Raw genomic sequence first — 111,550 nt, forward strand, 5'->3', positions numbered from 1 at the left:
GTTGCCCTCGCCCGTCATGATGTTGGCGAAGTTGTCGCCGTGAAAAGTGTTGACGGCCGCGTCGCCCAGATAGGGGTTGGGGAACACCTCGTACGGGTCGCTGTCGATGGTGACGATCATCGCGACCGCCGAGAGCGCCGTTGGCGGTCCGTCGGGGAAATGGAAGTAGGTCTTCCCGCCCGCGTCGAACACCACAACATCCACCGCCGGACCGGTTGGAACGATGACGCCGGCGACGCTAATTCCCGCCTGAACCGTGCCGCTGCCGACATAGGTCAGGGAACTTCCGTCGAAAGTGCTGATTCCGCTGTCAGCGTTGCTCAGTGTGCCTTCGTTGTCGGCGAGGGTTCCCGTGGTCTGCGCACTGAACGTTGAAAGCAGCAAGGTATTCTGGCCGGATAACAGATCAGGAGCGATCAAGGGTCCATTGTAACTACGCACACCTATGCTGGCGGTAGGCATGTGAATCCCTTCCCTTTTGATCTTATATTTTATAATGATTGCCACTTTATGGATTTATATCCGCAGAGGCCTAGAATTCGTACCATGTACTCGTGCGACGTGTCAATTACTCGATTGTGGATTTCGTGACCGAGGAGCGCCACCGCCAAGTTCGGCGACGAACATCTCCACCGCGCCGGGGCCGGGCTGCTGACCGACTGGTATTATGGGGATGCACATCTTCCGGCCGGAAACATCGGGGGCGCTGACCTTCGTCCTTCGATGGGACGTGACCTCCGGCGTCGCCCGGGACGACATCCGCCGGCTTGACGAGCTCGAACTCTGGTCAATGCCCTCCGTGGATTTCGGAGCCGTGAGCTAGCAACCGGCCCCCGGCGCGACTGCTCAACCCGCGCCGGGGGCCTGACCAGGCATCCGGCAGAGGTGCCCGGGCGGCTGGCTGCGGGATCTGACCCGCTTCTTCGCAGGCGCGTCAATGAGTCGGTTGGCGCCGGGGCGTCAGTGGCCGGTCGCCGTGATGCAATTTCGTCTTGCTTGTTGCGAACTACCGAGAATTATTAGCGCCGGGGAGAAAATTGGTAGGGGAATCATTGTGGCCACTCTGACCATCGAATCCGATGATGTCGGGTTCGACATCAGCGCCATTGACTTCAGCGGTCTGTACTACGCCGAGAACGTGCGCGCGACGTCGGTCCGGTATGAGCTCGTTTACGGCAACGGTGCCTATGACGAATTTCGCGGTCACGGCTTCCGATACAACGATAACCTCGAGCCCACGGCCGGGACAGTTTCACAGTATCGGACCTACTTCTCCGGCATGCTCGCGACGGCGACCGGCCTCGAGATCGGCGCGACGGACATTCGGGACGCGGCCCAGACGTTCTCCACGCGAGATGACCTCCGGGTGATAAGCGACGCCTTTCACGGCGATGATCTCTTTGAGGGAGGCGGTGGCCGTGACCGCCTTCGCGGATATGATGGGGATGACACTCTCCGAGGTGGAAACGGTTGGGACAGCTTGTTCGGAGCCGAGGGCGACGACGCGCTTCAGGGGGGATCGGGCAAGGACAGGCTCTACGGAAACGAGGGGAACGATACGCTCGTCGGCGGCAGGGGCGCGGATTTCCTGCTCGGCAAGGACGGCGCGGACATCTTTCGGTTCGATGCGAAGCTCTCGAAAGCCAATCTCGACAAGATCAGTGATTTCGTCCACGCGGAAGATACGATCCAGCTCGCTCAGGATGTCTTTGACGATGAGGGCGATCTCGGGCAGCTCGACAAGAAAGCTCTCTACAGGGGCGCCGAAGCCCACGACTCGACCGACCGGGTTATCCATGATTCGACCACCGGGGCGCTCTATTTCGATCCCGATGGGACGGGCGACGCCGCGCAGATCCAGTTCGCAGTGCTCGGCCGAGGAATCGAGATCACGACGGGTGATTTCCAGATCATCACGTAGGTCTCTCGCGTGAATCACGGCGCGGAGCCGATGACGGTCCGCCTTGAAGTCACCCGTCCTGCTTCGCGCCGCGCGCCACGATCCGGAGTGGCACCGCATCCCCGCTCACAGAGGCTCCATCCGCTCGCAGGCCTTCGGGAGCTTGTCGGGACTCTCCGCGTAAAGCACCCGGGGCGCGAATCCGGGGCATCCGTAGCCGGCAACGCGGTGGCCCGGCAGCTTTTCGGTCTGGGTGGGCACTGGCGGAAGAGCCATTGTACTGCTTATTGGGGCAGCTGGAGGAGCTATGGTTGAATCTGGGTAATGGCGCTCGATCAGGCGGCGCGGCTTTCGGCATCGATCGTGGCGACGCCGTCGGTGAATTTGACACCTTCGATGACGCGGGACAACTGGTTGCGGCCGTTCAGCTTGCGCCAGGTCTTCGAAGCCGCGCGGACCAGAGTGAACACCATGAGCCGAGCGGTCTTTTGCGAGAGCGCGCCCTTGGTCCGGACGGTGCGATGCCGGACGGTCGGGAACACGCTCTCGATCGGGTTCGAGGTTCGCAGATGCTCCCAGTGCTCGGCCGGGAAGTCGTAGAAAGCGAGCAGCGCCTCGGTGTCCTTGGTCAGGCAGACGACACCGCGCGCGTATTTGGCGTCGTATTTCTCCTTGAAGGTCTCGAGCGCCGCGAGCGCCGCCGCCCGGGTCTCCGCATGGGAGATCTCGCGCAGGTCCGCGGTGACGGCGGGCCGCATGGATTTCGGGAAGTGGTTGAGCACGTTCGAGGCCTTGTGGAACCAGCAGCGCTGGTGACGCGTGCCGGGAAAGACCTCGTCCATGGCCTTCCGTTCGGGCATTCCTTCGGACCGGTGGCAGTCATGCCCTCACCCCAAGGCGCCGTCGCCCACGGCCAGTTCCGGCGGTCCGAGCCGGTCGCGCAAGCGATCGGACCGTCCGGTGGACGGTTCGAAGGCGACGGACGCGAGCCCGCGCGCCTTGAGGTCAACCAGCAGTTCGCGCCAGCGTCTCGCGCGCTCTCACGCACCCCGACCTGGAAGCCTACCAACTCCTTCTTGCCTTCCGGCGTCGCCCCGAGAACGACCAGCATGCAGTCGGCGACCGGCTCCATCCGGGCCTGGAGGTAGATGCCGTCGGCCTCAGGTGAGCCCATGAACGCTATATGTCCGAGTGAGTGGGCGAACGACGTAGCGGCGCGCGGAGAGATCGCGACGTTGCCAACGGTCGTAGTCATCCTGCCAACTCGCCGTGAGGCGCGAGATCGCGCCCGGCGACAGGTTCGGCGCGTCCGCCCCGAGCAGCGCGGTCAGGTTCGGCCCGCTCGCTCGAACCCGTGGCGCTCGGGGCCTCACCCTGGAAATCCCCGGTCGAGATGCCGCGCAGGTAGAGAACCGGCAGCAGCGTATCGAGGCTGCGCGAGCGCCGCGCCCATCGAGGCAGGATGCTGGAGGTGAAGCGGATCTTCTCCTCGTCGGGCACCTCCCTGGCGCGATCACGCACCTTCTGGCGCCGCACCGGGATCGGGCCGATCCCGGTCTGGATCGTCCGCTCCGGTCCCGCGCCATGGTGAACGACACGCTGGCGCCCATCGGCGAGCCGCTCCTCGGAAAATTGGGCGACGAAGCTGGCCGCCTCCGCCCTGAGCGCGGCGCAAAGCATCTGGCGCGCTCCTTCGCGCGCGATCTCGCTCAGCGGATCAAGAATGGCTCCGGGCTGGCGAAGCGCGGCAATCGTGGTATCGTCTTTCATAGGCGTATCGTTCCATCTGGAAGTTCTGGCAGGCTTCAGCACCCGCCACGATACGCCGCCTCCTCAGGCCCCATCACCCATTTTCGGCCATAGCTCGCCAATTCGGGGCTGAAGCGAGCCTGCTCTGCATATACGACACCGCTGTCTCGCTCGATCGTCTTGATCTGGATGTTCCTAGTTGCGAAGTATTGAACCAAATCTGCCCAGACTTGGTCCTCGGAGCGGTCCACAACGGTGCTATTCTGGAAGTCAGTTTGAACACCAGGCGTTACGCATCCAGAGAGAAGCAGAGCCGAAGCTGGCCTGGCGAACCACCGACATTTCCTTGCGCGACGCAAGTTGCTTTAGCCTACCGAGCGCGCCGACGCTCCGCCGGTTACAGCCAAAGCGATAACTCACTTAAATCGCAGGCACGGGTATTGGACCAGGTTTCCTGGTCAAGGAACGCACTTTGCGATACAATTGCGCCTCTGGAGGGGTCGCCAACCCTTCCCTGGGGCGCTGGTGAGACGCGCGCCTCCGCTAGCGTCCCTCGTCCTCGAGGATCTCCATCAGCCAGTGGCGCACCTCGAGAAGCTCATCCATCGACACGATCCCCTCGGCGCCCGCCAGCCGCTCGGCGATGATTTCCTCGAGAAGCGCGAGCAGCTTCAGCACGGGTGATACCTGGGCGGGCGGGATGGCCATGCTCCGGCCTCTTGCGCGGGCGCCTACACGGCGACCTCCCGGCTCTTTGGTTCGACGCCGACCTTGATGTCGAGCGCCCTGGTGAGCGCGAGGCGCGCACTGAACTTGGGGGCGCTGGTCCCGTCGATCGCGGTAGAGAGCGTCGGGCGGCCGATGCCGGCGGCCCGGGCGATCGGGGCAAGCCCGCGCGCGCGGGCGACGATCCCGAGGGCGTGGGCGGGACGGGCCGCCTCCCCGCTCTCGAAAGCGTCGGAGAGAAGGATCGCCTCCGCCTGGGGCGTGTCGACACAGGGGGCGGGGTAAAGGGGTTCGAGACGTCGCATCAGACCTCCTCGGCCAGCTTCCCGGCCTTTTCCGTGTCGCGCTTCCGGGACGATTTGTCGCCATCGCGGAGCAGGGTGACCAGCACTTCCCGGGCTGGACGAAACAGGCCCGATGGGCCGGTATGGCCGACCCGCTCTCGCCGACAACGGTCCCAGACCCGGTGGCTCTCCCCGCGGGCTGGCCTGAACCCGACGATCCGGGTGGCGGGCCGGGCCGAAACCTCGATCTGGCAAGGCCTGTAACGTGCAAGGTCTGTCTCACAGGCTCGCCTCCGTCAAGCCATCTGTAAGCAGGAATTACATGGCGGATGCGAATGCGTTCGCCGGGGCGCCGCTGACCGGCGGAGATCGCCTCGGTGTCCGAGGATGCCGCGTGCCAGGGACGGGTCCGGCCCCCCTTGGGTGGGAGCCGACCTGACCCGCCCTTCGCCGCTGCGAGCGCGAAGGCTTCGTTTCCACACCATCGGCGCGAGAATTTCGGCGGCCGACGAGGCGGCTAAAGGAGCAGGAGCGGAAGCGCGACCAGGGCCGTCGCGGTCGCCGCGCAGACGAGCCAGAAGCCCGCGCGGTTCCAGAAGGGCGACGTCGTATAGCACGCGCCGCAGGATTCGGCGCCGAGCCGCATGTGATGGCCGCAGTATCCACAGCGGAACAGCCGTGTATTTCCAAACATCCGGATTCATCCCCAAATCGAGGTCCGCGAATTCCATGAAAGGGGGGGTGCCCTCAGTTAAAGGCACCGGGGCCGATTCGATCAACAGGATTGTTCCCGCGCGTGCGAACGCGATCCCCCCGGAGGCCGATACGCCGGAAGGAACCGGGCGGACCGCAGATGCGATTCGTCGCTCCGGTTCCATGCCCGCGCCGACCGCGCCGCGCACGCGATCGTGACGAGGCCTCCGGCCGCTGTCATCGTATCGCGACCTGGCGGCGGTATCCCTCGCCGACCAGATGCTTCGGGTTCAGGAGAGAACCGCATGCGAGAACCTGAGGAAAACCGCCTCGGCGCGGAGGCGCGCCGTCGCCGCGCCTGGCCGACGAAGGCGGACCCGCGGCCCGAGCGCGCCGCCCTCGGCGCGGCGCGGCCGCCCCGGAGCGAGGAGGAGGCCTTCGCGGAGGCGCTCCTGCGCGCCGCCTGGGAGGAATGACGACCCGGCGGGGCGGTGTCCCCACGTCCTGGCCTCGGAGAGCACAAGTGCCCGCCGGTCACGCGACCAGCTGGAACGCCCCGTCGACGGGAAGATGTTCCGTGCCGAACAGAGTCGCGAAGCGCGCGGCGAGCCGGACTTCCGCCCCCGGCGGGACCGCCCGGATCCCGTCGCCCGCGATCAGCATCGCGTAGGCGTTCGGCAGATCGCGCGGCGGGGCCGAGAAGGCCGGCCAGTGGAAGATCCCGATTTCCGCCCTCGGATGCTCCGCGACCTCCGCCCGCATCCGCGCGAGAATCGCGGGATCGGTACAGTCTCCCGCCAGCAGGAAATCGAGCGCAACCGGACCGTCGGTCCATCCCAGCGCCTCCGGCGGCAGCGCGGCGTGGCGCCAGCGCCAGTCGGAGAGCGCCGGCCCGCCCGGTCTGTCGCGATCGGCGCGGGCGATCGCGAGATGGATCTGGCGCAGGCCGTGGCGCAGGCTCCGCGGATGCGTGGCCCCGGTCCGGGCCAGCGAGGTCTCGGCGTCGAGCACGAAGGCGAGAGGCGCGCGCGGCGGGATCGTGGCGACCGCCTTCTCTCCCTTCGCGGCGCGCACCCGGTCGATGAAATCGCTATCCGCGCCCACCCGGACCGGATCCCAGGGGCCGAGTTCATGCGCGAGTTCCCGCCGGAAGAGGAAGGAGGAATGGCTCGGGAACAGGATCCGCCGGTCGAGCCGCCAGTTCGGCGTGACGCGCAGGTCGGGCCGGGAGCGGACTCCGTGGCAGCTGACCCCGGCGAGCCGTGTCTTCGACTTTCTCGTCAGGGTCTCGACCTGCTGTTCGATCTTCCGGGGATGTGACCAGACGTCGGCGTCGTGCGTGGTCACGAAGGCGCCGCTCGCCACCGCGAGGCCGCGATTGCGCGCGGCACAGGCGCCGGCGTTCGCGTTCTGGCGGATCACGCGGATACGCGGATCCTCCGCCGCGAGGGTCTCGGCGCGGGCCACGGTGCCGTCGGTCGAGCAATCGTCGACGACGAGAATCTCCAGGTCGCGGTAGCTCTGCTCCATCAGCGAACGCAGGGCGACCTCCATGGTGGCCTCGGCGTTGTGGCAGGGCAGGATGACGCTCACCCGTCCCGCGTCGGAATTCGCGGGTGGCGCTTCCGAGGTCAGGTTGTCGAAGCCGAGCAGCCGCCCCGGATCGCGGCGGAGGAGCGGCGTGAGCCCCGCGCGGGAGAGGACCGCGTTCACGGCGGCGAGCCGTGCCTCGTCGTCCGCCTCATAGTTGGCGCGCGCCAGCTGGGCGTCGACGTCCCCGGATTCCTCGGCCAGCGCCGCGAAGACGCGGCGCGCGCCCTCGCGGTCGCCCATCGCCTCAAGGATGAACCCCTCGCGCATGAGCCGGTCCGCGATGTCGCGCTGCCTCGGCAGGCCCTCCAGGGCGCGGCAGGCGGCGAGGGCCCGCGACCATTCGCCCGCGAAGGCGTACCAGGCGGAGAGTTCGGTCAGCGCGTCGTGGCGGTCGGTCCAGGCATGGGCCGGATCGGCGGCGATCCGTTCGAGTTCCGGCGCGGCGGTGGTCGACAGGCCGCGCCAGAGGTGATGGATCGCACGGCGGGCTTCCTCGCGTCGCGTCTGCTCCCCGCCATCGAGCTGCCCGGCCGCGAGCCGGGGTTCGAAGCGGACCGGGGCGCGGCGGCGCATGAGCTGGACCACCCGGCGCATCGGTTCGGTGACGCGCCAGCCGAGGCTCTCCCGCGCGGCGGCGTGATGCGTCTCGAGCCGCCGGCCATAGGCGCGCAGCTCGGCAATCTCGGCCTCGGTGACGCGCTCGGCCTCCTCGAGCGCGGCGAGCCGTTCCGCGAGCAGCGCGCGTTCGAGCGCCGCGGGGGCTTGGGGATGGGCGGGCATCGGCTAGTCTCCGAAGGCGGCGGCCGGAACCCGGTCGCCCAGCTGGCCGAGCCAGTCCGCGATGTTCCGGCGCGCGGCCTCGATGTCGGTGGGCGGCGGCTCGTCCGCCCGCCGGCGCCGTGCATCGTCGACCACGACGCGCACGCCGCCGGCGGTGATTTCGGGCAGGTGTCGCCGGGGCTCGCGGAAGATCTCGGGCGAGCCGATCACCACCAGATCCGCCGTGGCACGGTCGCCCTCGGTCAGTTCGTCGATCCGCCCGGCGTCGATCAGCGCCTGGATATCGGCGTTCATGCCCTGGTCGGGGGCGCCGTAGCGATCCGCCTGGATCACGGCGGTTCTCCGGCCCGCCCGGACCTGGGTCAGCAGTTCCTCCTCGCTCGCGGCCGCGGCGTCGCGGAAATCCGAGATCAGGATCGTGTCGTAGTGCCGGCCGCGGGCCGGACGTCCGGTCAGGATCAGCGCCGGGGCGGCGAAGGGCCGGGGGCCCGCCGGCGGCCATGCGACCCGCGCGGCGGCGGGATCCTCGTCCTTCGGGAGCGCCGCGTGATACGCGGCGAAGCGCCGCGCATAGGCCCGGCCGGCGCCCCGGTCGGGCGTCACGGCCGGGAGGGTCCCGTCGATCCGGGCGATCGTCAGCGGCGCCTCCCGCGTCGCGATGGCCTTCGCCCCGAAGATCGCGGTCAGCCGCGCGAGAAATTCCTCGTCGCCGCCGAGCGCAACGGCATCCCAGAAGCCCGCGCGCTCCAGTACCGCTTCGCGGCGGAAGACGAGGCCGGCCGGGTCGGGTTCCGTCAGCGTCGTCGCGAAGGGCGGGCGCGAGAAGCGCAGATCCCCGGTCGCCCGGAGCCGCGCGCCGCGTAGCGCGATCGTCCCCTTCGAGGAGAGCAGGGCGCGGGCTTGCCGCTCGATCCAGGCCGGATGCGCCCAGGCGGCCGCGTCGAGACAGGCGACGAGCGCGCCGGTCGCGCGCGAGAGCGCCAGGTTGCGCGCGGCGTAGAGGCCGAGCGGCGCCTCGGCGCGGATCGGGATCACGCGCGCGTCGGCCGCCGCCGCTTCCGCGAGAATCGCGGCGGTCGCGTCGGTGGTCGCGTCGTCGACCACGAGGATCTCCAGCGCTCCCCAGCTCTGGAGCCGGAGTGACCGGAGCGCGGTCGCGAGCGTCGCGGCCCGCTCCGCGACCACGATCACGCTCACGCGCGCGCCGCCGGCGCTTCCGGCCGGAAGATCGGCGGCGAGATTGTCAAGCCGGGCCGTCCCGGCTGGATCGGCGAGCCTCAGATCGACGCCCGCGAGAATGGTCATCGCGCGCGAGATCGCGGCGACCCGCTCCGCCGGCGCTCGCGTCCCCGGCGGGCCGAGCAACATCAGGTCGGGGCTGAGCCAGTCATTGATCGCGAACCGGTCCGGCGCGGAGGCCTCGATCCCGGGCAGGGTCGCGGAGATGGCGCGCTCGAGGAAGGCGATCTCCGCCCCGTCCCTCGCGCCGCCGCCCCAGTGGCGGAGCGCGCCCAGGCGGGCCAGCGCGGCGCCGCGCACCGCCGGATCCGCCGATTCACCCTCGATCAGCACCATGGCGCGCTCGCAAAGGCCGCGCACCTCCTCCGAGGCCTTCCAGTTGTCGCGAAGCCGCGTGAGATCGGCCAGCGCCGCCTCCGGGAAGCCGGCGCGGGCCGCCGCCAGCAGCCGGTCGACCCGCCCCGGCGCGCGGCTCGCCACATGGCCCGGCGCGCGGTAGCGGCGGAACCTGGGGCTGAACGCCTCGGCCGTCTCCGCCTTTCCGCCCGCGGGAAGGAGCCGCCTCAGCCGCGCGCCGAGCTTCCAGCTTGTCGAGCGCAGGAGTTGCGTGTGCCGGTTCTCGACGTCGGCGATATGGAGGCGCAGCGCGATCACCTCGGCGTCGCGGCGGCGCTGCTCCCGCTCCATCGCCTCGGCCCGGGCGAGATCGTCATGGTAGGCGACAAGTTCGGCGGCGGCCTCCGCCGGCTCGTCCGCTCGCGGCTCCGGAAGCGCCGCGCCCTGTGTCTCTCCGAAGCTGGCCGGCGCGGGGGTGATGCTCATCGTCTTCCTCGACTGCTGCCTCGCAGGCGCCGGCCCCGCTCTGAGTCGCGGGGAGTACCGCGCCGGGGGGCCTGGCATTGCATCTTTCTCGGCCATCGCGGCGGCCGTGTCCAGAAGGGCGCCGCGGTCGTCAGGGCAGCCGCCGGCCGGTCGCGGGATCGAAGAAATGGGCGAGGCCGGGGGCGGGGAGGACGCCGACCCGCGCGCCCGGGGAGAGCGCCTTCTTGCCCGGAACCCGCACGACCATCTCGCCGCCTCCGGCGATCTCGCCATGGGCGTAGGCGTCGGCGCCGAGAAGCTCGACCGCGCGGATCGTGAGCGGCAGGCCCTCTCCCTCCGGCGCGACGGTGAGATCCTCGGGCCGGATGCCGAGGAGCACGTCGCGCCCCGGCGCGGGGCGGCCGAGCGCGAGCGGAACGGCGCCGAGCAGGACGCCCTGTTCCGTGCCTTGCGCGGGAAGGATGTTCATCGCGGGCGAGCCGATGAAGCCCGCGACGAAAGTGGTCGCGGGCTCGAGATAGATCCGCATCGGCGTGTCGATCTGTTCTGCGACGCCTCCGTTCATCACGATCAGCCGGTCGGCGAGGGTCATCGCCTCGACCTGATCGTGCGTCACATAGAGGGCTGTGGTGCCGACCGAGCGTTGCAGGTCCTTGATCCGGAGCCGCATGCCCACCCGGAGCTTCGCGTCGAGGTTCGAGAGCGGCTCGTCGAGCAGGAAGGCGGCGGGGCCGCGCACCAGCGCCCGGCCCATCGCCACCCGCTGCCGCTGCCCGCCCGAGAGCTGGCGCGGCTTGCGGTCGAGGTAGGGCGTGAGTTCCAGCATCGCCGCCGTCTGCTCGACGCGCGCGCGCAGTTCCGCGCCGCGTATCCCGCCGATCCGGAGCCCGTAGGCCATGTTGTCGAAGACCGACATGTGCGGATAGAGCGCGTAGTTCTGGAACACCATCGCGATGTCACGCGCGCGGGGTTCCAGATCGTTCACGACCCGCCCGCCGATCTCGATCGTGCCCGAGGTGATCGGCTCGAGCCCCGCGACCATGCGGAGCAGCGTCGACTTGCCGCAGCCGGAGGGGCCGACGATCACGATGAACTCGCCATCCGCGATTTCGATCGAGACGCCATGGATGACGGCGTTGGTTCCATAGGACTTGCGGACGTCCCTGAGCGCGACGGTGGCCATTACTTCTCGGTCTCCACGAGGCCCTTCACGAACCAGCGTTGCATCAGCACGACCACGAGGATCGGCGGCAGGATCGCGAAGACGCAGGTGACCATCACGAGGTTCCAGGGCGTGTCCGCGTCGGCGAAGGAGATCATCTTGCGCAGCGCGATGATGATCGTGTTCATCGAATTGGAATTGGTGACGAGCAGCGGCCAGAGGTACTGCGTCCAACCGTAGATGAAGGTGATGACGAAGAGCGCGGCGATGTTGGTGGCCGAGAGCGGCAGCAGGATGTCGCGGAAGAAGCGCCAGGGCCCCGCGCCATCGACCCGCGCGGCCTCCAGCAGTTCGTTCGGGATCGTCATGAAGAACTGCCGGAACAGGAGCGTGGCGGTGGCCGAGGCGATCAGCGGCAGGATCAGGCCCGCGTAGGTGTCGATGAGGCGCAGGTCGACCATGACCTTGTAGGTCGGCAGGATGCGGACCTCCACGGGGAGCATCAGCGTGATGAAGATGAGCCAGAAGAACACCATCCGGAGCGGGAAGCGGAAGAAGACGATCGCATAGGCCGAGGCGATCGAGATCACGATCTTGCCGACCGCGACCGATACCGCGACCAGCGTGGTGTTCCAGAGAAGCCGCCCGACGCCCACGCCGCCGATCCGGCCGACGCCTCCGCCGATCGCCTCGGCGTAGTTCGCGAGACCCGCGTCGCCGGGCAGGAGCGGCAGCGGCGGGCGCAGGATGGTCTGGATCGGATGGGTGGAGGCGATCGTCACGTAGTAGATCGGGAAGGCCACCACGATCACGCCGATCACCAGCAGGAAATGCGCGACCCACTGGCCCGAGCGGCTGGCGCCGACCATGCCCTCAGCCATAATGCACCCTCCGCTCGATGTAGCGGAACTGGATCGCGGTCAGCGCGATCACGATCGCCATCAGGATCACCGACTGCGCGGCCGAGGAGCCGAGCTGGAGGTTCACGAAGCCGTCGTTGTAGACCTTGTAGACCAGCGTCTCGGTCGCCCTGCCCGGGCCGCCGCCGGTCACCGCGTGGATGATGCCGAAGGTGTCGAAGAGCGCGTAGACGGTGTTGACGACCAGGAGGAAGAAGGTCGTCGGCGCCAGCAGCGGGAAGGTGATGGTCCAGAACCGCCGCGCGCCGCCCGCGCCGTCGATCGCCGCGGCTTCGAGCAGCGACTTCGGGATCGCCTGCAATCCCGCGACGAAGAAGAGGAAATTGTAGCTGATCTGCTTCCAGGCCGCCGCCGCGATCACGAGCCCCATCGCCTGGGTCCCGTTCAGCAGCGGATCCCAGCGGATCCCGATCTGCCTGAGGGGCCAGGCCAGCGTGCCGAAGGACGGGTTGAAGAGGAAGAGCCAGAGCATCCCCGCGATCGCCGTCGCCACCGCGTAGGGCCAGATCAGCAGCGTGCGGTAGACGTCCTTGCCCCGGATGAGCTTCTCCGCCTGCGTCGCGAGCAGGAGCGCGATCGCCATCGAGAGGAACGCGGTCCAGGCGGAGAAGACCACCGTGACCCGCAGCGCATTGAGCCAGGCCGGATCGGAGAGCACGGCGCGGAAATTGGCGAGGCCGACGAATTGCGTCGCGAGCCCGAACGGATCCTCGCGCTGCGTCGATTGGCGGAGCGCCTGCGCGGCGGGCCAGTAGAAGAAGACGAGGCTGATCGCGAGCTGAGGTGCCACGAGCAGATAGGGCAGGAGCCTGTGCGGGAAGGTCGCGCGGTTCATCGCATGTCCGTCGGCTTGGCCGCGCCGCCGGGGAGCCGGCGGCGCGGGGTCGGAGGGAGTTCGCCCTCGTGGCTTACTGACCCAACGCGGACTGGATCGCGGCGTTGCCCCGTTCCACGGCGTTGTCGAGCGCCTGCTGCGCGGTCTGCTGCCCGGCGAGCATCTTCTCGAATTCCTCGTTCTCGATGTCGCGGATCTGCGGCAGGTTGACGAGGCGCACGCCCTTGGAATTCGCGGTCGGCTCCTTGCCCATCATCTGCAGGATCGGCGTCTCGCGGCCCGGGTTCTTCTCGTAGAAGCCCGATTCCTTCGTCGCCTCGTAGGCCGCCATCGTCACCGGCAGGTAGCCGGAGGTCTGGTGGAGGTATTCCTGGACATCGGTCTGCGAGAGATAGTCGAAGAAGGCGGCGACGCCCTTGTAGGTCTCGTCCGACTTGCCGCCGAAGACCCAGAGGCTCGCGCCGCCGGGGATCGTGTTCTGGGGCGCGCCCTCCGCGTCGCTGTCATAGGGCAGCTGGCCGATGCCGTAGTTCATCCCCGACTTCACGATATCGCCGAGGCCCCCCGAGCTCTCGGTGAAGATCCCGCATTCGCCGGCGAGGAAGATCTGCTTCGCCTCCGAGGTGCGGCCGCCGTACTTGAAGGTGCCGTCCTTGGCGAGATCGGCCAGCGCCTGGAAATGGTTCACGTAGATCGGCGCGTTGATCTCGAGTTCCGCCTCGGAACCCGCGAGGCCGTTCTCGTTCGTCGCATAGGGTACGTCGTTCCAGGCGGCGAAATTCTCGAGATGGATCCAGGTGAGCCATGTCGAGGTGTAACCACAGGGCGCGGCGCCCGACGCCTTGATCTTCCTCGCCATGTCCCAGACCTCGGTCCAGGTCTTGGGCGGCGCGTTCACGTCGAGCCCGGCCTTCTCGAAGATGTCCTTGTTGTAATAGAGGATCGGCGAGGAGGAATTGTAGGGGAAGCTCAGCATCGTGCCGTCGGGCTTCGAGTAGTAGGCGACGATCCCCGGCAGGTACTGGCTCTTGTCGAAGGTCATCCCGGCGTCGTCGAGCACGTCCGCGACCGGCTTGATCGCCCCCTCGGCCGCCATCATCACGCCCGTGCCGACGTCGAACACCTGCATGATGTCGGGCGCCTGTTTCGCGCGGAAGGCGGCGATGCCCGCGTTGAGCGTCTCGGGATAGGTGCCCTTGAAGACGGGAACCACCTCGTAATCCTCCTGCGAGGCATTGAAGTCGTTCGCGATCTTGGTGACGACCTCGGCGTTCGCGCCGGTCATCGCGTGCCACCAGCTGATGTCGGTCTTGGCCTCGGCGGGGATGGCGGCCGCCGTGCCGATCAGGAGCGCGGCGGTGAGGATCGGGCCTCGGGTCATGGTAGTCTCCCTAAGTTTCAACTCCGGTCTCTCGCCGGATAACGCGGTGAGATGACCGTTCGACGACGGCCCGCGCGCGAGGATGCTCCGGCTTTTTCCTCTTCGCCGCAACCCCTTGAACGGTATTAAGGATAAAACACCGGCGATCGGGAGGAATGCGATGACGCGGGAGGCGAGGCGGCTGGCGCTGGTGACGGGCGGCGGCATCGGGATCGGACGGGAACTCGTGCTCGCTCTCGCGCGGGCGGGGCACGACGTCGCCTTCTGCCACATGGATCCCGAGGCGGCGGCGGCGGCGGTGCGCGAACTCGCGCGGGCGGCCGGGGCCGGGTGCCTCGCGATCCGCGCCGATATCGGCGAGCCCGCCGAGGCGGACCGGGTCTTCGCGCTGGTCGAGGCCGAATTCGGCCGCCCGGCGGAGATGCTCGTCAACAACGCGGGCATCCAGGTCTGGGCGGGACTCCTCGATCTCGCGGATGCCGACTGGGACCGGGTGATCCGGGTCAATCTCTCCGGCGCCTTCTACATGACGGCGCGCTTCGCCCGGCGGCTGGTCGCGGCCGGGCAGGGGGGCGCGATCGTCAACATCGGCTCGGGCTGCAACAAGCTCGCCTTTCCCGGGCTCGTCTCCTACACGGCGTCGAAGGGCGGCGTCGAGCTCTTCACGAAATCGGCGGCGCTCGAACTCGGGCCGCGCGGGATCCGGGTCAATTGCGTGGCGCCCGGCGCGATCGAGACCGAGCGCACGAGGGCCGAGGCGGCGGATTACGGCGCCGCCTGGGCGGGGCTGACGCCGCTGCGCCGGATCGGAACGCCCCGCGACGTGGCCGGGGCGGTGGTCTGGCTTCTCTCCCCGGCGGCGGAGTTCGTGAGCGGCCAGACGCTCTGGATCGATGGCGGGCTCTTCTCGCAGGCGCCCTGGGCCTATCCCGGAAGCTAGGCGCCGCGCCAGACCGGCCGCCGCTTGTGGAGGAAGGCCGCGACGCCCTCGCGGAAATCGGCGCTGCCGTAGACCCGCGCGACGGTCTCGGCGTCCGGGGGCGCGGCCGCGGCGAGGCGGCGGAAGGTCTCGCGGCTGGCCGCGAGCGTGAGCGGCGCGGCCTCGCGGAGCGTGCCGACGATCCGGTCCGCCTCGGCCTCCAGTTCCTCCGGCGGCACGCAGGCGAGGGCGAAGCCGAGCCGGTGCGCCGCCTCGCCGTCGATCATGCGCGAGAGCAGCAACATCGTCTTCGCCGGCCCCTCGCCGAAGGCGCGGACGAGGCGGGCGACATTGGCCGCCGACAGGCAGTTCCCGACGGTGCGCGCGATCGGCACGCCGAACCGGGCCTTCGGCGTCGCGATCCGCAGGTCGCAGGCGGCGGCGATGACGAGGCCGCCGCCGACCGCCGCCCCGTCGACGACGGCGAGCGTCGGCGCGGGCAGCGCCTCGATCCGCGCGATCGCCGCGTTGATCCGCTCCTCGTAGGCGACCCCGTCCGCGCCGGTCCGGAAGGCGGTGAATTCGGAGATGTCGGTTCCCGCGACGAAGGCGCCGCCCGCGCCGCGAAAGACGACGGCGCGCAGATCCGCGCGCGCCTCCAGCGTCGCGCAGATCTCGCCGAGCCGCTCGTACATCTGGAAGGTCATCGCGTTGCGCGCCGCCGGGCGGTCGAAGGTGACGCGCGCCACCTGGTCCGCGACCACGAGCCCGATGTCGCCCTCGTTGAAATCGCCCTCAGCCATTGGCGACGTCCCGCACCCGGCTCCCAAGTTCCGAGAGGATCTCGGCGCGATGCTCGTCGAGGAGCGGCGGGTGGCGGCGGACCCGCTGCGGCGTGCCGCGCAGCTTGACCGGAAAGCCGATGTTGTTGACGCTCCCCTCCACGGGATGCTCGATCGGCATCACCATGTCGCGCGCCTCGGCATGCGGGTTCGCGAGCGCCTCGGAATAGTCGAGGATCGGCCCGGCGGGGATCCCGGCCGCGAGCAGCGCCGCGACCCATTCCTCCCGCGTCCGCTCGACGAGCGTCGTCTCGAGTTCCGCGATCAGGGCGGGCCGGTGCGCCATGCGGAGCGCGTTGGTCGCGTAGTCGGGATGGGCGAGGAGGTCGGGCCGGCCGATCACCTCGCAGAGCCGGGCCCAGAGGCGGTCGTTGTTCGCGCCGAGGACGAAATGCCCGTCCTTCGCGCGCACCGCCTGATAGGGGGCGGCCATCCGGTTCGCGGTTCCGATCCGCTCCGGGATCCGGCCGGTGCCCCAGAAGTCGCAGATGTCCCAGACCGCGAAGGAGAGCCCGGCCTCGTAGAGCGAGGCGTCGATATACTGGCCCTGGCCGGATTTCTGGCGGCCGATATAGGCGCTCAGCACCGCGTAGACGGTGAAGAGCGAGCAGCCGATATCCGCGACCGGCACGCCCGATTTCGCCGGCGGCCCGTCGGGGTCGCCGGTGATCGACATGACGCCCGCCGCCGCCTGCGCCATCAGGTCGAAACCGGGGCGCGCGGCCCAGGGGCCGGTCTGGCCGAAGCCGGAGATGCTCGCGTAGATGATGCTCGGATTGACCTCCGCGACCCTGGCGTAGTCGATGCCGAGCCGGGCCATCACGCCGGGCCGGTAGTTCTCGACGATCACATCCGCCGTGCGGGCGAGGTCGAGATAGGTGGCGCGCCCCTCCTCGGTCTTGAGGTCGAGCGCGATGGAGCGCTTGTTGCGGTTCATGTTGAGGAAGCCGAGGCTGTCCTCGCCCTTGAGCCTGAAGCCCATCGCGCCGCGGGTCTGGTCGCCGCTCGGCGGCTCGACCTTGATGACGTCGGCGCCGAGGTCGCCGAGCAGCATGCAGGCGAAGGGGCCCGCCATCACCTGGCTGACGTCGAGCACCCGGATGCCTTCGAGCGGAAGGCGCGGTTCTGGCTGGGCCATCGGTATCTCTCCTGCTGGTCCTGTGGGAAGCCCGCGGGAGGCGGCCCCGCGGGCTCCGGCGTCAGTAGATGAGGTTCACGAGCGCGAGCGAGATGCCCGGCAGGTAGGTGCAGATCATCAGGAGCGCGAAGAGCGCGGCGATGAACGGCAGGTTCACCTTCGTCGTCTCCCAGATGTCGGACTTCGCGATCGAGCAGGCCGCGATCAGCACCGAGGCGACGGGCGGCGTCTGCTGGCCGATCGCGAGGTTCAGCGTCACGACGAGGCCGAAATGCACCGGGTCGATCCCGGCGGCGAGGACCATCGGCATCACGATCGGCACCACGAGGATGATCGCCGCCGCCGAATGCAGGAACATGCCGAGGATCAGGAAGGCGATGTTGAGCATCAGGAGGATCAGGTACTTGTTGTCCGTGATCCCGCTGATGGCATGGGCGAGCTGCTGGGGCACCTGCGCCTCGGTCAGGAAGCCGCCGATCAGGTAGGAGGAGGCGACGAGGAGCATCACCACCGCCGTCTGCGTGCCGCTGTCGATCAGCGCCTTGTAGAGCGCGCGGACGTCGAATTCGCGGTAGATCACGCCCGAGATGAAGAGCGCCGCGACCACCGCGAGCCCCGCGCCCTCGGTCGCGGTGACGATGCCGCCGAAGATGCCGCCGAGGATGATGACGGGCAGCATCAGCGCCCAGCCGGCTTCCTTCAGGCGCAGCCAGACGTTCGAGAGCCGGAAACGCTCCTCGACCGGGAAGTTGTACCGCCGCGCCTGGACATAGGCCGCGACCGCGAGGCAGATCGCGCCGACGATGCCGGGGCCGAAGCCCGCGACGAACATCTTCACCACCGACTGCTGCGCCATGACCGCGTAGAGGATCATCGGGATCGAGGGCGGCAGGATGATCGCGAGGCTCGAGGCCGAGGAGCAGATCGCGGCGGCGAATTCCTTGGAATAGCCCTTCCTGCGCATCGCCGGCACCAGGATCGAGCCGAGCGCCGCGACGCCCGCGACCGCCGAGCCCGAGATCTCCGCGAAGAACATCGAGGCGCCGATCACCACGAAGGAGAGCCCGCCCCGAACGAAGCCGACCAGCGCCGAGGCGAGCGCGATCAGCCGGCGCGAGATCGAGGAGGCGTTCATGATCGAGCCCGCGAGCACGAAGAGCGGGATCGCGAGGAGCGGGAAGCTCGACGCGCCCTCGAACATCGTCAGCGCGAGGTTCGGGAGCATGTCCGCGCCCTGGACGAGCACGATCGCGGCGATGGCGACGAGGCCGAGCGCGACGGCGATCGGCACGTTCAGCAGCGCGAGGCCGAACATCCCGAAGAGCATGTATCCGATGGCCATCAGGCGTCTCCGAGGCTGTGCTGGCGCGGGTGGCGGTGGGTGGCCGAGGGCATGCTCGCGTCGTCGGTCTCGAGCGGCGTGTTCGAGACATCGCCCAGCGCCTCGCGGATCTCGTGGTCGACGAAACCCTCGCCCCGCGCGGCCTCGAGCACCTCCGGCAGCCGGAGCGCCTCGGCGATGATGAAGAGCGCCGCGCCGATCGGGATGATGGACTGGGTGAGCTGGACCGAGACATTCGGCAGCGAGACCAGCGTCATGCCCTCGAGGATGACGAGCACCTGCCAGCCGGCCCAGCCGAGCAGGCCGAAGAAGAAGAAGACGCAGGCCTCCGCGAAGAGCGTCGCGGGCACGCGGATCCGCGGCGGCATCGCGTTGACGAGGCCGGGAAAGCCGATATGCGCCCCCTTGAGCGCCGCGAGCGCGCTTCCGAAATAGGTCATCCAGACGAGGCCGATCGAGGCGATCTCGTCGTACCAGCCGAGCGGGCTGCCGATGTAGCGGTAGACGGTGCCGAGCACGATCAGGAGCGTCATCGCGGCGACGATCAGCGCCGTCGAGACTTCCAGCAGCCGCTCGAGCCAGGTCTTCAGGAGCTTGTGCGTCGACATGCGGGCCTCCGGACCGGATGGGAAGGGGAAGCCCGCGCGCCTGGGCGCGCGGGTCTCCGCGATCTGAAGATCACTGGGTGACAAGGCCCTGGACCTTCTCGATCAGCGCGCCGCCGCCATCGACCGATTTCGAGAATTCCGCGTAGATCGGCTTGCTCGCCTCGATGAAGGCGGCGGTGTCGACCTCGTTCTCCACCATTCCCGCGTCGATCAGCTTCTGGTGCAGCTCGGTGTCGAGCCGGGCGGCGATGTCATAGACCACGTCCTGCATCTCGACCGCCGTCTCCCGGAGCGCGGCCTGGACCTCCGGGTCGAACTTGGACCAGGAGCGGCCGGCGGTGACATAGGCCGGCGTGTAGACGTGGTTCGAGACCGAGAGATACTTCTGCACCTCGTAGAAGCGCGAGGGATAGATCTGGGCATAGGGGTTTTCCTGCCCGTCCATCACGCCGGTCTGGAGCGCGACGAAGACCTCGGAGAGCGCGAGCGGGCTCGGGCTCGCGCCGTAGGATTCGAACATCTTCATCCGCCATTCGCCCGCCGGCACGCGGAGCTTGATGCCCTTCAGATCCTCGGGCTTCGTGATCGGGCGGGCGTTGTTGGTGATCTGGCGGAAGCCGTTCTCCCAGACCGCGACGATCCTGTAGCCGGCGGCCTCGGCCTGGGGCGCCATTTCCGGCATCACCACCTCGTCGCGGACGCGCGCCATGTGCTCGCGGTCGTGGATGAGATAGGGCATCTCGAAGAGGCCGAAGATCGGCACGGTCGAGGACATGATCGTCGAGGGCAGGCTGAGGTCGATCGTGCCGAGCTTCAGCTTCTGCATCATCGCCTTGTCGTTGCCGAGCTGGCTCGACCCGTAGACGACCACCCTGGCCTTGTCGCCGAGCTTCTCGTTCGCGCGCTTGGCGAATTCGGTGGCGCTGAGATCCATGAGCGAGCCCGGCTCGCCGACATGGCCGAACTTGATCTCGGTCTGGGCCATCGCGGCGGGGGCGAGGCCCAGCGTGGCGACGACCGCCGCCGTCAGAAGTTTCCGGATATTCATGATTCCTCCCTGTCTTCTTGATTGGGTGAGGCCGGCCGCCGCGCGGGCGCGGCCGGTCATCCGGCGCGGGCCGGGTCCTTGTCCCGCGTCGTCGCGGGAGAGACCTGGATCTGGGGGGAGGGATCGAGGCGCCGCCGGGCGGACCGGGCAACGCCGGCATCCCGTGGCGGCGCCGCGCGACGGCGGATCGCCGGTCGGAGCATTCGCATTCCTCCCTCGTCTCTTTGGACGTGATTTTGAATTATGAATACATAATGAGTAGTGAAGCCGTCAACTGAGTCGTCGGCCGCCGGCGCTGGACAAGCCCGGACCGGAGCCGGATGGTCGGCCGCCGGGTCCGGCCCGGTGGAAATTCCGAAATGCGATAATGGAAGGAAATCTCTCATGGATCTGACCCTTGCCGAGGCGCGCGGCATCGCGGAGGACTGCCTGCGGTTCGCGGGCGAGATGAACCTCAAGCCGCTCACCGTCGCGGTGCTCGACGCGTCGGGCCATCTGAAGGCGCTGCTCCGCCAGGACGGAACCAGCCTGCTGCGGCCCGAGATCGCGCAGGGCAAGGCGCGGGGCGCGATCGCCCTCGGCCTCGGTTCGCGCGCGCTCTTCGAGCGGGCGAAGGAGCAGCCCTATTTCATCCAGTCGATGAACGCGCTCGCCGGCGGCGCCCTCGTGCCGGTGCCGGGCGGCGTCCTCGTGAAACGCGACGGCCGGATCATCGGCGCCGTCGGGATCACCGGCGACACCTCCGACAACGACGAGGCCTGCGCGGTCCGCGCGATCGAGGCCGCCGGCCTGACCGCGGACGCGGGCTGAGGCCACCGGGCGCCCGCCGCGACGGAGGGCGCCCGCGCCGGTCAGGCGGTCTCGAGCTCCTCCGGGGCGGCGGCGCCGAGCAGGTCCATCGCCGCCGCGACGCCGCCGTCGCGATGCGGCACGCCCGCCCGGCGCAGCCCGAGTTCGACCCCCGAGAGCGTCGCGATCAGCATCAGGTCGTTGAAATCGCCCAGATGGCCGACGCGGAACACGCGGTCCGCCACTTTCGAGAGCCCGTTGCCGAGCGAGATGTCGTAGTGCCGGAGCGTGGTCGCGCGGAACGCGTCGGCGCTGTGCCCCTCGGGCATGAGCACGGCCGTCAGAACGCCGCTCTCCTGCCCCTGCTGGCGGCAGAGCACCTCGAGACCCCAGGCACGCACCGCCGCGCGGGCCGCGGCGCCGTGGCGGGCATGGCGGGCGAAGACGTTGTCGAGCCCCTCCTCGTGGAGCATCGCGATGGCCTCGTTCAGCCCGTAGAGCAGGTTGGTGCCCGGCGTGTAGGGGAAATAGCCGGTGGCGTTCGGCCCCGCCATGTCGGTCCAGTCCCAGTAGGAACGGCGCATCCCGCCGGCCTTGCCGTGCTCGAAGGCCTTCTCGCTCACCGCGTTGAAACTCAGCCCCGGCGGCAGCATCAGCCCCTTCTGCGAGCCGGAGACCGCGACGTCGACGCCCCATTCGTCGAAGCGGAAGTCGATCGAGGCGAGGCCCGAGATCGTGTCGACCATCAGGAGCGCGGGGTGGCCGGCGGCGTCGATCGCGCGGCGCACGTCGGCGACGGGCGAGACCGAGCCGGTCGAGGTCTCGTTGTGGACGACGCAGACCGCCCGGATCTCGTGGCCGGTATCGGCGCGCAGCCGCGCCTCGATCCGGTCGGGATCCGCGCCGCCGCGCCAGTCGCCCTCGATGAATTCCGGCGCGAGCCCGAGCCGCTTCGCCATCTTCATCCAGAGCGTCGCGAAATGCCCGGTCTCGTACATGAGGATCCGGTCGCCCTCGGACATCGTGTTGACGAGCGCGGCCTCCCAGGCGCCGGTGCCGGAGGAGGGATAGATGAAGATCTGCTGCTCGGTCCTGAAGATCGACTTCATGCCTTCGAGCGCCCTCAGCCCCACCTCGGCGAAATCCGGTCCGCGGTGGTCCATGGTCTGGGTCGAGATCGCCCGGAGAACCCGGTCGGGAACCGCGCTCGGCCCCGGGATCTGCAGGAAATGGCGTCCGGCTTTTCGCGACATCGGTGCTTGGTCCTCCCTCGGAGCGCGCGCGCCACTCGGACGGCGCTTGATCTAATTTTGAATTATGAATTACAAATGCACGACCAAAGTCAAGCCGAGTCGGGGCAGGGGGGCGACATGCTGGAAGAGGCGCTCAGGCGGGAATTCAGCGGGGAGGTGTTTTTCGACCGCTTCACGCGGGGGCGCTATTCGACCGACGCCTCCTTCTACCAGATCACCCCGATGGCCGTGGCGTTGCCCCGCTCGCTCGAGGACGTGCGCGCGGCGCTCGGCGCGGCGCGGGCGGCGGGCGTGCCGGTCACCGGGCGCGGCGGCGGCACCTCGCAATGCGGGCAGACGATCAACAGCGGGCTGATCCTCGACAATTCCCGCCATTTCAACCGGATCCTCGAACTCGACGTCGCGAACCGCCGCTGCGTGGTGGAGCCCGGCATCGTGCTCGACGAGCTCAACCGCGCGCTCAAGCCTCACGGGCTGTGGTTCCCGGTCGATGTCTCCACCGCCTCGCGCGCGACGATCGGCGGCATGGCGGCGAACAATTCCTGCGGCGGGCGGTCGCTGCGCTACGGCACGATGCGCGACAACGTGCTCTCGATCGAGGCGGTGATGCATGACGGAAGCCTCGCGCGCTTCGGCCCGACCGCGCGCGACGCGGCCCGGCCGAACGATCCCGCGGGCGCGGCCGCGGCGCGGATGCTGGCGCTCGGCGCGGACCATGCCGATCTGATCGACGCGCGGTTTCCGAAGCTCACGCGCCGGGTGGGCGGCTACAATCTCGACGCGCTGGTGCCGAACGGCCATCCGGTCAACCTCTCGCACCTGCTGGTCGGCTCCGAGGGGACGCTCGCCTATTTCACGAAGATCGAGCTCCGGCTCTGGCCGCTCGTCGGCGAGCGCGTGCTCGGGGTCTGCCATTTCCCGAGCTTCTACCAGGCGATGGCGGCGACCCAGCACCTCGTCCCGCTCGGGCCGCTCTCGGTCGAGCTGGTCGACGACACGATGATCGGCCTGTCGCGGCAGATCCCGATGTTCCGCCGGACCATCGCCGAATTCGTGAAGGGCGCGCCCGCGGCGCTGCTCCTCGTCGAATTCGACGAGGGCGATCCGGAGGCCAACGCGGGCAGGCTCGCCGCGCTCGAGGCGCGGATGGCGGAACTCGGCTTCTCCTTCTCGGGGCAGGGGAAGGACTGGGGCGGGGTGGTGCCGATCACCGACCAGCGCCTTCAGGGCCAGATCGGTGAATTGCGCAAGTCCGGCCTCAACATCATGATGTCGATGAAGGAGGCGGGAAAGCCGGTCTCCTTCGTCGAGGATTGCGCGGTGCGGCTCGAGGATCTGGCGGATTACACCGCCGGCCTCACCGAGATCTTCGCGAAACACGGCACGCGCGGCACCTGGTACGCCCATGCCTCGGTCGGCTGCCTCCACGTGCGCCCGGTCCTGAACCTCAAGCTCGAGGAGGACACAAGGCGGATGCGCGCGATCGCGGAGGAGGCCTTCGAGCTTGTCGCGCGCTACAAGGGCTCGCATTCGGGCGAGCACGGCGACGGGATCGTGCGCTCGGAATTCCACGAGCGGATGTTCGGGCCCGAGGTGACCGCGCTCTTCCGCGAGGTGAAGACGACCTTCGACCCCGACCGGCGCTTCAACCCGGGAAAGATCGTCGACGCGCCGCGCATGGATGACCGGACGCTGTTCCGCTACCCGCCCGGCTACGACGTGAAGCCGCTGAGAACCGCCTTCGACTGGTCCGCCTATACCGGCGCGGGCGGCGGTTTCCAGGGCGCGGTCGAGATGTGCAACAACAACGGCGCCTGCCGCAAGCTCGCGGGCGGGACGATGTGCCCCTCCTACCGCGCGACCCGGAACGAGCGCGACGTGACGCGCGGGCGCGCCAACACGCTCCGCCTCGCGATCTCCGGCCAGCTCGGCCCCGACGCCTTCACCTCGCACGAGATGATGGAGACGATGAAGCTCTGCGTCTCCTGCAAGGGCTGCAAGCGGGAATGCCCGACCGGCGTCGACATGGCGCGGATGAAGATCGAGGTCATGGCCGCCCGCGCCGCGAAGCACGGGCTCTCGCTCCGCGACCGGCTCGTGGGCTACCTGCCGCGCTACGCGCCCTGGGCCGCGCGGGCGCCGTGGCTCCTGAACGCGCGCGACCGGCTGCCGGGCCTGGCGCGGGCGAGCGAGGCGCTGACCGGCTTCTCCGCGAAGCGCCCGCTGCCGCGCTGGGCGGCGAAGCCGTTCCGCGACGACGAGGCCGGGCCGGCCGAGGGCGCGGAGGTCGTGCTCCTCGCCGACACGTTCAACCGCCATTTCGAGCCGGAGAACCTGCGCGCCGCGACCCGCGTGCTCGGCGCCGGGGGCAAGGCGGTCACCGTCGCGCGCGCCCCGGACGGCCGCCCGCTCTGCTGCGGGCGCACCTTCCTCTCCGTCGGACTCGTCGATCAGGCGAAGGCCGAGGCGGAGCGGCTGGTCGCGGCGCTCCTGCCCCATGTCGAGGCGGGCCGCGCGATCGTCGGGCTGGAGCCCTCCTGCCTGCTGACGCTGCGCGACGAGATCCCCGCGCTCCTGCCCGGGCGCGAGACCGCGGCGCTCGCGGAGAAGGCGGCGATGTTCGAGGAATACATCGCCGCGCAGGCCGAGGCCGGGGCGATGCCGCTCCCGCTCCGCGCGCCGGGCCGGCGGGTGCTGCTGCACGGCCATTGCCACCAGAAGGCGATGAATGTCATTCCCGCGATCCGGAAGACATTGGCGCTTCTGCCGGAAACGGATATTGAGATGGTGGAGACGAGTTGCTGCGGCATGGCCGGATCTTTCGGATACGGCCGAGAGACGGAGGAGGTGTCCCGCGCGATGGGGGAGATCAGCCTGTTCCCGGCCGTTCGCGCGGAGGCGTCCGACACGATCGTGGTCGCCGACGGCACGTCCTGCCGCCACCAGATCGCCGACGGGACCGCGCGGGAGGCGATCCACGTCGCCCGGCTGCTCGACATGGCGCTCGACGCGGCGCACGAGGGAGAGGCGCGCGGATGAACCTGCTGAACCAGCCGCCGCTCAGGCGCAAGTCGCTGCACGAGGAACTCGCGGACAATCTGCGCGACCTCATCATCAGCGGGGAACTCGCCCCCGGAACCAAGGTGCCCGAGAAGGAGCTCTGCGCGGTCTTCAACGTCTCGCGGACGCCGCTGCGCGAGGCGCTGAAGGTGCTCGGCGCCGACGGGCTCGTGGTGCTGGAGCCGAACCGGGGCGCCTGGATCAGCCGGATCACGGTCGAGGATCTCGAGGAGGTCTTTCCGGTCATGGGCGCGCTCGAGGCTCTCTCGGGCGAACTCGCCTGCGCGCATATCACCGACGCGGAGATCGCCGCGGTCCGGGCGCTGCACGACAGGATGCGCGCCGAATACGAGGCGCGCCATCTCGACGGCTATTTCGCGCTCAACCAGGAGATCCACGAGGCGATCCTCAGGGCCGCGCGCAACAACACGCTCGTCAACCAGTACCGGATGCTCGCGAGCCGGGTGCGCCGGGCGCGCTACGTCGCGAACATGACGGCGGAGCGCTGGGAGCAGGCGATGGCGGAGCACGAGGAGATCATCCGCTGCCTCGAGGCGCGCGACGGCGCCGCGCTGGCGGCGATCCTGCGCGATCACCTGCGCAACAAGCTCGAGACCGTGCGGGACTGGATCCTCCGGAACGGCTAGGCGTCGCGGTCGGCGCCCCGGCGCAGGATGTAGGTGTCCATGATCCAGCCGTGCCGCGCGCGGGCCTCGGCGCGGAGGGCGACGATCTCGGGCCCCGCGGTCGCGAGCGGCCCGGCGCGCAGGATCTGCTCCGGCATGCCGAGGAAGGCGCCCCACCAGATCGAGACGTCCGCGGGGTCGAGCCCCTGGAAGACGCAATCGCCGTCGAGCATGACCACGACCGTGTCGGGTGCGTCCGCCGGCCAGCCTTCGTCGCGGAGCCGTCGGCCGGTCGTCACCAGCACCGGCGCGCCGACGGCGTTGAGCGGGATCGCATGCCCCGCGGTCAGAAGCTGCGGCGCGGTCAGGCCCGGAACCACGGTGACGCGGAACCCGCCGGCCAGCCGCGCGATGCGCGGCGTCGAGTCGTAGAGCGAGGGATCGCCCCAGACGAGCAGCGCGATCCGGCGCGCCTCCGGATGGGGAAGGAGCGCCGCCTGCCAGGCCGCCGCGATCTCGGCGTGCCAGGCATCGACGCCGGCGCGATAGTCGGGCCGCGCGGCGTCGCGCCTCGGCAGGTCGAATTCCGCCGTGGCGATGCCGGGGGCGTGCGCGTCGCGGATCGCGCGGCGCAGCCCTGCGAGGTCGGCCTTCTCCGCGCCCTTGCGCGGGATCAGGACCAGATCGGCCTCACGCAGGCGCCGCACCGCGGCGAGGGTCAGGTGTTCCGGATCGCCGGAGCCGATGCCGATCAGGAAGAGATCACGCATCCTCGCCCTCCGCGAGCGGCCCGTAGAGAATCAGCGTCGGCGGCGTCGGTCCTTCGGGCGGCGCCGCGAAGGCGGCCGCGAGCGCGGCGACCGTGCTGCGCGACAGGCGCTGCTCGGGCGTCGAGACCGCCTCGGCCAGCAGCGCGGGCGTGTCGGCGGGAAGCCCCGCCGCGAGCAGCCGCGCCGCCAGCGCGGCGAAGGTGCGCCGGCCCATGTGCAGCACGGTGGTCGCGGCGGGATCGGCGAGGGCGGCGAGGTCGAGATCCTCCGGCAGCCCGCCCTTCGCGTCGTGGCCGGTCACGAACTGCACCCGCCGCGCGGTGAGCCGACGGGTGAGCGGGATGCCGGCGGCGGCCGCCGCCGCGCAGGCGGAGGGAACGCCGGGCACGATCTCGTAGGCGATGCCGGCGGCGCGGAGCGCGGTCAGTTCCTCCTCGAGCCGGCCGAAGATGCCGGAATCGCCCGATTTCAGCCGCACGACGCGCGCCCCGCTCCGGGCGTAGTCGACGAGCAGCCGGCTCACGTGATCCTGTTTCGGCGAGGGCCGCCCGGCGCGCTTGCCGACGCCGACGAGATCGGCCTCGGGCCGCGCATGGGCGAGGATCGGGCCGGAGGAGAGGTCGTCGAAGAGGACGGCGTCCGCCGCGCCGAGCCGCTTCACGGCCCGCAGCGTCAGCAGCTCCGGATCGCCCGGACCTGAGGAGACGAAGGAAACGAAGCCGCTCACGCGCCGGCCTCCGCGATGAGATGGAAGAAGGTGCCCGTGGCACGGCCCCGCGCCGAGCCGGTTTCGGGAACGTCGGCGCCGCTCGCGTCCGTCACGCGCGCGAGCGGCGCGTCGGGCTGTTCGATCACGCTGGCGTAGTGAAATTCGTGCCCGCGCAGCCGGGCGCCGCCTCGGTGGCCGGGGATCGCTTCCCGCAGCGTCGCGAGCCGGTAGCCGAGATGCATCCGCCGCTTCGCGAAGGAGGTGACGAGGCCGAGCAGCCCCGCCATCGCGTGGCTCCGCCCCTCGGCGTCGATGAGCGCCGCGCCCATCGCCATGTAGCCGCCGCATTCGCCGTGCACCGCCCGGGTCTCCGCGAAGCGGCGCAGCCCCGCGCGGAACCGCCCGGCGGCGGCGAGGGCGCCGGCGTGAAGCTCGGGATAGCCGCCGGGGAGCCAGCAGGCATCGGCCGTCTCCGGCGGCGCCTCGTCCGCGAGCGGCGAGAAGGGCAGGATCTCGGCCCCCGCCGCGCGCCAGCCCTCCACGAGATGCGGATAGGCGAAGCTGAAGGCCGCGTCCCGCGCGAGCGCGACGCGCTGGCCGGGCGGTGGCGTCGCGGGGGCCTCCGCGGGCGCGGGGGGGTCCACGCGGGCCGCGGCGCGGATCGCGGCGAGATCGGCGTGGGCTTCGAGGAAATCGGCCAGCGCGTCGAGCCGCGCGTCGAGATCCGCCGTCTCGCCCGCCTGCACGAGGCCGAGGTGACGCTCGGGCAGCGCGAGGCTCGGCCTGCGCGGCAGCGCGCCGAGCACGGGGAGCCCCGCGGCCGCCATACCCGCGCGGGTCAGCGCCTCGTGCCGGAGGCTCGCCACCTTGTTGAGGATCACGCCCGCGAGGCGGATCCGGGGGTCGAGGCGCGCGAAGCCGAGCGCGGTGGCCGCGGCCGACTGCGCCTGCCCCGAGACGTCGAGCACGAGGATCACCGGCCAGCCGAAGAGCGCCGCGACATCGGCCGAGGCGCCGGTTCCCGTCTCGCCCGGCGCCGCCACCCCGTCGAAGAGGCCCATCGAGCCCTCCGCCAGCACCAGATCCGCCGCCTCGCCCGCCCGGGCGAGCCAGGCGAGGCGCGTGCGCGACATCGCCCAGCTGTCGAGATTGACCGAGACGCGGCCGGTCGCGGCGGCGTGAAAGGCCGGGTCGATATAGTCGGGGCCGCTCTTGAACGGCTGGACGCCGAGCCCGCCCCGCGTCAGCGCCCGGGCGAGGCCGAGCGCGACGGTGGTCTTGCCGCTGCCCGAGGCGGGGGCGGCGATCAGCAGGCCCGGGGTCATTCGCCCTCCGGGAAGCGCGGATGGGTGCCCGAGGGCCGGAAGCGGCGGTCGTAGCCCTGCGAATAGAGCGCGCTTTCCCCGAAATCCTCCGCGCCGAGCGCGGAACCGACCAAGATGAGCGCGGTGCGTTCGAGCCCGCCCGCGGCCGCCGCGTTGAGTGTCGCGAGCGTGGCGCGCACCACGCGCTCGTCGGGCCAGGAGGCGCGCCAGACCACCGCGGCGGGGCAGTCGGGGCCGTAATGGGGCGCGAGTTCCGCGACCACCCGCGGCAGGACATGGATCGAGAGGTGAATGGCGAGCGTCGCGCCGGTCGCGGCGAAATTCGCCAGCGTCTCGCGCTCGGGCATGGCCGAGGCCCGGCCCGAGGTGCGGGTCAGCACGAGCGATTGCGCGACGCCGGGCAGCGTCAGTTCGGCCCCGAGCGCGGCGGCGGCGGCGGCGAAGGCGGGGACCCCCGGCGTCACGTCGAAGGGAATGCCGAGCGCGCGGAGGCGGCGGATCTGCTCGCCCATCGCCGACCAGACCGAGAGGTCGCCCGAATGCAGCCGCGCGACGTCCTGGCCCGCGGCATGGGCGGCGGCGATCTCGGCCATGATCTGGTCGAGGTCGAGCCGCGCCGTGTTCACGATCCGCGCGCCGGGCGGGCAGTGGCCGAGCACCGCCTCGGGCACCAGCGACCCGGCATAGAGGCAGACCGGGCAGGCGGCGATCAGGTCGCGGCCCCGGAGCGTCAGAAGGTCGGGCGCGCCGGGGCCGGCGCCGATGAAATGCACGGTCATGGGGACTCCGTCAGTTCCGCGATCGCCGCCGTGGCCATCCCGTCCGGCGCCACGGAGCGCGCCGCGAGGAGCCGCGCGCCCGGGCCGAGCGCGGCGAGCGCCGCGGCCTCGGCGAGGCTTCCGGCGCCGTGCAGCGCCGCGACGCGGGGCGAGGCGGTGAGGGTGGGCTGCGCCGCGAGCGCCGCCGGGGCGACGGCGCGGACCGGCAGGCCAAGCTCCGCCGCGACGGCGCGAAGCACGGGCGCCTCCGCCTTGGCGGCGGCGGTGGCGAGCGCCGCGAGGCCGTCGCTCCCGCCCGCGGCCCGGATCGCGGCGCGGAGCGAGGCCGGAGTGGCGCCGGCGCGAAAGCCGAGACCGGCGACCCTCATCGGATCACGCTCCATTGCGTCACCGGCCGCGCGGCCTGCCACGCCCGCAAGCTTCCGAGCGGTTCGGCGCGGGAGAGCTCGATCCGGATGAGCTCGCCGCCGCGGCGGGCGGCGAGCGTGGTGAGCAGCGCCTCGGTCTCCAGCGTCACCGCGTTCGCGACGAGGCGCGTGCCCTCGGGCAGGATCTCCCAGAGCCGGGCGAAGAGCTCCTCGGACCCGCCGCCGCCGACGAAGACCGCCTCCGGCCCGGCGAGCCCGTCGAGGCACTCGGGCGCGCGGCCCTCCACCAGCCTCAGCCGCGGGGAGAGCCCGAAGGCGCGGGCATTGGCGGCGATGTTCGCGCCCCGGTCCGCGCGGGGCTCGACGGCGGTCGCGCTCGCGCCCGGGGCGGCGAGCAGCCATTCGACGGAGACCGATCCCGATCCCGCGCCGATGTCCCAGAGATGCTCGCCCGGCCGGGGCGCGAGCGCGGCGAGGGTGAGCGCGCGGACCGGGGATTTCGTGATCTGGCCGTCGCTCGCGAAACGGCTCTCCGCGAGGCCCGGCGTCCGGGGCAGGCCAAAGCCGCGCGGCGCGTCGGAGAGGTCGATCGCGACGGCGACCGGGGTGGCGATCCCGTCGAGGTCGAAGGCCGCGGCGCGCGCGCGGCGGATCCGCTCGCGCGGGCCGCCCAGGGCCTCCAGCACCGCGAGCCGGGCCATGCCGAGACCCTGCTCCGTGAGCCACCCGGCGAGCGCCGCCGCCGCCGCGCTGTCGCGGAGCGTGCAGAGGAGGCGGGCGCCGCGCGCGAGATGGGGGCGCAACGTCTCGACCGGGGCCGCGTGCAGCGCGAGGCAGGTCACGCGTTCGAGCGGCCAGCCGAGCCGGGCGGCGGCGAGGGAGAAGCAGGAGGGCGCGGGCGCCGCGCGCCATTCGCCGGGCGCGAGCCGGGCGGCGAGCACCGCCCCGGCGCCATGCCAGAACGGATCGCCCGAGACGAGCGCGGCCACCGCGCGCCCGCGTTCCGCCACCAGCGGTTCGACCGAGAAGGGCACGGGCCATGGCCGGGCGCGGTCGGCGCCGATGCCCGCGAGCGCGAGATGGCGCGGGGCGCCGAAGACGAACTCCGCCCGGTCGAGCGCGTCGCGGCTTGCCTCCGAGAGCCCGGCGAGGCCATCCTCGCCGAGGCCGATGATCGTCAGCCAGGGCGCGGCGGAAGCGGAGGGGGATATGGGGACGAGAGTGGGCGAGACGCCCGGGCGCGTGTCAGACATGCCCGCGCCCCCCGGCCGCGTGCTCCTGCTCGGCGGCACCACCGAGGCGAACGCGCTCGCGGAGCGTCTCGCGGCGCGCGGCGTGGGCGCGGTCTATTCCTACGCGGGCCGGGTCGCCGCGCCCCGGGCGCGGCCGCTGCCGGTCCGGGTCGGCGGCTTCGGCGGCGTGCCGGGGCTCCGCGCCTGGCTCCGCGCCGAGCGGATCGGGGCGGTGGTCGATGCCACCCATCCCTTCGCCGCGGGGATGAGCGCCAACGCCGTCGCCGCCTGCGCCGCCGAGGGCGTGCCGCTGCTCGCCTTCGAGCGCCCGGCCTGGCGGGCGGGGCCGGGCGACCGCTGGACGCAGGTCCGCGATCTCGCCGCCGCCGCCGCCGCCCTCCCGCGGGAGCCGGAGGTGGTCTTTCTCGCCATCGGCAGGCAGGGGCTCGCCCCCTTCGCCGCCCGGCCGGAGCATCGCTACCTGCTCAGACTCGTCGATCCGGTCGAGGCGCCCCCGCTGCCGGGCGCCGAGGTGGTGGTGGCGCGCGGTCCCTTCACGGCCGCGGGCGACCGGGCGCTCCTCGCGGCGCATCGCGTGGCCCGCGTGGTCGCGAAGAATTCCGGCGGCGTGGGCGCCGAGGCGAAGCTCGCCGCGGCGCGCGACCTCGGCCTGCCCGTGATCATGATCGACCGGCCCGCGCTTCCGGAGCGCCCGGTCGCGGGCAGCGCCGAGGCGGTGATGGACTGGCTCGCTCACGAGGCGCGCCTCGGGCTGTAGACATGGGGGCCGACGCGGCGCGTCGCCGAATTGCCGACGAGGACGACGGTCCGCATGTCCGCCATCTCCGGCGCGGCCTCGCCGAGCGTCACCGTCTCGATCCGCTCCTCGGGCGTCGTCACCGCGCGGGCGAAGGTGACGAGCCGCTCGGGCCCGCAGGTTTCGCGCAGCAGGCCGAGCGCGCGCGCGAAGCCCTCCGGGCGCGCGGCGGAGCGCGGATTGTAGAGTGCGATGGCGAAATCCGCCTCCGCCGCGGCGCGGAGGCGCCGCTCGATCAGCGCCCAGGGCTTGAGATTGTCCGAGAGGTTGATCGCGCAGAAATCATGCCCGAGCGGCGCGCCCGCCCGCGCCGCGGCGGCGAGCATCGCGGTGATGCCCGGCAGCACGCGGATCGGCACGGCGGCGAATTCGGGCGCGGCCTCCAGCGCCTCGAAGACGGCGGAGGCCATCGCGAAGACGCCGGGATCGCCGGAGGAGACCACGACGACGCGGCCGCCCTTCGCCGCGAGATCGAGCGCGAGCCGCGCGCGGTCGAGTTCCACGCGGTTGTCGGAGGCGTGCCGGGTCAGCCCCGGGCGCTCCGGCACGCGCGCGACATAGGGGAAATAGCCGACGACATCGGTGGCCTCGGCCAGCGCCTCGGCCACCTCGGGCGTGACGAGATCCTCCGCCCCCGGCCCGAGCCCGGCGATGGCGAGCGCGCCGGTCAAGAGGCCACCGCCGCGACCGCCGCGCGCGGCGCGCCCGGGCGGCGGCCCTGGCCGTGGACGAGGACGATCGCGAAATACGGGCAGTCGGCCGGATCGACCTCCGAAAGCCGCGCCACCCGCTCGCCCGGCATCGTGCCGCGCTCGACCAGCCAGGCGTCGCCGAGCCGCCCGACGGCGGCGAGCGCGCGGGTGAGCTTGCCGAGGTTGCGGCCGATCTTCATGAAGACGAGCGCGTCGGCCGAGGCCGCGCGGGCGACGAGTTCCGCCTCCGGCAGCGTCGCGGGCAGCACGCTGAGCGCGTCGTCGCCCCAGGTGATCGGCACGCCGGTCGCGGTCCAGCAGCCCGACATGCCGGTGATGCCGGGCACCACCTCGACCGCGACGCGGCCGCCGAGGCGCCAGTGCAGGTGCATGAAGGAGCCGTAGAAGAACGGATCGCCCTCGCAGAGCACGATGACATCCTCGCCTCCGGCCGCGATCGCCGCGAGCCGGTCCGCCTCGGCGTCGTAGAAACGGGCGAGCAGGCCGTCGTATTCCTCGGTCGCGAAGCCGATCTCGGTCGTGACCGGATATTCCATCGCGATCTCGCGCGCGCCCTCGCGCAGCATCCCCTCGACGATCCGCCGCGCCTGTCCCGGCCGCCCCGCCTTGCGGAAATGGGCGATCACGCGCGCGGCCCGGATCAGCCGGTCGGCGCGCACGCTCATGAGCTCCGGATCGCCGGGGCCGAGGCCGACGCAGATCACCTTGCCCGTCATGCTCACTCCTTCTCGCTCGCGAGCGCGTTGACCGCCGCCACCGTGATCGCCGAGCCACCGAGCCGTCCCTCGACGATCAGCGCGGGCGCGGGCGGGGCGGCGAGGAGCGCGGCCTTCGATTCCGCCGCGCCGACGAAGCCGACCGGGCAGCCGATGATCGCCGCCGGCCGGGGGCAGGCGGGATCCTCGAGCATGTTCAGGAGGTGGAAGAGCGCGGTCGGCGCGTTGCCGATCGCGACGAGCGCGCCGCCGAGCCGGGGGCGCAGGATCTCGAAGGCGGCGGCCGAGCGGGTATTGCCCAGCTCGCGCGCGAGATCCGGCACGCGCGGGTCGCGGAGCGCGCAGATCACCTCGTTGCCGCGGGGAAGGCGGGGCCGGGTGATCCCCTCGGAGACCATGTAGGCGTCGCAGAGGATCGGCGCGCCGGCGGCGAGCGCCGCCTTCGCCGCCTCGGCCATGCCGGGCGTGAAGCGCACGTGCTCCTCGAGCCCGACCATTCCCGCGGCGTGGATCATCCGCACGACGACCTTCTCCTCGGCGGGCGGGAAGCGGGCGAGATCGGCCTCGGCGCGGATCGTCGCGAAGGAGCGGGCGTAGATCGCGGCGCCGTCGGTTTCGTAGAGATGCGGCATCAGGGCGTCTCGAAAAGGCCGGCCGGATCGGCGGCGATGGCTTCGGCGGCGCGCGCGGGGTCCGTGGCCCGCCCGGCGGCGGTGCCGTTCCGGACGGGCGCGAAGCCTCCCGCGGTCGCGACGAGGGTTAATGGCGCGGCCTTCGGATGCGCGCAACCCTTGGCGCAGCCGGAGACATGGAGAAAGCCGCCCGGGGGGACCAGCGGGGCGAGCGCGCGGGCGAGCGGCCGGGTCTCGGCGAGGCCCTGGGGGCAGCCGGGCGCGCCGACGCAGGCGGCGACGCGGCGCAGCGGGTCGTCGGGATCGGTGACGAGGCCGGGGATGGCGGGGACCGCCGCGAGGTCCGTGGCGAGCAGCATCCGCCAGGGCGTGAGCCGCAGTTCCGCGCCGGTCTCCGCGAGGGCGGCGAGCGCGCCGGCGTCGAGCGCGCCGAAGGCGAAGCCGAGGAGCATCCCCGCGGGATGCCGCCCGGGAGCCGGCGGCGGGAGCGGGGTGGCGGGGGCGCTCCGCGCCGCGCCAGGCGGGTTCGCGCCGCGCGCGACATGGGCCGCCATCCGGCCCCTACCTCCCGGCGCGCCGCCGGAGGCGAGGAACCAGCGCGCGAGCGCGACCGCGCGGCCGGGCGCCTCGGCCTCCGTGACCGGCGTACCCAAGGCCATGCCGTCGGCGCGCAGGATCAGCGCGCCCCCCGCGTCGCGCTCGAGGCGGATGTCCGCCGGGGTGTCGGCCAGCACCGGCCGCGGGCCGCCGTCGACGGCGAAGCCGAATTTGGAAGGCAGCGCCGGGCCATCGGCGAGCGCGGCTTCGAGCGCCGCCGCCAGCGCGTCCCCGGCGGGCGTGGCGAAGGGCGTGAGCAGCACGCTCCGCCGCGCCTCCGCCTCCGCCGTCGCATCGACGAGGCCGAGCGCGCGGAGGCCTTCGATCAGCGCGGGATGGGCGGCGGGGGTGACGCCCCGGATCTGGAGGTTCGCCCGGGCGGAGAGGTCGAGCATCCCGTTCCCATGCGCTTGCGCGAGCCGGGCCACGCCCCCGGCCTGCGCGGGCGAGAGCCGGCCGAGCGGCGGGCGGAGCCGGACGATCCAGCCGTCGCCCGAGTCCATCGGGCGGAGCGCGCCGGGGCACCACCCGCGCACCAAGGGCGCGCTCACCCGCGCTCCTCCAGCCCCGCGGCGATCGAATTGCGCCGCGTGATCCAGAGCCCGGCCTCCCGCAGCCGCCGGAAACGGTCGCGGAGCGCGGCGAGCGCGCCGGGGTTCTCGCGCGCCATGAAAGCGACGATCTCCGGCCGTCCGAGCGTCGCGTCGTGATAGAGGTCGAAGAGATGGCCCGGCACCACGCCCGCGAGATGGGCGAAGGCCGCGAGATGGTCGAGCGTCGCCGCGATCTCCGCGCCGCCCCGGAAGCCGTGCCGGGCCATCCCGTCCGCCCAGTCCGGATTGGCGGCGCGGGCGCGCACGACGCGCGCGATCTCCTCCCCGAGCGCGCGGGCGCGCGGCGCCTTGGGGTTCGTCGCGTCGAGATGGTAGAGCGCGGGCATCGGCCCGCCCAGCGCGGCGGCGGCCGCGGCGAAGCCCGCCTCGTGCGCGGCGTAGTCGGCGGCGAGCAGCAGGTCGGTCTCCGGCAGGTCCTGCGCGTGAACGAAGGCCTCCGCCGCGCCGACGCGCGCCTCCAGCGCCGCGCGGGCGGGCGTGGCGGCGCCCGAGGCGTCGAGGGCGAAGGCCGAGGCCGAGAGCCACGCCTCGCCCGCCGCCGCGCGGCCTTCCGCGGTATAGTCCTCGAGCGCCCCGCCCATGCCGAGCCCGTAGGCGCCGGGCCGGGGTCCGAACACGCGCGGACCGGCGGCGCGGTAGGGGTTTTCCTCCGGCGCTTCGTCACGTTCGGTCAGCGCGGCGGCGGCTTGGTCGAACATCTGGGTGAGGCCGGGAAAGACGTCGCGGAACAGGCCCGAGACGCGCAGCGTCACGTCGATCCGGGGCCGGCCGAGCAGCGCCAAGGGCAGGATCTCGAAGCCCGAGACCCGCTGCGACTCCGCGTCCCAGCGCGGCGCGAGGCCGGCGAGATGCAGCGCCATCGCGAATTCCTCGCCCGCCGTGCGCATCGTGGCCGAGCCCCAGAGGTCGAGCACGAGGGCGCGCGGCCAGTCGCCGTGGTCCTGCAGGTGGCGCCGCAGCAGTTCCTCCGCGAGCTTCACGCCTTGCGCGTGCGCGGCGCGCGACGGGACCGCGCGCGGATCGGTCGTGTAGAGGTTGCGCCCCGTCGGCAGCACATCCGCCCGCCCGCGCCAGGGAGAGCCGGAGGGGCCGCCCGGCACGAAACGCCCGGCGAGCGCGGCGAGAAGGCCCGCGCGCTCGCCCGCGCCGCTCTCGCCCCGGCCGTAGACGTGGAGCCCGTCGCCGAACTGGCTCTCCTTCAGGTCGCAGACGAAACGGTCGATACGCGGGATCGCCTCGGCGGGGGACGCATCGGGGGGCAGACCGATGTCCTCCGCCACGCCGCGCGCGGCCGCCTCGGCGCGGATGTCGGCGATCAGCCGGTCGCGCCGCGCCGGGTCGAGCCCGTCCGCCGTCGCATATTCGTCCAGCATCGCCTCGAGCGGCAGCAGGTCCGGCGGCGGCGCCGAGGCGGTGAGCGGCGGCGGCGCGTGGCCGAGTGTCACCGCGCCGATCCGCCGCTTCGCCTGCGCCGCCTCGCCGGGGTCGTTGACGATGAAGGGGTAGATCACCGGCGTCGCGCCGGTCAGCGCCTCGGGCCAGCACGCGGCGGAAAGCGCGACCGACTTGCCCGGCAGCCATTCGAGCGTGCCATGCGCGCCGAGATGGATCAGCGCGTGGATGCCTTGCGCCCGAAGCCAGAGGTAGAAGGCGACGTAGCCGTGGCGGGGCACGCGCGAGAGGTCGTGGTAGTCGTCGGCGCGGGTCGCGGGCGCGCCCCGCTCGGGCTGGAGCGCGACGAGCACGTTCCCGCGCCGGGTCGCGGCGAAGCGGAAGGCGCCGTCGCGCGCGGCGGGATCCTCCGCCGGATCGCCCCAGGCGGCGGCGAGATCGGCGCGGAGCGTCTCGGGCAGGGCGGCGAGCGCGGCCGCGTAATCCGCCAGCGGCCAGGACAGGGTCTCGTCCCCGAGCGCCGCGGCGAGCGGCGCGCCCGCCCCGGTCGCGTAGCCCTCCGCCGCGAGATCGGCGAGAATGGCCTCGGTCGAGGCGAACGTGTCGAGCCCGACCGCGTGCGCCATCTGGTCCGCCCGGCCCGGATAGGTCGAGAGCACCAGCGCCAGCCGCCGCTCCGCCGCCGGGGCCGCGCCGAGCCGGTGCCAGGCCGCCACCCGGTCCGTGACCGCCCCGATCCGTTCCGGCTCGGCGCGATGGGCGAAGCGGGAGAACTGGAGCGCCGGATCCGCCTTCGTCGGCGCCTTGAAGCTCGCCACGCCCGCGAAGATCCGGCCGTCCACCTCGGGCAGCACCACATGCATCGCGAGATCGGCGGCCGGGAGGCCGCGCGCCGAGTCCGCCCAGTCCCCGCGCCGCGCGGTCGAGAGCGCGACCTGGAACACCGGGCAGCCCGCCGCGTCGAGCGGCGAGGCGCCATCCGCGTTCTTCGCGGAGAAGGCGGTGGCATTGACGATCGCGGCCCAGGGTCCGGTTGCGAGATGCCCGCGCAGCCATTCCGCCGATGCCGGCGCCTTCAGCGAGGTGGCGAAGGCGCCATGCGCGTCGAAGCCCCGCGCCCGCAGCGCGGCGATGAGCGCGTCCACCGGCCCCGTATCGGCGGCGGTGAGATAGGCGCGGTAGAAGGTGACGAGCGCGCGCGGGCCGCGCGCGGCGGGCAGTTCCGCCAGCACGCCCCGCTCGGGATCGTAGAAGCCGTGCTCCGGCACCGCCTTCGCGCCGGGGACGGGTCCGGCGTAGAGCCCGGCGGCGAGCGCGAGCTGCGCGAGCGCCGCCTGCGCCGCCACCGCGCCCCCCTGGTCGCAGAGGTGGCCAAGCCGGCGCAGCGTCGAGACGGGCAGCGTCGAGACCGCGTCGAGCCGCGCATCCTCGCGCCCGTCCGCCGGCAGCACCGCGAGCGCGATCCCCTCGCGCCGCGCCAGGTCCTGGATCGAGGCGATCCCGTAGGGCCAGTAGGCCTCGCCGCCGATCAGCCGGATCAGGATGCCCTTCGCCCCCGAAAGCGTGCGCTCGACATAGGTGTCGACCGAGAGCGGATGGGCGAGCGCCACGAGATTGGCGAGGCGAAGCGAGGGCAGGCCGCCCGCCGCCCGGTGCCAGCCGGAAGCGAAGGCGCCGAGGTCGCTGTCCGAGAAGGAGAGCACCACGAGATCGGCCGGATCCTGGCCGAGATCGGTCGGGACGGCGGTCTCCTCGAGCCCGCGGCTTTCGCGGAAGACGACATGCATGGCGGGATCAGGCCCCCGTTGTCTCCGCTTCCGCGCCGGAGAGCAGAATCGCGCGGATCGCGTCGGCGTCGATATCGTCGCGTTCCGCGATCACCACAAGGGCGGAGGCGCGCGGCCCGGCGCCCCAAGGCCGGTCGTACTGCGTCCGCACCCGCTCGCCCACCGCCTGCACCAGCAGCCGCATCGGCTTGCCCGCGACGGCGACATGGCCCTTGACGCGCAGCGCCCGGCGCTCGCGCGCGAGCCGGGCGACGGCGGCCGCGACCGCCTCCGGCGTCGCGACCTCGGGCATCTCGACGACGATGGAGTCGAAATCGTCGTGCTCGTGCTCCTCCTCGCCGTCGTGATGGGAGGGGCGCGACGCGAGATCCGCCTCCGCCGCCGCGTCGAGGCCGAGGATCACGCGGGGGTCGATCACGCCCTCGCTGACGGTCAGGATCGGCAGGGGCCGGGGCAGTTCCGCCTCGATCGCGGCCTTCGCCGCCGCGACGCCCTCCGGCCCCGCGAGATCGGCCTTCGAGAGCAGCACCACGTCGGCGCAGGCGAGCTGGTCCTCGAATACCTCCGAGAGCGGCGTCTCGTGCTCCGGCGCGTCCTGGGGCAGGGTCGTGTCGGGGGCGAAATGCCCGGCCGCCACGGCTTCCGCGTCCGCGACCGTCACCACCCCGTCGACGGTGATGCGCGAGCGGATCGCGGGCCAGTCGAAGGCCTTCAGGAGCGGCTTCGGCAGCGCGAGGCCGGAGGTCTCGATCACGATGTGATCCGGCCGCTCCGGCAGCGCGAGCAGGCTTTCCATCGTCGGGATGAACTCGTCCGCGACCGCGCAGCAGATGCAGCCGTTCGCCAGCTCGACGATGTTCGCCTCCGGACAGTTCGCATCCGCGCAGTCGCGCAGCAGCGCGCCGTCGATGCCGACCGCGCCGAATTCGTTCACCAGCACCGCGAGCCGCCGGCCGCCCGGATTGGCCATCAGGTGCCGGATCAGCGTCGTCTTGCCCGCCCCGAGGAAGCCGGTGACGATGGTGACGGGGATCTTCGCGAGGTCGGTCATGCGGGGTCCGTTTCAGAGAGGGGGGACGCGGGCGATGGCATTGCGCCGTAAGACGAGCGGCCGCTCGCGCCAGGGGATGAGACCGTCCGGCGTCGCCGCGTAGGCCGCGGCGCCGGCGAGGATGTCCGGGGCGTCCCGGGCGGGATCGAGGTTGCCGTAGACGTAGGTCCATCGGCCGGGGGCGCTCAGCGCCACGGCGCAGCCGTTGGAACAGGCGGAGAGGCATTCGACGGCGCGGATCCGCACGCCCTCCGGCGCCGGCCCCCCGCTCAGCGCGTCGAGCATCGCCGCGCCGGGGCGGCGGTCGCCCGGCGGCGCGTCGGCGCGGCGGCAGGTCACGCAGACGCTGAGCGTCGCGAGATCGCCCTCCGCCTCCGCGCCCGTCTCCACCAGCGTTCCGTCTCTTCCGTCCATCGCCTCGCCTCGTGTCGGGGGATGGGCGCCAGCGGGGCGCGCGCGGGAGGCGGCGCCCGAGCCGGTCGCGGATCACCCCGTCCGCCCGTCGTTTCGCGCTGGCAGGTCTCCCGGCTCGCGGATCCCGGGCGTCACGCCCATCGAGCGCCGCCCTTCCCAGCCCCCTCGAAGCGATCGGGGCCAGTGGATCGGCGCTCTCTCCGGTCACGGTCGCGGGGGCGGCTGGCCTCGGGGGCGGGGCCCCTAGCGCATTCCCTCTTCGCCTGTCATAGACAGGAACCAGTGCCGGCCCACCTGAGGCGAGGCGTCCCCCCTTGTCAAGCGAGGAGCGCGCGCGATGAGCGAGACCGAGGACATCGAGGAAGCGGCCCGCCACGCCGCGAAGATGGCGCGGATCAAGGCGGCGCGTGACCGGATGATGGCGACGAAGGAGGGCGAGAAGGGCCTTGTCATCGTCCATACCGGCGCGGGCAAGGGCAAGAGCTCCTCGGGCTTCGGCATGATCCTGCGCTGCGTCGCGCATGGGATGCCCTGCGCGGTGGTGCAGTTCATCAAGGGCGCCTGGGACACCGGGGAGCGGCGGCTGCTCACCACGCATTTCGGCGGGCTCTGCCAGTTCCACGCGATGGGCGAGGGCTTCACCTGGGAGACGCAGGACAAGGCCCGCGACATCGCCGCCGCCCGCGCCGGGTGGGAGAAGGCGAAGGAGCTGATCCGCGATCCGGCGATCCGGATGGTGCTGCTCGACGAGATCAACATCGCGCTCCGCTACGGCTATCTCGATCTCGCCGAGGTGCTCGGCTTCCTCGCGGCGGAGAAGCCGCCGATGACCCATGTGGTGCTGACCGGCCGCAACGCCGCGCCGGAACTGATCGAGGCGGCGGATCTCGTCACCGAGATGACGCTGGTGAAGCACCCGTTCCGGGGCGGGATCCGGGCGCAGCCGGGGGTGGAGTTCTAGGCCCCGTAGGGCGGACATTTGTCCGCCTTCGCTTCACTCCGCCTTCGCCTCACTCCGCCGTCGCTTCGACGACCCCGCCAACCCATCCGGAGCCCAGATGCCCGCTCTCATGATCCAGGGAACCGGCTCCAACGTCGGAAAGTCGCTCCTCGTCGCCGGCCTCTGCCGCGCCGCCCGCGCGCGCGGCCTCTCCGTCGCGCCGTTCAAGCCGCAGAACATGTCGAACAACGCGGCGGTGACGGCCGACGGTGGCGAGATCGGCCGGGCGCAGGCGCTGCAGGCGCTGGCCTGCGGCCTCGCCCCCGTGACCGACATGAACCCGGTGCTGCTGAAACCGGAGACCGACACCGGCGCGCAGGTCGTCGTCCAGGGCCGCCGGGTCGCGACCTGCCGCGCCCGCGACTACGCGGCGATGAAGCCCGGCCTCATGGCCCCGGTGCTCGAAAGCTTCCGGAGGCTCGCGGCGACGCACGACCTCGTGGTGGTCGAGGGCGCGGGCAGTCCGGCGGAGGTGAACCTCCGCGCGGGCGACATCGCCAACATGGGCTTCGCAGCGGCCGCCGGCGTGCCGGTCGTACTCGCGGGCGACATCGACCGGGGTGGGGTGATCGCGCAGATCGTGGGCACCAAGGCGGTGCTCGACCCGGCGGATGCCGCGCGGATCGAGGGTTTCATCATCAACCGCTTCCGGGGCGATCCCTCCCTCTTCGACGACGGCTACCGGATGATCGCCGAGCGTACCGGCTGGCGCGGCTTCGGCGTGCTGCCGTTCCTTCCGGAGGCGGCGCGGCTGCCGGCGGAGGACGCGCTCGACCTGCCCTCCGCCGCCAGGGCGGGGGCGGGCACGCGCATCGTCTGCCTCGCCTTGTCGCGCATTGCCAATTTCGACGATCTCGATCCGCTCGCGGCCGAGCCCGGCCTCGCCGTCGGCATGGTCCGGCCCGGGGAGGCGATCCCGGGCGACGCCGCGGTGGTGATCGTGCCGGGCACGAAATCGACCCGGGGCGATCTCGCCTTCCTCCGCGCCCAGGGCTGGGACATCGACCTGATCGCGCATCACCGGCGGGGCGGGCATGTGCTCGGCATCTGCGGCGGCTACCAGATGCTCGGACGCTCCGTCGCGGATCCCGAGGGGATCGAGGGGCCGCCGGGCGAGACGCCGGGGCTCGGACTGCTCGACGTGACCACGGTGATGCGGGGCGACAAGACCCTGCGCGAGGTGCGCGGTCGCCATGTCGCGACCGGCCAGCCGATCCGGGGCTACGAGATCCACATCGGCCGGAGCGAAGGGCCGGACCGCGCCCGCCCCTTCGCCCTGGTCGAGGGGGAGGGGCCGGAGGGCGCGCGCGCGCCCGACGGGCGGGTCGCGGGCAGCTATCTTCACGGCATGTTCGCCGGCGACGCCTTCCGCGCCGCCTGGCTCGCCCGGCTCGGCGCCCCGGCCGCCTGCGACGACCACGGCGCCGGCGTCGAACGCGCGCTCGACGCGCTCGCCGCGCATATGGAGCGGCACCTCGATGTCGAGGGGCTGCTGGCACTGGCGAAATGAGAGGCGGTCGAAGGAGATACAGCCTGAAGTTGAGAAAAGCCTGGCGATCCCGCCCCTGATTCGGTCCCGGAAAGACGTCGGTCTGGGGCTTTTTGTGTCAACAATGTCACGATTTGGCCATTTATTAACCTTCGAACGGGCGCCCTCTCGCCTTCGGAGCGATTTTATTGCAATGTGAATTTGGGGGACGCGATTCGCGTCAGCGTTGTGTGGGGTTGTTTAGATGAAGCGGCTTGTGCTGCTGGCATTGCTTGCCAGCGCGTCGGCGAGTTATGCCGGTACGGTGACGTCACTTTCGGATTTCACGCCTGATCTTTCGGCGGTGCGCAATATCAGGCGCGATGGTCCCTATGCCAGCGAATGGAGTCTGCCGGCGGCGCTGGGCAATCTCGCCGATCACGAGGGCCGGAGCGCCGGCAGCTTCGACGATGGCGGCCGGGGGATGCTGAAGTTCGCGGTGAAGGCCGGGGCCGACGGCAAGGCGACCATCGCCTTCCAGGACGTGGGCGACACGAAGTACTTCAAGAGCTTCAAGGTCAACGGCCACAAGATCGACATTCCCGAACCGCGCAAGAACGGCTCGATCCTGCGGGTTCTGGTCGATCTCGGGAGCGCGGGCTGGCACAAGGTCGTCGCGGTGACCGAACTCAAGGGCACGCGCCCCGGGCGCCAGGACGGCTTCTCGGTCTGCCGCCGCCACTGAGCGCGGCGGCACCCGTCGTCGGCGCGCGGGCGCTCAGCCGGCCAGGGCTAGGCAAAGCCGGTCCCATTCCGGCTCGCTGCCCGGCAGGCCCAGCCTGATCCAGGACGCCGACCACGGAAAGACGCGGGACCAGATACGGTGCGCGGCGAGCCTGTCGCGCGCCGCTTCCGCCCCCGGCGTGCCATAGAGCCGGAACAGCGCCGTGCCGCCGGCCGGCGACCAGCCAGCCGACGCGGCGAGCGCGTCGATGCGCGGAACCTCCGCGGCGAGGCGCGCGCGCGTCGCCTCCGCCCAGGCATCGTCGGCGAGCGCCGCCCGGCCGATCGCGATCGCGGGGCCGGACACGGGCCAGGGCCCGGCCATCGCGCGGAGCGCGGCGATCTCGGCCGGCGCGCCGGTGACGAAGCCGAGCCGCAGGCCGGCGAGACCGTGGAACTTGCCGAAGGACCGCAGCGTGAGGATGTTCGGCGGCCGCGCCCCGGGCAGAAGCGACAGCTCCGGGCAGACGTCGGCGAAGCTCTCGTCCACCACCAGCCGGCCGACCCGGCCGGCGAGCCGCCGGAGCGCCTCGGGCGCGTGCCGCCTTCCGTCGGGATTGTTGGGATTGGCGAGAAAGGCCAGTTCGGCGCCTTCGAGCGCGTCGATGGAGGCGACCTCCGCGACCGTCCAGCCGGCGGCGGCGAGCGCGCCGGCATATTCGTTGTAGGTCGGCGCGAGCACGCGCGCCGCGCCCGGCGCGCCGAGCCGCGGGATCGCCTGGATCGCCGCCTGCGCGCCGGCGAGGGCGAGGGTCTCGCTTCCGTCCCGCTCCGCCACGCGCCAGGCCCGCCGCGCCTCCCGTTCGAGCTCCGCGATCTCGGCCCGCGTCGGCAGCGCCCGCAGGGCGGCCGCGGACGGGGGCGGGGCCGGATAGGGGCGGCGGTTGATGCCGGTCGAAAGGTCGATCCAGGCTTCCGCCGGCCCGCCATGGCGCCGGATCGCCTGATCGAGATCGCCGCCGTGATCGCGCATGTCCCACCTCCCGAACTCCGCGCGGTGCCTTAGCAGATGCGCGCCCGGCGATGAAGGCGGTCCGCGACGCCGTCCCCGCGCCCGCGCTTCATGCCCGGCTCGGGGCAAGGTCTGGCATCGCCTCCGCTTCCCCCCCACGGAGCGGGTTGCCGCCGCGCGGGGTAGCGGCCTTGCCCGGGCCAGGGAGAAGATCGCGCTCGCCAACCTCGCCTGCGACATGCGCCGCCTGCTCTCGCAGGAGCCGCCTCGGCCGGAGCGGCCTCGCAGCCTACCCGGGGGATACGGTCCCCAGCGGGGCCGGGGCCCGGAAGCCTCGCGGGCCGCTTCCGGGGCCGCGTCGCGCTGCTCGCGCCTCGGATCGCACCGGCAAAAAGAGGAACCCGCGGGTCCACAGCCTTGCAGGGCAGGGAGCACCGCCCCCGGATCGAGATCGGCGCGTGCGGCGCGACCCGGAGCGAGTGGGCCGGAAGCGCGGCGGGAAAGCAGCGAAGGGTTCGGCGCGGCATCGACCCGGGCGCGAGCCTCCCCGCGGGGAGGCCGCGTGCGATGCCGCGGAGCCTCTGGTCAGGAGGCGGGACGCGGACTGAAGAGAGCGCGGCCTTCCCTTTGGTCATGGCCGGCGCCCGACGCGGATCCGTCGCGTCGGCGGGAGGCGACGGAAGAGCCGCCGCCGTCCGCGTGAGGCGACGGAAGGGACGGGAGCGCCACGGCGGCCGGGCGCCCCGGCCGGAGCGCCCGGCCGACTTTCCGGCCCGGCCTGGCCGCGGCGGAAATGGAGGCGCTCCGTCCCAGGCCCGAAGGCCGGGCGCGGCGGGGGGTCACTCGCCGCAGGAATAGAACCGCGTCCGTGTCGCGCGCAGGCAGCGGCCGCCCCGGTCGTAGAGTTCGCAGGAGGTCTGCTCGCCCGCGAAACGCGCGGGCGGGGCGCGGCCGTCGGCGCGGCACTGGTTGTCGGCGGTCGCGAGCGCCGCGCGCCAGTCGGGTTCGACCGGATCGAACAGGGTGCGTGTCGAGGCCAGCGTGACGATGCCGTCGGCGGGATTGCCGCCGCTGACCCGGGGCGTCACGACCGGGGCGGGCGCGGCGCAGCCCGCGAGCAGGGTGAGGCAGGCAACCGTGCTGGCGCGCATTCCGTTCGTCCCCTTCGGCAACTCCCGTCCCCGAGACTGCCGGGAGCGGGACCTCCGATCAAGACGAGCGTTGACAAAGGGTTAACGCGGGCCGCTCCCCGCCTCCGCGATCACCCGCGATCACCCGCGATCACCCGCGAGAGGCTCGCCGTCGCCGGGTAGAGCGGGATGAGGCAGGCCTGGAGCGCGTGGTAGATGTCGCCTTTGCCCGGGAAGAGCGTGAAGGCCGGCGTCAGATCCTCGGCGCATTCCTCCTGCCAGCCGCCGTGCGCGCGGTCGAGGAAGGCGCGGTCGACCACGCCCCAGAGGCGGCGGTAGTCCGCTTCCCAGCCGCCGGGCACATGCGCGTTCAGGAAATGCGCGGCGCCGATCCCCTCGCAATGCGGCCACCAGAGCTTCATCCGCTTCGCCGGGCGGTCCTCCCAGTCGAGCGTGTAGAAAAGCCCGCCATGCGCCGGATCCCAGGCGAGCGTCATCGCCCGCTCGAAAAGCGCGGCGGCGGCGGGCGGCATCCAGTCGTGGCGCCTGTCCCCGAGGCACCAGAGCTGGAGGATCAGCCGCGCCCATTCGAGCGCGTGGCCCGGCGTCGTTCCGGAGGGGCGGAACATCTCGTTGCCCCGGTAATCCCGGTCCACCTCCCAGTCCTCGGAGAAATGCTCGGGCACGCGCCAGCCCGCCTCCCGCGCGGCGCGATGGATGATCCGCTCCGCGATGCTTTCGGCGCGGTCGAGATAGACCGTCTCGCCGGTCGCCTCGAAGGCGGCCATCAGCGCCTCGGTCAGGTGCATGTTGGAATTCTGCCCGCGATAGCCCGGAACCGGCGTCCAGTCGGCCGCGAATTCCTCGGCGATCGCGCCATGCTCCGGTTCCCAGAAGCGCCGGTCGAGGATTTCCGACACGTCGTCGAGCATCGGCCGCGCCAGCGGGTGCCCGACGCAAAACGCCGAGGCGGCGGCGAGCAGGACGAAGGCGTGGCCGTAGCCCTGTTTCGTCGCATCCGCGGCCCCGGTCTCGCCGACGGACCAGAAATAACCGCCATGCGCCGGGTCGCGATGCCGCTCCCAGAGGAAGCGCGTCGCGTGATCGACCATCTCCGGCGCGCCGGGCCGGCCGAGCAGCGTTCCGATCGCGAAGCAGTGCGCCATCCGCGCGGTCAGATGGATCGGGCGCACGAGATCCGGGCCGGTCTTCGGCGCGCCCGTCCGGTCGAGTTCGAAGAAGCCGCCGCGCGGGTCGCGGGTCCGGCTTCCGAAGAGATCGAACAGCGTGTCGGCCCGCGCCGCGAGCCAGGCGCGGTGGGCGGGCCGCGTGCTCCAGGGTCCGAGCGCGGCGTCGGGGCAGGGGGCGGACATGGCGGAACCTCCGGAGTCGTGGCGGGAAAGGCGCGCCTGTCCTGCCACGGATCCGCCCCGCTGGCGAGCGGGCTGTCAGTCCGTCTCGCCCTCGGGCGGACGCGAATCCGGGCTGAGCGCCTGGACCGCCGGCAGGGTCGGCTGCCGCGGGAAGCCGGCGAGCCCGCTGATCGGCCGCGCGTCGCGCTTGAGCTCCATGTCGCTCAGCGTGAAGACCGTGAGCAGTTCGGAGCAGGAGCGCAGCGCGTGCATGTGGATGCGCTCGTAGCCGTGGCTCGCGTCGACGCCGAAGGTGATGAGCGCGGTGCGCACATCCGCCCCCGCCTCGACCGCGCTCGCGCTGTCGGAGCGGTAGTGGCGGAACACGTCCTTGCGCCGCCGGATGTCATGCGCGTCGCAGAGCTCGACCAGCCGGCGCGTCAGGTGGAAGTCGAACGGCCCGGTCATGTCGGCCATCGCGATGGTCACGCCGAATTCGGAGGAATTCTGCCCCGGCGCCGAGGTGCCGTTGTCGACCGCGACCATCTCCGCGATGTCGGGGAGCAGGATCGAGGCCGCGCCGTGGCCGACCTCCTCCGCGATGGTGAAGAGCCAGTAGATATCGACCGGCGGCGCCTCCGCCCCCTCCTTCAGCGCCTTGAGCGCCGCCATCATGATCGCGCAGCCCGCCTTGTTGTCGAGATGGCGCGAGACGATGAAGCCGTTGTCGAGGAACTCCGGCTGCGGGTCGATCGCGACGATGTCGCCGACGTCGATCCCGAGATGGGTCAGGTCGTCGACCGAGGAGGCATAGGCGTCGACGCGAAGCTCGACATGCTCCCAGCCCACCGGCAGCGTGTCGACCTCGTCCCCGAAGGTGTGGCCGGAGGCGCGGAGCGGCAGGATCGTGCCGCGATAGGCGCCCTTCTCGGAGAAGATGATCGTGCGCGCGCCCTCGGCGAAGCGCGCCGACCAGCTGCCGATCGGCACCAGTTCCAGCCGCCCGTTCGGCTTCAGCGCCTTCACCTGCGCGCCGAGCGTGTCGAGATGGCCGACCACCGCGCGCGCGCCGTTCGCGGACTGGCCACGCAGATGCGCGCGCACCGCGCCGCGCCGCGTCAGGTCGTAGCCGACGCCGAGCTTGTCGAGCTCGCCGCAGAGATGGCGCACCGCGTTGTCGGTATAGCCGGTCGGGCTCGGCACGGCGAGCAGCCCCTCGAGCTGCTCGCGCAGATAGTCGATGTCAATCTCGAGGCGCGCGCCGGCGCGCGGGACGTCGGGTCGGTTCATCCGAGGATCCTCCGCTGGGCTGTCCGGGCCGCGGCCGGCATCGACAGCGGAAAGAGCAGGTCGATGAAGCGCTCGGCCGTCGGCTGAGGGTCGTGATTGGCGAGGCCGGGGCGCTCGTTCGCCTCGACGAAGATGTAGTCGGGGCCGCGCGGGCTCTTCACCATGAGATCGACGCCGGTCACCGGAATGTCGATCGCGCGGGCGGCGGCGATGGCGGCGTCGATCAGCGCGGGATGGGTCTCGCCGGTCACGTCGTGGATCGTGCCGCCGGTGTGCAGGTTCGCGGTGCGGCGCACGGCGACCTCCAGCCCCTCGGGGGGCACGTCGTCGAGGCCGAAACCGGCGGCGGCGAGGCAGCGTTCGGTCTCCGCGTCGAGCGGGATCCGGCTCTCGCCGCCGGTCGCCGCGGCGCGGCGGCGGCTCTGGGTCTCGATGAGCTCGCGCGCGCTCGCCCTGCCGTCGCCGACGATGCGGGCGGGCCGCCGGATCGCGGCGGCGACGACGCGGAAGTCGATCACGACGAGCCGCAGGTCCTCGCCGTCGAAACAAGCCTCCAGCAGCACCTCGTCGCAGACCTCGCGCGCGGCGGCCATCGCCTGCTCGACCTCCTCCGGCGTGGTGAGCCCGACCGAGATGCCGCGGCCCTGCTCGCCGCGCGCGGGCTTCACCACGACCGAGCCGTGCTCCGCGAGGAAGGCCGCGCGCTCCTCCGCCGCGCCGCCGGTCATCTGCGCGGGCACATTCACGCCCGCCGCCTCGACCAGCCGGCGGGTCACGCGCTTGTCGTCGCAGATCGACATGGCGACGGCGGAGGTGAATTCGGAAAGCGACTCGCGGCAGCGGACCGAGCGGCCGCCGTAGGTCAGCCGGAAGAACCCGCCCTCGGGATCGAGCAGTTCGACATGGATGCCGCGTCGGCGCGCCTCGTTCACGATGATCCGGGCATAGGGGTTGAGCCGGTCGTCCTCCGCGACGGGGCCGGCGAAGAGCTTCTCGTTGATCGGGTTCTTGCGCTTCACCGCGAAGACCGGGACGCGGCGGAAGCCGAGCTTCTCGTAGAGCGCGATCGCCTGCTCGTTGTCGTGCAGGACGGAGAGATCCATGTAGCTCGCGCCCCGCGCCGCGAGATGCTCGGCGAGCCGGCGCACCAGGCTTTCCCCGAGCCCCGCGTGCGGCGCCTGCGGCGAGACCGCGAGGCACCAGAGCGAGGAGCCGCGCTCGGGATCGTTGAAGGCGCGGGCGTGATCGACGCCCATCACCGAGCCGAGCACGTCGCCCGTCTCCGCGTCCTCGGCGACGAGCACGGTCAGCGCCCGGTCGTCGCGCCGGCTCCAGAAGAAGTCGGGCGGAACCGGCACCATGCCGCGCGCGCCGTAGATCACGTTGAGCGCCTCGGCGTCGCGCTGGGTCGAGAGGCGGCGGATGAAGAAGCCGCGCGCCTTGCGGTGCCGCGCCCGGTAGGTGCCGAGGTCGAGCCGGAAGGTGTGCGACGGGTCGAGGAAAAGCTCCTGCGGCGCGGTGGCGAGCAGCACATGCGGGTCACGGACATAGAAGGCGATGTCGCGCCGGTCGGCCTGCTCCGCCCGCAGTTCCTCCGCGAGCCGGTCGGGGCTCGCATAGGTATTGGCGAAGATGAGCCTCCCCCAGCCGCAATCGATGCTCGCATCCTCGTCGGCCGCGTTTTCGGAAGGGATCGTCGGCAGGATCCGGTCCCGGCGCAGGCGGTGCTGCTGCTCCGCCCGGCGGCGGCGCTGGTCGGGCTCCCTCACGCCGCGATCCCCTGCTTCTGCAACCACATCTCCAGGAGCGCCGCCTGCCAGAGTTCGGAGCCGCGCAGCCTGGTGATATGCGCGGTCGGATTGGCGAAGAGCGCGTCGAGCCATTCGCCCCGGAAGAGGCCGCGCTCCTTCGCCACCGGCGCGGTCAGCGCGTCGCGCACCATCTCGAGGTAAGGCCCGTCGATGTACTTGAGCGCGGGCACCGGGAAATAGCCCTTCGGCCGGTCGATCACCTCCGCCGGCACCACCTGGCGCGCCACTTCCTTCAGGATGCCCTTGCCGCCCTGCGCGAGCTTCAGTTCCGCCGGCACCCGCGCGGCGAGTTCGACCAGTTCGTGGTCGAGGAAGGGCACGCGCGCCTCGAGCCCCCAGGCCATCGTCATGTTATCGACCCGTTTCACCGGATCGTCGACCAGCATCACGTTGGTGTCGAGCCGGAGCGCCTTCTCGACCGGCGCGTCGGCGCCGGCCATCGCGAAATGCGCGCGCACGAATTCGAGGCTCTCGTCGCGGTCGGCCATGTATTCGGGCGAAAGCTGGGTCGCGAGCGTCGCATGCGGCCGGTCGAAGAAGGCCTCGGAATAATCGCTCACCGGATCGTTCGACCGCGCCAGCGCCTGATACCAGTTGTAGCCGGCGAAGACCTCGTCCGCGCCCTGTCCCGACTGCACGACCTTGATCGTCTTGGCGACCTCGCGGCTCAGCAGATAGAAGCCGATGTTGTCGTAGCTGACCATCGGCTCGGACATCGCGGCGATCGCATCGGGCAGGTGCTCGCGCATCTCCTCGGACGGGATGAAGATCTTGTGGTGGTCGGTGCCGTAGCGTCGGGCGATCAGGTCGGAATAGGTGAATTCGTCGCCCTTCTCGCCATTCGCCTCCTCGAAGCCGATCGAATAGGTGGCGAGATCCTTCTGCCCCTCCTCCGCGAGCAGGCCGACGATCAGGGAGGAATCGACGCCGCCCGAGAGCAGCACGCCCACCGGCACGTCCGCGACCATCCGGCGCCGGACCGCCGTCCGGAGCGAGTCGAGCACCCGGTCGCGCCACTCCTCCGGCGACAGCGCCAGTTCCTCCGGCGTCCGCTCGAACCGCGGGCTCCAGTAGATCACGTCGCTGGTGCGCCCGTCGGGCTCCACCGTGCGGATCGTCGCGGGCGGCAGCTTGCGCACGCCGTTGAGCAGCGTGCGCGGCGGCGGCACGACGGCGTGCCAGGTCATGTAGTGGTGCAGCGCCACGCGGTCGATCGAGGTATCGACGCCGCCCGCCGCGAGGATCGCGGGCAGGGTGGAGGCGAAGCGGAGCGTGTTGCCGACTTCCGCGTAATAGAGCGGCTTGATCCCGAACCGGTCTCGCACGAGAGAGAGCCGGCCGGTCGCGCGGTCGTGGATCGCGAAGGCGAACATGCCGAGGAGCCGGCCGACCGAGGCCGGGCCCCATTCGGCCCAGGCCTTCAGGATCACCTCCGTGTCGCCGTGCGAGGCGAAGACATGGCCCTTGCCTTCGAGCTCGGCGCGGAGTTCCCTGTAATTGTAGACGCAGCCGTTGAAGGCGATGGTGAGGCCGAGCGCGGTATCCTCGAACGGCTGGGACGAGGCCTCGCTCAGGTCGATGATCCGGAGCCGGCGATGCCCGAAGGCGACGCGTCCGCGCAGCACGACGCCGTAGCCGTCGGGGCCGCGGGGCGCCATGCAGCGGGCCATCGCCTCGATCCGTCCCGCCGACGCCGGCGCGCCGTCAAAAGTGATTTCGCCGCAGAGTCCGCACATGCGCTGCCCATCCGTTCGTATCTTTTCGCTTGAGGGGCCAAGTCTAGGCGAACGATCCCGGGGTCGCAACCTGACCGGGCCGCCGGTCGGATTGAGAACCCGGGCGCCGCGGGAGGGTTCCGCGTTCCGGCGCACCGCGGGCGCTCAGCCGCGCGGTCTCAGCCGCGCGATCTCAGCCCCCGGGGCCGAGCGCGCCGCTCAGCCGGCCGTAGAAGCTCGAACTGCGCCGGTCGAGGCCGATCAGCGTGACCTCGGTGCCATGGGCGTTGAACCGGTCGATGATCGAGTCGAGCGAGGCGACGCTCGACGCGTCCCAGATCTGCGATCCGGTCAGGTCGATCGACACGTGTTCGGGATCCTCGGCATAGGCGAAATGCTCGAAGAGGTCGTTGCTGCTGCCGAAGAAGAGCGGACCCTGCACGAGATAACGCACCGCCCCGTCCGGCCCGGCCTCGCGCTCCACGTTGATCACATGGGCGACGCGCCGGGCGAAGAGCGCCATGGCGAGCAGCACGCCGCAGCCGACGCCGATCGCGAGATTGCCCGTCGCCACCGTCAGCGCGACGGTCGAGAGCATCACCGCCGTCTCCGGCAGCGGCATCCGGCGCAGCGTCGCGGGGCGGACGCTGTGCCAGTTCACGGTCTTGACCGCGACGATCATCATCACCGCGGCGAGCGCCACGATCGGGATGCGCGCCATCACGCCCGAGAGCACCGTGACGAGCAGCAGCATCGCGACCCCGGCCACGGCGGTCGAGAGCCGGGCGCGGGCATTGCCGATCTTCACGTTGACGATGGTCTGGCCGATCATCGCGCAGCCGCCGATCCCGCCCCAGAGCCCGGCGAGGATGTTCGCGACGCCGAGCGCCCAGGATTCCTTGCCCTTGTGCGAGCGGGTGTCGGTGATCTCGTCCACCAGCTTCGCGGTTAGCAGCGTCTCGAGCAGGCCCACGAAGGCGACCGAGAGCGCGCTCGGCCAGACGATGTGGAAGGTCTGGAGGTTGAGCGGCACCACGAGTTCGGTCAGCCCGGGCAGCCCGCCCATCGAACCCTCCCCGCCCACGTTCGGCACGTCGAGCCCGCCCGCGACCGCGATGACGGTGACCGCGGCGATGGCGATGAGCGGCGCGGGGACCGCGGTCGTCAGCCGCGGCGCGGCGAGCACGATCGCGACCGTCAGCGCGAAGAGCGCGTAGACCGGAAGGCCGCCATGGACCGCGTGCGGCACCTGCGCGGCGAAGATCAGGATGCCGAGGGCGTTCACGAAGCCGATCATCACCGACCGAGGCACGAAGCGCATCAGCCGCGCGAGCCCGGCGAAGCCGAAGACGATCTGGATCGCGCCCGCGAGGAGCACGGTCGGCAGGATGTATCCCGTCCCGTGCGCCTGAACCATCGGGCCGACGACGAGCGCGATCGATCCGGCCGCCGCCGTCACCATCGCCGGCCGCCCGCCGAGCGCCGACATGACGAGGCAGAGCACGATCGAGGCGACGAGCGCCGAGGTCGGATCGACGCCGGAGATGAAGGAGAAGGAGATCACCTCGGGCACCAGCGCCAGCGCGGTGACGATGCCCGCGAGGCTTTCGCGTAGCACGAAACGCGGGCTCCAGGCGGGGAGGGGGGCGGGCGCGCCCTGAACGGTACTCATCGAGGCAGTCCTCGCACCATGCAAGCGGCTCGCGGTCGCGAACGCCGATCGAAAACGAAAAGGCCCGGACCCTTGCGGGAGCGAGGCCGATGAAATTCCCGGGTCGAACCGCGGGGGGCGGGCACGCCCCGGCGGATCCCTCCGGGCCATGCCGCGGCCTCTCCGGAGCGGAGCGGTTCCGGCATGGCCTGAAGGTGTCCCGGTCCCTTCCCACAGGAGAGGCCCCGTGTCAAAGAACGTGTCAAGGAAACCGTGAACGCCCCGGCTCCGCCGCCCCCTCCGGGCGGAAGCGACGCCGCGAACGCCCGGGCGGCGCGCGCCGCGTTGCGGCGCTTGTCTTCCGGCGGGGCGGGGCCACCTCCCCGATGGCAACGAAGGAGAAAAAGACCATGGGAAAACCGATGCGCGCCGCGTCGATCGCGCTCCTGACCGCGCTGCCCCTGCTCGCCAGCTGCGACGCGCCCGCCACGACGCCGATGGCGACGAGCCGCGGCGTCCAGGGGCCGATCGTCTCCGCCTGCAGGGCCGAGGTCGCGCGCAAGGTCGGGGTGTCGGTCGCGGAGGTGAGGCCGGTCGACGTGATCCGGACGCCGTCGGGAACCGAGGTGCGGGCGCTGGCGCCGGGCAGGAAGGCGCCCTGGGCCTGCTCGGCCAACCGCGACGGCGTGATCCTGAGCGTGCTCTATACCGGCTGGTCCTGAGGCGCGCGTCAGTCCTTGCCGGCGGCGCGGCGCCCGGGGCGGATCACGCAGCGGAAGCCCAGATGGCTCATGCCCGTGTCCACCATCTGCGCGTGGCGCGCCGCCGGGCGGTAGCGCCGGCAGTAGGAGGGCGCGCAGAGGAAGGAGCCGCCCTTCAGCACCTTGCGCGGGATCGGCGTTCCGGGCTGCGTCGGATCGTAGCTCGACAGCATCACGCCGCCCCTCGGGTTGTCGGCCGCGCAGCAGGAGGGCTTGTCCGGATTGGCCGGCGCGTGTTTCGCGCCCCACCAGTCGGAGGTCCATTCCCAGACATTGCCGCAGACCTCGTAGAGCCCGTAGCCGTTCGGCGGGAAGCTCCTGACCGGGCAGGTGCGCTCGAATCCGTCCTCGGCGAGGTTCTGCCAGGGGAAGGCGCCCTGCCAGGTGTTCGCGACATGCCGGCCGCGCGGCGCCAGCTCGTCGCCCCAGGCGAATTCGCGGCCCTCGAGCCCGCCGCGCGCCGCGTATTCCCATTCCGCCTCGGTCGGCAGCGCCTTGCCGGCCCATTTCGCATAGGCCTCGGCATCCTCGTAGGCGACATGGACCACCGGATGATCCTTGCGCCCCTTCACCGAACTGCCCGGCCCCTCGGGATGGCGCCAGCTCGTGCCGGGCACCCAGTGCCACCAGTTGCGGAAATCGCGCGTGTCGACCGGCCCCGCGGTCATCCGGAACACCAGCGCGCCGGGGGCGAGTTCCTCCGGCGAGGCCTTCGGATAGAGCGCCGGGTCGAGCGCGCGCTCGGCGACGGTGACATGGCCGGTCGCCTGGACGAAGGCGGCGAACTGGCGGTTCGTCACCGTCGTCTCGTCCATCAGGAAGGGCGCCACCTTCACCCGATGCGCCGGCGCCTCCTCCGGGTAATGGCTGTCGGAGCCCATCGTGAACGCGCCCCCCGGAATGGCCTTCATCCCGGCGGGAACGGCGGTTGAGCGGACCTGCTTGTTCATCGGGCGACCTCCTCGCCCCTGACGGGCACGGGGCATTGCGTGGCCCAAAATGCGACGCGCCCGGCCCGAAGGCAAGGCGCGTCCGCCCCGAGGGGCGCGGTGTCAGAGCACGAAATCCGGCGCGCCGTAACTGCTCGCGGTGACCGAGCCGTCCTGGATGATGATCCGGAGCTCCGGCGTCGAATCACCGTCGGTATTGCCGAGAACCTCGGTGTTTCCGCCCACGTCGACGAGCCGCAGATGCCCGGCGCCCGAGCCGCCGTACTGGAACGCCTGGTTGCCGGAAACCTGGGTGTTGGCATCGATCGCCGAGAGGTCGATCCGGTCGCCTCCGGTGGATTTCCGCGGCCCGTCGAAACCCGCGATGGTGTCGGGCGCCGTCTGGGTCGAGTCGCTCGCGGCCGTGAAGGCGAAGGTATCGGCCGCGGACCCGCCGTCGAGCGTGTCGCGGCCGGCGCCGCCCGTCAGGCGGTCGTTGGCGAAGGAGCCGCGCAGCCGGTCGTTGCCGCCCCCGCCGAGCAGGTTGTCGGCCCCGCCGAGCCCCGAGAGGACGTCGTTGCCGCCCCCGCCGGCGAGCCGGTTGCCGATGGAACTGCCGATGATCCGGTTGGCGGCGCCATTGCCGGTGAAGCTCGGCCCGTTGATCTGGATGATCTCCACATTCGCGGGAATGGCGAAATCGGCCTCCATCGCCTCGTCGCGCATCACGATCATGTCGGTGCCGCCGCCGCTCGCCTCGATGATCGTGACGGGGTCGTAGACCACGTAGGTATCGTCGCCGCCGCCGCCCGCGAGCACGTTGCTGCCCGGCCCGTTGGTCGTGATCAGGATCTCGTCCGCGCCGGTGCCGTTCGCGCGGTGGACGCCGTCGCTCATCAGATAGCCGTTCTGCGCGAGCTGGCCATCCATCAGCGCGCCGAGCGTGTCGCGGATCGCGTTGTCCGCGGCGGTCAGCCCCTCGCCGGTATCGTAATGGACGCGGTTGACATGTTCGTTCGGGTCGCGGGTGAGGTTGTAGAGTTCCTGGGTCCCGTCCGGGTAGCGCGTGTAGCGGTATTCGTCGCCCGAGGGCAGGTCGACCCGGATCGAGACCGAACCGTTCACCGTCGTCAGCGCGATGCCGCGGCCGTTCGAGGCGTTGTACCAGCTCGCATCGACATCGCCGACGATCGGCATCAGGCTGTCGCCCTGAAGCCCGAGGCGCGCGGGAAGGTCCACGCCCATCGAATCGAGCACCGTCGGGAAGATGTCGGTCAGGCTCACCACCTGATGCGCGATCTGGCCCGCCCGCTCGCCGGGTTCGACGAGGATCAGCGGCACCTGGGTCGCCTCTTTCCAGTGGGTGAACTTGCCCCACTGGTCCTTGTCGCCGAGGTGGTAGCCGTGATCGCTCCAGAGCAGGATCGAGGTGTTTCCCGCCAGCGCGGGATCGCCGCGCACCGCGCTCAGGATCTGGCCCACCTTGGCATCGGCGTAGCTGACCGCGGCGAGATAGGCGTGGATGTAGTCGACCCAGAGATCGAGATCCTCCGCCATCTGCGGCTGGTAGGGCGACGGGATCGTCATCGGCGGAACATCGAAATACTCGCCGTTGCCGGGGATGATCGTCCCGTCCCGCAGGCTCTCGGTGAGCGCGGCGCGGATCTCGGCCGGATCGTAGAGATCGAAGTAGCGCGACGGCACCCACCAGTTCAGATGCGGCTTGGTGATCCCGACGGCGAGGAAGAAGGGGTCGCTCTGGTCCCCGGCGCGGTCGAGGAAGTCGAGCGCCTGCGAGACGGTGGCGTCGTCGCGCAGATCCGTCCCGCGATAGCGGCCCGCGGCGAAGGGGCTGTCGTGGCGGACATCGTCCGAGATCACCTGCGACGAGGTTCCGCTGAAGGGAAAGCCCATGACGAATTCGTCGAACATCACCGCCTGCTGCGCGGCGCTGATCGCGGTCTCGTCGTGGAAGACCTTGCCGAAGGATCCGACATGGATCCCGGCCGCCTTCAGCACGCCGAAGAGCGTGTCGGCCGGGTTCACCCGCTCGTCCCAGGCCACGGAGTTGTCGAGCACGCCGGTCCGGCTGGGCTCCAGCCCGGACAGGACGCTGGTGCGCGAGGGATTGCAGACCGGAACCTGCGCCACGGCGCGGTCGAAGGTCGTTCCGAGCGCGGCCAGCCGGTCCATGTTCGGTGTCTCGACCAGCGGCGCGAAATGCCCCCAGTTCGTCAGCATCCGCATGTCGTCGACCGACAGCATCACGAAATTTCTGGCCATTCCATCCGTCTCCGCGAAAAAGAGGATCCGGCGCGGGCAAATCCGCGTCAAGGTCTGACTGCTGAATCGTAATCAGGTCTTCTCGATAATATTTGATATGCCCAAGTCGCGGTCCGGTCAACGGCGTCGAAATTCCCGACGCCGCGGTGTCGGGTGCCGGAAACTACTTCGGGGAGAGCGATTGTCGCATGACGCCGAATGGCCAGGATCCGCGGGCGGGCCGGCGGCGCGCCGCGCGCCCGGCCGGCACCCGCGCCTTCGCCCGCGCGCCTGGAACGTCCGGGCGCGCGGGCGTGTCGGTTCCGAGGCCTCAGTTGCCCGAGGGCAGGCCGAGGGAAACGCCGTCCTTGGAGAGCTGCTCGCGCACCCACTGGAACTTCTCGTAGTTCGAGAGGGTGATCGGGCCGGAATAGCCCTCGCTCTGCAGCTTGCGCGGCGGGTAGTCGATGTAGGTCTTCATGAGCTTCGTCACCTCGTCGTTGATGACCGGCAGGTACCAGGTCGTCTCGGTGAAGTTGTTCATGAAGATGTCGTAGCGCTCCTGCGGATCGGCGAGCAGGTCGAAGACCTGCGGCACGGTCGCCACGTAGCTCGTCGCCCCCTTCCAGCCGAGGTTCGTGTCGACCGCGAGCCCGCCGGTCTGGGCGCCGTCGTCGCCGCGCAGGTTGAAGACCGCCTTGTAGTTGCCGACGCGCGCCGCCCCGGGGGTCAGCTCGTCCTCGGTGAAGTAGAACCAGGACTTGCGTTCGGAGGGGCCGGTGCCCTCCCAGACCGGCGCCATGTCGTAGCTGTCGAAGATGATCGGCTTGCCCTCGCGATCCTCCTTCGGCAGGTCGATCCCGGCCGCGCTGGCGAAGGTCGCCATCAGGTCGAGCCCGCCGACGACCGCCGCGCTCCTCGAAGCGGGCGCGACCTTGCCCGGCCAGCGCACGATCGCCGGCACCCGGTTGCCGCCCTCGCGCACCGTGCCCTTGGTGCCGCGGAAGGGCGTGTAGCCCGCGTCCGGATAGACGTCCTGCCAGGCGCCGTTGTCCGTGGTCCAGAACACGATCGTGTTGTCGCGCTCGCCGATCTCGTCGAGCTTCTTCAAGATGTCGCCGATCCGGCTGTCGAGCTCGACCACCGAATCGGCGTATTTCGACTTGGAGATCGACTTGCCCTCGAATTCGGGCGCCGGCATGTTCGGCTGGTGCACCTTCATGAAGTTCACGTTGATGAACCAGGGCGTGTCGGGCTTCTTCGCCGCCTCGTCGAGGAATTCGAGCGCCGCCTTCTCGACATAGCCGTCGAAGAACGGAATGCCGACCACGCCTTCCTTGCCGTCGATCACGGGCGTGTCGACATACTGGCCGTTGATCTTGAAATCCTCGGTCGCGGGCTCGCCCGCCTTGCCCGAGAGCGAGCCCTTGGTGACCTTCGCGAACATCTCGCGCAGGTCCTCGGGCATCTGCGGGAACCACTTCGGATCGGCGTAGGTATAGGCGTTCAGGTGATAGAGCCCGACGTATTTCATCACGTCGTAGCCTTGGGCGTTCGGCAGCGCGTAATCCGCCTCGCCGAGATGCCACTTGCCGGTGAAATAGGTGTCGTAGCCGCCGGTCTTCAGCACCGAGGCGAGCGTCCATTCCGCCGCCGGCAGGCCGCCGCCCTGGCCCTGGAAGGCGACGGTGGTCATGCCGGAACGGTTCGGGATGCGCCCGGTCTGGATCGCCGCGCGGCCCGGCGTGCAGCTCGGCTGCGCGTAGAACGAGGTGAACATCATCCCGTCACGGGCGAGCTGGTCGATGTTCGGCGTCGGCATGCCGCGCGCCTCGCCGCCGAGATAGGGGCCGGTATCGCCATAGCCGGTGTCGTCGGAAATGATGAGCAGGATGTTCGGCTTTCCGGCGGCGGTCTGGTCCTGCGCGAGAACCGCCGTGCCGACCGCGGTCACGGCGAGGGTGGTGAGAAGAAGACTACGTGACAAAATGAAGCTCCATGGCAGCGAAAACGGGAAGGGAAGGGGCGCCCGTCGCGGCGCCCCTCGTCGGGCTCACTTCGCGCCGGTCCAGATCCGGCTCCAGTCCTTCGCCATGTCGACCACGACCCAGCCATGCGCCGGCGCCTGGTCCAGCGCCTCCGCGAGCCTGCCGACGTCGCTGTCGCGGTCATAGGCGAATTCGCGCTTCGCATCGGTGTGGTGGACGATGAGGCCGAAGCGCGGACCCTCGCCCGCCGTCGTCCATTCGAGCATCTGGAAATCGCCGTCCGAATTGCCGGCCGTGAAGATCGGGCGCTGGCCGATGTCGCTGATGATCCCGACCGGCTTTCCGGCCTTGTCGTCGAGGAAGAAGATGCCGCCCTCCTTCCAGAGCGTCGGCACGCCGTCCCTGACCTCGTAGGCGGTCTTGCCCTGGGAGCCGATCACCTGCCAGGTCGGGATGCCATAGGCCTTCTTCGAGACCGAGCGCATGAAATCGACGCCGCCGCCGGAGACGATGTAGGTCCTGAAGCCGTTGTCGCGGAGATAGCTCAGCAGTTCGACCATCGGCTGATAGGTCATTTCCGCGTAGGTGAGGCCGGTCGTCGGATGTTTCGCGCCCGTGATCCAGTCGCGGGCGCTGGCCTGGAAATCCTCGACCGAGATGTCGGAATGCGAGACGTTCAGGATCTCGACGAGCCCCTTCTCGCCGCCCGCCATCACCCCCTTCATGTCGCCCGCGTTCGCGGCCCTGAGCACGTCGTCCGTCAGGATCGAGGGATCGGCCTTCGCCTTCTCCCGCAGCTTGTCGAGCGCGTAGAGCCCCTGGAAATAGAGCGGCTTCTCGCTCCAGAGCGTGCCGTCGTTGTCGAAGACGGCGATCCGCTCCTCCTCGGGCACGAAATCGGGCGAGGCGGGATCGGTGACCTTGGTCACGAAATCGACGATCGCCGTCTCCGAGGCGGTGTCGTTCCACGAAGGCAGCGGATCGGCCAGCGCGGTGAGGGGAAACACGAGCGCGAGCGCCAGGGCGCCGGCCAGTCGGTACATGACGATGTCCTCGCTCAGCAGTCGGGCACGGATGCCGGGCGGTCCGGTGCCGGCCCGCCCGCGCGATCTTCCGGGGTAACGATGCCGCGAGTGTCGGCCATCGGCCCGGGCGGGCGATAGTTGGACCAAATACCTACCCGCCGGACCGGCGGCGCCCCGGTCCCGCCGATGCCTTGGCGGCCCCGCCGCGCCCATGTATAGCTGCGCGCCGACCCGCGCTCCCCGGGGAGTCGCGTCCTGGCGCTTCCGCCGGGGGCGCCCGGCCGATGCGCCGCCGCGAACCGATGTCGAGGGAAAGATGAGAAAATCCTTGCCGGGCCGGCTCTCCGTCGCCCCGATGATGGACTGGACGGACCGTCACTGCCGGGCCTTTCACCGGCACTTCACCCGGCGCGCGCTGCTCTATACCGAGATGGTGACGACCGGGGCGATCCTGCGGGGCCCGCGCGAGCGGCTGCTCGAACATGGCGCGGCCGAGCATCCCGTGGCGCTGCAGCTTGGCGGATCGGATCCCGCCGATCTCGCCGAGGCGACGCGGATCGGCGTCGCCGCCGGCTATGACGAGATCAACCTCAACGTCGGCTGCCCCTCCGACCGCGTGCGCTCGGGCTGTTTCGGCGCGGTGCTGATGAAGAGCCCCGGTCTCGTCGCCGACTGCGCGGCGGCGATGATCGCCGCGGCCGGGGACGTGCCGGTGACGGTGAAATGCCGGATCGGCGTCGACGAGCAGGAGCCGGAGGAGGTGCTGCCCGCCTTTCTCGAACGGATCGCCGCGGCCGGCGTCGCCTCCTTCGCCATCCACGCGCGAAAGGCCTGGCTCGAGGGGCTGAGCCCGAAGGAGAATCGCGAGATCCCGCCGCTCGACCATCCGCTGGTGCTCCGGATGAAGGCGGCCTTCCCGGACCTCACTCTCTCGATCAACGGCGGGATCACCGATCTCGGCATGGCCGAGCGGCTGCTCGCGCAGGGGATCGACGGGGTGATGATCGGCCGCGCGGCCTATCACGACCCCTCGCTGCTCGGCGCGGCCGATCGCCGGATCTTCGGCGAAGGGGAGGATGTCGCGGCCGAGACCGCGGTGCGCGCGATGCTGCCCCATATCGAGGCGGAGCGCTCGCGCGGCACGCCGCTCAACGCGATCACGCGCCACATGCTGGGCGCGTTCCAGGGCCGGCCGGGGGCGCGCGCCTGGCGGCGGCGGCTCTCGGAAGGCGCGCATCGCGCCGGGGCGGGGCCGGAACTGGTGCTGGCCGCGCTCGCCGAGATCGCCGACGCCGCGCCGGCGGCCGAAGCGGCGTCGGGGGCGGCGGCGGGGGTGGGGAACGCGCCGCGCCCGTCTCGGAATCCCTTTGATCCGGAGCGCCGGGCGGGCTAGGCCGGACAGCGCGGACCCTTCCGAACAGCGAGATTGCAATGCCCGACGCCGATCCGACGCATCTGGTCACCCTTGCCGGACTTCTGCTCGCGATCGGCGGATTGTCGGGGATCATCGCGGGAATGCTCGGCGTCGGCGGCGGCATCGTGCTGGTGCCGGCCTTCCTCTACACCTTCGACATCCTCGGCTACGCCAGCCCCTATCTGATGCAGGTCTGCCTCGCCACCTCGCTCGCCACGATCGCGGTGACCTCGGGGCGGTCGGTCCGGGGCCACATGGCCAAGGGCGCGGTCGACCGCGACATCCTGCGCGGCTGGGCGCCCTTCATCGCGCTCGGCGCGGTGATCGGCGTCGTCGTCGCGGGCGGGATGAAATCGACGGTGCTGATGCTGACCTTCGGCGTGCTCGGCACGCTGATCGGCCTCTACATCGCCTTCGGCCGGGACGACTGGCGGCTCGGCGACCACATGCCGACCCGCTGGGGGCGCTGGATCACCGGGACGGTGATCGGCTTCCTCTCGGTGCTGATGGGGATCGGCGGCGGCAGTTTCGGCGTGCCGCTGATGCGGCTCTACAACGTCCCGATCCACCGCGCGGTCGGCACGGCCTCCGGCTTCGGGATGGTGATCGCGATCCCCTCGGTGCTCGGCTTCCTGCTGAGCGGCTGGGGGCTCGGGGGGCTGCCGGCCGGGACCGTCGGCCTCGTGAACCTGCCGGCCTTCGCGATCGTGGTCGCGACGACGATGATCACGACCCCCTGGGGGGTGGCGCTCGCCCATGCGATGGATCCGAAGCCGCTGAAGCGGATCTTCGGCGGCTTCCTGATCGTCGTCGCGCTCAACATGCTGCGCAAGGCGCTGATGGGCTGAGCGCGGCGCCGCCCCCGGCCGGGCCGGCCTCAGGCGCCGAGATGGCCGAGCCGGTCCAGGAACCCCTGCAGGATGAAGCCCGCGGCGACGTGGTCGATCACTTCCGCGCGCCGTCCGCGCGACGTATCCGCCTCGAGAAGCGCCCGCTCGGCCGCGACGGTCGAGAGCCGCTCGTCCCAGAAGGTGATCGGCTCCGCGATCACCCCGGCGAGGTTGCGGGCGAAGGCGCGGGTCGACTGGGCGCGCGGGCCCTCGGATCCGTCCATGTTGCGTGGCAGGCCGAGCACGACGCCGCAGATCGCCCGCTCGGCGATGATCCCCGCCAGAACGCCGGAATCGACGCCGAACTTGCCCCGGCGCAGCGTGCGCAGCGGCGTCGCGATCCGCCGCGTCGTGTCGGAGACGGCGAGGCCGATCGTCTTGTCGCCGAGGTCGAGCGCGATGAGCGCGCGCAGCGGCGGCAGCGCGGCGGCGAAATCCTCGATCTCCGCGATCACCATGACGGTTCCGTCCTCCCCCAATCCCGCGTCACACCCTCACCGCGCGGTCAGGCCGGCGCCGCGCGCGGCCTCGGCCAGCGTGGCGAGCGCGGCGGGATCGGCGGCGAACGCTCCCTTCGCCCGGTCCCAGCTCGCCTGCGCCGCGTCCATCCGGCCGAGCACGCCCTGGGCGCGGATCAGCCGCGCCCAGTCCTCGACCGGCCCGCCCTCGGCATCGAGCCGGGTCGCGAGCCGGTCGACCATGCCGAGCACCATCGACTGGCGCTCCTCGGGCGCCATCTCGCCCGCGGCCTCGACATCCGCGGCGCTCGGTCCCGCGCCGGGCGCCGCCGCGCCGGGCGGCGGCGGCAGGCCGGCCATCCGTGCCACCTCGCCGATCTGGCCCCGGATCGTGGCGATCCAGGGCGCGTCGGGCGGCCCCTCGGCGATCAGCCCGGTCCAGAGCCGGTAGGTGAGATCCGGCCGCCCGCCCTGCAGGAGCGTCAGCCCGGAATAGTAGCGCGCGAGCTTGTTGGCGGGATCGCGGTTCAGCGCCTGGCCGAGCGCGGCCTCGGCCTCGGGCGAGACATAGCCGTTGGTGGCGAGGATCATGAGCTCCGCCCATTCGGCATAGTCGTCCGCCGCGGCCTTGTCGCCGAGGATCCCGATCAGATCGCCCTGGGCCGCGCGCGCGCCCGGCCAGTCGCCGAGCCCGGCGAGCGCGCGGGCGAGCAGGCGGTGCCCCTGTTCATCCTGAGGCCGGCTCTGAACGACCTCCTTCAACTTGTTGACAAGGCTCGCGTCGTCACCGCCGGCATTCGGCGCGGCGTCGCGCCGCGGCCCGGGCGCGGCCGGGGCTCCATCGGGGGCTTCATCCGGGGCGGCGGCGGCCGCGCGGGCGATCTCCGCCTCGGCCTCGGCCTGGCCGGGCCGGTTGGCCCGCTCCGCCGCGGCGCGCTCCAGCCGGGCGACCAGCGGCTGGTCGCCGGAGCCAGGCGCGCCCAGCCGCCCGTAGAGGCCGAGGCCCGCGAGCATGAGCAGGGCGATGAGCGCGATCCCGGCGCGGCGCGAGAGGCGGCGCGGCGCGGGATCGGGCGTGGCCGCGTCCTCCGCGGCGCTCGCGAGCAGCCGGCGGGAGATCTCGATCCCGGTGGCGCGCGCCTCGGCCTCGGTGACGAGGCCCCGTGCGCGGTCCGACTCGATCTCGCGGAGCTGGTCGCGGAACACCTTCGCATCGTAGCGGGCGCGCGACTGGCCGGACCGCGCGCCGCGCAGCAACGGCGCGAGGATCGCCGCGAAGCAGACGAGCGCGAGAGCGGCCGCGAGGAGCCAGAAGAAGAATGTCGCCGTCATGCCACCCGTGCCTTTCCGGGCGCGGACCCTAGGGTCTCGGCGTCCCGCGCGCAATCGTCGAAGGGTCGCGGTCGGCGGGTGAAACGGCGGCCGATGGCGGGGTTGTGATCGCGCCGCGGCCCCCGGAGCCGTGGCCCGCCCGCGCGGACCCCAAACGGGGTGATCGAAAAGCGCCATTGGCGCGGGCGCGCGAATGGGGCAAGAGAGAGGAGCCGCCAGAATCCGGAGGCCCGTGGTCCATGCGCCGCTATTCCGTCTTCGCCCTCGCCCGGGAGGCTCTTCGTCACCACGCCGGCTGGGAGCGCGCCTGGCGCTCGCCCGAGCCGAAGCCGCGCTACGACGTCGTGATCGTCGGCGCGGGCGGGCATGGCCTCGCCACCGCCTACTATCTCGCGAAGAACCATGGCGTGAGAAACGTCGCCGTCCTCGAGAAGGGCTGGCTCGGCGGCGGCAATACCGGGCGCAACACGACGATCATCCGCTCGAACTACCTCCAGCCGCCCTCGGCCGCGATCTTCGAGAAGGCGCGCCAGCTTTACGAGACGCTGAGCCAGGATCTGAACTTCAACGTGATGTTCAGCCCGCGCGGCGTGCTCATGCTCGCCCAGACCGAGCACGAGCTGCGCGCCTGGAAACGCACGTGGCACGCGAACCGGCTCGCCGGGATCGAGACCGAGATGGTGAGCCCGGCGCGGATCAGGGAGATCGTGCCCGCGATCAATCTCGACGGGCCGCGCTATCCGGTGCTGGGCGGCCTCTGGCAGGCGCGCGGCGGCACCGCGCGCCACGACGCGGTCGCCTGGGGCTATGCCCGCGCGGCCTCCGACCTCGGCGTCGACATCATCGAGAACTGCGCGGTGACCGGGATCGACCGCGACGCGGCCGGCGTGACCGGCGTGCGTACCACGAAGGGCGCGATCGCCTGCGGCAAGCTCTGCCTCGTCGTCGCCGGCTCCTCCGGCGTGCTGGCCGAGATGGCGGGCTTCCGGCTGCCGATCGAGAGCCTCGCGCTGCAGGCGCTGGTCTCCGAACCGGTGAAGCCCGCGATCGACTGCGTGATCATGGCCAACACGGTGCACGGCTACATCAGCCAGTCCGACAAGGGCGAGATGGTGATCGGCGGCGGCACCGACGGGTTCAACAACTACACCCAGCGCGGCAGCTTCCAGCATGTCGAGGAGACGCTGCGCGCGCTGATCGAGACCTTCCCGATGCTGAGCCGGCTCAGGATGCTGCGCCAATGGGGCGGGATCGTCGACATGACCGGCGACCGCTCGCCCATCATCGGCGCGTCGCCGGTGCCGGGCATCTTCGTCAACTGCGGCTGGGGCACCGGCGGGTTCAAGGCCATCCCCGGCTCCGGCTGGGCCTGCGCCGAGATGCTCGCCCGCGGGGCGCCGGGCGACCTCGCCGGCCCCTTCGGGCTCGACCGGTTCACCGAGGGGCGGATGATCGACGAGAGCGTCGCGGCCGCCGTCGCGCATTGAGCCCCCCGCCATGTCCCCCGCCTCTCCCATATCCGACACCCGCGCCGACCGCCGCCTCCCGGCCTCAGGCCACAGGCGGCTCCGCCTCGGCGTCGCGCGCGGCGACATAGGCGCCCCAGGCGGCGCGGAACGCCTCCCGCGCGCGGGCCAGCCGCCGGTCGATCGGCGGGGCCGCGCGTGGCGGATGGCCGCTCCGGATCTCGCAATGCCGGCGCGCTGGCCCGGTCAGCCGCGCCAGCCGGGCCTCCGCCCGTTCGGCGGCGCGGCGCGCCGTCTCGACATCCCCCGCCATCGCGGCCCCTCCCTTCGCCTCGACCTTCCTACGACGAGAATAAAACGAGAACGAAGCGCCGCGCAACCGCGCCGCCCGGCGTGGTTAACGCCACGCGCCGTTCTCGCCACGAAGGACCAGGATTCAGGAGGTTTTTCATGCTGTTGCTGACCTGTCCTTATTGCGGGGTCGAAGCCGAGGAAACCGAGTTCGCCCCGGGCGGGCAGGCGCATACGCGGCGCGAATCCGCGGGCGCGGACGACGCGGATTTCGCCGCCTATCTCTTCGAGCGGAAGAACCCGCGCGGCGTCCATTTCGAACGCTGGCGGCACGCCTATGGCTGCGGCAAGTGGTTCCACGTCGCGCGCGACACCGCGACGCTGGAGATCTTCGGCGCCTATTCCGCGCAAACCGCCGCGCCGCCCGAGGCGCTGATCGCGAAGATCAGGCGGCGCCGTCCGGGCTGGGAGGGCTGGTCGTGAGCGGGCGTCTCGCCGGGGGCGGCCGGCTCATCGACCGCGCGACGCCCGTGAGCTTCACCTTCAACGGCGCGCGGCTGAGCGGCTTCGCCGGGGATACGCTGGCCTCGGCGCTGCTGGCGAACGGCCTTCTCCTGCAGGGACGCAGCTTCAAGTACCACCGCCCGCGCGGCCCGGTGGCGAGCGGGGTGGAGGAGCCGAACGCGCTCGTGAACCTCGGGACCGGCGCGCGGTCGGAGCCGAACGCGCGCACGACGGTGACGGAGCTGCGCGAGGGGCTGGTGGCGCGGAGCCAGAACCACTGGCCGAGCCTCGGCTTCGACCTCGGCGCCGTCAACGCGCGCTTCGCGCCGCTGCTGCCGGCGGGGTTCTACTACAAGACCTTCATCCATCCGCGCGCGGCCTGGAAGTCGCTGTTCGAGCCGGCGATCCGCCGTTCCGCCGGGCTCGGCGTCGTGCCGGAGGAGGGCGATGCCGACCGCTACGAATACCTCTATGCCCATTGCGACGTCCTCGTCGCCGGGGGCGGGGTCTCGGGGCTCGCGGCGGCGCTCGCGGCGGGGCGGGCCGGGGCGCGGGTGCTGCTGATGGAACAGACGCCGGTCTGGGGCGGGCGGGCGCTGGTCGACGGGCCGGAGATCGCTGGCGGGCCGGCGGCGGACTGGATCGCGGCGGCGCTGGGCGAACTCGACGCGCTCCCCAACGTGACGCGGCGGGCGCGGGCGATGGTGGCGGGCGCCTATGACCACGGCTACGCCCTCGCCGAGGAGATGCTGGGCGACACGGATTTCGGGCCGCGCGCGCGGCTCTGGCGGATCCGGGCGAGGCGGATCGTCACCGCGACGGGGGCGCTGGAACGCCCGCTCGCCTTCGCGGGCAACGACGTCCCGGGGGTGATGCTCGCCTCCGCCGTTCGCGATTACCTCGAACTTTACGGCGTAAGTGTCGGGGATCGAACGGTTGTCGTGACGAACAACGATGACGGCTACCGCACCGCGATCGCGCTTGCCCGCGCGGGGCGGACCGTTCCGGCCGTGCTCGACGCGCGCCCCGCCGCCGGGGGGGCGCTGCCGGAGGAGGCACGCGCGCTCGGGATCCGGATCGAGACCGGGCGGGGCGTCGCCCGGGTGCGCGGTGGCAAGGCGGTGAGGGGCGTCGCGGTCTGCGACCAGGAGGGCGAGGGGGCGGTGGTCGGGCGCATCGCCTGCGACGCTGTGGCGATGTCGGGCGGCTGGTCCCCGGTCGTGCATCTCTGGTCGCATTCGGGCGGCAGGCTCGCCTGGAACGAAACGCTGGCGCATTTCGCCCCCGACACCGGGCGCCCGCCGCTCGGCCCCGATGGGGAGGGGTTCGCGATCCCCGCGGGTTGCGCCTCCGGCGCGCTGGTCGCGGAGGAGGCGATGAACGACGCCCACGCCGCCGGGCTGCGCGCCGCGCAGGAACTGGGGTTCCGGGTCGAGGACACGCCCGCCCCGGCGGCGCGCTCGCCCCATGAGGATCCGCCGCGCGCGGTCTGGATGATGCCGGCGCGGGCGAGGCCGGGGCTGCGCGCGAAAGCCTTCCTCGACTTCCAGAACGACGTGAAGGTCTCCGACGTGCGGCTCGCGGCGCGGGAGGGCTATGTCTCGGTCGAGCATGCCAAGCGCTACACGACGCTCGGCATGGCGACGGATCAGGGAAAACTCAGCAACATAAACGGACTGGCGACGCTTTCTCAGGCTCTGTCGATACCCATTCCGGAGGTCGGCACCACGACCTTCCGCCCGCCTTACACCCCCGTCACCTTCGGCGCGCTCGCCGGCGAGGCGCGGGGCGCGCTCTTCAAGCCCACGCGCAGGACGCCGATCGACGCCTGGTCCGATGCCAACGGCGCCGACTGGGAGCCGGTGGGGGACTGGCGGCGGCCCTTCTGCTACCGCCACGGGACGGAGACGCGGGCGGAGGCCGTCCGGCGCGAGGTGCTGAACACCCGGCAAGGCGTGGGCGTGCTCGACGCCTCGACCCTCGGCAAGATCCTCGTGAAGGGGGCGGACGCGGGGAAGTTCCTCGATCTTCTCTATACCAACGTCATGTCCTCGCTCGGGATCGGCAAATGCCGCTACGGGCTGATGTGTAACGAGAACGGCTTCCTCTTCGACGACGGCGTGGTGATCCGGATGGCCGAGGACACGTTCCTCTGCCACACGACCACCGGCGGTTCCGACCGCGTCGCGGCCTGGATGGAGGAATGGCTCCAGACCGAATGGTGGGATCTCCGCGTCCATGTCGTGAACCTGACCGAGCAATACGCGCAGATCGCCGTGGTCGGGCCGAAGGCGCGCGCGGTGCTCTCCGCGCTCGGCGGCATGGATCTCTCGAAGGAGGCGATGCCCTTCATGACCTTCGCCGAGGGCACGCTCGGCGGCGTGCCCGCGCGGGCGCACCGCATCTCCTTCTCGGGCGAGCTTTCCTTCGAGGTGGCGGTGCCCGCGAACCGGGGGCAGGCGTTCTGGGACGCGGTGATGACGGCGGGCGCGGCGCACGGGATCGCGCCCTACGGCACGGAATGCCTGCACATCCTGCGCGCCGAGAAGGGCTTCATCATGATCGGCGACGAGACCGACGGCACGGTGATCCCCCAGGATCTCGGCCTCTCCTGGGCGGTCTCGAAGAAGAAGGCGGATTTCATCGGCAAGCGGGCGCAGGCGCGGCCGGAGATGACGCGGCCCGACCGCGAGACGCTGGTGGGGCTCCGGACCGGCGATCCGGCGGTCGTGCTGCCCGACGGGGCGCACGCCGTCGACGGGCCGGTGGCGGCGAGCGGGCCGACGCGCACGATCGGCCATGTCACCTCGAGCTATTTCTCGCCCACGCTCGGCCATTCGATCGCGATGGCGCTGATCGAGCGGGGGGCGGAGCGGATGGGGCAGGTGCTCGATTTCCCGCTCGAGGGCGGCGAGGTGATCCGCGCGACGGTCTGCGACCCGGTGTTCCTCGACAGGGAAGGGAGCCGCCAGAATGTCTGATCTCACCGTCTCCCGCGTCGCCCCGCGCGGCATGGTCACGATCCGCGCCGACCTCGGCGGGCCGGGCGCGCAGGCCGCGCTGCTCGCCGCGACGGGCTGCGTGATGCCGGGGCAGCGGCGCATCGCGCTCCAGGGCCGGCGGGCGCTCGCCTGGATGGCGCCGGACGAGGCGATGCTGTTCCTGCCGCCGGAGGAGGTGGCCGAGGTTCCGGGCCGGATCGCCGCGGCGCTCGGCGCGGCGCCGCATCTCGCCGTCGACGTCTCGGACGCGCGGGTGATCTTCCGGATCGCGGGGCCGGGCGCGCGGATGGTGCTCGCGAAGGGGGCGCCGGTCGATCTCGCGCCCCAGGCCTTCCGGCCCGGCGACTTCCGCCGGACGCGGCTCGGCCAGGTCGCCGTCGCCTTCTGGATGACCGGGGACGGCGCCTTCGAACTCATGTGCTTCCGCTCGGTCGCGGGCTTCGTCGAGGACTGGCTTCTCAACGCCGCGCGGAGCGTCGATCCGGGCCTCTTCGCCGAGGGCTGACCGAGGGCCGCCCGAGGGTCGCCCGCGCCCCCGGGACGGCGGATTTTCCGCCGCGGCCGCGGCTTCCCGTAGTACACTGCGCCCGCCGGCCGGATTTGGGGGCCGGACCCGCCCGGGCGGACCGACCCGGCCATTCGTTCCGGGCATGCGACGTGGCGCCGTGAAGAGCGCCGGAGGGAGGACAGAATGAAGACGCTCCTCGGCGCCCTCGCGGCGCTGGCTCTCGGCGCTCCGGTTCCGGCCGCGGCGCTCGGCATCTGTTTCGAGGGCAGCTATCCGCCCTTCTCGGAGGTCGGGGCCGACGGCGTCCCGGTCGGGTTCGACATCGACATCGCCCGGGCGCTCTGCGCGGAGATCGGCGAGAGCTGCGACTTCGTCCAGACGCGCTGGACCGAGATGATCCCGGCGCTCCGGGGCGGGCGCTGCGACGCGATCGTCGCCTCGATGTCGGACACGCCGGAGCGGCGCGAGCTCATCGATTTCACCGTGCCCTACTACCGCTCGCCGGTGCGTTTCGTCGGGCCCGAGGCGGCGCCGGGCGGGGCGGACTGGCCCGGGGCCCATGTGATCGGCGTCCAGCTCGGCACCGTGAACCAGAGCTACATGGCCCGCCACTTCCCCGGCACGCCGCTCCGGCTCTACGGCAACCAGGAGCATCTGCTGCTCGATCTCTACGCCGGCCGGGTCGACGCGGTGATGGGCGAGGGGGCACAGCTCGACACGGGCTTCCTGCGCACCCCGGCGGGGAAGGGCTTCGTCTTCATCGGCGCGCCGATGTTCGATCCGGCGATCCAGGGCACCGGCGCCGCCGTGGGGGTGCGCAAGGCGGACGCGGCGCTGCGCGACAGGCTCTCCGCCGCGATCGAGGCGATCCGCCGGAGCGGCGCCTACCGCGCGATCGAGGGGAAGTATTTCGCCGCCGACATCTCCGGCGGCTGAGGCCCGGCGCGAGCGCGTCAACCGTTCCGTGACCGCGCCGCTTGACGTGTCGCGTGCGTCTCCTAGGGTGGCTGGCGTGCATCCAGGGGAGAGCCAGCAGATGAACCGCATCCTCCGTCTCGCCGCGGCCGGGCTACTGATCGGGGCGGCCTCGCCCGCGCTGGCGCTCAACATCTGCGTCGAGGGCGCCTATCCGCCGTTCTCGGAGATGGCGGCGGACGGCTCGGTCGTGGGGTTCGACGTCGACATCGCCAACGCGCTCTGCGGCCAGATCGGCGAGACCTGCCAGATGGTGAAGGTCGACTGGGACGGGATCATCCCCGCGCTGCTCGAGAAGAAATGCGACGCGATCGTCGCCTCGATGTCGATCACCGAGGAACGCAGGCAGGTGATCGACTTCACGAAGAAATACTACCAGACCCCGGCGCGCTTCGTCGCGCCGAAGGACAGCGACCTGACCTTCACGCCCGAGGGGCTGGCGGGCAAGGTCGTGGGCGTCCAGCGCGGCACGATCCACCAGGCCTTCATGGAAGGGGAGTTCCCGGAGACCCAGCTCCAGCTCTACGGCAGCCAGGACGAGATGACGCTCGACCTGACCTCGGGCCGGATCGACGCGGCGATGGCCGACAGCGTGGCGCTCGACCTCGGCTTCCTCAAGACCCCGGCGGGGGCGGATTACGCCTTCTTCGGCGATTCCTATTCGATCCCGAAATACCATGGCGAGGGCGCGGGCATCGGCGTGCGCAAGGAGGATACGGAGCTGCGCGACAAGCTCTCGGCGGCGATCGACGCGATCCGCGCCGACGGCGAGTACGAGGCGATCGAGAAGAAGTATTTCGATTTCGACGTCTATGGCAGCTGAGCCGGGCGCCTGAACCCGCGCCGGGACGCGCCCGATGGAGCATCTGCTCACCTATCTGCCGCTGCTGGCGCGCGGCTGGCTCGTCACCGTCGCGCTCGCCGTCGTCTCGCTCCTGCTCGCGACGCTGCTCGGCGCGCTCGGCGCCGCCGGGCGGGCGAGCCGCGCGCCGCTCGCCCGGGGGGCGGTGCTCGTCTATTCGACGATCATCCGGGGCGTTCCCGACCTCGTCCTGGTGCTGCTCATCTATTTCGGCGGGCAGCGGTTCCTCAACACGATCCTGGGCGCGCTCGGCGCGCCGACGGTCGATCTCTCGCCCTTCGTCGCGGGGGTGATCGCGATCGGCTTCATCTACGGCGCCTATCTGACCGAGACCTTCCGGGGCGCCTTCCTCGCGGTGCCGCGCGCCCAGATCGAGGCGGCCTCCGCGCTGGGCCTGCGGCGCTGGCCGCTCTTTCGCCACGTGCTGCTGCCGCAGATCATCCGCGCCGCGCTGCCGGGCTACGGCAACACCTGGCAGGTGCTGGTCAAGTCCACCGCCGTCGTCTCGGTGATCGGGCTGCGCGATCTGGTCGGATTCGCGAGCGACGCGGGCAAGACGACGCGGGAGCCGTTCATCTTCTTCTCCGCCGTGCTCGCGGGCTATCTCCTCATCACCTGGGGCTCGACCCGGATCCTCGCGATCCTCGAGCGGCGGGCGGAGCGGGGTTACGCGCATGCGCGTTGATCTGGTCCTGCGAAACTGGCCGCTCTTCGCGGAGGGCGTCTGGATCACGCTCCAGCTGACCCTGATCGCGGTCGCGGTCGGCTTCGCGATCGCATTGCCCGCGGGTCTCGCCCGCGCGCGGCGGGCGCCGTTCTGGGAACCGGTCCTCGGCGCCTATGTCTATCTCTTCCGCGGCACGCCGCTGCTCGCGCAGACCTTCCTCATCTACTACGGCCTCGCGCAGTTCGGCTGGATCCGGTCGAGCTGGGCCTGGACCTTCCTGCGCGATCCATGGTGGTGCGCGGCCATCGCCTTCTCTCTCAACTCCGGCGCCTATGCCACGGAAATCGTTCGCGGCGCGGTCGCCACGACGCCGAAGGGCGAGCTGGAGGCCGCGGCGGCGCTGGGCCTGTCGCCCCGGCAATCGACCTGGCTCGTGCTGGTCCCCTCGGCGCTGCGCCGGGCGCTGCCGCAATACGGCAACGAGGTGATCTTCATGCTGCACGGCTCGGCGGTGGCGAGCGTGATCACGCTGAGGGACATCCTCGGCGCCGGGCGGACGCTGAACGCGAAATTCTACCTCGCCTACGAGGGGTTCCTGACCGCGGCGCTGCTCTACATGGCGATCACCTTCCTCCTCGTCTGGCTGTTCCGCCGGCTGGAGAACCGCTACCTCCGCCATCTCGGCGCGGCGCGGTAGGCGCCCCCGCGCAAGCCACTTCCCCGCGCGCGGCGGAGGGGGTAGGAGAGCGGCCATGACAGAGATCGAGACCGAGCCCCGGCCCGCCGTCCGGCTGCGCCCGAACGTGAACGCCCAGAGCTTCCGCTTCGGCGCGCCCTGGGCCTATGCCGACCAGCTGGTGATGGACCGCCGGACCAGGGGGATACCGGCCGGCGCGGTGGTGGAGCTTCAGGACGCCGAGCGCCGGCCGCTCGGCGCCGCCGCCTTCAACCCCGACTCGAAGATCGCGGCGCGGATGCTCGACCGCGATCCGGCGGCGCCGATCGACGCGGACTGGTTCGCCGCGCGCCTCGCCCGCGCGCTCGCGCTCCGCGAGACGCTCTACGACGCGCCTTTCTACCGGCTGATCCACGCCGAGGCCGACGGGATGCCCGGCGTCGTCATCGACCGCTTCGGCGCCGCGGCGGTGATCCAGCCCAACGCCGCCTGGGCGGAGGCGCGGCTTCCCGCGCTCGTGGAGGCGTTCCGGGCGGTCACCGGGGTCACGACGGTCATCAAGAACGGTTCGGGCCGCGCCCGGTCGCTGGAGGGGCTCACCGAGGCTTCCGAGGTGCTCTCCGGCGGCGTCGAGGCGCCGGTCCCGGTGCCGATGAACGGCGCGACCTATCTGGCCGACCTGCTCGGCGGGCAGAAGACCGGGCTCTTCTACGACCAGCGGCCCAACCACGCCTTCGCCGCCCGGCTCGGCCGGGGGCGGAGCGTGCTCGACGTCTTCTCCCATGTCGGCGGCTTCGCGCTGGCCGCGCTCGCGGGCGGCGCGCGCGGCGCGCTCGCCGTCGACGGCTCGGCGCCCGCGCTCGACCTCGCGACGCGCGGGGCGGAGGCGAGCGGGGTGGCCCATGCCTTCGAGACGCGCAGGGGCGACGCCTTCGAGACCATGGCCGCGCTCGGCGAGGAGGGGCGCCGCTTCGGCCTCGTCGTCTGCGATCCGCCCGCCTTCGCGCCGAGCAAGCCGGCGCTCGAGGCGGGGCTGCGCGCCTACGAGCGGGTCGCGCGGCTCGGCGCGGCCCTCGTGGAACCGGGGGGCTTCCTCGTGCTCTGCTCCTGCAGCCACGCCGCCGATCTGCCGCGGTTCCGCGAGGCGAGCCTGCGCGGCGTCGGCCGGGCCGGACGCGCCGCCCAGATCCTCGGCGTCGGCGGGGCGGGGCCCGACCACCCGGCGCATTCCCATCTCGCCGAGAGCGTCTATCTGAAGGCGCTGTTCCTGCGCCTCGACGGATGAGCGCGGGCCCGCCCCGGGTCCTGATCGACGCGAACGTGCTCTTCCCGACGATCCTGCGGGAGATCGTGATCGGCGTGGCGGCGGCCGGGGCCTTCAGGCCGCTCTGGTCGGCGCGCATCCTCGAGGAATGGGCGCGCGCGACCCGGCGGCTGGGGCCGGAGGCCGAGCCCGTCGCCCGCGCCGAGATCGCGCTCCTGCGCGCGGACTGGCCCGGCTCCGAGGTCGCCGCGCCCGAGGATCTCGTCGCGGCGATCACGCTGCCCGATCCCGACGACGCGCATGTGCTGGCGGCGGCGATCGCGGGCGGGGCGGAGACGCTCCTCACCTCGAACCGCGCCGATTTCCCGAACCGGATCCTCGCCCGTCACGGCGTGATCCCGCGCGATCCCGACGGCTTCCTGGCCGAACTCGCCGCCACCGACGCGGCCGTGCCCGGCGTGCTCGAGGCGGTGCGCGCGCGCACCGAGGCGATCTCCGGCCGTCCGGTCGCGCTCCGCCCGCTGCTGCGCCGGGCGGGCCTCTTCCGGCTCGCCCGGCGCCTCGGCTGAGCTCAGACCTCCGAACCCTCGGAGGAGACGACGCCGTGCAGGTCGACGCTGGAGCAGCGGCCGATCTCGTCGCCGTGGCGCTCGAGGAAACGCGCCATCGCCGCGTATCCCGCGTCGCGCAGCTGCAGGAGCAGCGCGCGGTTCGGCGTCATCTTCGAGACGAGGCCGAGCTGGTTCATCAGCGCGTCGTCGCTGACCGAATGGACGAAGTTCCGCTTCATCGCGCCCTCGGCGAGCGCCCCGGAATCGAGCATCCGGTTCACGAAATGGATCGCGCGCAGCTCGCGCAGCAGCGAGGCGTTGAAGCTGATCTCGTTGACGCGGCTCTCGATCTCGTGCGCCGTGGTCGGCAGTTCGTCGCGGTAGAGCGGGTTGATGTGGATGATGACGATGTCCGGCGTCCGGGTGCGGTAGAAGAGCGGATAGAGCGCCGGGTTCCCGACATAGCCGCCGTCCCAGTAGGCTTCGCGCCGGCCGGTCTTCGGATCGTCGATCTCGATCGCCTGATAGAGCATGGGCAGGCAGGCCGAGGCGAGGATCGCATCCGTCGTCACCTCGGCGCCCTGGAAGATCCGGGGCTTGCCGCTGCGCACATTGGTCGCGTTGATGAAGAGCCGCGGCCCCTCGGGGGAGCGGATCGTGGCCTCGTCGAGCAGCGCCTCCACCGTCTCGCGCAGCGGGTGATAGTTCGCGGGGTTGAACTGGTAGGGCGAGAAGACCCGGGTGATCGCGGTGCCCGCGACCACGGCGGGGTTGAACTGCATCGCCCGCGCGGTGAGCGCCGGCGCGGGGGAGACGAGGCGCAGCCATTCCATCACCGCCTCGCCGCAGGCGCCGTCGAGGCCGGTCAGCGAGAGCCAGAAATCGGCGAGCGCCGCGCGCGCGCCGGCGCGTCCGTCCCTGACCCAGCCGTGCTTCAGCGCCGCGGCGTTCATCGCGCCCGCCGAGGTCGCGGTGACGCCCTCGACGTCGATCTCCTCCTCCTCCAGCAGCCGGTCGAGCGCGCCCCAGGTGAAGGCGCCATGCGCCCCTCCGCCCTGAAGCGCGAGATTCACGATGCGTCGAGCCAAGTCCGTTCTCCGATGGGGGTAAGTCGCCGCGCGTCGCGACCGAATACGATTACAGCCAAGCCGCGTCCATTTCGCAAATGCGAAGGACGAGTGTTGCGCGGTAAACTCTGGCGGAGCGTCCCTGTTCGCGCGGGGGGTGAGTCGTTTCTGAGCGAGTCTTTTCCGACCGCGCGCCGGGTCCCGCGAATCCCGGGACTACATCTCATGAGAATATCCGGTGGAGATGATGCACCCTTGGGTTGTGCAACCTCGCGTATTTTGGCAAGATTGTGCGAAAGCCGGGACGGGAGCGAAAAAAAACGCCCTCCTGCGGAGGGCGTCAAGTCGTTGAGGCAGGTTTCATACAGGCAAGAAACCTATCGAGCAGTGAAACCCTTATACAAAATCAAACACCTATCGCCAAGCCAAAAATCTTCGTGCCAGCCTCCGAAGCCATGCCGTAAGGTCATGGCGGACCTCATTATCGACGGAATGTGACCGAATGACATGCAAGCACCGGGCGACGCGGATGGCCGTCCTCGCGCTGGCGCTCCTGCCGATGGCAGCCTTCGCGACCCCCCGCCACGGCATATCTATGTATGGAGACCCCGCTCTCCCACCGGATTTTGTGGCGCTGCCCTATGCCAATCCGGAGGCGCCGAAGGGGGGAACCATCACCTTCGGGGAGGTCGGCGGCTTTGACTCGCTAAATCCGTACATTTTGAAGGGTCGGGCTCCCTACGTGCTCCAGGCGCATGTGTTCGAGACACTTATGGCCCGCAACTGGGACGAACCCTTCGGGCTCTACGGGCTGCTGGCCGAATCGATCGACGTGCCCGCGGACCGGTCCTCGGTCGAGTTCACCCTGCGTGCGAACGCGCGTTTTTCCGACGGCAGCCCGGTCACGGTCGACGATGTGATCTGGTCGATGAAGACTCTGGCCGAAAAGGGGCTGCCAAGATACTCGAATTCCTGGGACAAGGTCGAAAGGATCGAGAAGATCGGCCCGCGCGGGGTGCGTTTCGTCTTCAACGCGCCCGACGCGGAACTGCCGTTGCTGATCGGATTGCGCCCGATCCTGAAAAAGGCGGACTGGGACGGCGTCGATTTCGCCGAGTCGAGCCTGCGGGTACCGGTCGGATCGGGGGCCTATACCGTCGGCGACTTCGAGCCGGGGCGTTACATCGTGCTCGACCGCAATCCCGATTACTGGGGCGCGGACTTGTCTTACAATCGGGGGCTCAACAACTTCGATCACATCCGCGTGGACTATTTCGTCGATGGCGGCGTGCTGTTCCAGGCCTTCGCGGCGGGGGAGCTCTCGGTCTACCGCGAGCTCAATCCCGCGCGCTGGCGGAGCGAATACACCTTCGCCGCCGTGAGGGACGGCGAGGTGGTGAAATCGGAGATCCCGCACGGCCGCCCCTCGGGGATGGAGGGTTTCGTCTTCAACACGCGCCGGCCGATCTTCGCGGACTGGCGCGTGCGCGACGCGCTCATCCACGCGTTCAACTACGAATTCATCAGCCAGACGGTGAACGGCGGGCCGATGCCGCGGCGGGTGAGCTATTTCGCCAATTCCGCGCTCGGCATGGGGCCGGGGCCGGCCGAGGGGCGGGCGCGGGCGCTGCTCGCGCCTTTCGCGGGGGAGTTGACGCCGGACGCGCTCGACGCCTACGCGCTCCCGGTCTCCGACGGCTCGCCGCGCAACCGGCGCAACATGCGCGCGGCGGCGGAGGAACTGCGGGCCGCGGGCTGGAGCGTGACGGACGGGGTGCTGACCAACGCGGCGGGCCAGCCGTTCCGCTTCGAGATCCTGCTCTCGACCGCGGACAGCGACGTGGCGGCGGGTCTCTACCGCGACGCGCTGCGCCAGCTCGGGATCGACGCGCGCATCACCCTCGTCGACCAGGCGCAGTACAACGAGCGCCGGAACGACTATGATTTCGACATGATCGTCAATACCTGGAACATGTCGCTGAGCCCCGGCAACGAACAGATGCTCTACTGGGGCCGCGACGGCGTGACATCGCCCGGCACGCGGAACTATCCCGGCATCGACAGCCCGGCGACGGAGGCGATGATCCGCGACATGCTGGCGACGCGCGATCCGGCGGAATTCACCGCCGCCGTCCAGGCGCTCGACCGGGTGCTGACGACGGGGCGCTACGTGATCCCGTTCTGGTTCCAGGACCGGAGCCTGATCGCGCGCAAGGCGGATCTCCACTATCCCGACCACCTGCCGGTCTATGGCGACTGGATCGGCTGGCTGCCCGAAGTGTGGTGGCAGCAATAGGGGGGGGATGTGCGAATATGCATATGCATATTCGCACAGGCGCCGGTGACGACGCGGCATCGCCTTGAATATGCATATGCATATTTTACGCCCGGGCCGGCGCGATGCGCCGGGGGGCGTCCCCAGATTCCATCTTGGCAGATACGGGCGAATCGCTTATCCGGGCTCCGGGCGCGTCCCCGGACCAGGGTGAGCGGGGCGGGCTCAGGAACATCACCCTGACCGACGGAGCTCAATCATGAGCCATACGTCCGCGACTCTGGTCGCCCCCGCGAAGCCCGCCATCAAACCCGCGCGTCCGGAATTCTCCTCCGGCCCCTGCCCGAAGCGGCCGGGCTGGAGCGCGGAGGCCGTGGCAAGGATCGCCTTCCTCGGCCGCTCGCACCGCGCCGCCGCCCCGAAGGCGCAGCTCAGGGATGCGATCGAGCGCACCGCGAAGCTTCTGAACGTGCCCGCCGATTACCGCGTCGGCATCGTCCCGGCGTCGGACACCGGCGCCTTCGAGATGGCGATGTGGTCGATGCTGGGCGCGCGGCCCGTCGACATGCTGGTCTGGGAGAGCTTCGGCCAAGGCTGGGCGACGGATGCGACGAAGCAGCTCAGGCTCAGCGATTGCAGGGTCTTGACCGCCGAATATGGCGCGCTGCCTGAACTCGGAGAGGTCCGGAAGGACGCCGACATCTGCTTCACCTGGAACGGCACCACCTCCGGCGCGCGCGTGCCGGACGCCGACTGGATCCCGGCGGACCGCGAGGGGCTGACCTTCTGCGACGCGACCTCGGCCGCCTTCGCGCAGGATCTCGACTGGGCGAAGCTCGATGTCACCACCTTCTCCTGGCAGAAGGCGATGGGCGGCGAGGGCGCGCATGGCGTGCTGATCCTCAGCCCCCGCGCGGTCGAGCGGCTGGAGAGCTTCACGCCCGACCGCCCGCTTCCGAAGATCTTCCGCCTGACCAAGGGCGGCAAGCTGATCGAGGGCATCTTCAAGGGCGAGACGATCAACACCCCCTCGATGCTCTGCGTCGCCGATTGCGTGGACGCGCTCGGCTGGATGGAGGGAATCGGCGGGCTTCAGGCCACACGCGCCCGGGCGGATGCGAATTACGCCGCGCTTCAGGCCTGGGTGGACCGGACGGACTGGATCGCGAACCTCGTCGCCGATCCGGCGGCGCGGTCGAACACCTCCGTCTGCCTCCGGATCACCGATCCGGCGGTCGCCGCGCTCGACGACGCCGGCCAGCGGGATTTCGTCAAGAAGCTCGTGAAGATCCTCGAGACGGAAGAGGCCGCCTTCGACATCGGCGGCTATCGCGACGCGCCGGCGGGGCTTCGGATCTGGTGCGGCACCACGGTCGACACCGCCGATGTCGAGGCGCTGACGCCCTGGCTCGACTGGGCCTTCGCGGAACTCCGCGCGAAGCTGTGATTTTTCGCCGGATCCCGTGATTTCAACGGGATCCGCGCCTTTCCTGACAGATGAAACATGAGCCCGCGAGGCTCGCAGGCAGGATTGAAAACCATGCCCAAGGTACTCATTTCGGACGAACTTTCGGACGCCGCCGTCCAGATCTTCAAGGACGCGGGCGTCGAGGTCGACTTCCAGCCGAAGCTCGGCAAGGACCCGGCGAAACTGGCCGAAATCATCGGCGACTACGACGGCCTCGCGATCCGCTCCGCGACCAAGGTGACGGCGGATCTCATCGCCAAGGCGACCAATCTCAAGGTGGTCGGCCGCGCCGGGATCGGCGTCGACAATGTCGACATCCCGGCGGCCTCGGCGAAGGGCATCGTGGTGATGAACACGCCCTTCGGCAATTCGATCACCACCGCCGAGCACGCGGTCGCGATGATGTTCGCCTGCGCCCGCCAAATTCCCGCCGCCGATGCCTCGACCCAGGCCGGCAAGTGGGAGAAGTCGAAGTTCATGGGCGTCGAGATCACCGGCAAGACGCTCGGCCTGATCGGCGCCGGCAACATCGGCTCGGTGGTCGCGGCGCGCGCGATCGGATTGAAGATGAAGGTCATCGCCTATGATCCGTTCCTCTCGGCCGAGCGCGCGCAGGCGCTCGGGATCGAGCGGATCGAGGAGGTTGATGACCTGCTCGCCCGCGCCGATTTCGTGACGCTGCATGTGCCGAAGACCGAGAAGACCGCGAACATCATCTCGGCCGAACGCGTGGCGAAGATGAAGAAGGGGGCGCGGCTCATCAACTGCGCGCGCGGCGGGCTCGTCGACGAGGCCGCGGTCGCGGAGGCGCTGAGGTCGGGCCATCTCGCGGGCGCGGCCTTCGACGTCTTCTCGGTGGAGCCGGCGAAGGAGAACCCGCTCTTCGGCGCGCCGAACGCGGTCTGCACGCCCCATCTCGGCGCCTCGACCTCCGAGGCGCAGGAGAACGTGGCGCTCCAGGTCGCCGAGCAGATGTCGGACTACCTGATGCATGGCGCGATCTCGAACGCGCTGAACGCGCCGAGCGTGACCGCCGAGGAAGCGCCGGTGCTGAAGCCCTGGGTGAGCCTCGCCGAGACGCTCGGCAGCTTCGCGGGCCAGGTGACCGAGGATCCGATCGAGGAGATCGAGATCGAATACGTGGGCGAGGTGGGCGACCTGAACCTGAAGCCGCTGACCGCCGCGCTCTCGGCCGGGCTCCTGAAGCCGCTGGTCGGCGAGGGCGGCGTCAACATGGTCTCCGCCCCGGTCGTGGCGCGCGAGCGCGGCATCCACATCACCGAGAGCCGCAAGGACGCGCAGGGCGCCTTCGGCTCCTACATCCGGCTGATCGTGACCACCGAGACGCTGACGCGCTCGGTCGCGGGCACGATCTATTCGGACGGCAAGCCGCGCTTCATCCAGATCAAGGGGATCAACCTCGAGGCCGAGCCGATGAAGCACATGCTCTACACGACCAATACCGACACGCCGGGCTATATCGGCGCGCTCGGCACCAAGCTCGGCGCGCTCGGCGTCAACATCGCGACCTTCGCGCTCGGGCGCGAGGAGAAGAGCGGCGAGGCGCTGGCGCTGCTCGGGGTGGACGACAACATCAGCGAGACGGCCTTGGCCGAGATCGCCGCGCTGCCGCAGATCCGCCACGCGAAGGCGCTGGCGTTCTGAGCGCGGAGCGCCGGGTCTCCGGCGCTTCCATTGGTAGGGCGGACCTCGGTCCGCCGTCCCCGGCGCCGGATGGCGGACAGATGTCCGCCCTACGGCGTGCCGGGTGGATGTCTGGCCCGCGTGGGGCGGACCTTGGTCCGCCGTCCCCGGCGCCGGATGGCGGACAGATGTCCGCCCTACGGCGTGGCGGGGGGATGTCTGGCCCGCGTGGGGCGGACCTCGGTCCGCCGTCCCCGGCGCCGGGTGGCGGACAGATGTCCGCCCTACGGCGTGGCGGTGGATGTCCGTCCCGCGTAGGGCGGACCTTGGTCCGCCGTCCCCCGCGGTACGGCTTTTCCGTCGCCGGCCCAGCTTTCGCGGTTTCGATCCCGCGGGCCGGTCGCTATAAGGCCCCCGGCTTCCGTTTCGGAAAAAGGGATCTCTCGAATGGCCAATGTCGTGGTAGTCGGCGCCCAGTGGGGCGACGAGGGCAAGGGCAAGATCGTCGACTGGCTCAGCGAGCGCGCCGACGTGATCGCCCGCTTCCAGGGCGGCCACAACGCGGGCCATACGCTCGTCGTCGGCGATCAGGTCTTCAAGCTCTCGCTGCTGCCCTCGGGAATCGTGCGGAAGGGCAAGCTCTCGGTGATCGGCAACGGCGTCGTGCTCGATCCCTGGGCGCTGATCGCGGAGATCGACAAGCTGACCGGGCAGGGCGTCGAGATCACCTCGAAATCGCTCCTGATCGCCGAGAACACGCCGCTCATCCTGCCGCTGCACCAGGATCTCGACCGGATCCGCGAGGAGGCGGCGGGCGCGGCCAAGATCGGCACGACGGGACGGGGCATCGGCCCGGCCTATGAGGACAAGGTCGGCCGGCGCGCGATCCGGGTCGCCGATCTCGGCGACGAGGCGACGCTCGACACCCGGCTCGACCGGCTGCTCGCCCATCACGACGCGTTGCGCGCCGGGCTCGGCGCGACACCGGTCGATCGCGACGCGCTGAAGGCGCAGCTGATGGAGGTCGCGCCGAAGGTGCTCGCCCATGCCGCGCCGGTCTGGCGCGTGCTCGACACGATGCGCCGGCGGGGCAAGCGCATCCTGTTCGAGGGGGCGCAGGGCGCGCTCCTCGACATCGACTTCGGCACCTATCCCTATGTCACCTCGTCGAACACCGTCGCGGGGATGGCGGCGGCCGGGACCGGCATGGGGCCGAACGCGGTCGATTTCGTGCTCGGCATCGTCAAGGCCTATACGACGCGCGTCGGCGAGGGGCCGTTCCCGGCGGAGCTCGACGACGCGGACGGCCAGCGGCTCGGCGAGCGCGGGCACGAATTCGGCACCGTCACGGGGCGCAAACGGCGCTGCGGCTGGTTCGACGCGGTGCTGGTGCGCCAGACCTGCGTGACGAGCGGCGTCAAGGGCATCGCGCTCACCAAGCTCGACGTGCTCGACGGGTTCGAGACGCTGAAAATCTGCGTCGGCTACGAGCTCGACGGCGAGCGGATCGACCACCTGCCGATGGCCGCGGCCCGGCAGGCGCGGGTGAAGCCGATCTACGAGGAGATGGAGGGCTGGTCGGAGACGACGGCCGGCGCCCGCTCCTGGGCCGATCTGCCGGCGCAGGCGATCAAGTACGTGCGCCGGATCGAGGAGCTGATCCGCTGCCCCGTCGCGATGCTCTCGACGAGCCCGGAGCGCGAGGACACGATCCTCGTCACCGATCCCTTCGCGGGATGAGGCCGCTCGGCTACCGCGCGCGGCGGCGCTGGGCGCTCCTCATCCTGGTGGTGGGGCTGCCGGCCTATATCGTCGCCGCGGTCAGCCTTCTGGCGCTCTTCGACCGGCCGCCGTTCTGGCTCGAGCTCGCGATCTACGTGGCGCTCGGCATCCTCTGGGCGCTGCCCTTCCGGGCGGTGTTCCGGGGGATCGGCCGACCGGATCCGGGGGCGCCGCCGGAGAACCGGGAGCCCTGAGCGGGTGCGTCGCAACGGCGCGGCGCGGCGGAACCGGCGGTTTTTCGCTCGCACCTCACGCCGCGGTGCCGCATAGTTGTCCGGAGCGACCGGAGGGCCAGCATGATCGTATCCCATGCCAGAAAGTTCATCTTCCTGAAGACCCACAAGACCGCGGGGACCTCGCTCGAAATCGCCCTGTCGAAATACTGCGGTCCGGAAGACATCCTCACCCCCATCGCCTCCGACGAGGGGATCCGGCGCGAAATCGCCGGAATCGGCGCGCAGAACTACGGGCGGCCGATTTCCCAGTATGGTCCGGGACACTACTACGCGCGCTTCATCCGGCGCGAAATTCCCGCCGCCTATACCGAACACATGCGGGCGGTCGACGCGCGCGAGCGTCTCGGCGAGAAGGTCTGGAACGCCTATTTCAAGTTCACGATCGTCCGCAATCCGTTCGACCGGATCCTCAGCCGCTATCACTGGACGATGAAGACGCGGCCGCATCTGGCGGCGCGCTGGGGCGTCACGGATCTCGGTTCCTTCATCCGCTACCGGGCCGATTACGTGAACGAGAACTGGCTGACCTATACCTCGGGCGACAGGCTTCTCGTCGATGACACGGTGCGCTACGAGCATCGCGAGGAGGATCTCGCGCGGATCAGCGAACGGATCGGGCTCGATCACAACCTGCACGAGGACATGAGCCGGATCAACGCGAAGGGCAGCTTCCGGCCGAAGGCCGAGCGGTCCGAGAGCCTGCTCGGACCGGGCGAGATCGCCCTCGTGCGCGGCCTCTGCGCGGCGGAGATCGCGCGCTTCGGCTACGAACCGATGGGCGCGCGCAGCGCCGCCTGAGGGCGCGGCCGCTTTCCTCCCCGGCGTCGCTCCTGTAACGGTGGGGCCGAGGAAGATCGCGGGAGGATCGGGATGTCGCGTCGCGCCTTGCTGTTGGGACTGGGGCTCGCACTGGCCTCCGGCGCCGGAGTCGCGCGGGCCGACGAGGTGGGCGAGGTCACGACCGCGTTCAAGCTGCTCGGCGCGAACCACAAGATCGTCGTCGAGGCCTTCGACGATCCCAAGGTCGAGGGGGTGAGCTGCTTCATCAGCCGCGCCCGTACCGGCGGGATCAAGGGCTCGCTCGGCATCGCCGAGGATACGTCGGACGCCTCGATCAACTGCCAGCAGACCGGGCCGGTGCATTTCCGCGAGGACCTGGAGGATGGCGAGGAGGTGTTCAGCCAGCGCGCCTCGATCATGTTCAAGCGCATCCAGGTCGTGCGCTTCCAGGACAAGGCGCGCAACGCGCTGGTCTATCTCACCTATTCCGACAAGCTGATCGACGGCTCGCCCAAGAACAGCGTCTCGGCGGTCGTCATCCGCGATTGGAACTGAGACCGGTCCTCTATCGCGCGGCGGGTCCCGTCACGCTCGTCGGCGGTGGGCCCGTGACGCCCGCCGCGCTCGCCGCCGCGCTCGCGCTCGCGCCGGAGGTCTACGCGGCCGACGGGGGAGGGGATGTCGCGCTGCCGGCGGGCCATCGGCTGCGCGCGATCATCGGCGACATCGATTCGCTCGGCTCCGACCCCGCGCGGGAGGGCGCGCCGCCGGTGCACCGGATCGCCGAGCAGGACACGACCGATCTCGAGAAATGCCTCTATTCGATCGAGGCGCCGCTCTATCTCGGGGTGGGCTTCCTCGGCGGGCGGGTCGATCACGAACTGGCCGCGCTCAACGCGCTCGCGCGCCATCCGGAGCGGCGGATGATCCTGATCGGGGAGAGCGATCTCTGCCTGCGCTGCCCGGAGGCGGGGCTCCGGCTGAGCGCCGAGGCCGGCGAGCGGGTCTCGCTCTTTCCGATGGGGCCGGCGCGGGGCACGCGGTCGGTGGGGCTCACCTGGCCGGTGACCGATCTCGAGCTCGCCCCGGCGGGGCGGATCGGCACGTCCAACAGCGCGCTCGGCGGGCCGCTCGAGATCGGTTTCTCCGGGGGGCCGGTGCTCGTGATCCTGCCCGTCGGCCATCTCGGGCAGGTCACGCGGAGCCTCGGCTGATCAGTCGCGCCGGCCGAAGGCGCGCAGAAAGGTCTCGACCGTCCGGCGCGCGTGCCGTTCGATCTCCTCCGCGTCCGGCGGATCGCCGATCCGGAACAGCCGGCGGTGGAACAGGTCGGCCTTGCAGATGCCGTAGAAGACATGCGCCGCGTAATCCGGGTCGAGATCCACGAGTTCGCCCCGCTTCACCGCGAGATCGAGCGCGGGGGCGAGGCGGGTCCGGTTCATCTCCGATCCGGTGTCGTAGAAGGTGCGGCCGATGTCGGGGAAGCGCGCCGTCTCGCCGACGGCGATCCGGTAGATGCTCTGCCCGAATTCGCCGAGGCTGAAGTTCAGCACGTCGCGCGCGAGATCGAGCAGGAATTCCGCGATCGGCCGGTCGTGATAGCCGAGTTCGGGATGCAGATTGGCCTGGGTCCGGCATTCCTGCGCCAGAACCGCGCTGAAGAGCGCCGCCTTGTCGGGGAAGTGGCGGTAGAGCGTGGCCTTGGAGATGCCAGCCGAGCGGGCGATGTCATCGACGCTCGCCCCCTCGTAGCCGTCGCTGAGGAACACCTGGCGCGCGCCGGCCAGCACCTGCGCGCATTTCTGCTCGCCGCGTTCCGCCCGGCTCATCGCGCCGCCCGCGCAGGGGTCGCAGGGGATCGTCGGTTCGTGCTTCATCCTCACACCCCACCGGCTCGCTGGCGGTTCAGCTTTTCGTGAGCAGCCTAGCAGCGCCAATTCGCGAAGTCCAATCGCCGCGGCGTCCCGGTGCCTGTTCGGGCAGGGGCGCCCGGCCCGTGTTGCCTCTTAATTGGGCATCGGAACGGGGGATCGCAAGGGTCGCCGGGGGCGCCAGGAGGGCGGCGCGGGGGCGGCTCGAAAAAATGTGAACTGAACGGTATCGTTCACCCTTGACCCCGCGGGTGGCGGGGTTAATTGGGTACGGCATGAACGAAACAGTTTCGTTCGACGCGAAGGCCGAAACGTCTTCGCTGGACCAGGAGAGACAGACATGAAGATTTCCCATGTTCTCGTCGTCGCGGGGGGCCTGCTCGCCGCGGCCGGAGCTTCCTTCGCCGCCGACGGCCAGACGCTGGGCGAACGGCTCGCCAACGGGTCGATGACGCAGCAGCGGTTCAACCAGCTCATTCCCTTCACCGGCCTGACCCCCGATCAGGCGAAGGCGCTCACCCTCGACGAGGTGGTGTCGCTGCGCTGGCAGGACAGCTGAGCGAAGCCCAGGTCCGCCGGTCGCGGGGGACCCCCCCGATTGCCTCGCGACCCTTCCACTGGCCCCTTCGGGGGCCAGTTCCGTTTCGGGGATCCCGGCGCGAGCGGGGCGCGCGCGCGGCGCCGACGGCCGATATGTCCGCGAAAAGGCGATGTTATCAGGCGCGGCGCGGGGATTATCGCCTTCCGGTCCGGGGAGATTGCACCTATAACCCGGGCCATTCCTTCCCGCGCGGAGCCCTGCCCATGTCGATTTCCCCCGCCGACGCCGCGAAACGCGCCGCCGCCGCCCTCGCGCTCGAAAGCGTGGAAGGGGGCATGCGGCTCGGCATCGGGACCGGCTCGACCGCCGTCTGGCTGGTCCGCCTGCTCGCGGAGCGCATCTCCGCGACCGGACTCGACGTCGTCTGCGTGCCGACCTCGGAGGCGACGGCGGCGCTGGCGCGCGAACTCGGCGTGCCGCTCGCCACGCTGGACGAGCTTGGCGCGCTCGATCTCGCCATCGACGGGGCCGACGAATTCGATCCCCGGCTCGACCTGATCAAGGGCGGCGGCGGCGCGCATTTCCGGGAGAAGATCGTCGCCGCGGCGGCGGCGCGCTTCATCGTGATCGCGGACGAGGGCAAGCGGGTGCCGCGGCTCGGCGCCTTCCCGCTGCCCGTCGAGGTGGTCCGCTTCGGCTGGCCCGCGACCGAGGCGGCGATCCGCCGCGCGCTCGAAGGTCTCGACCTCGGCGGCGCGCCGATCCGGCTGCGCGAGAGGGACGGGGCGCCCGCGCTGACGGACGAGGGCAACTACATCCTCGATCTCGCCCTCGGCGCCATTCCCGACGCGCCGGCGCTCGCGCGGCGGCTCGACTCGATCACCGGGGTGGTCGAGCACGGGCTCTTCATCGGCATGGCCGATTGCGTGGCGCTCGGCCGGGCCGACGGAACCGCCGGGATGCTGCGCCGCCTCGCCGCGACGCCCGATCCGCGCGAGATCGACCTGATGCGGGACGAGGACGCATGAGCGGCTTCGATTTCGACCTCTTCGTGATCGGCGCCGGATCCGCCGGGGTCCGCGCCGCGCGCGTCGCGGCCGAGCATGGCGCGCGCGTCGCCGTGGCCGAGGAATACCGCTACGGCGGCACCTGCGTGATCCGGGGCTGCGTGCCGAAGAAGCTGATGGTCTATGCGAGCGGCTTCTCCGAGATGATCGAGGACGCGGCCGCCTATGGCTGGAACCTCGGACCCGCGAGCTTCGACTGGCCGCGCTTCCTCGCCGCGAAGGATCACGAGATCGCGCGGCTCGAGGGGATCTACAAGTCCGTGCTCGAACGCGCCGGGGCGGAGGTCTTCCACCAGCGCGCGAGCCTCGTCGATCCGCATAGGGTCCGGATCGCGGACGGGCGGGAATTCTCGACCGGGCACGTGCTGATCGCGACCGGCGGCGCGCCCTTCGTGCCCGACATCCCGGGCGCCGAACTGGGCGTCACCTCGAACGAGATGTTCGAGCTTTCCGACCTGCCGCGGCGCGCGATCGTGGTCGGCGGCGGCTACATCGCCTGCGAATTCGCCGGCATCCTGAACGGGCTCGGCGTCGAGGTGACGCAGCTCTACCGCCGCGAGCGGATCCTGCGCGGCTTCGACGAGGACGTGCGGGTCCATGTCGAGGAGGCGATGCGCGCGCGCGGCGTCGACATCTGGATCGGCGCGGATGTGACCGCGCTCCGCCGCGCCGAGGGCGGGGAGATCGTCGCGACGCTCGACCAGGGCGGCGAGATCGAGACCGACCTCGTGCTCTTCGCCACCGGCCGGCGCCCGAATACCGGGGGGCTCGGCCTCGCGGAACTCGGGGTGCGGTTCCGCGACGACGGCGCGATCGCGGTGGACGAATGGTCGCAGACCGCCGTGCCCTCGATCTACGCCGCGGGCGACGTGACCGGGCGCGCGGAACTGACGCCCGTCGCGATCCGCGAGGGCCAGGCCTTCGCGGAGACCGTCTTCGGCGGGACGCCGGTCAGGCCCGAGCATGTGCTCATCCCCACCGCCGTCTTCACCCAGCCCGAGATCGGGACAGTGGGGCTGACCGAGGCGGAGGCGCGCGGGAAGGGCGAGGTGGAGATCTACCGCGCCGCCTTCCGGCCGATGCTGAACATCCTCGCCGGGCGCGACGAGAAGATGCTGATGAAGCTCGTCGTGGGCGCGGGGCGCCGGGTGCTCGGCTGCCACATCGTCGGCCACGGCGCGGGCGAGATGATCCAGCTCGCGGCCGTGGCGATCCGGATGGGAGCCACCAAGGAGGATTTCGACCGGACCATCGCGGTGCATCCGACGGCGGCCGAGGAACTCGTGACCATGCGGACCCCGGTCGCCTGAACGGGCGCGGGGACGGGGGCGCGCGCTCGGGCGCGCGCTCGGGTCGCACTTGAATTCGCCGCTGGCAATGAACAGGGTTCAGCGCGCACGGGAACGAGAGGAGGCGGGATGCCCTACAGCAATAACGGCGGTCCCTGGGGAGGCGGCGGTGGCGGCAACAAGGGCGGCGGACGCGGCCCCTGGGATTCCGGCGGCGGCGACGACGACCGCGGCGACAAGGGCGGCGGCAACCGCGGGCAGGGACCGGTTCCCGAGATCGACGAGATCGTGCGCAAGGGCCGCGAGCAGCTTCGCGTCCTGATGGGTGGCCGGGGCTCGCGCGGATCGGGCGGCGGCGGCGGCGGGGGCGGCGGCGGTCAGGGCACGGGCACGCTGCTCCTGATCGGCGCGGGGCTCGCGGTCATCCTGTGGCTCTTCCTGTCCTTCTACCAGGTCCGGCCCGAGGAACAGTCGGTCGAGCTTACCTTCGGCAAGTGTCGGGGCGACTGCGTGGGCCAGCCGGGCCTGAACTTCGCGCCCTGGCCGATCGTGAAATACGAGATCATCCCGGTGACGCGCGAGAATACCGAGGAGATCGGCGGCGACGCGGGCCGCGGCGCGCGCAACGGGCTGATGCTGACGGGCGACGAGAACATCGTCGACATTTCCTTCGGCGTCGTCTGGAACGTCCGCGATCCGGCGCAGTACCTCTTCAACCTCTCCAATCCGACCTCGACCATCCAGGCGGTGTCGGAATCGGCGATGCGCGAAGTCATCTCCCGCTCCGAACTGTCGCCGATCCTGAACCGCGACCGCGGCGTGATCGCGCAGGAGGTGCGCCAGATCATCCAGACCACGCTCGACGACTATGGCTCGGGCGTGAACATCATCCGCCTGAACTTCGACCGCGCCGATCCGCCGACCGAGGTGATCGACAGCTTCCGCGACGTGCAGGCGGCGCGGCAGGAACGTTCGACGCTGCAGAACCAGGCGGACGCCTATGCCAACAAGACCCTCGCGGGCGCCCGCGGCCAGTCGGCGCAGACGCTGCAGGAGGCCGAGGGCTACCGCGCGCAGGTGGTGAACGCCGCGACCGGCGAGGCGAGCCGGTTCAAGGCGGTGCAGGAGCAGTATGTGAAGGCGCCGGAAGTGACCCGCGAGCGGCTCTATCTCGAGACGATGGAACAGGTGCTCGGCGACGTGCAGATGTTCCTGATGGACACGCAGGGCGAGAGCGGCCTCGTTCCCTACCTGCCTCTCAACGAACTCCGCCAGCAGCCGCGGGAGACCCAGCAATGACCCGCGCCCCGATCCTCATCGCGATCCTCCTCGCGCTCGTCTTCGTGGCCATGAACGCCTTCTTCACCGTGGACGAGCGGGAGCGGGCCATGGTGCTGCAGTTCGGCCAGGTGAAGGCGGTCAAGAACGAGCCGGGGCTCGCCTTCAAGGTGCCCTTCATCCAGAACGTCGTCTTCTACGACGCGCGCATCCAGGGGCTCGACACCGACAAGCTCGAGGTCACGCCGCTCGACGACCGCCGGCTGATCGTCGACGCCTTCGCCCGCTGGCGCATCGCCGACGTGCAGCAGTTCCGCCGCGCGGTCGGCGCGGGCGGCATGACGGCGGCGACGCAGCGGCTGCAGGCGATCCTGACCGCCAATGTCCGCGAGGCGCTGGGCGCCGTTCGCTCCGAGGCGGTGCTCTCGGCCGACCGCGTGGGGCTCATGAACCGCATCCGCGACGAGGCGCGGCAGGAGGCGAAGGCGCTCGGCATCGACGTGATCGACGTGCGGCTGAAGCGCGCGGACCTGCCGGAGGAGAACCTTCAGGCGACCTTCGAGCGGATGAAGGCCGAGCGCGTGCGCGAGGCCACCGACGAGCGCGCCCGCGGCCAGGAGGCGGCGCAGCGCACCCGCGCCCAGGCCGACCGCACCGCGCTCGAGATCATCTCCGAGGCGGACCGCGACGCGAACATCGTCCGCGGCGAGGCGGATGCCGAGCGCAACCGGATCCTCGCCGGGGCCTATTCGGCCGATCAGGAATTCTTCGCCTTCATGCGGTCGATGGATGCCTATCGCAAGGCGCTGACGGCGAAGAACACGACCATCGTGCTCGGGCCGGACGGGGATTTCTTCAACTACCTCAACTCGCCGCGTTCGGCGCGGGCGGGGTCCGGAGAGCCGCCCGCGCCGCCGGCCATCGAGGGGGAGGTCGCGCCCGACGAGCCGGCGCCCGCCGATGCCGCGCCCGCCGAGCCCGCGCCCGCCGACGCGGCCAACTGAGGCATGCTCGGTTCGCCGCTTCAGCTCATCCTCTGGGGCCTCGGCGTCGCCGCGGTCCTGGAGGGGCTGGTCCTCGCCCTCGCGCCGCGCCATCTCGGCGCGGTGCTCGAACTGCTGTCGCGTCTCGACATGACCCGCCGCCGCGAGATCGGCCTCGCGGTGCTCGCGGTCGGTGTTATGCTGATGTGGCTCGCTCACGCCTGAGTGACGCGACTCGCCGGCCCGCCCGCGCTTTCGAGAGCATCGCGGGCGGATCGGCAGTATTCGCGCGCGCGCCCCGTAACACCCCCGTGACGGCACAAAGGCGTGACTTGCGAACAGGCGCCAATGATTTCTACTGACGTGCAAGCAGTGCCTCCCCCGAAACCCGCGGCGACGGCACGGCGCAAGAATTCGAGGAGGTAGAAAGTTGAACAGTCTGCACGACACTCCGGCGGAGGTGTCCCGCGCCCGCCGGCGGTTCGCCGCGGGAGGCCCCGGAAAGGCCCTCGCCTCGGTCGGACTGGCCGTGATGCTGACGCTGAGCACCGCCGGAACCATGCCGGCCTTCGCCGAGGTGCCGGCGGCGGGCACGATCCCCGGAAGCTTCGCCGACCTCGCCGAGAAGCTCAGCCCCGCCGTGGTCGACATCACCACCACGACCCGCGTCGCCCAAGTCGATCGCGGCCCGCGCCCGGTCCTGCCCCCGGGCTCGCCCTTCGAGGAATTCTTCCGCGACTTCATGGATCGCAACGGCGGCCCGGGCGGCCCCGGCATGCCGCCGGGCCCGCGCGGTCCCGAGCGCTCCACCGCGCTCGGCTCGGGCTTCATCATCTCGGCCGACGGCTACATCGTCACGAACAACCACGTGATCGACGGCGCGGACGAGATCCGGATCGAGTTTCTCGACGGCAATTCGCTGCCCGCCAAGGTCGTCGGCACCGACACGCGGACCGACGTCGCGCTGCTGAAGATCGACAGCCCCGACCCGCTGCCCTTCGTGCATTTCGGCGACAGCGACAAGATGCGCGTCGGCGACTGGGTGATGGCGATTGGCAACCCGCTCGGCCAGGGCTTCTCGGTCTCGGCCGGCATCGTCTCGGCGCGCAACCGCACGCTGCAGGGCTCCTATGACGACTTCATCCAGACCGACGCCGCGATCAACCGCGGCAATTCGGGCGGGCCGCTCTTCAACACCAATGGCGAGGTGATCGGCGTCAATACCGCGATCCTGTCGCCCAACGGCGGCTCGATCGGCATCGGCTTCGCGATGTCCTCGGCGGTGGTGAGCCGCGTCGTCGACCAGCTCAAGACCTATGGCGAGACCCGCCGCGGCTGGCTCGGCGTGCGGATCCAGAACGTCGACCCGGACGCGGCGAACGCGCTCGGCCTCAAGCAAGCCAAGGGCGCGCTCGTCACCGAGGTGCCGGAGGGACCCGCGCAGCAGGCGGGGATGAAGCCGGGCGACGTGATCCTGAAGTTCGGCGACGAGGCGATCGACGACACGCGCGAGCTTGTCCGGGTCGTGGCCGACACCGCCGTGGGCACCGATGTTCCGGTCGTCGTCTACCGCGACGGCAAGGAGCAGACGCTGAAGGTCGCGATCGGCAAGCTCGAGGAGACGACGCTGGCCGCGGCGCCGGGCGGCATGGAAGGCCCGGGCCAGGCGCAGTCGGACCAGGCGCAGGTCCTCGGGATGACCGTGGCGCCGATCACCGACGAGCTGCGCCAGCAGTACCAGCTCGATGACTCGCTCTCCGGGCTCATCGTCACGGCGGTCGAGGATTCCTCCGACGCCTATTCCAAGGGCATCCGCGAGGGCGACGTGATCGCCAAGGTCGGCCAGGACGACGTCGGGAGCGCCAAGGATCTGCGCGCCAAGATCGACGCGGCCGAGAGTGCTGGCCGCAACTCCATCCTGCTTCTCGTCGAGCACGAGGGCGGACCCCGCTTCATCGCCCTGAACCTCAGCAACTGACGGAAACGTCGGGGCTGAGCCCCGGGCCCTGGAGATCGAAACCCAACCGAGAAGGGCCCGCCCGCGGAAGACGCGGACGGGCCCAAATCTTTTCCGGGCGGGGGCCCCTCAGTGGGCGGGGGCGCCGGCCGGGCCGCGCGGCTTCTGCACCAGCGGCACGAGAAGGACCATCGCCGCGAAGATGATCGAGAGCAGCAGGAAGATGTCCGAGAAGGCCATCACCTTCGCCTGCTGCGCCACCATCGCGTTGATCCGGCCGAGCGCCGCGGCGTCGGCGAGATTGCCGAGCGCGGGCCGCATCCCGGCGGCGATCTCGGCCAGCCGGCTCTCCGCGATCCGCGAGCCCCAGCGCACGTGCTCCGCGAGCTGGGCGGTGTGGATGTCGCCGCGCGCCTGCAGGACGGTGTTGATCCCGGCGAGCCCGACCGCGCCGCCGAGGTTGCGGGTGAGGTTGAAGAGCCCGCTCGCGTTCTTGATCCGCGCTGGCGGCAGCGTGCCGAGCGCGAGCTGGTTGATCGGCACCATGCAGAGCATCAGCGAGACGCCGCGCAGCGCCTGCGGGAAGAAGAGCTGGCCGAAGGCCCAGTCCGCGGTGATCGGCGTCAGTTCGAAGGCCGAGACCGCGAAGCCGACGAGGCCGACGAAGATGAGCCGGCGCGGATCCGTCTTGCGGGTGAGCACGCCGACGACGGGCGCGGTCAGGAACATGAAGACGCCGGTGACGAAGACCGTCTCCCCGATCTGGAGCGAGGTATAGCCGCGGATCCAGGCGAGATAGAGCGGATAGAGATAGGTAAGCCCGTAGAGGCCGATGCCGAGCACGAAGGTCAGGATCGAGCCGACGGCGAAGTTGCGGTCGGTGAAGGCGGTCAGATCGACGATCGGCGTCTTGGCGGTCAGCGCGCGCCAGAAGAAGAGCCCGCCGGAGACCGCCGCCAGCAGCGCGAGCATCGAGATGCCGCTGTCGTCGAACCAGTCGTTCTTCTGCCCCTCCTCCATCACGTATTCGAGGCTGCCGAGGAAGACCGCCATGAAGAGCAGGCCGAGGAAGTCGAAGCGGCGGAGCAGCCCGCGCTCCGGCTCGTCGAAATCGACCATGGTCCAGGCGATCGCCGTCGCGATGATCCCGGGGATCACGTTGACGAGGAAGAGCCAGTGCCAGGAGAAGAGCTCGGTCAGGTATCCGCCGACCGTCGGGCCGATCGTGGGGGCGAGCGTCACGGTGAGGCCGACGAGCGCCATCACCATCGGCTGGCGCGAGCGCGGGAAGACGGTATAGGCGGCCGCGAAGGCGGTCGGGATCATGCCGCCGCCGATGAAGCCCTGCAGCGCGCGGTAGAGGATCATCTGGTCGAGCGTGGTCGCCGTCGCGCAGAGCGCGCTCGCCAGCGTGAAGCCGCCGGCGCAGATCGAGAAGAAGACCCGGGTCGAGAGCGCCCGGGCGAGGAAGCCCGAGAGCGGGATCATGATCACCTCGGCGATCAGGTAGCTCGTCTGCACCCAGCTCACCTCGTCCGGCGCGGCCGAGAGCCCGGCCTGGATCTGGCTCAGCGACGAGGAGACGATCTGGATGTCGAGGATCGCCATGAACATGCCGAAGACCAGCGCGAAGAAGGCGATCAGCTTCCGGGGCGATACGTGTTGCTCGGGTTCGGACATGTCGGTTTCCCTCCCGCTCCGGCGGCGGGCCGCGAGCGTGATCACTTGTCCCGGGGCGCGCGAGCGCGCGCCGGGAGGCGGGGACGTCCGCGTCAGCGCGCGGGCGTCTCGTTGGCGGAGAGGCGGGCGCCTTCCGGGGCGCCGGCCGGCGCTCCGGGCGCCGGGGAGTCCGGGCTGGTCCGGGGATCGGCGGTCGCCACGACCGAGAGGCCCGGGCGCAGCCAGCCGGCGCGCGCGACCTCCTCCGGCACCGCGATCCGGACCGGGAGGCGCTGGACGACCTTGGTGAAGTTGCCGGTCGCGTTCTCCGGCGGCAGCAGGCTGAAGACCGAGCCCGAGGCCGGGGAGACGCCCTGCAGCGTGCCGGTGAAGGCGCGGTCGGGGAAGGCGTCGACCTCCACCTCGACCCGGGTGCCCGGCGCCAGCTGCTCGATCTGCGTCTCCTTGTAGTTCGCCTCGATATAGACCTGGCCGAGCGGGACCACCGCGAGCAGCCGCGCGCCCGGCGTCACGTAATCGCCGGTCGCGACCGAGAGGTTGCCGACCACGCCGTCGGTCGGCGCGCGCAGCACGGTGTCGTCGAGATCGCGCCGGGCCTTGTCGCGGGAGGCGGTGAGGCCCGAGAGCACGGCGCGGGCCTCGCTCGCCTGGGCCTCGACCACGCGCAGATCGGCCTGGGCGGTCAGCACGCCCGCCTCCGCCTCGCTCACGTCGGCGTCGGCGGTGGCCGAGGCCGCGCGCGCCGCCTCGAGCTTCTGCGAGGTGGCGACGTCGGTCTTGGCAAGCTCGGTATAGCGTTTCAGGTCGGCCTCGGCCTGGACCTGCACCGCCTTCGCGGCGGTGACCTTGGCCTCGGACTGGGTGATCGCGGCCTTCGCCGCCTCCGCCTGCCGGTTGATCCGGTCGACCGAGGCGAGCTGCGCGTCGAGCTGCGACTGGGCGAGGTTCAGCGCGTCGCGGTAGTCGCCGTCGCGCAGGATCACCAGCGGGTCGCCGGCCTTCACATGCTCGTTCTCGCGCGCGGGGACGGAGGCGACGTAGCCGGTCACCTTGGGCGCGAGGATCGCGAAATCGGCCTGCACATAGGCGTCGTCGGTGGAGACGAGGAAGCGCCCGTTGGTCCAGTAGTCATGCCCGTACCAGCCGCCCGCGACGATCGCGGCGAGGGCGAGCGCGCCGAGCACGATCCGCTTGCGCGACCCGCCCTTCGCCTCGTCCCCGGTCTCGCGGGGCTGTTCGGGCGCGGCGGCGGTGGCCTCCGGCTGCCCGGCGGGCTCACTCCGCTCCGCGGTCGGGGCGTCGGCGGCCAAGGGCGAGCGGTCGGCCGGCAGGTTGTCGAGATCCTTGGGCATGGCGGGATGTCCTTGTCGGCGAGCGGCGACGGTCGGTCTGGAGGGCTTCGGTCGGTCCGGCGCGGCGACTCGCCGCTGACTGAACCGTTCGGTTCAGGGGTGGACATAGCGCGGGCGGGCTCCGAAATCAAGCTGACCGAACGGTTCGGTCATTGATTTTTCCCGCGGGCCGTAGCATGCATTGCGACGCGTCCACGGCTCCTCGAAAGGAATTCCACGCGATGAAACCCGCGCCCCTCGCGGCTGGTTCCGGGGCCGAGGGCTCCCGGACCGACGGCGCCGACGGCGCGAAGCGCCGGCAGATCCTCGACGGCGCCCGGCGCTGCTTTCTCGCCTCGGGCTTCGAGGGGGCGAGCATGGGCGAGATCGCACGCGAGGCGAAAGTGTCCAAGGGCACGCTCTACGTCTATTTCGACAGCAAGGAGGCGCTGTTCGAGGCGCTGATCGACGAGAAGAAGCGCGACACCGCCGAGCGGATGCTGACGCTCGAGGATACGAGCGGCCCGGTCGGCGATGTGATGCGGGCCTTCGGCGCCCAGCTCATCCTCGCGCTGGTGAGGCCCGACCACGTGGCGCTGGTCCGCCTCGTCATCGGCGCCTCGGAGCGGTTTCCCGAGATCGCGCGCACGCTGTTCGAAAGCGGGCCGGAGCATGGGGCGAAGCGGCTGGAGCAATTCCTGCGCGAGCGTCAGGCGCGGGGCGAACTCGGATCGCGCGACATGACGACCGCGGCCTGGCAGTTCATCGGCATGTGCTACCATCGCTCGATGACGGAGGCGCTGCTCGCGGGGCTGCCCGGGCCGGACTCGGCGACGGCGGCGCGACGCGCGGGCGAGGCGGTGGAGACCTTCCTCGCCGCCTATGGCCCCGGCCGCTGAGCGGCCGAGCGTCCGGTGATGTAATCCTCGGTCTGCCGGCGCCGGGGCGTCGAGAAGATCTCCGCGGTCGGCCCGTCCTCGATCAGCCGGCCGAGGTGGAAGAAGGCGGTGCGCTGGCTCACGCGCGCGGCCTGCTGCATCGAATGGGTGACGATGACGATGGTGTAATTCGCCCGGAGCTCGTCGATCAGTTCCTCGATCACCGCCGTCGCGATCGGATCGAGCGCCGAGGCCGGCTCGTCCATCAGCAGCACCTCGGGCCGGGTCGCGATCGCGCGGGCGATGCAGAGCCGCTGCTGCTGCCCGCCCGAGAGGCTGGTGCCCGGCGCGTCGAGCCGGTCCTTCACCTCCTCGAAGAGTCCGGCGCGGCGCAGCGAGCGGACGACGATCTCGGCGAGTTCCGCCCGCGACCGGGCCATGCCATGGATCCGGGGACCGTAGGCCACGTTCTCGAAGATCGACTTCGGGAAGGGGTTGGGCTTCTGGAACACCATGCCGACGCGGGCGCGCAGTTCGACCACGTCGAGGACGGGATCGTAGACGTTCTCGCCGTCGAGCAGGATCTCGCCTTCCACCCGCGCGCCCGCGATCGTGTCGTTCATCCGGTTGATCGCGCGCAGGAAGGTGGACTTGCCGCAGCCCGAGGGGCCGATCAGCGCCGTGACCTGGTTGCGCGGAATGTCGAGATCGACGCCGAAGAGCGCCTGTTTCGGCCCGTAGAACACATCGACCCCGCGGGTGGAGATCTTGGCGGCCGCCGCGCCGATCGGGGCGACATGGGTCTGGAAGCTCTGGTTCATCCGCCGTCCCCCGCTACGTCTTCCGCTCGAGCCGCTGGCGCAGATAGATCGCGACCGCGTTCATCGCCAGCAGGAACCCGAGCAGTACCAGGATAGCGGCGCAGGTGCGCGAGACAAACCCGTGCTCGGCGCTGCCGGCCCAGATGAAGATCTGCGTCGGGAGCGCCGTCGAGGCCTCGAGGATGCCGCCCGGCGGATCGGTGATGAAGGCGTTCATGCCGATGAGCAGGAGCGGCGCGGTCTCGCCGAGCGCGTGGGCGAGGCCGATGATCGTGCCGGTCAGGATCCCGGGCATGGCGAGCGGCAGCACATGGTGCAGCACGACCTGATGGCGCGAGGCGCCGACGCCGTGCGCCGCCTCGCGGATCGAGCGCGGCACGGCGCGCAGCGCCGCGCGGGTGACGATGATGATCGTGGGCAGCGTCATCAGGCTCAGCACGAGGCCGCCGACGAGCGGCGTGGAGCGCGGCAGCCCGAAGACCCCGATGAGCACCGAGAGGCCGAGCAGGCCGAAGACGATCGAGGGCACGGCCGCGAGGTTGTTGATGTTGACCTCGACCGCGTCGGTGAGGCGGTTGCGCGGCGCGAATTCCTCGAGCCAGACCGCCGCCGCGATCCCCGCCGGGAAGCTCACGACGAAACAGACGAGCAGCATGTAGAACGAGCCGACGATCGCGCCCGCGAGGCCCGCGGTCTCGGGGAAGCGGCTGTTCGAACGGGTGATCAGCTCCCAGTTGAAGGGCCGGCTCACCGCGCCCCGCGCCGTCAGCGCGTCGAAACGGGCGATCTCGCGGTCGGAGAGCTTGCGCCGCTCGGGCGGGGTGTCGCGCGAGGTCAGCCCCTTCCCGAGTTGGTCGTAGGCGTCGGAGACGGGCACGGTGAGGGTGAGGTTTCGCCCGATCAGCGAGGGATCGGCCATGACCGCGTCGCGGATCGCGAACTGGGTGTTGCCGGTGACGATCCCGCCGATCTCGCGCCATTCCGCCATCGTGGTCGGCTGTTCGGGCAGCAGCGCCGCGACGCCCCGGCGCAGGATCAGCCGGTAGGCGCCGATGCCGGGATCGGCCGGATCGATCAGTTCGGGCGAGATCGCGAAGGTGACGCGCAGCTTGGTCTGCGTCAGCGCCGGCGTCGCCCCGATGACCAGCGTCGCGATCAGGACGCCGAGCAGGCCGAGCGCGAGCGAGATCGCACCGAGGCCGAGCAGCCGGAGCAGCCGGTCGGCCCGGTGGCGGCGGCGCCGGCGCGCCTCGGCGGCGCCGCCGCGATGGGGCGCGGGCGCGTTCATTCGTAGGTCTCGCGGTAGCGGCGCACGATCGCGACGCCGATCGTGTTGAGCGCGAGGGTGACGAGGAAGAGGACGAGGCCGAGGGCGAAGGCCGCCAGCGTCTTGGGATTGTCGAAGGCGGTGTCGCCGACGAGGGTCGTCACGATCTGGACGGTCACGGTGGTCACGGAATCGAGCGGGTTCAGCGTCATCGTCGCGATGAGGCCGGCCGCCATCACCACGATCATCGTCTCGCCGATCGCCCGGCTGAGGGCGAGCAGGATGCCGCCCGCGATCCCGGGGAGCGCCGCGGGCAGCAGCACCCGCGTCATCGTCTCCGCCGGCGTCGCGCCCATGGCGAGCGATCCGTCGCGCAGGTCGCGCGGCACGGCGCGGAGCGCGTCGTCGGCGAGCGAGGAGATGAAGGGGATGATCATGCCCCCGATGACGAGTCCGGCCGCGAGCGCGGAATTGGGCGAGGTGGCGAGCCCCATCATCGTGCCGGTCGTCCGGATCGCCGGCGCGACGACGAGGATGGCGAAGAAGCCGTAGACGACCGTCGGCACGCCCGCGAGGATCTCCAGCATCGGCTTCGCCACCCGCCGGAAGCGCGGCGAGGCGTATTCATGCAGATAGACCGCCGAGAGGAGGCCGACCGGCACCGCGAAGGCCATGGCGATCGCCGAGATGAGCAGCGTGCCGAGGAAGACCGGCACCGCGCCGAAGGCGCCCTCGGCGGCGATCTGTCCCGGGCGGGTCGCGATCTGCGGCTCCCAGACGAGGCCGAACAGGAACTCCCCGGGCGGCACGAGGCGGAAGAAGGCCACCGCCTCGTGGACGAGCGACACGATGATCCCGAGCGTGGTGGCGAGCGCGAGTCCCGAGCAGAGGATCATCAGGCCGGAGAGCGCGCCCTCGACCCGGGTCCGGGCACGGAAGCGGGGGGTGAGGCGGGCGCAGGCGAACCAGGCGCCGAGCAGCATCAGCGCGAGGACGACGACGAACATCGCGACATCGCCGATCCGGGACCAGGCCGCGAGCCGCGCCGCCGCCTCGATCACCCCGGGCGAGGCCGGCGCGAGGATCCGGCCCTCCGCGACGTGATGGATCTCGGTCAGCAGCAGGTCGAGCGCCGCCGGGCTCAGGCCCGCCGTCATCTCCGGGGGCAGGGCGCGGGCGAGCAGCCGGTCGATCACCGGCCCCTCCGCCGCGCGCCAGAGCAGGGCGAGGATCAGCGCCGGGATGCCGACCCAGATCGCGACGAAGGCGCCATGATAGGCCGGGACCGAATGCGCCGCCGGCCGGCCGGATCGCCCTTCCGCGGCGAAGCGCCGGGCGGCGGCGCGCCCGGTCAGGAAGGCGGCGAGCGAGAAGGCGATGATCGTGAGGAAGAGGTAGCCCGTCATCCGTCTCCCCTCAGTCGAAGCGCCGGATCGGAACGTGATCCTCGACGGCGCGCCGGACCTCGCGGCGCTCCACCGCCGGAAGCGGCATCAGCCCGCGTTCGGTCAGGTAGCCGTCCGGCCCGATCGCATCCTCGGAAAGATATTCGCGCAGCACTTCCTCCATTCCCGGGATCACCGCCCGGTGCGCGTTCTTGATGTAGAGATAGAGCGGCCGGATCAGCGGATAGGTTCCCTTCCGGAGCGTCTCGACATTCGGCCGCACCCCCTCGATCGGCACGCCGCGCAGCGTGTCGCCGTTCTCGTGGAGGAAGGAGAAGCCGAAGATGCCGAGCGCGGCGGGATCGGCCGCCAGGCGCTGCACGATGATGTTGTCGTTCTCGCCCGCTTCGATGAAGGCGCCGTCCTCGCGCGTGCGCGCGCAGACGATGTGGCGCCGTTCCGGGGGCAGGGCGGCGATCTCGGGGAAGGTCGCGCAGCCGGGGAGCATCACGAGCGTGACGAGCGCGTCGCGGGTTCCGGAGGTGGGCGGCGGCCCGAGGATCTCGATCGGCAGGTCGGGCAGGGCGGGGTCGATCTCGCGCCAGCGCCGGTAGGGATTGGCAACGATCCCGCCTCCCACCGGCACCTCGGCGGCGAGGGCGAGGAAGAGCTGGCGCCGCGTGAGCGCGAGTTCGGGCGCCTCGTTGGACTGGGTGAGGCTCAGCCCGTCGTGCCCGATCAGCGCCTCGGTCACGTCGGCGACGCCGTCGGAGACGCAGTCGCGGTATTCGGAGGCGGTGATCGCGCGGGAGGCGCCGGTGATGTCGGGAAAGCCGGCGCCGAGCCCGCCGCAGAAGATCTTGAGCCCGCCGCCGGTGCCCGTCGATTCGACCACCGGCGCCCGGCCATGGGTGAGGCCGACATAATGCTCGGCCACCGCCTCGGAATAGGGGAAGGCGGTGGAGGAGCCGACGAGGCGCACGCGGTCGCGCGACCCGGCCGCCTCCGCCGGGGCCGCCGCCAGCAGGGCCGCCGCCAGCAGGGCCGCCGCGAGGGCCGCCACCGCGAGGGCCGGCATCGCGAGAAATGCGCGCGCGCGCGTCATGTCCATTCGTCTCCCCCCGGGCCTTCGCGGATGGCCCCTCCGTCGCACCGCGCCCTCATATGACGCTTTCGTGTCAGTTTCCTGACAGTCCCGCCGCCTCCCGGGCGGTGCTCACGCCTTGATCACTTGCCCGGGATCGTTCGCCGCGCGATCACTTGTTGTGCATGACGCGGACAGGGCGATGCAAGGCGGACACGGTGATGTTTTCAGGCCCGCGCGGCGGTGGCGACATTTGACATTGAGGGCGCCGCGGTTTACGCGCATGGCACAGGATTTCGAGACGAGCGGAGCGGTCGCCACATGACGGATGCTTCGGCTGGGAGCCCGGCCAATGCCCGCCCCGCCTATGACAGGATTCTCCTGAAGATTTCCGGCGAAGCCCTGATGGGACCGGGCCAGTTCGGCCTGCACCCCCCGACGGTCGAGCGGATCGCGCGGGAGGTGAAGGGTCTCGCCGCGCTCGGCGTCGAGATCTGCATGGTCATCGGCGGCGGCAACATCTTCCGCGGGCTGCAGGGCAGCGCGCAGGGGATGGAGCGCACCACGGCCGATTACATGGGCATGCTCGCGACCGTGATGAACGCGCTCGGGATGCAGGCGGCGCTGGAATCGCTCGGCGTCTCGACCCGGGTGCTCTCCGCGATCCCGATGGCCCAGGTCTGCGAGCCCTACATCCGCCGCCGCGCGGTGCGCCATCTCGAGAAGGGGCGGGTGGTGATCTTCGCCGCCGGGACCGGCAATCCCTATTTCACCACCGATACCGCGGCGACGCTGCGCGCCACCGAGATGTCCTGCGGCGCGATCTTCAAGGGCACCCAGGTCGACGGCATCTACGACAGCGACCCGAAGACCAATCCCGATGCGAAACGCTACGACCGCGTGACTTACGACGAGGTCCTGCAGAGGAACCTGAAGGTGATGGACGCGGCCGCCATCGCCCTTGCCCGCGACAACGCCCTGCCGATCATCGTCTTCTCGCTCGACGCGCCGAACGGCCTCGCGGGGGTGGTCCAGGGGCGCGGCAAGTTCACCACGGTCGAACCCGGCTGACCCGAAGCCGAATTGAATGGTACGAAACTCATGTCCGACGAACTGGAAATCGACATCGACGCGCTCGGCAAGCGCATGGACGGGGCGCTGAACGCGCTCCGGCAGGAATTCGCCTCGCTGCGGACGGGACGCGCCTCGGCCTCGATGCTCGACCCGGTGATGGTCGAAGCCTATGGCAGCCCGACGCCGGTCAACCAGCTCGGCACGATCACCGTGCCGGAGCCGCGCATGGTGCTGGTCAACATCTGGGACAAGAGCCTCGTCAACGCGGTCGACAAGGCGATCCGCAACTCGGGCCTCGGCATCAATCCGCAGATGGACGGCACGATCCTGCGCCTGCCGATTCCCGAGCTGAACGAGGAGCGCCGCCGCGATCTCGCCCGCGTCGCCGGCCAGTACGCCGAAAACGCGCGCATCGCCGTGCGCAACGTGCGCCGCGACGGGATGGACCAGCTCAAGAAGGCGAAATCCGCCGGGATGGCGGAGGACGACCACAAGATCTGGACCGAGGAAGTGCAGGAACTGACCAACGCGGCGATCGGCAAGATCGACGCGGCGCTCGAGGCCAAGCAAGACGAGATCATGCAGATCTAGAAGGAAGCGCGCGGACCGTTTACAAGTCCGCTGGGTCTGGGCCGGCCGATGTGTGGCGCGGTCGCGGTTTCTGAGAGAGGGTGTTCGCGAGTATGAAGTCCGATGACCGGTTGAACGGAGGCCAGGCACCCGCTCATGTGGCGATCATCATGGACGGCAACGGTCGCTGGGCCGAGAGCCGGGGCCTGCCCCGGCTGGCCGGTCATCGCCGGGGCGCCGACCGGGTGCGCGAGATCGTCGAGGCCTGTCCGGATCTCGGGGTCTCGCATCTGACGCTCTTCGCCTTCTCGACCGAGAACTGGAAGCGGCCCGCCCACGAGGTGCAGGGGCTGATGCGCCTCTTCCGCCGCTACATCAAGAAGGAAGGTGCCCGGCTGGTCGCCGAGGGGGCGCGGGTGCGCTTCATCGGCGGGCGCGACCCGCTCGACGCGGATCTGCGCGCGCTCATGGAGGGGCTCGAGGCCCGCACGGCCCCGAACCAGCGGCTGCATCTGACCGTCGCGATCAACTACGGTGGCCGGGACGAGATCCTGCGCGCCACCCGCCGCCTCGCCGAGGACGCGCGCGCCGGCCGGATCCGCCCCGAGGAGATCACCCAGGACACGATCGGCGACTATCTCGACACCGCGGGCCTGCCCGATCCGGACCTGATCGTGCGCACCTCGGGCGAGTTCCGCGTCTCCGGCTTCCTGCCCTGGCAGGCGGCCTATTCGGAATACGCCTTCATCGACACGCGCTGGCCGGACTTCACGGCGGAGATGTTCGCCTCCCAGATCCGCGGCTTCGGCCGGAGGGAGCGCCGCTTCGGCGCCGTGGCCGGATGAGGGACGCGCCGCCGAAGCCCGTCCGCTTCGGCGATCTGGGCCTGCGCCTTGTCTCGGGCCTCGCGCTCGCGGCGATCGCCGCGACCGACATCTGGCTCGGGGGGCTCTGGTCCGCGGCGCTGCTCGCGGCTATCCTCGTCGTCATGCTCTGGGAACTCGACCGGATGGTGATGGCCGGGATGCCGGCCCGGCCGGCGGTCTTTCCGGCGATGGCGGCCTGCGCCGCGCTCGCCGTCTTCGTCACCTACATGCGCGGGCCGCTGCCCGGCGTGGCGCTGATCCTGCTCGGCTGCGCGGTCGCGGCCGCGTTCGGCGGCCGCCGCCGGGGCTGGCTCGTCGGCGGGCTGCTCTACATGGGGCTCGCGGTCTGCGCGATGGTGCCGCTGCGCCATCTGGAGCCAAACGGGCTCTTCTTCGTGATCTGGCTGATCGTCGTCGTGGTGGCGACCGATGTCGGCGCCTATTTCGTCGGCCGTCTCGTCGGGGGACCGCGGCTCTGGCCCGCCGTCAGCCCGGGCAAGACGCGCTCCGGCGCGCTCGGCGGGCTCGGCTTCGCAACGCTCGTCGGCGTGCCGATCGGGCTCTGGGCGGGGCAGGACGTCTTCACCGCCGCCTTCCTCAGCGTCGGCGTCAGCATCGCCTCGCAATGCGGCGACCTGCTCGAATCGGCGGTCAAGCGGCGGTTCGGCGTCAAGGACGCGAGCCATATCATTCCCGGCCATGGCGGCGTGATGGACCGGCTGGACGGCGTGATCGGCGGCGTCTGGTTCGTGGCGATCTGCGGGCTGCTCGGCCTGGGCTCGCTGGGATAGGAAGCATGCGGCGCAAGGTCAGTGTCTTCGGCGCGACGGGATCCGTCGGCCGCAATACCATCGCGGTTCTCGAGGAACAGGGCGGAGCGGAGGCCTTCGAGGTCGTCGCGCTGAGCGGGGCGGGCAATGTCGCGCTGCTCGCCGAACAGGCCCGCCGCCTCTCGGCGCGGCTCGCGGTCACCGGCGATCCGGCGCGGCTCGGGGAGTTGCGCGCGGCGCTGGAGGGTTCGGGGATCGAGGCGGCGGCGGGGCCGGCCGCGCTGCTCGCGGCGGCGTCCGAACCCGTCGACTGGACCATGTCGGCCATCGTCGGCGCGGCGGGGCTGAGCGTGAGCCTGCGGGCGGCCGGGCACGGCGGCGTGCTGGCGCTCGCGAACAAGGAGAGCCTCGTCTGCGCCGGCGAGCTCCTGCGCGCGACCTGCGCCCGGCACGACACGAAGCTCGTCCCCGTCGACAGCGAGCACAGCGCGATCTTCCAGGCGCTGCGCGGCGAGGAGAGCCGCGCGGTCGAGCGGGTGATCCTGACCGCCTCGGGCGGGCCCTTCCGCGACTGGACGCGCGAGCGGATGGCGACGGTGACCCCGGCCCAGGCGCGGGCGCATCCGAACTGGTCGATGGGCGAGCGGATCTCGATCGACAGCGCGACCATGTTCAACAAGGCGATGGAGATGATCGAGGCGCGCGAGCTCTTCGACCTCGCCCCCGACCAGATCGAGGTGATCATCCATCCGCAGTCGATCGTCCATTCGATGGTCGGCTTCAACGACGGCTCGATCATGGCCCAGCTCGGCCCCTCGGACATGCGCGGCGCGATCGGCTTCGCGCTGAACTGGCCGGAGCGGCGCCCGCTCGCGCTCGACCGGCTCGATTTCGCCGCGCTCGCCCGGCTCGACTTCGCCGCCGCCGACCCGGTGCGCTTCCCCGCGCTGCGGCTCGCGCGGGCGGTGATGCGCGAGGACGGGCTTTCCGGCGCCGTCTTCAACGCCGCGAAGGAGGCCGCGCTCGACGCCTTCCTGATCGGGGCGATCGGTTTCCTTGACATGGCGATCCTCGTGGAACATGTGCTGGACAAGCTGGCGCCCGAGGCGGCCCAGGCGGGGACCGGCTACGATCTCGAGGCCGTGCTCGACCTCGACACCACGGCCCGGCGCATGTCGGGCCTCTGGGTCGCGGCCTATTCCGGCGGAAGGTGAGCCGATGGAACTTCTCGCGAACATCCCCCTGATCGGCGGCCTGCTCTCCACCGTCGTCCCCTTCGTCGTCGTGCTCGCCATCGTCGTGGCGGTGCATGAATACGGGCACTACATCGTCGCGCGCTGGTGCGGCATCCGGTCCGAGGTGTTCTCGATCGGCTTCGGCCCGGTGATCTGGTCGCGCCGGGACCGCCGGGGCACGCTCTGGCAGGTCGCGGCCCTGCCGCTCGGCGGCTACGTGAAGTTCCTTGGCGACGCCGACGGATCGAGCCGGGCGGACCAGGTGAGCCTCGAGGGTCTCAGCCGGGAGGAGCGGGCGCGGAGCTTCCACGGCGCGAGCGTCTGGCGCCGGATGCTGACGGTCCTGGCCGGCCCCTTCGCCAATTTCGTGCTGACCGCGGCGGTCTTCACCGGCGTCGCGCTCTGGCAGGGCGTGCCGACCGAGCGGCCGACGATCGGCGGCTTCACCGCCCTGCCGGGGATCGAGCAGCCGCTCCGGGTGGGCGACGTCGTGCTCGCGGTGAACGGCCGCGAGGTCGCGGGGTTCGAGGACATCTACGCGGCGGCGGCGGCGATGCCGGAACCCGGTCCGATGGATTTCCGCGTCGAGCGGGAGGGGCGTAGCCTCGATGTCACGGCGCCCTATGCCTTTCCGCCGCTGGTGGACGGGGTCGAGCCGCTCTCGCCCGCGAGCGAGGCGGGCCTGCGTCCCGGCGATCTGGTCCTGAGCGCGGGGGGGCGGGAGCTGCGCTCCTTCTCGGACCTGCGCGACGTGGTGCTGGCCTCCGAGGGCAAGGCGATTCCGCTCTCGATCTGGCGCGACGGGGCGGAGACGACGCTCGAGATCACGCCGGCCGAGCGCGATACCCAGGATGGCGAGGGCGGTTTCGAGCGGCGGGTGATGATCGGCGTCGCCGGCGCGCCGCTCTACGAGCCCGCGACGCGCACGCCCGCGCCCTGGACGGCGCTGGGCTTCGGCGTGACGCGCGTCTACGAGGTGATCGCGCAGTCGCTGAACGGCATGCGCTCGATCCTGAACGGGACCATCGGCGCGGAGAACCTCCAGGGGCCGATCGGCATCGCCCAGGTGTCGGGCGAGACCGCCTCGCAGGGAGGCCTGAGCTTCATCGTGCTGATCGGCGTGATCTCGACGGCGATCGGGCTCCTGAACCTCTTTCCGATCCCGGTGCTCGACGGCGGCCACTTCGTCGCCTTCCTGATCGAGGCGGTGCGCGGCCGGCCCCCGAGCCCGGCCGTGATGCAGCTCGCCATGTCGATAGGTCTTGGCTTGATCCTGCTGCTGATGGTATTTGCAACCTACAACGACATCATGCGAATGGTGAGTTGAGACAAGGGCGGAAAAACGCCCGCGGGACGGCGAGAGGGCAGTACAGGCCATGCGGCAGCGGCGTTGGATGCGGGCCATTCCCCGCGTTTTCTTCATGGTGGCGCTTCTTCTCGCCCTCGTGTCGCCATTCGCCGGACAGGCCCAGGGGGTCGTCACCTTCAGCCGGATCGACGTGGCCGGCAACCAGCGCATCGAGGCCGACACGATCCGCTCCTACGCCGGTATCGAATCCGGTCAGCCGGTCACGCCGGAGGATCTGAACCTCGCGGTGCGCCGGCTCTACGATTCCGGCCTGTTCGAGAATGTCGACGTTATGCCCGAGGCCGGAAGGCTCGTGATCACGGTGACCGAGAACCCGACGATCAACCAGATCGCCTTCGAGGGGAACAGCTCGATCAAGGACGAGGTGCTGCTGCAGGCGATCCATCTGCGGCCCCGGCTCGCCTATTCCGTCGCCGCCGCCGAGCAGGACGCCCAGGCGATCATCGACGCCTACCGCCAGGCCGGGCGTTACGCCGCGCAGGTGAACCCGGTCATCATCCGCCAGTCCGACAACCGCGTCGACCTGGTCTTCGAGGTGTTCGAGGGCCGCGTCACCCAGATCCAGCGCATCAACATCGTCGGCAACGAGGTCTATTCCGACCGCGCGCTCCGCCGCGTGCTCGAAAGCGGCCAGGCGAACTGGCTGAGCTTCCTCTTCGGCAACGTCTCCTACGACCAGGACCGGCTCGAGGTCGACAAGGAGCGGCTGCGCCAGTTCTATCTCGAGCGCGGCTACGTCGATTTCCAGGTCGACAGCGCCTCGGCCGAGCTGCTGCGCGAGCGCAACGGCTTCTTCCTCAACTTCACCGTGACCGAGGGGCCGCGCTACGATTTCGGCAAGATGTCGGTCAGCTCCTCCGCGCCGGGGCTGAACGCGCAGGACTTCCAGCCGCTGCTCGCCCCCGTGGTCGGCGGCGGTGTCTACAACATCAAGCTCGTGAACCGCGTCATCGACCGGATGACCTACCAGGCCGGCCAGCAGGGCTACGCCTTCGTCGAGATCCGGCCCCAGGTCACGAAGAACGAGCAGACCCATACCGTCGACATCAACTTCCAGCTCGTCGAGGGCAACCGCGTCTTCGTCGAGCGGATCGACATCACCGGCAACACGCGCACGCTCGACCGCGTGATCCGGCGGCAGTTCGACGTCGTGGAGGGCGACGCGTTCAACAGCCGCGAGATCCGCGCGGCGGAGGACCGGATCCGGGGCCTCGGCTACTTCAAGACCTCGAGCGTGCAGGTGCGGCCCGGCTCCACCCCGCAGCAGGCGCTGGTCCATGTCCAGGTGGAGGAGCAGCCGACCGGCAGCCTCAACCTCGGCGGCGCCTTCTCGAGTTCGGAAGGCCTGACGGCGCAGGTCAGCATCGTCGAGCGCAACTTCCTCGGCCGCGGCCAAACCGTCTCGGGCGCGATCTCGGCCAGCACCCAGAACCAGAACATCGAATTCGGCTTCACCGAACCGGCGCTCTTCGACCGCGACCTGCTCGCCGGCTTCAACCTCTACTTCCGCGAAACCGACTACAACGAGCAGACCTTCCAGACCTCGACCTACGGGTTCGAGCCCCGGATCGGCTTCCCGGTCAGCGAGAACGGCCGGCTGACGCTGCGCTACCGGATCTCGCGCGACGACATCTACGAGGTCGCCGACGACACCTCGCTCGTCATCATCAACGAGCAGGGGGCGGAGTGGATGTCCGCCGTCGGCGCCACCTATTCCTACGACCGGCGCAACTCGGTCGTCGATCCGACCGCGGGCTTCATCCTGACGCTGAGCGAGGATCTCGCCGGGCTCGGCGGCGACGTCCAGCAGACCAAGACCCGGGGCACCGCGCGCGCCTACACGAGCTATTTCGAGGAGGCGCTGGTGCTCTCCGCCGAGCTCGAGGGCGGGATGATCTATTCGCAGGACGGCACCCGGATCACCGAACGGTTCAATTCCGGCGGCGATTCCTTCCGCGGCTTCGCCCGCAACGGCATCGGCCCGCGCGACAAGTGCGATATCGGCGAATGTCTCGCACCGCAGCAGGACCTGTCGGTGGACGAGGCGCTGGGTGGCAACTTCTACAGCGTGCTGAGGCTCGACGCGAGCTTCCCGCTCGGCCTGCCGGAGCAGTACGGGATCTACGGCGGCGTCTTCTCCGACTGGGGTTCGCTCTGGGGGCTCGACGACGTCGACGGCAGCATGGGCACGGTCGACGACGGGTTCCACATGCGCGGCTCGGTCGGCGTCAGCATCTTCGTCGACACCGCCTTCGCGCCGCTCAGGTTCAACTACGCGATCCCGATCGAGCGCGAGCCCTATGACGAGGTCGAGCGGTTCCGCTTCACGCTCCAGACCCGGTTCTGAGGCGATGGGCGGGCGCGCCCGGACCCTGATCCTCGCGCTGGGGCTCGTCCTCGGCGCGGGCGCGGGCGCGGCGCAGGAGCAGCGGCCGAGCAGCTTCCTCTTCATCAACCAGGAACGGCTGCTGACCGGATCACGGACCGGGCAGGCGCTGCTCGCCGCCGAGGACAAGGCGCGCGACGCGCTGCGCGCCGAGGCGCGCGCGATCGATACCGCCTTCGAGAAGGAGGAGCGCGAGCTCAACGAGCAGCGCAAGACCATGCCGGCGGACGAGTTCCGCGGGAAGGCCGACGATTTCGATGCCCGCGTGGTCAAGGCCCGGCAGGACCAGGACGCGCGCTCCGCCGCGCTCGCGCAGGATCTCGAGCGCAGGCGGCGGCAGTTCTACGCCGCGATCGCGCCGATCCTCGTCACGACGATGGAGCGCTTCCACGCCCATGCGATCTTCGACGAGAACAGCGTGCTCCTGGCCGACGACACGCTCAACATAACCGAGGCGGTGATCGGCGAGATTGACGCGGCGCCGCCCGCGGGGCTACCAGTCCCCACCCCGGCGCCGGGAGATTCCCCGGCCGCCACGCCGGAGACACCCCCGCCCGCCGCCGATGGCGGCGCGCCGGCGGGGAGTGACGACTGAGGAGAGAAGCGCGATGGCACTGGTGATCGACCCGGAACTCGGTTCGGCCGACATTCTCGAGATCAAGCGGATGATCCCGCACCGCTATCCGGTCCTCCTGATCGATCGCATGGTCAATATCGCGGTGGGCAAGAGCGCGGTCGGCATCAAGTGCGTGACGGCCAACGAGCCGCATTTCGAGGGGCATTTCCCGGTCCGCCCGGTGATGCCCGGCGTGCTGATCATCGAGGCGATGGCCCAGACAGCGGCCGTGCTGGTGATCCGGACGCTCGACCTGCTCGACCACGACCTGCTCGTCTATTTCATGTCGATCGAGGAGGCGAAGTTCCGCTCGCCGGTCGAGCCCGGCGACGTGCTCGAACTGCATGTCGAGATCATCCGGGGGCGCGGCAAGGTCTGGAAGTTCAACGGCGTGGCGAAGGTCGGCGACCGGATCTGCGCCGAGGCGATCTATACCGCGATGATCATGGAGCCGGACGCGGCGGCGAAGGCGAGGGGCTGACATGGCGATCGATCCGGGCGCGAGCATCCACCCGACCGCGATCATCGAGGACGGCGCCGAGATCGGCGCGGGCGCCCGGATCGGCCCCTATTGCGTCGTCGGCCCCGAGGTGGTGCTGGGCGAGGGCGTGGTCCTGCACAGCCATGTCGCCGTCGCCGGGATCACGCGCGTGGGGCCCGGCACGCAGATCTTTCCCTTCGCCTCGATCGGCCACGCGCCGCAGGATCTGAAATACGCGGGCGAGCGCACCGAACTCGTGATCGGCGCGAACAACCGCGTTCGCGAGCATGTGACGATGAACCCGGGCACCGCGGGCGGCGGCGGCGTCACGCGCGTCGGCGACGGCGGGCTCTTCATGATGTCGGTCCACATCGGCCATGACTGCCAGGTCGGGGACGGCGTCATCCTCGCCAACAACGCGACGCTCGCGGGGCATGTGGTGCTCGGGGACAACGTGATCCTCGGCGGGCTCGCGGCGGTGCATCAGTTCGTCCGGATCGGCCGGGGCGCGATGATCGGCGGGCTCGCGGGCGTGGTGGCCGATGTGATCCCCTATGGCTCGGTGATCGGGGAGCGCGCGCATCTCGCCGGGCTGAACCTCGTCGGGCTGAAGCGGCGCGGCGCGGAACGCGCGCAGATCCACGGGCTGCGCGCCGCCTTCGGCGAGATCTTCGCCGAGGAGGGGTCGCTGCGCGAGCGCGCCGACGCGGCCGCCGCGAAACACGCCGGCAATCCGCTGGTCGAGGAGGTGCTGCGCTTCATCACGGCGGAATCCTCGCGGTCCTTCACCGTGCCAGCCTGAGGACCGGATGCCGGCCGAGGGGATCGCCATCGTCGCGGGCCGGGGGGTGCTCCCGAGGCTGATCGCCGAGGATTGCCGCCGCCGCCGGATCCCCT

At 70.9% G+C, this 111,550-nt stretch carries 101 protein-coding genes, 1 pseudogene and 1 riboswitch (1 of these 103 cut by a window edge); of the genes and pseudogenes, 50 read left to right on the forward strand and 52 right to left on the reverse strand.

The annotated features are described in order from the left end of the window. A partial coding sequence (locus FJM51_RS00005) for a hypothetical protein (RefSeq protein WP_140452050.1) occupies positions 1–462 on the reverse strand: 462 nt, incomplete at its 3' end. Positions 463–1,054: 592 nt separating this feature from the next. Between FJM51_RS00005 and FJM51_RS24780 the strand changes: the two genes are divergently transcribed. After that, the gene (locus tag FJM51_RS24780) at positions 1,055–1,921 is read left to right on the forward strand and encodes a calcium-binding protein (protein ID WP_306419396.1); all 867 of its coding nucleotides are present in this window, start codon (positions 1,055–1,057) and stop codon (positions 1,919–1,921) included. A 314-nt stretch (positions 1,922–2,235) separates the two neighbouring features. On the opposite strand, the pseudogene FJM51_RS00015 reads toward FJM51_RS24780, so the two are convergent. The 4 genes and pseudogenes from FJM51_RS00015 to FJM51_RS23620 form a co-directional block, all read right to left on the reverse strand. After that, positions 2,236–3,670: pseudogene (locus FJM51_RS00015) on the reverse strand (transposase). Positions 3,671–4,192: 522 nt separating this feature from the next. Next, positions 4,193–4,357 (reverse strand): hypothetical protein, encoded by a 165-nt coding sequence (locus tag FJM51_RS23615; protein WP_181164395.1) that lies wholly within the window; start codon positions 4,355–4,357, stop codon positions 4,193–4,195. A gap of 23 nt (positions 4,358–4,380) precedes the next feature. Next, positions 4,381–4,680, reverse strand: a complete 300-nt coding sequence (locus FJM51_RS00020; RefSeq protein WP_140452052.1) for an addiction module antidote protein — start codon at positions 4,678–4,680, stop codon at positions 4,381–4,383. A 496-nt stretch (positions 4,681–5,176) separates the two neighbouring features. Next, positions 5,177–5,353, reverse strand: coding sequence for a hypothetical protein (locus FJM51_RS23620; protein WP_181164396.1), 177 nt, complete (start codon positions 5,351–5,353; stop codon positions 5,177–5,179). A 304-nt stretch (positions 5,354–5,657) separates the two neighbouring features. Here FJM51_RS23620 and FJM51_RS23625 point away from each other — a divergent pair, with 304 nt between their 5' ends. Beyond that, on the forward strand, positions 5,658–5,828 hold the full coding sequence (locus FJM51_RS23625; RefSeq protein ID WP_181164397.1) for a hypothetical protein: 171 nt from the start codon (positions 5,658–5,660) through the stop codon (positions 5,826–5,828). Positions 5,829–5,886: 58 nt separating this feature from the next. Here FJM51_RS23625 and FJM51_RS00025 read toward each other — a convergent pair whose 3' ends face one another. The 6 genes from FJM51_RS00025 to ugpB all read right to left on the reverse strand — a co-directional run bounded on the left by FJM51_RS00025 (position 5,887) and on the right by ugpB (position 14,084). Next, on the reverse strand, positions 5,887–7,725 hold the full coding sequence (locus FJM51_RS00025; protein ID WP_140452053.1) for a glycosyltransferase family 2 protein: 1,839 nt from the start codon (positions 7,723–7,725) through the stop codon (positions 5,887–5,889). Between the two features lie 3 nt (positions 7,726–7,728). Further along, positions 7,729–9,786: a glycosyltransferase family A protein gene (locus FJM51_RS00030; protein ID WP_140452054.1), complete on the reverse strand. Its 2,058-nt coding sequence runs from the start codon at positions 9,784–9,786 to the stop codon at positions 7,729–7,731. Positions 9,787–9,916: 130 nt separating this feature from the next. After that, complete coding sequence (gene ugpC, locus FJM51_RS00035) at positions 9,917–10,969, reverse strand: sn-glycerol-3-phosphate ABC transporter ATP-binding protein UgpC (protein WP_140452055.1); 1,053 nt, start codon at positions 10,967–10,969, stop codon at positions 9,917–9,919. Continuing rightward, on the reverse strand, positions 10,969–11,829 hold the full coding sequence (gene ugpE / locus FJM51_RS00040) for a sn-glycerol-3-phosphate ABC transporter permease UgpE (RefSeq protein ID WP_140452056.1): 861 nt from the start codon (positions 11,827–11,829) through the stop codon (positions 10,969–10,971). Before ugpE ends, ugpC begins: the two co-directional genes overlap by 1 nt. Then, complete coding sequence (gene ugpA / locus FJM51_RS00045; RefSeq protein ID WP_140452057.1) at positions 11,822–12,703, reverse strand: sn-glycerol-3-phosphate ABC transporter permease UgpA; 882 nt, start codon at positions 12,701–12,703, stop codon at positions 11,822–11,824. The genes ugpE and ugpA overlap by 8 nt, the downstream gene beginning before the upstream one ends. A gap of 73 nt (positions 12,704–12,776) precedes the next feature. Continuing rightward, on the reverse strand, positions 12,777–14,084 hold the full coding sequence (gene ugpB, locus FJM51_RS00050; RefSeq protein ID WP_140452058.1) for a sn-glycerol-3-phosphate ABC transporter substrate-binding protein UgpB: 1,308 nt from the start codon (positions 14,082–14,084) through the stop codon (positions 12,777–12,779). A 160-nt stretch (positions 14,085–14,244) separates the two neighbouring features. Between ugpB and FJM51_RS00055 the strand changes: the two genes are divergently transcribed. After that, on the forward strand, positions 14,245–15,024 hold the full coding sequence (locus FJM51_RS00055) for an SDR family NAD(P)-dependent oxidoreductase (protein ID WP_140452059.1): 780 nt from the start codon (positions 14,245–14,247) through the stop codon (positions 15,022–15,024). Here FJM51_RS00055 and FJM51_RS00060 read toward each other — a convergent pair. The 5 genes from FJM51_RS00060 to FJM51_RS00080 form a co-directional block, all read right to left on the reverse strand. Continuing rightward, entirely contained in the window at positions 15,021–15,806 is a 786-nt protein-coding gene (locus FJM51_RS00060; protein ID WP_140452060.1) for an enoyl-CoA hydratase, read from the reverse strand. The genes FJM51_RS00055 and FJM51_RS00060 overlap by 4 nt on opposite strands. Continuing rightward, complete coding sequence (locus tag FJM51_RS00065) at positions 15,799–16,983, reverse strand: CaiB/BaiF CoA transferase family protein (RefSeq protein ID WP_140452061.1); 1,185 nt, start codon at positions 16,981–16,983, stop codon at positions 15,799–15,801. Before FJM51_RS00065 ends, FJM51_RS00060 begins: the two co-directional genes overlap by 8 nt. 61 nt (positions 16,984–17,044) lie before the next feature. Further along, complete coding sequence (locus FJM51_RS00070; RefSeq protein ID WP_181164398.1) at positions 17,045–18,325, reverse strand: TRAP transporter large permease; 1,281 nt, start codon at positions 18,323–18,325, stop codon at positions 17,045–17,047. Further along, positions 18,325–18,933, reverse strand: coding sequence for a TRAP transporter small permease (locus FJM51_RS00075; protein ID WP_140452062.1), 609 nt, complete (start codon positions 18,931–18,933; stop codon positions 18,325–18,327). Before FJM51_RS00075 ends, FJM51_RS00070 begins: the two co-directional genes overlap by 1 nt. Before the next feature lie 70 nt (positions 18,934–19,003). Then, complete coding sequence (locus tag FJM51_RS00080; RefSeq protein WP_140452063.1) at positions 19,004–19,981, reverse strand: TRAP transporter substrate-binding protein; 978 nt, start codon at positions 19,979–19,981, stop codon at positions 19,004–19,006. Between the two features lie 384 nt (positions 19,982–20,365). Here FJM51_RS00080 and FJM51_RS00085 point away from each other — a divergent pair, with 384 nt between their 5' ends. Beyond that, positions 20,366–20,791 (forward strand): GlcG/HbpS family heme-binding protein, encoded by a 426-nt coding sequence (locus FJM51_RS00085; RefSeq protein WP_140452064.1) that lies wholly within the window; start codon positions 20,366–20,368, stop codon positions 20,789–20,791. A gap of 41 nt (positions 20,792–20,832) precedes the next feature. Here the strand turns inward: FJM51_RS00085 and FJM51_RS00090 are convergent, their stop codons facing one another. Further along, positions 20,833–22,023: a pyridoxal-phosphate-dependent aminotransferase family protein gene (locus FJM51_RS00090; protein WP_140452065.1), complete on the reverse strand. Its 1,191-nt coding sequence runs from the start codon at positions 22,021–22,023 to the stop codon at positions 20,833–20,835. A 117-nt stretch (positions 22,024–22,140) separates the two neighbouring features. Between FJM51_RS00090 and FJM51_RS00095 the strand changes: the two genes are divergently transcribed. Then, entirely contained in the window at positions 22,141–25,062 is a 2,922-nt protein-coding gene (locus FJM51_RS00095; RefSeq protein ID WP_210240181.1) for an FAD-binding and (Fe-S)-binding domain-containing protein, read from the forward strand. Next, positions 25,059–25,730 (forward strand): GntR family transcriptional regulator, encoded by a 672-nt coding sequence (locus tag FJM51_RS00100; protein WP_140452067.1) that lies wholly within the window; start codon positions 25,059–25,061, stop codon positions 25,728–25,730. Before FJM51_RS00095 ends, FJM51_RS00100 begins: the two co-directional genes overlap by 4 nt. Here FJM51_RS00100 and cobF read toward each other — a convergent pair. From cobF to cbiE, 6 genes are read right to left on the reverse strand one after another with little or no spacing between them, the layout of a single operon-like run. Further along, positions 25,727–26,479, reverse strand: coding sequence for a precorrin-6A synthase (deacetylating) (gene cobF, locus FJM51_RS00105; protein ID WP_140452068.1), 753 nt, complete (start codon positions 26,477–26,479; stop codon positions 25,727–25,729). The two genes, FJM51_RS00100 and cobF, sit on opposite strands and share 4 nt — an antisense overlap. Then, positions 26,472–27,206 (reverse strand): uroporphyrinogen-III C-methyltransferase, encoded by a 735-nt coding sequence (gene cobA, locus FJM51_RS00110; RefSeq protein ID WP_140452069.1) that lies wholly within the window; start codon positions 27,204–27,206, stop codon positions 26,472–26,474. Before cobA ends, cobF begins: the two co-directional genes overlap by 8 nt. After that, entirely contained in the window at positions 27,203–28,513 is a 1,311-nt protein-coding gene (locus tag FJM51_RS00115) for a cobyrinic acid a,c-diamide synthase CobB (RefSeq protein WP_140452070.1), read from the reverse strand. Before FJM51_RS00115 ends, cobA begins: the two co-directional genes overlap by 4 nt. After that, entirely contained in the window at positions 28,510–29,292 is a 783-nt protein-coding gene (gene cobM / locus FJM51_RS00120) for a precorrin-4 C(11)-methyltransferase (protein WP_140452071.1), read from the reverse strand. Before cobM ends, FJM51_RS00115 begins: the two co-directional genes overlap by 4 nt. Beyond that, entirely contained in the window at positions 29,289–29,660 is a 372-nt protein-coding gene (locus tag FJM51_RS00125) for a cobalamin biosynthesis protein (RefSeq protein ID WP_140452072.1), read from the reverse strand. Before FJM51_RS00125 ends, cobM begins: the two co-directional genes overlap by 4 nt. Then, positions 29,657–30,913, reverse strand: a complete 1,257-nt coding sequence (gene cbiE / locus FJM51_RS00130) for a precorrin-6y C5,15-methyltransferase (decarboxylating) subunit CbiE (protein ID WP_140452073.1) — start codon at positions 30,911–30,913, stop codon at positions 29,657–29,659. The genes FJM51_RS00125 and cbiE overlap by 4 nt, the downstream gene beginning before the upstream one ends. Between cbiE and FJM51_RS00135 the strand changes: the two genes are divergently transcribed. Next, positions 30,912–31,670 (forward strand): cobalt-precorrin-6A reductase, encoded by a 759-nt coding sequence (locus FJM51_RS00135; RefSeq protein WP_140452074.1) that lies wholly within the window; start codon positions 30,912–30,914, stop codon positions 31,668–31,670. The genes cbiE and FJM51_RS00135 overlap by 2 nt on opposite strands. On the opposite strand, the gene cobJ is transcribed toward FJM51_RS00135, so the two are convergent. Genes cobJ through FJM51_RS00170 form a run of 7 tightly spaced genes read right to left on the reverse strand, consistent with a single transcriptional unit; the run spans position 31,646 to position 39,625 of the window. After that, positions 31,646–32,380 (reverse strand): precorrin-3B C(17)-methyltransferase, encoded by a 735-nt coding sequence (gene cobJ, locus FJM51_RS00140; RefSeq protein ID WP_140452075.1) that lies wholly within the window; start codon positions 32,378–32,380, stop codon positions 31,646–31,648. The genes FJM51_RS00135 and cobJ overlap by 25 nt on opposite strands. After that, positions 32,377–33,138 (reverse strand): precorrin-2 C(20)-methyltransferase, encoded by a 762-nt coding sequence (locus FJM51_RS00145; protein WP_140452076.1) that lies wholly within the window; start codon positions 33,136–33,138, stop codon positions 32,377–32,379. The genes cobJ and FJM51_RS00145 overlap by 4 nt, the downstream gene beginning before the upstream one ends. 2 nt (positions 33,139–33,140) lie before the next feature. Further along, positions 33,141–33,770 (reverse strand): precorrin-8X methylmutase, encoded by a 630-nt coding sequence (locus FJM51_RS00150; RefSeq protein WP_140452077.1) that lies wholly within the window; start codon positions 33,768–33,770, stop codon positions 33,141–33,143. Next, complete coding sequence (cobG, locus tag FJM51_RS00155; RefSeq protein ID WP_140452078.1) at positions 33,770–34,918, reverse strand: precorrin-3B synthase; 1,149 nt, start codon at positions 34,916–34,918, stop codon at positions 33,770–33,772. The genes FJM51_RS00150 and cobG overlap by 1 nt, the downstream gene beginning before the upstream one ends. Continuing rightward, positions 34,915–38,160, reverse strand: a complete 3,246-nt coding sequence (gene cobN, locus FJM51_RS00160) for a cobaltochelatase subunit CobN (RefSeq protein WP_140452079.1) — start codon at positions 38,158–38,160, stop codon at positions 34,915–34,917. Before cobN ends, cobG begins: the two co-directional genes overlap by 4 nt. A gap of 7 nt (positions 38,161–38,167) precedes the next feature. Beyond that, the gene (cobW, locus tag FJM51_RS00165) at positions 38,168–39,211 is read right to left on the reverse strand and encodes a cobalamin biosynthesis protein CobW (protein ID WP_140452080.1); all 1,044 of its coding nucleotides are present in this window, start codon (positions 39,209–39,211) and stop codon (positions 38,168–38,170) included. A gap of 12 nt (positions 39,212–39,223) precedes the next feature. Continuing rightward, on the reverse strand, positions 39,224–39,625 hold the full coding sequence (locus FJM51_RS00170; protein WP_140452081.1) for a DUF1636 family protein: 402 nt from the start codon (positions 39,623–39,625) through the stop codon (positions 39,224–39,226). An 83-nt stretch (positions 39,626–39,708) separates the two neighbouring features. Further along, positions 39,709–39,924, reverse strand: a riboswitch (cobalamin riboswitch). Between the two features lie 38 nt (positions 39,925–39,962). Here FJM51_RS00170 and cobO point away from each other — a divergent pair. From cobO to FJM51_RS00185, 3 genes are all read left to right on the forward strand, one after another. Beyond that, a complete protein-coding gene (cobO, locus tag FJM51_RS00175) occupies positions 39,963–40,586 on the forward strand; it encodes a cob(I)yrinic acid a,c-diamide adenosyltransferase (RefSeq protein ID WP_140452082.1) in 624 nt (207 codons plus the stop codon). 97 nt (positions 40,587–40,683) lie between these two features. Then, the gene (locus FJM51_RS00180; protein ID WP_140452083.1) at positions 40,684–42,135 is read left to right on the forward strand and encodes a cobyric acid synthase; all 1,452 of its coding nucleotides are present in this window, start codon (positions 40,684–40,686) and stop codon (positions 42,133–42,135) included. 223 nt (positions 42,136–42,358) lie between these two features. Beyond that, a complete protein-coding gene (locus FJM51_RS00185; protein WP_140452084.1) occupies positions 42,359–42,838 on the forward strand; it encodes a hypothetical protein in 480 nt (159 codons plus the stop codon). Between the two features lie 33 nt (positions 42,839–42,871). Here the strand turns inward: FJM51_RS00185 and cobD are convergent, their stop codons facing one another. From cobD to FJM51_RS00220, 7 genes are all read right to left on the reverse strand, one after another. Then, the gene (gene cobD, locus FJM51_RS00190) at positions 42,872–43,849 is read right to left on the reverse strand and encodes a threonine-phosphate decarboxylase CobD (protein WP_140452085.1); all 978 of its coding nucleotides are present in this window, start codon (positions 43,847–43,849) and stop codon (positions 42,872–42,874) included. Positions 43,850–44,667: 818 nt separating this feature from the next. After that, positions 44,668–44,979: a YecR family lipoprotein gene (gene yecR, locus FJM51_RS00195; protein ID WP_140452086.1), complete on the reverse strand. Its 312-nt coding sequence runs from the start codon at positions 44,977–44,979 to the stop codon at positions 44,668–44,670. Positions 44,980–45,089: 110 nt separating this feature from the next. Further along, positions 45,090–46,331: an AGE family epimerase/isomerase gene (locus tag FJM51_RS00200; RefSeq protein WP_140452087.1), complete on the reverse strand. Its 1,242-nt coding sequence runs from the start codon at positions 46,329–46,331 to the stop codon at positions 45,090–45,092. Between the two features lie 75 nt (positions 46,332–46,406). Next, positions 46,407–47,600 carry an osmoprotectant NAGGN system M42 family peptidase gene (locus FJM51_RS00205; protein WP_140452088.1) on the reverse strand — a complete coding sequence of 398 codons (1,194 nt, stop codon included), beginning with the start codon at positions 47,598–47,600 and terminating at the stop codon, positions 46,407–46,409. Beyond that, positions 47,597–49,369, reverse strand: coding sequence for an N-acetylglutaminylglutamine synthetase (ngg, locus tag FJM51_RS00210; protein ID WP_233712913.1), 1,773 nt, complete (start codon positions 49,367–49,369; stop codon positions 47,597–47,599). Before ngg ends, FJM51_RS00205 begins: the two co-directional genes overlap by 4 nt. Beyond that, positions 49,366–51,147: an N-acetylglutaminylglutamine amidotransferase gene (locus FJM51_RS00215; RefSeq protein WP_140452090.1), complete on the reverse strand. Its 1,782-nt coding sequence runs from the start codon at positions 51,145–51,147 to the stop codon at positions 49,366–49,368. The genes ngg and FJM51_RS00215 overlap by 4 nt, the downstream gene beginning before the upstream one ends. A gap of 172 nt (positions 51,148–51,319) precedes the next feature. Next, positions 51,320–52,798 carry a SulP family inorganic anion transporter gene (locus FJM51_RS00220; RefSeq protein ID WP_140452091.1) on the reverse strand — a complete coding sequence of 493 codons (1,479 nt, stop codon included), beginning with the start codon at positions 52,796–52,798 and terminating at the stop codon, positions 51,320–51,322. A 389-nt stretch (positions 52,799–53,187) separates the two neighbouring features. Here FJM51_RS00220 and FJM51_RS00225 point away from each other — a divergent pair, with 389 nt between their 5' ends. Further along, the gene (locus FJM51_RS00225; protein WP_140452092.1) at positions 53,188–53,499 is read left to right on the forward strand and encodes a hypothetical protein; all 312 of its coding nucleotides are present in this window, start codon (positions 53,188–53,190) and stop codon (positions 53,497–53,499) included. A gap of 8 nt (positions 53,500–53,507) precedes the next feature. Here the strand turns inward: FJM51_RS00225 and FJM51_RS00230 are convergent, their stop codons facing one another. From FJM51_RS00230 to FJM51_RS00245, 4 genes are all read right to left on the reverse strand, one after another. Beyond that, the gene (locus tag FJM51_RS00230; protein WP_140452093.1) at positions 53,508–54,488 is read right to left on the reverse strand and encodes a formylglycine-generating enzyme family protein; all 981 of its coding nucleotides are present in this window, start codon (positions 54,486–54,488) and stop codon (positions 53,508–53,510) included. A gap of 102 nt (positions 54,489–54,590) precedes the next feature. Beyond that, entirely contained in the window at positions 54,591–56,750 is a 2,160-nt protein-coding gene (locus FJM51_RS00235; RefSeq protein ID WP_140452094.1) for a sulfatase-like hydrolase/transferase, read from the reverse strand. Positions 56,751–57,060: 310 nt separating this feature from the next. Continuing rightward, positions 57,061–58,716, reverse strand: coding sequence for an arylsulfatase (locus FJM51_RS00240; RefSeq protein ID WP_233712914.1), 1,656 nt, complete (start codon positions 58,714–58,716; stop codon positions 57,061–57,063). 66 nt (positions 58,717–58,782) lie between these two features. Continuing rightward, complete coding sequence (locus FJM51_RS00245; protein ID WP_140452096.1) at positions 58,783–59,760, reverse strand: HAD family hydrolase; 978 nt, start codon at positions 59,758–59,760, stop codon at positions 58,783–58,785. A 298-nt stretch (positions 59,761–60,058) separates the two neighbouring features. Here FJM51_RS00245 and dusA point away from each other — a divergent pair, with 298 nt between their 5' ends. Together dusA and FJM51_RS00255 are read left to right on the forward strand one after the other, a co-directional pair. Then, complete coding sequence (gene dusA / locus FJM51_RS00250; protein WP_140452097.1) at positions 60,059–61,135, forward strand: tRNA dihydrouridine(20/20a) synthase DusA; 1,077 nt, start codon at positions 60,059–60,061, stop codon at positions 61,133–61,135. Between the two features lie 38 nt (positions 61,136–61,173). Continuing rightward, the gene (locus FJM51_RS00255; protein ID WP_140452098.1) at positions 61,174–62,004 is read left to right on the forward strand and encodes a sulfite exporter TauE/SafE family protein; all 831 of its coding nucleotides are present in this window, start codon (positions 61,174–61,176) and stop codon (positions 62,002–62,004) included. A 29-nt stretch (positions 62,005–62,033) separates the two neighbouring features. Here the strand turns inward: FJM51_RS00255 and ruvX are convergent, their stop codons facing one another. Both ruvX and ccmI read right to left on the reverse strand, forming a co-directional pair. Next, a complete protein-coding gene (ruvX, locus tag FJM51_RS00260; RefSeq protein ID WP_140452099.1) occupies positions 62,034–62,504 on the reverse strand; it encodes a Holliday junction resolvase RuvX in 471 nt (156 codons plus the stop codon). Between the two features lie 36 nt (positions 62,505–62,540). Continuing rightward, complete coding sequence (ccmI, locus tag FJM51_RS00265; protein ID WP_140452100.1) at positions 62,541–63,836, reverse strand: c-type cytochrome biogenesis protein CcmI; 1,296 nt, start codon at positions 63,834–63,836, stop codon at positions 62,541–62,543. A gap of 239 nt (positions 63,837–64,075) precedes the next feature. Here ccmI and FJM51_RS00270 point away from each other — a divergent pair, with 239 nt between their 5' ends. Next, on the forward strand, positions 64,076–65,323 hold the full coding sequence (locus FJM51_RS00270; RefSeq protein WP_140452101.1) for a sarcosine oxidase subunit beta family protein: 1,248 nt from the start codon (positions 64,076–64,078) through the stop codon (positions 65,321–65,323). A gap of 64 nt (positions 65,324–65,387) precedes the next feature. Here the strand turns inward: FJM51_RS00270 and FJM51_RS00275 are convergent, their stop codons facing one another. After that, on the reverse strand, positions 65,388–65,615 hold the full coding sequence (locus FJM51_RS00275) for a hypothetical protein (protein ID WP_140452102.1): 228 nt from the start codon (positions 65,613–65,615) through the stop codon (positions 65,388–65,390). A 137-nt stretch (positions 65,616–65,752) separates the two neighbouring features. Between FJM51_RS00275 and FJM51_RS00280 the strand changes: the two genes are divergently transcribed. The 9 genes from FJM51_RS00280 to FJM51_RS00320 all read left to right on the forward strand — a co-directional run bounded on the left by FJM51_RS00280 (position 65,753) and on the right by FJM51_RS00320 (position 74,620). Next, positions 65,753–66,076 carry a sarcosine oxidase subunit delta gene (locus FJM51_RS00280; RefSeq protein WP_140452103.1) on the forward strand — a complete coding sequence of 108 codons (324 nt, stop codon included), beginning with the start codon at positions 65,753–65,755 and terminating at the stop codon, positions 66,074–66,076. Further along, positions 66,073–69,078 carry a sarcosine oxidase subunit alpha family protein gene (locus FJM51_RS00285; protein WP_140452104.1) on the forward strand — a complete coding sequence of 1,002 codons (3,006 nt, stop codon included), beginning with the start codon at positions 66,073–66,075 and terminating at the stop codon, positions 69,076–69,078. Before FJM51_RS00280 ends, FJM51_RS00285 begins: the two co-directional genes overlap by 4 nt. Further along, a complete protein-coding gene (locus FJM51_RS00290) occupies positions 69,071–69,604 on the forward strand; it encodes a sarcosine oxidase subunit gamma (RefSeq protein ID WP_140452105.1) in 534 nt (177 codons plus the stop codon). The genes FJM51_RS00285 and FJM51_RS00290 overlap by 8 nt, the downstream gene beginning before the upstream one ends. Positions 69,605–69,790: 186 nt before the next feature. After that, positions 69,791–70,543, forward strand: coding sequence for a transporter substrate-binding domain-containing protein (locus tag FJM51_RS00295; RefSeq protein WP_140452106.1), 753 nt, complete (start codon positions 69,791–69,793; stop codon positions 70,541–70,543). Between the two features lie 100 nt (positions 70,544–70,643). Next, complete coding sequence (locus FJM51_RS00300) at positions 70,644–71,405, forward strand: transporter substrate-binding domain-containing protein (RefSeq protein WP_140452107.1); 762 nt, start codon at positions 70,644–70,646, stop codon at positions 71,403–71,405. 34 nt (positions 71,406–71,439) lie between these two features. Beyond that, on the forward strand, positions 71,440–72,129 hold the full coding sequence (locus FJM51_RS00305) for an ABC transporter permease (protein ID WP_140452108.1): 690 nt from the start codon (positions 71,440–71,442) through the stop codon (positions 72,127–72,129). Continuing rightward, entirely contained in the window at positions 72,119–72,808 is a 690-nt protein-coding gene (locus FJM51_RS00310; RefSeq protein ID WP_140452109.1) for an ABC transporter permease, read from the forward strand. Before FJM51_RS00305 ends, FJM51_RS00310 begins: the two co-directional genes overlap by 11 nt. Before the next feature lie 55 nt (positions 72,809–72,863). Continuing rightward, positions 72,864–74,072 (forward strand): RSP_2647 family RNA methyltransferase, encoded by a 1,209-nt coding sequence (locus FJM51_RS00315; protein ID WP_140452110.1) that lies wholly within the window; start codon positions 72,864–72,866, stop codon positions 74,070–74,072. Then, a complete protein-coding gene (locus FJM51_RS00320) occupies positions 74,069–74,620 on the forward strand; it encodes an RSP_2648 family PIN domain-containing protein (protein ID WP_140452111.1) in 552 nt (183 codons plus the stop codon). The genes FJM51_RS00315 and FJM51_RS00320 overlap by 4 nt, the downstream gene beginning before the upstream one ends. Before the next feature lie 2 nt (positions 74,621–74,622). Here FJM51_RS00320 and FJM51_RS00325 read toward each other — a convergent pair whose 3' ends face one another. Next, positions 74,623–75,690 carry a patatin-like phospholipase family protein gene (locus tag FJM51_RS00325; RefSeq protein ID WP_140452112.1) on the reverse strand — a complete coding sequence of 356 codons (1,068 nt, stop codon included), beginning with the start codon at positions 75,688–75,690 and terminating at the stop codon, positions 74,623–74,625. Between the two features lie 481 nt (positions 75,691–76,171). On the opposite strand from FJM51_RS00325, the gene FJM51_RS00330 reads away from it, so the two are divergent. From FJM51_RS00330 to FJM51_RS00365, 8 genes are all read left to right on the forward strand, one after another. Next, on the forward strand, positions 76,172–77,965 hold the full coding sequence (locus FJM51_RS00330; protein ID WP_140452113.1) for an extracellular solute-binding protein: 1,794 nt from the start codon (positions 76,172–76,174) through the stop codon (positions 77,963–77,965). Between the two features lie 238 nt (positions 77,966–78,203). Next, entirely contained in the window at positions 78,204–79,391 is a 1,188-nt protein-coding gene (locus FJM51_RS00335; RefSeq protein WP_140452114.1) for a phosphoserine transaminase, read from the forward strand. Between the two features lie 93 nt (positions 79,392–79,484). After that, complete coding sequence (gene serA / locus FJM51_RS00340) at positions 79,485–81,077, forward strand: phosphoglycerate dehydrogenase (protein WP_140452115.1); 1,593 nt, start codon at positions 79,485–79,487, stop codon at positions 81,075–81,077. A 426-nt stretch (positions 81,078–81,503) separates the two neighbouring features. Then, positions 81,504–82,796 carry an adenylosuccinate synthase gene (locus FJM51_RS00345; RefSeq protein ID WP_140452116.1) on the forward strand — a complete coding sequence of 431 codons (1,293 nt, stop codon included), beginning with the start codon at positions 81,504–81,506 and terminating at the stop codon, positions 82,794–82,796. After that, entirely contained in the window at positions 82,793–83,032 is a 240-nt protein-coding gene (locus FJM51_RS00350; protein ID WP_140452117.1) for a DUF2842 domain-containing protein, read from the forward strand. Before FJM51_RS00345 ends, FJM51_RS00350 begins: the two co-directional genes overlap by 4 nt. A 102-nt stretch (positions 83,033–83,134) precedes the next feature. Then, complete coding sequence (locus tag FJM51_RS00355; protein WP_140452118.1) at positions 83,135–83,872, forward strand: sulfotransferase family 2 domain-containing protein; 738 nt, start codon at positions 83,135–83,137, stop codon at positions 83,870–83,872. A gap of 72 nt (positions 83,873–83,944) precedes the next feature. Beyond that, positions 83,945–84,409: a CreA family protein gene (locus tag FJM51_RS00360; protein WP_140452119.1), complete on the forward strand. Its 465-nt coding sequence runs from the start codon at positions 83,945–83,947 to the stop codon at positions 84,407–84,409. Continuing rightward, on the forward strand, positions 84,400–85,068 hold the full coding sequence (locus tag FJM51_RS00365) for a thiamine diphosphokinase (RefSeq protein ID WP_140452120.1): 669 nt from the start codon (positions 84,400–84,402) through the stop codon (positions 85,066–85,068). Before FJM51_RS00360 ends, FJM51_RS00365 begins: the two co-directional genes overlap by 10 nt. On the opposite strand, the gene FJM51_RS00370 is transcribed toward FJM51_RS00365, so the two are convergent. Continuing rightward, entirely contained in the window at positions 85,069–85,731 is a 663-nt protein-coding gene (locus FJM51_RS00370) for a TetR/AcrR family transcriptional regulator (RefSeq protein ID WP_140452121.1), read from the reverse strand. Positions 85,732–86,065: 334 nt separating this feature from the next. On the opposite strand from FJM51_RS00370, the gene FJM51_RS00375 reads away from it, so the two are divergent. From FJM51_RS00375 to FJM51_RS00405, 7 genes are all read left to right on the forward strand, one after another. Then, positions 86,066–86,284: a hypothetical protein gene (locus FJM51_RS00375; RefSeq protein WP_140452122.1), complete on the forward strand. Its 219-nt coding sequence runs from the start codon at positions 86,066–86,068 to the stop codon at positions 86,282–86,284. A 239-nt stretch (positions 86,285–86,523) separates the two neighbouring features. Continuing rightward, complete coding sequence (gene rpiA / locus FJM51_RS00380) at positions 86,524–87,294, forward strand: ribose-5-phosphate isomerase RpiA (RefSeq protein WP_438502744.1); 771 nt, start codon at positions 86,524–86,526, stop codon at positions 87,292–87,294. Beyond that, positions 87,291–88,643 (forward strand): glutathione-disulfide reductase, encoded by a 1,353-nt coding sequence (gene gor, locus FJM51_RS00385; RefSeq protein ID WP_140452124.1) that lies wholly within the window; start codon positions 87,291–87,293, stop codon positions 88,641–88,643. The genes rpiA and gor overlap by 4 nt, the downstream gene beginning before the upstream one ends. 108 nt (positions 88,644–88,751) lie before the next feature. Continuing rightward, a complete protein-coding gene (hflK, locus tag FJM51_RS00390) occupies positions 88,752–89,921 on the forward strand; it encodes an FtsH protease activity modulator HflK (protein WP_140452125.1) in 1,170 nt (389 codons plus the stop codon). Continuing rightward, the gene (gene hflC / locus FJM51_RS00395; RefSeq protein ID WP_140452126.1) at positions 89,918–90,904 is read left to right on the forward strand and encodes a protease modulator HflC; all 987 of its coding nucleotides are present in this window, start codon (positions 89,918–89,920) and stop codon (positions 90,902–90,904) included. The genes hflK and hflC overlap by 4 nt, the downstream gene beginning before the upstream one ends. A gap of 3 nt (positions 90,905–90,907) precedes the next feature. Beyond that, positions 90,908–91,108 (forward strand): DUF2065 family protein, encoded by a 201-nt coding sequence (locus tag FJM51_RS00400; RefSeq protein WP_140452127.1) that lies wholly within the window; start codon positions 90,908–90,910, stop codon positions 91,106–91,108. A gap of 307 nt (positions 91,109–91,415) precedes the next feature. Continuing rightward, positions 91,416–92,861, forward strand: coding sequence for a DegQ family serine endoprotease (locus FJM51_RS00405; protein ID WP_140452510.1), 1,446 nt, complete (start codon positions 91,416–91,418; stop codon positions 92,859–92,861). A gap of 108 nt (positions 92,862–92,969) precedes the next feature. Here the strand turns inward: FJM51_RS00405 and FJM51_RS00410 are convergent, their stop codons facing one another. After that, positions 92,970–94,520: a DHA2 family efflux MFS transporter permease subunit gene (locus FJM51_RS00410; protein WP_140452128.1), complete on the reverse strand. Its 1,551-nt coding sequence runs from the start codon at positions 94,518–94,520 to the stop codon at positions 92,970–92,972. A 92-nt stretch (positions 94,521–94,612) separates the two neighbouring features. Next, positions 94,613–95,872: an HlyD family secretion protein gene (locus FJM51_RS00415; protein WP_140452129.1), complete on the reverse strand. Its 1,260-nt coding sequence runs from the start codon at positions 95,870–95,872 to the stop codon at positions 94,613–94,615. 221 nt (positions 95,873–96,093) lie between these two features. Here FJM51_RS00415 and FJM51_RS00420 point away from each other — a divergent pair, with 221 nt between their 5' ends. Continuing rightward, positions 96,094–96,750 (forward strand): TetR/AcrR family transcriptional regulator, encoded by a 657-nt coding sequence (locus FJM51_RS00420; RefSeq protein WP_140452130.1) that lies wholly within the window; start codon positions 96,094–96,096, stop codon positions 96,748–96,750. Here FJM51_RS00420 and pstB read toward each other — a convergent pair. From pstB to FJM51_RS00440, 4 genes are read right to left on the reverse strand one after another with little or no spacing between them, the layout of a single operon-like run. Beyond that, positions 96,732–97,550 carry a phosphate ABC transporter ATP-binding protein PstB gene (gene pstB / locus FJM51_RS00425; RefSeq protein WP_210240182.1) on the reverse strand — a complete coding sequence of 273 codons (819 nt, stop codon included), beginning with the start codon at positions 97,548–97,550 and terminating at the stop codon, positions 96,732–96,734. The two genes, FJM51_RS00420 and pstB, sit on opposite strands and share 19 nt — an antisense overlap. A gap of 13 nt (positions 97,551–97,563) precedes the next feature. Further along, positions 97,564–98,838, reverse strand: a complete 1,275-nt coding sequence (pstA, locus tag FJM51_RS00430; RefSeq protein ID WP_140452131.1) for a phosphate ABC transporter permease PstA — start codon at positions 98,836–98,838, stop codon at positions 97,564–97,566. Next, positions 98,835–100,223 (reverse strand): phosphate ABC transporter permease subunit PstC, encoded by a 1,389-nt coding sequence (gene pstC, locus FJM51_RS00435; RefSeq protein WP_140452132.1) that lies wholly within the window; start codon positions 100,221–100,223, stop codon positions 98,835–98,837. Before pstC ends, pstA begins: the two co-directional genes overlap by 4 nt. A 10-nt stretch (positions 100,224–100,233) precedes the next feature. Beyond that, on the reverse strand, positions 100,234–101,307 hold the full coding sequence (locus FJM51_RS00440; protein ID WP_233712915.1) for a substrate-binding domain-containing protein: 1,074 nt from the start codon (positions 101,305–101,307) through the stop codon (positions 100,234–100,236). Positions 101,308–101,607: 300 nt separating this feature from the next. Here FJM51_RS00440 and pyrH point away from each other — a divergent pair, with 300 nt between their 5' ends. The 11 genes from pyrH to FJM51_RS00495 all read left to right on the forward strand — a co-directional run. Further along, positions 101,608–102,357: a UMP kinase gene (pyrH, locus tag FJM51_RS00445; RefSeq protein ID WP_140452133.1), complete on the forward strand. Its 750-nt coding sequence runs from the start codon at positions 101,608–101,610 to the stop codon at positions 102,355–102,357. 30 nt (positions 102,358–102,387) lie between these two features. Beyond that, on the forward strand, positions 102,388–102,951 hold the full coding sequence (gene frr / locus FJM51_RS00450) for a ribosome recycling factor (RefSeq protein WP_140452134.1): 564 nt from the start codon (positions 102,388–102,390) through the stop codon (positions 102,949–102,951). Positions 102,952–103,043: 92 nt separating this feature from the next. Further along, on the forward strand, positions 103,044–103,775 hold the full coding sequence (uppS, locus tag FJM51_RS00455; RefSeq protein WP_140452135.1) for a polyprenyl diphosphate synthase: 732 nt from the start codon (positions 103,044–103,046) through the stop codon (positions 103,773–103,775). Continuing rightward, entirely contained in the window at positions 103,772–104,587 is an 816-nt protein-coding gene (locus FJM51_RS00460; protein WP_140452136.1) for a phosphatidate cytidylyltransferase, read from the forward strand. The genes uppS and FJM51_RS00460 overlap by 4 nt, the downstream gene beginning before the upstream one ends. A 5-nt stretch (positions 104,588–104,592) precedes the next feature. Continuing rightward, on the forward strand, positions 104,593–105,780 hold the full coding sequence (gene dxr / locus FJM51_RS00465; protein WP_140452137.1) for a 1-deoxy-D-xylulose-5-phosphate reductoisomerase: 1,188 nt from the start codon (positions 104,593–104,595) through the stop codon (positions 105,778–105,780). A 4-nt stretch (positions 105,781–105,784) separates the two neighbouring features. Then, positions 105,785–107,128, forward strand: a complete 1,344-nt coding sequence (rseP, locus tag FJM51_RS00470) for an RIP metalloprotease RseP (protein ID WP_140452138.1) — start codon at positions 105,785–105,787, stop codon at positions 107,126–107,128. A 94-nt stretch (positions 107,129–107,222) separates the two neighbouring features. Then, positions 107,223–109,517: an outer membrane protein assembly factor BamA gene (bamA, locus tag FJM51_RS00475; protein WP_181164399.1), complete on the forward strand. Its 2,295-nt coding sequence runs from the start codon at positions 107,223–107,225 to the stop codon at positions 109,515–109,517. A 4-nt stretch (positions 109,518–109,521) separates the two neighbouring features. Next, positions 109,522–110,151 carry an OmpH/Skp family outer membrane protein gene (locus FJM51_RS00480; protein WP_181164400.1) on the forward strand — a complete coding sequence of 210 codons (630 nt, stop codon included), beginning with the start codon at positions 109,522–109,524 and terminating at the stop codon, positions 110,149–110,151. Positions 110,152–110,164: 13 nt separating this feature from the next. After that, positions 110,165–110,653 (forward strand): 3-hydroxyacyl-ACP dehydratase FabZ, encoded by a 489-nt coding sequence (fabZ, locus tag FJM51_RS00485; RefSeq protein ID WP_140452141.1) that lies wholly within the window; start codon positions 110,165–110,167, stop codon positions 110,651–110,653. Position 110,654: 1 nt separating this feature from the next. Continuing rightward, positions 110,655–111,455 carry an acyl-ACP--UDP-N-acetylglucosamine O-acyltransferase gene (gene lpxA, locus FJM51_RS00490; protein ID WP_140452142.1) on the forward strand — a complete coding sequence of 267 codons (801 nt, stop codon included), beginning with the start codon at positions 110,655–110,657 and terminating at the stop codon, positions 111,453–111,455. 7 nt (positions 111,456–111,462) lie between these two features. Then, positions 111,463–111,550 carry the beginning of an LpxI family protein gene (locus tag FJM51_RS00495; protein ID WP_140452143.1) on the forward strand. The gene runs 773 nt beyond the window's last position, so the window shows 88 of its 861 coding nt (coding positions 1–88); its start codon is at positions 111,463–111,465; its stop codon lies beyond the right edge, outside the window.

This window comes from Amaricoccus solimangrovi (assembly GCF_006385685.1).
GTDB classification, from domain to species: domain Bacteria; phylum Pseudomonadota; class Alphaproteobacteria; order Rhodobacterales; family Rhodobacteraceae; genus Amaricoccus; species Amaricoccus solimangrovi.

Excerpts from the sequence above, each read along its gene's own strand:
- FJM51_RS00300 (WP_140452107.1), top strand. The coding sequence starts at position 70,644 with ATGAACCGCATCCTCCGTCTCGCCGCGGCCGGGCTACTGATCGGGGCG.
- yecR (WP_140452086.1), bottom strand. The coding sequence starts at position 44,979 with ATGCGCGCCAGCACGGTTGCCTGCCTCACCCTGCTCGCGGGCTGCGCC.
- FJM51_RS00145 (WP_140452076.1), bottom strand. The coding sequence starts at position 33,138 with ATGACGGGCAAGGTGATCTGCGTCGGCCTCGGCCCCGGCGATCCGGAG.
- FJM51_RS00420 (WP_140452130.1), top strand. The coding sequence starts at position 96,094 with ATGAAACCCGCGCCCCTCGCGGCTGGTTCCGGGGCCGAGGGCTCCCGG.
- lpxA (WP_140452142.1), top strand. The coding sequence starts at position 110,655 with ATGGCGATCGATCCGGGCGCGAGCATCCACCCGACCGCGATCATCGAG.
- FJM51_RS00215 (WP_140452090.1), bottom strand. The coding sequence starts at position 51,147 with ATGTGCGGACTCTGCGGCGAAATCACTTTTGACGGCGCGCCGGCGTCG.
- FJM51_RS00080 (WP_140452063.1), bottom strand. The coding sequence starts at position 19,981 with ATGAATATCCGGAAACTTCTGACGGCGGCGGTCGTCGCCACGCTGGGC.
- FJM51_RS00115 (WP_140452070.1), bottom strand. The coding sequence starts at position 28,513 with ATGACCCCGGGCCTGCTGATCGCCGCCCCCGCCTCGGGCAGCGGCAAG.
- FJM51_RS00185 (WP_140452084.1), top strand. The coding sequence starts at position 42,359 with ATGAAGCGGCTTGTGCTGCTGGCATTGCTTGCCAGCGCGTCGGCGAGT.
- cobW (WP_140452080.1), bottom strand. The coding sequence starts at position 39,211 with ATGACCGACCTCGCGAAGATCCCCGTCACCATCGTCACCGGCTTCCTC.
- bamA (WP_181164399.1), top strand. The coding sequence starts at position 107,223 with ATGGTGGCGCTTCTTCTCGCCCTCGTGTCGCCATTCGCCGGACAGGCC.
- cobF (WP_140452068.1), bottom strand. The coding sequence starts at position 26,479 with ATGCGTGATCTCTTCCTGATCGGCATCGGCTCCGGCGATCCGGAACAC.
- FJM51_RS00245 (WP_140452096.1), bottom strand. The coding sequence starts at position 59,760 with ATGTACCGACTGGCCGGCGCCCTGGCGCTCGCGCTCGTGTTTCCCCTC.
- FJM51_RS00070 (WP_181164398.1), bottom strand. The coding sequence starts at position 18,325 with ATGGCCATCGGATACATGCTCTTCGGGATGTTCGGCCTCGCGCTGCTG.
- FJM51_RS00480 (WP_181164400.1), top strand. The coding sequence starts at position 109,522 with ATGGGCGGGCGCGCCCGGACCCTGATCCTCGCGCTGGGGCTCGTCCTC.
- FJM51_RS00400 (WP_140452127.1), top strand. The coding sequence starts at position 90,908 with ATGCTCGGTTCGCCGCTTCAGCTCATCCTCTGGGGCCTCGGCGTCGCC.
- frr (WP_140452134.1), top strand. The coding sequence starts at position 102,388 with ATGTCCGACGAACTGGAAATCGACATCGACGCGCTCGGCAAGCGCATG.
- FJM51_RS23620 (WP_181164396.1), bottom strand. The coding sequence starts at position 5,353 with ATGTTTGGAAATACACGGCTGTTCCGCTGTGGATACTGCGGCCATCAC.
- FJM51_RS00305 (WP_140452108.1), top strand. The coding sequence starts at position 71,440 with ATGGAGCATCTGCTCACCTATCTGCCGCTGCTGGCGCGCGGCTGGCTC.
- FJM51_RS00255 (WP_140452098.1), top strand. The coding sequence starts at position 61,174 with ATGCCCGACGCCGATCCGACGCATCTGGTCACCCTTGCCGGACTTCTG.
- pstC (WP_140452132.1), bottom strand. The coding sequence starts at position 100,223 with ATGACGGGCTACCTCTTCCTCACGATCATCGCCTTCTCGCTCGCCGCC.
- serA (WP_140452115.1), top strand. The coding sequence starts at position 79,485 with ATGCCCAAGGTACTCATTTCGGACGAACTTTCGGACGCCGCCGTCCAG.
- FJM51_RS00055 (WP_140452059.1), top strand. The coding sequence starts at position 14,245 with ATGACGCGGGAGGCGAGGCGGCTGGCGCTGGTGACGGGCGGCGGCATC.
- FJM51_RS23625 (WP_181164397.1), top strand. The coding sequence starts at position 5,658 with ATGCGAGAACCTGAGGAAAACCGCCTCGGCGCGGAGGCGCGCCGTCGC.
- ugpC (WP_140452055.1), bottom strand. The coding sequence starts at position 10,969 with ATGGCCACCGTCGCGCTCAGGGACGTCCGCAAGTCCTATGGAACCAAC.
- FJM51_RS00125 (WP_140452072.1), bottom strand. The coding sequence starts at position 29,660 with ATGAGGGTCGCCGGTCTCGGCTTTCGCGCCGGCGCCACTCCGGCCTCG.
- ugpB (WP_140452058.1), bottom strand. The coding sequence starts at position 14,084 with ATGACCCGAGGCCCGATCCTCACCGCCGCGCTCCTGATCGGCACGGCG.
- FJM51_RS00275 (WP_140452102.1), bottom strand. The coding sequence starts at position 65,615 with ATGGCGGGGGATGTCGAGACGGCGCGCCGCGCCGCCGAACGGGCGGAG.
- FJM51_RS00235 (WP_140452094.1), bottom strand. The coding sequence starts at position 56,750 with ATGGCCAGAAATTTCGTGATGCTGTCGGTCGACGACATGCGGATGCTG.
- FJM51_RS00025 (WP_140452053.1), bottom strand. The coding sequence starts at position 7,725 with ATGCCCGCCCATCCCCAAGCCCCCGCGGCGCTCGAACGCGCGCTGCTC.
- FJM51_RS00060 (WP_140452060.1), bottom strand. The coding sequence starts at position 15,806 with ATGGCTGAGGGCGATTTCAACGAGGGCGACATCGGGCTCGTGGTCGCG.
- FJM51_RS00405 (WP_140452510.1), top strand. The coding sequence starts at position 91,416 with ATGCTGACGCTGAGCACCGCCGGAACCATGCCGGCCTTCGCCGAGGTG.
- FJM51_RS00295 (WP_140452106.1), top strand. The coding sequence starts at position 69,791 with ATGAAGACGCTCCTCGGCGCCCTCGCGGCGCTGGCTCTCGGCGCTCCG.
- cbiE (WP_140452073.1), bottom strand. The coding sequence starts at position 30,913 with ATGTCTGACACGCGCCCGGGCGTCTCGCCCACTCTCGTCCCCATATCC.
- ugpA (WP_140452057.1), bottom strand. The coding sequence starts at position 12,703 with ATGAACCGCGCGACCTTCCCGCACAGGCTCCTGCCCTATCTGCTCGTG.
- FJM51_RS00270 (WP_140452101.1), top strand. The coding sequence starts at position 64,076 with ATGCGCCGCTATTCCGTCTTCGCCCTCGCCCGGGAGGCTCTTCGTCAC.
- dxr (WP_140452137.1), top strand. The coding sequence starts at position 104,593 with ATGCGGCGCAAGGTCAGTGTCTTCGGCGCGACGGGATCCGTCGGCCGC.
- uppS (WP_140452135.1), top strand. The coding sequence starts at position 103,044 with ATGAAGTCCGATGACCGGTTGAACGGAGGCCAGGCACCCGCTCATGTG.
- FJM51_RS00220 (WP_140452091.1), bottom strand. The coding sequence starts at position 52,798 with ATGAGTACCGTTCAGGGCGCGCCCGCCCCCCTCCCCGCCTGGAGCCCG.
- hflK (WP_140452125.1), top strand. The coding sequence starts at position 88,752 with ATGCCCTACAGCAATAACGGCGGTCCCTGGGGAGGCGGCGGTGGCGGC.
- FJM51_RS00345 (WP_140452116.1), top strand. The coding sequence starts at position 81,504 with ATGGCCAATGTCGTGGTAGTCGGCGCCCAGTGGGGCGACGAGGGCAAG.
- cobO (WP_140452082.1), top strand. The coding sequence starts at position 39,963 with ATGAGCGAGACCGAGGACATCGAGGAAGCGGCCCGCCACGCCGCGAAG.
- FJM51_RS00415 (WP_140452129.1), bottom strand. The coding sequence starts at position 95,872 with ATGCCCAAGGATCTCGACAACCTGCCGGCCGACCGCTCGCCCTTGGCC.
- ccmI (WP_140452100.1), bottom strand. The coding sequence starts at position 63,836 with ATGACGGCGACATTCTTCTTCTGGCTCCTCGCGGCCGCTCTCGCGCTC.
- FJM51_RS00230 (WP_140452093.1), bottom strand. The coding sequence starts at position 54,488 with ATGAACAAGCAGGTCCGCTCAACCGCCGTTCCCGCCGGGATGAAGGCC.
- dusA (WP_140452097.1), top strand. The coding sequence starts at position 60,059 with ATGAGAAAATCCTTGCCGGGCCGGCTCTCCGTCGCCCCGATGATGGAC.
- FJM51_RS00280 (WP_140452103.1), top strand. The coding sequence starts at position 65,753 with ATGCTGTTGCTGACCTGTCCTTATTGCGGGGTCGAAGCCGAGGAAACC.
- FJM51_RS00375 (WP_140452122.1), top strand. The coding sequence starts at position 86,066 with ATGAAGATTTCCCATGTTCTCGTCGTCGCGGGGGGCCTGCTCGCCGCG.
- FJM51_RS00460 (WP_140452136.1), top strand. The coding sequence starts at position 103,772 with ATGAGGGACGCGCCGCCGAAGCCCGTCCGCTTCGGCGATCTGGGCCTG.
- FJM51_RS00075 (WP_140452062.1), bottom strand. The coding sequence starts at position 18,933 with ATGTCGACGCACAAGCTCCTGAAGACCTGGCTCGAGCGGCTGCTGGAA.
- FJM51_RS00360 (WP_140452119.1), top strand. The coding sequence starts at position 83,945 with ATGTCGCGTCGCGCCTTGCTGTTGGGACTGGGGCTCGCACTGGCCTCC.
- cobM (WP_140452071.1), bottom strand. The coding sequence starts at position 29,292 with ATGACCGTGCATTTCATCGGCGCCGGCCCCGGCGCGCCCGACCTTCTG.
- rseP (WP_140452138.1), top strand. The coding sequence starts at position 105,785 with ATGGAACTTCTCGCGAACATCCCCCTGATCGGCGGCCTGCTCTCCACC.
- gor (WP_140452124.1), top strand. The coding sequence starts at position 87,291 with ATGAGCGGCTTCGATTTCGACCTCTTCGTGATCGGCGCCGGATCCGCC.
- FJM51_RS00150 (WP_140452077.1), bottom strand. The coding sequence starts at position 33,770 with ATGCCGCATCTCTACGAAACCGACGGCGCCGCGATCTACGCCCGCTCC.
- pstB (WP_210240182.1), bottom strand. The coding sequence starts at position 97,550 with ATGAACCAGAGCTTCCAGACCCATGTCGCCCCGATCGGCGCGGCGGCC.
- FJM51_RS00315 (WP_140452110.1), top strand. The coding sequence starts at position 72,864 with ATGACAGAGATCGAGACCGAGCCCCGGCCCGCCGTCCGGCTGCGCCCG.
- FJM51_RS00330 (WP_140452113.1), top strand. The coding sequence starts at position 76,172 with ATGACATGCAAGCACCGGGCGACGCGGATGGCCGTCCTCGCGCTGGCG.
- FJM51_RS00225 (WP_140452092.1), top strand. The coding sequence starts at position 53,188 with ATGGGAAAACCGATGCGCGCCGCGTCGATCGCGCTCCTGACCGCGCTG.
- FJM51_RS00135 (WP_140452074.1), top strand. The coding sequence starts at position 30,912 with ATGCCCGCGCCCCCCGGCCGCGTGCTCCTGCTCGGCGGCACCACCGAG.
- ugpE (WP_140452056.1), bottom strand. The coding sequence starts at position 11,829 with ATGGCTGAGGGCATGGTCGGCGCCAGCCGCTCGGGCCAGTGGGTCGCG.
- FJM51_RS00090 (WP_140452065.1), bottom strand. The coding sequence starts at position 22,023 with ATGTCGCGAAAAGCCGGACGCCATTTCCTGCAGATCCCGGGGCCGAGC.
- FJM51_RS00020 (WP_140452052.1), bottom strand. The coding sequence starts at position 4,680 with ATGCGACGTCTCGAACCCCTTTACCCCGCCCCCTGTGTCGACACGCCC.
- FJM51_RS00370 (WP_140452121.1), bottom strand. The coding sequence starts at position 85,731 with ATGAAGCACGAACCGACGATCCCCTGCGACCCCTGCGCGGGCGGCGCG.
- FJM51_RS00290 (WP_140452105.1), top strand. The coding sequence starts at position 69,071 with ATGTCTGATCTCACCGTCTCCCGCGTCGCCCCGCGCGGCATGGTCACG.
- FJM51_RS00180 (WP_140452083.1), top strand. The coding sequence starts at position 40,684 with ATGCCCGCTCTCATGATCCAGGGAACCGGCTCCAACGTCGGAAAGTCG.
- FJM51_RS00085 (WP_140452064.1), top strand. The coding sequence starts at position 20,366 with ATGGATCTGACCCTTGCCGAGGCGCGCGGCATCGCGGAGGACTGCCTG.
- FJM51_RS00200 (WP_140452087.1), bottom strand. The coding sequence starts at position 46,331 with ATGTCCGCCCCCTGCCCCGACGCCGCGCTCGGACCCTGGAGCACGCGG.
- pstA (WP_140452131.1), bottom strand. The coding sequence starts at position 98,838 with ATGAACGCGCCCGCGCCCCATCGCGGCGGCGCCGCCGAGGCGCGCCGG.
- FJM51_RS00320 (WP_140452111.1), top strand. The coding sequence starts at position 74,069 with ATGAGCGCGGGCCCGCCCCGGGTCCTGATCGACGCGAACGTGCTCTTC.
- ruvX (WP_140452099.1), bottom strand. The coding sequence starts at position 62,504 with ATGGTGATCGCGGAGATCGAGGATTTCGCCGCCGCGCTGCCGCCGCTG.
- FJM51_RS00410 (WP_140452128.1), bottom strand. The coding sequence starts at position 94,520 with ATGTCCGAACCCGAGCAACACGTATCGCCCCGGAAGCTGATCGCCTTC.
- hflC (WP_140452126.1), top strand. The coding sequence starts at position 89,918 with ATGACCCGCGCCCCGATCCTCATCGCGATCCTCCTCGCGCTCGTCTTC.
- cobN (WP_140452079.1), bottom strand. The coding sequence starts at position 38,160 with ATGCATGTCGTCTTCCGCGAAAGCCGCGGGCTCGAGGAGACCGCCGTC.
- FJM51_RS00170 (WP_140452081.1), bottom strand. The coding sequence starts at position 39,625 with ATGGACGGAAGAGACGGAACGCTGGTGGAGACGGGCGCGGAGGCGGAG.
- FJM51_RS00030 (WP_140452054.1), bottom strand. The coding sequence starts at position 9,786 with ATGAGCATCACCCCCGCGCCGGCCAGCTTCGGAGAGACACAGGGCGCG.
- FJM51_RS00095 (WP_210240181.1), top strand. The coding sequence starts at position 22,141 with ATGCTGGAAGAGGCGCTCAGGCGGGAATTCAGCGGGGAGGTGTTTTTC.
- FJM51_RS00205 (WP_140452088.1), bottom strand. The coding sequence starts at position 47,600 with ATGAACCGACCCGACGTCCCGCGCGCCGGCGCGCGCCTCGAGATTGAC.
- fabZ (WP_140452141.1), top strand. The coding sequence starts at position 110,165 with ATGGCACTGGTGATCGACCCGGAACTCGGTTCGGCCGACATTCTCGAG.
- FJM51_RS00440 (WP_233712915.1), bottom strand. The coding sequence starts at position 101,307 with ATGACGCGCGCGCGCGCATTTCTCGCGATGCCGGCCCTCGCGGTGGCG.
- FJM51_RS00310 (WP_140452109.1), top strand. The coding sequence starts at position 72,119 with ATGCGCGTTGATCTGGTCCTGCGAAACTGGCCGCTCTTCGCGGAGGGC.
- FJM51_RS00100 (WP_140452067.1), top strand. The coding sequence starts at position 25,059 with ATGAACCTGCTGAACCAGCCGCCGCTCAGGCGCAAGTCGCTGCACGAG.
- FJM51_RS00335 (WP_140452114.1), top strand. The coding sequence starts at position 78,204 with ATGAGCCATACGTCCGCGACTCTGGTCGCCCCCGCGAAGCCCGCCATC.
- FJM51_RS00065 (WP_140452061.1), bottom strand. The coding sequence starts at position 16,983 with ATGGCCCAGCCAGAACCGCGCCTTCCGCTCGAAGGCATCCGGGTGCTC.
- pyrH (WP_140452133.1), top strand. The coding sequence starts at position 101,608 with ATGACGGATGCTTCGGCTGGGAGCCCGGCCAATGCCCGCCCCGCCTAT.
- FJM51_RS00350 (WP_140452117.1), top strand. The coding sequence starts at position 82,793 with ATGAGGCCGCTCGGCTACCGCGCGCGGCGGCGCTGGGCGCTCCTCATC.
- FJM51_RS23615 (WP_181164395.1), bottom strand. The coding sequence starts at position 4,357 with ATGGCCATCCCGCCCGCCCAGGTATCACCCGTGCTGAAGCTGCTCGCG.
- cobD (WP_140452085.1), bottom strand. The coding sequence starts at position 43,849 with ATGCGCGATCACGGCGGCGATCTCGATCAGGCGATCCGGCGCCATGGC.
- FJM51_RS00355 (WP_140452118.1), top strand. The coding sequence starts at position 83,135 with ATGATCGTATCCCATGCCAGAAAGTTCATCTTCCTGAAGACCCACAAG.